Source organism: Tabrizicola fusiformis, from assembly GCF_013328815.1.
Taxonomy (GTDB): Bacteria; Pseudomonadota; Alphaproteobacteria; order Rhodobacterales; family Rhodobacteraceae; genus Fuscibacter.
The window spans coordinates 223,127-337,988 of sequence record NZ_JABUHN010000004.1 but is presented as its reverse complement, the minus strand read 5'-3'; the positions used below and the strand labels follow the sequence as shown (position 1 = coordinate 337,988).

The following is a 114,862-nucleotide window of genomic DNA, read 5'->3' as shown; positions in this document are numbered from 1 at the left end:
CGCGGATTAAGCGATGCGGCGAAAGGTCGGGACCGGGCCGGAATTGTCGAAAAACGGCACGCCCGGCTGATCGCCGCCCTTCAGAAGCGCGCTCACCTCGGCCAGAACCACCTCGGTGATAAAGGGCAGGTCCAGCGCCCGCGCCTCGGCAAGTCCGATCCAGTGCAGATGCGACAACTCATCCGAGGCATCGGTGAAGCCCTCGGCATCGCCGGAGGCCCCGGCGGCGGGCACCAGAAAGAAGCGCGCATCGAAACGGCGGCTACGGCCCGGCGGCGTGATCGCGCGGAAGACAAAGCGCCAGTCGGCGCCGGGGGCGGGGGCAAGGCCCGTCTCCTCGGCCAGTTCGCGCAGCGCGGCCGCGGCCAGAACTTGCGGCGCGGGCGCTTCGGGCGGGCAGAAGGCGGCCAGACGCGCCGCACAGCCGGGCGACAGCCCTGGCGCCGGGCCGTTGACATCTTCGGGATCGACGGCACCGCCCGGGAACACATATTTCGACGGCATGAAGGCGGCCCCGGCGCCACGTTGCCCCATCAGCACCTGCGGCCCCGAAGGCCCCGCGCGCCACAGGATCACCGTGGCGGCGGCGCGGATCGGCAGGTCAGTCATTGCGGCGGTTGCCGCCAAAGCCATGCATCCGCTTGGCCCATTGGAAACCGACCATGACCCCCTTCATCCGCGGCAGCAGGAACAGCGACAGCGCCACAACCCCCACCGACATCACCGCCGCCAGAATGGTCGGGTCCGGTTCCCAGCGGGCATAGATGAAGAGCAGCACCGGCGCCAGAAGATGGCCGACGATCAGGATCGTCAGATAGGCCGGGCCATCATCGGCGCGCTGATGAAACAGCTCCTCGCCGCAGACCGGGCAGGTGTCGCGCACCTTCAGATAGCTGCGCAGCAACGGCCCCGCGCCGCAAGCCGGGCAGCATTTCTTCCAGCCGTTCAGGACAGCCCGCCCCAGCGGGCGGTCGGGGGCGGCGTCTTGGTCCATCGGGGACACGAGGGAAGCTTCGGTCATCGGCAGGTCTTTCTTGCAGGATGCCGCACTCTAGCCCGTTGGCGCAAACATGTAGAGGGGGTGCGCCATTTGTCGCAACTCCGTGATCACGATGCGCGACGGAAAGCGGCAGCAGCGGCGTTTTTCCCGGCATGAAGGCACCGCGCAAGGCATTGGACAGAGCGGCGCCACAACACAGGAGACCACGATGCGCAAGACCTCGATGATCCGCACGGTAACCCTTGCAGCCCTTGCCGGGGCCGGGATTTCGACGGCCGTGATGGCCCAGGACGCCCCGCCGCCGCCCGCCGAAGACGAAGCGGGCATGTTTGCCCTGATGGACACCGACAAGGACGGCAAGGTTACCCAGGCCGAGATCGACGCCTTCAAGGCCGCGCGCTTTGCCGAGGCGGATACCGACAAGGATGGCAAGCTTTCACCGGCCGAACTGCTGGTGATGCGCGAAAAGGCCGAAACCGCCCGGCGCGAAGCGATGGCCAAGGCCATGGTCGCCCGGATCGACACCGACAAGGACGGTCTGGTCAGCGCCGCGGAACTGGCCGCCGCCGGCCCCGGCAAGGGCATGATCGACCGGCTGGACAGCGACGGTGACGGCGCGGTTTCGCTGGCCGAGATGGAGGCTGCGAAAGATCACATGAAGGGCCACGGCAAGCATGGCAAGCGCGGCCATGATGGCGAGGGCCGGGGCGATGGTCCGCGCGGCGGCTGGCTTGGCTGGTGGTGGAACTGAATTGACACGGCCCGGGGCCTTGGCGGCCCCGGGCGATTTGCGCCCGCGCCCCGGGCGCGCTAGCCTGACCGGATGACCATGCCGCGCGACATGACGACCGAGATCGGTGACGAAGCCCTGCTGGTGCTTTACGCCAATGGCGACCGCGATGCTGCGCGGGCGCTGACGCTGCGGCTGTTGCCGCGGGTGCTGGGCTATGCCGCGCGGCTCTTGGCCGACCGGACCGAGGCGGAGGATGTCGCACAAGAGGCGATGATCCGCCTCTGGCGGATCGCCCCCGACTGGCGCCAGGGCGAGGCGAAGGTGACAAGCTGGCTTTACCGGGTGGTCACCAACCTTTGCACCGACCGGCTGCGCAGCCGCCGTCGCCGCGCCACCGACGCGCTGGACGCTGTGGCCGAACCGGCCGATGGCGCCCCGGGCGCCGTGGCGGGCCTGATCGAGGCCGACCGGATGGCGGCGCTTCAAGCGGCGCTGGCCAGCCTGCCGGAACGGCAGCGGCAGGCGGTGGTGCTGCGCCATATCGAAGGGCTGACCAACCCCGAGATCGCCGAGATAATGGAGATCGGTGTCGAGGCGGTGGAAAGCCTGACCGCGCGGGGCAAACGTGCCCTGGCCGCGGCGCTGTCGGGGCAGCGGGACGCCTTGGGATATGAGGAATCGGCTTGAAACGGAGGCCGGGATGACTGGAATGAACGATCTGGACGATCTTTTCGCCGAGGCCCGGGGGCAGAGCGCCGAACCTTCGCCGGCGCTGTTGGCGCGGGTGATGGCCGATGCCGGGGCGCTGCAACCGCAGGTTCGCAGCATGTCGCGCGCACCCGCTGCACGCGGCTTCTGGGCCGGGATCGGCGCGATGTTTGCCGGCGGCGGCGTGATGGCGGGAATGGGCACGGCGGCAGCGGTGGCGGGGCTGTTCCTTGGCTTCGTGCAACCCGCGCCGGTGGCCGCGCTGACCGAGGCGTTGGGCGTAACCGCGCTTGAAACCTCATACGATTTCCTTCCGGGCATCGACCCGCTGATTGCCGAGGAGTAGGCCATGACCGCCCCCGAACTGCCGCTCGCCGCCGTTTCCGCCCATCCGGGGCCGCGCCCGGGGCGCGGGCTGCGTATCGCCCTTGGCCTCTCGCTTGCGGTCAATCTTCTGGTGCTGGGCCTTGTCGGCGGCGCTGTGCTGCATGGGCCGCCTTCGCGATTCCACGACGGCCGCGACATGAGCTTTGGCCCCTTTGCCGAGGCGCTGCGCCCCGAGGATCGCAAGGCGTTGCGCCGCGACATCCTGCAACGCGCGCCGGAATTGCGCGAGGGGCGCGAGAAGCGGCGGCAGGAAATCGAGGGTCTGCTTCAGGCCCTGCGCGCCGAACCCTTCGATGCTGCCCGGCTCGAAGCGGTCATGGCGGCGCAACAGGCGCAACTGGCCAGCCAGCTTGCGCTGGGCGCGGCGGTGATCCGCGATTACCTGATCGCGCTGCCGCTGGAAGAACGTCTGGCCTTTGCCGACCGGCTGGAAGCGTCGCTGCGGCGCGGTCCGGGCGGCGACAAGGCGGACAAGACCACGCCGCCCGGGCAGGATTGAGCCCTCTGTCCGCCCGCGTCACGCGGCAGAGCGGCTGATGGTCACCTGATTGCGCCCGGCGGATTTCGCCGCGAGCAGCGCGCGGTCGGCGCGGTCCACCGTGTCGCGCATCGTGTCGCGCAGGGGCACCTCGGCCCCGGGCGCGCGACCGACCGCCAGCCCGATCGAGACCGTCACCGCAACCCGCGTGCCGCAGGGCAATTGCACCGGCGCCTCTTCGACCGCATGGCAAAGCCGCTCGGCCACGATCCGCCCATCGGTCAGGCCGGTGGCGGGCAGCGCGGCCAGAAATTCTTCGCCGCCGATCCGCGCCAGAAGGTCGCCCGAGCGCAGCGACAGGCCCAGACGCCGGGCCACCTCGACCAGAACAGCATCGCCGGCGGCATGACCCCAGCGGTCGTTTACCGATTTGAAACGGTCAAGGTCCACCACCATCACCGCAAATTCCCCGCCCTCTGCCGCAGTCCCTTCGGCAATCGCAGCCAGCCGCGCGGCGGCATAGCGGCGGTTGTAAAGCCCGGTCAGCGGATCAATCACCGCCAGCCGCAGCCCGTCCTGCACCGAAGCGCGCAGCCGGTCGTCGGCACGCTTGCGCCGCAACAGCCGGTCCAGCCGCAGGGCAAGCTCGCTGCCCGAAATCTCGCCCCCGGCAACGTCATGGGCGCCAAGGTCATAGGCCATCGCCGGGGCAAAGCCGCTTTCGGCGGTGCCCAGAATGGCAAAGGCGGCATGGCGGGTGTTTGCGCGGCTTTGCAGTTCCGACATCAGGCGCAGCCCGCCGCCCGCCACGGCAAGATCCGCCTCGATCAGAAAGGCATCCGGGGCGCTGCCGGGGCGCAAGCCTTCTGCCAGCGCCTCTTCCGCAGTCATGGCGATCAGCCGGTCGGCGCAATGCGGTGCCAGTTCACGCCGCAGCCGCATGGCGGTTTCGGGGCGGGCGGTGATCAGCGCGATGCGGGCGGGCGGGGTAAATTCCGCCGCAGGTTCCGCCAGCCCCATCAGCGGCAGCGCTGCGGCGGGCGTCGGCCCCAGCTCGGCAAATTCGGCGCGCTGCCGCATGAAGCTGCGGATGCGCGCCAGAAGCGTCTGGTCATCGACGGGGCGGGTCAGAACCTCATCCGCGCCGGCGCGGAAACACTCCACCCGCAGCCGGGCATCGGCCGGCGCCGACATCACCAGCACCGGCAGGCCCTGCGTCAGCGGATCGGCGCGCAGCCGCCGCAGCACCTCGATTCCCGAAAGATCGGGCAGCATCAGGTCAAGCAGCACCAGTTCGGGCAATTCCGCCCGCGCCATGGCCAGCGCCGTCGCCCCGTCGGGCGCCACCACCGGACGATAGCCGGCTGCCGTCAGCTTGACCTTCAGGACGATGCGATTGGTCGCAACATCGTCAACTATGAGGATTCTGCCAACCATGGCCCTTGACCTGCCTGCGTTGCGGTGTGGTTTCACTCTGCGGGCGAAGTGGTTAAGAAATCCTTTCCAAACTGGTAACCAATCGCTCCGAACGGGTAGCAAAGCCGTGAGGGCACCGGGGGAGACGGGTATGAATGCGCAGGAAACCGCCGAAACAACCGCTCTGCGTGTGTTGACATGGCTTGTCAGCGACCCAGAGTTGATTGAGCCGTTTCTGGCGGCGACGGGCGCCGATCCGGGTCAGATCGCCGGTCTGGCCCGCGAGCCGCATTTTCTGGCGGCGGTGGTGGATTTCTGTCTGGAAAGCGATGCGCGGGTGATCGCCTGCGCCGCCGCCCTTGGCCTGCCGCCCGAAGCCATCGGTCAGGCGCGGATGGGTCTGCCGGGCGGGCGCGACCCGCATTGGACCTGATTGCACCCGACGCTGGACCGCGCCATGATCGGGCCGCAGCATGGGGGGCAGGATGATCGACGCGGTAATCTTCGATAAGGACGGCACGCTGTTCGACTTTCGTGCCTCATGGGGCGGCTGGACCGAGGCGCTGATCGACCGGCTGACGGCCCATGGCGCCGATCCGGCGGCCTTGGGCGCGGTGCTGGGCTATGACCGCCGCTATCGGGTGTTTCGCCCCGACAGCCCGGTGATCGCCCAGACCACGCCGGAAATCGCCGATCTAATCCGCCCGCTGGTGCCCGCCCTGTCCCCCGCCGCGCTGAATGCGCTGATGGAGCAACTGGCGGCCGAGGCGCCGATGGCCCCCGCCGTGCCCTTGCGCGCGGTGCTTGAGGGGTTGCGGGCGCGCGGGCTGGCGCTGGGCCTTGCCACCAATGACACCGAGGTTCCGGCCCGCGCCCATCTGGGCGGGGCGGGCGTTCTGGATCTCTTCGACTTCGTTGCGGGTTGTGATTCCGGCTGGGGCGGCAAACCGGCACCGGGCCAGCTTCTGGCCTTTGCCGAGGCGGTGGGCGTTCCGGCCGCCCGCGCCGTGATGGTGGGCGACAGCCGCCATGACATGGAGGCGGGCCGCGCCGCCGGAATGGCCGTGGTCGCCGTGCTGACCGGCATCGCCACGCGCGAGGAACTGGCGCCCCATGCCGATGTCGTGCTGCCCGATATCGCCACTTTGGGCGACTGGATCGACGCGCGCCGCGCCTCCTGAGTGAGGCGCCTGCCAAAAACGACATGATTGCGTCGGTTTTTTGGTCAGCGCGCCGCGCGGCTTTCCGCCATCCTGTGCGCAAGCCCCCAAAGCGGGCGTGCCAGGATGGAGACGACCATGACCGACGACGCAACCGCGCGCAAGCGCCGGGCCGGGGGCCGCGCCGGCAACAAGACCCGCGCCGGTTCCGCCGTGATCGACCAGATGCCCTGGCGCATTCCGGTCAACCCCGACCGCCCGACCGAACCGCTGGACGCCGACGGCGTGCAGGCGATCCACCGCGGCACCATGCGCATCCTCAAGGAAATCGGCATCGAATTCCTGAACCCCGAGGCGGTGGCGATCCTGAAACAGGCCGGTTGCACGGTGAACGGAACCAACGTCCGCATGGACGAAGAGTTCGTGATGGAGATGCTGGGCCACGCGCCCGAAAGCTTTACCATCACCCCGCGCAACCCGGCGCGTGAGGTGATCATGGGCGGCAAGCATATGCTGTTCGTCAACGTCTCCTCGCCGCCCAACGCCTGGGATCTGGAGCGCGGCAAACGCTCGGGCGATTTCGAGACGTTCAAGGAATTCATGAAGCTGACGCAGTATTTCAACTGCATCCATATCGCCGGCGGTTATCCGGTGGAGCCGATTGATATTCACCCCTCGGTGCGCCATCTGGACTGCCTCTATGAAAAGCTGACGCTGACCGACAAGGTCGTTCACGCCTACAGCCTTGGCGCCGAGCGGGTCGAGGATGTGATGGAAATGGCCCGCATTGCCGGGGGCCTGAGCGAGGAAGAGTTTCAGGCCAAGCCGCGGATGTATACCAACATCAACTCGGTCAGCCCGCTGAAGCATGACTATCCGATGCTGGATGGCGCGATGCGGCTGGCACGGCGCGGCCAGCCGGTGGTGATCACCCCCTTCACGCTGGCGGGGGCCATGGCGCCGGTCACCATGGCGGGGGCCGTCACCCTGTCGCTGGCCGAAGGCTTGGCGGCGGTGGCGCTGTTGCAATACATCAACCCCGGTTGCCCGGTGGCCTTGGGCACCTTCACCTCGAATGTGGACATGAAATCGGGCGCCCCGGCCTTTGGCACGCCGGAATACATGCGCGCCACGCAGATGACCGGGCAGTTGGTGCGGCATTACAAGCTGCCGATGCGGTCTTCGGGCGTCTGCGCGGCCAATGTGCCCGACGGGCAGTCGATGTGGGAAACCTCCAACAGCCTTTGGGCGGCGGTGCAAAGCCAGACCAACATGGTCTATCACGCGGCGGGCTGGCTGGAGGGCGGGCTGATCGCCAGCCCTGAGAAATTCGTGATGGATTGCGAAGTCTTGCAGATGATCCAGCGCTATTTCGAAGAGGCGACCTTTGCCACGACCGAGGATGACATCGCCCTTGATGCCATCCGCGAGGTGGGGGCGGGCGGCCATTACTTCGGTTGCGCCCATACACAGGCGCGCTATTCCACCGCCTTCTATGCCCCCTTCGTCAGCGACTGGCGCAATTATGAGGCGTGGCAGGGCGATGGTGCGGTCTGGACCAGCGAACGGGCGCATCGCATCTACAAGCAGATCATTGCGGAATTCGAGGCGCCCGAGATGAACGGCGATCACCAAGAGGAACTCCGCCGCTTCGTCGCCCGCCGCAAGCAAGAGGGCGGGGCGCCGACCGATTTCTGAGCCGCGCTGAACCCAAAGGAAAGGGCGCCCCGCAATATCCGGCAGGGCGCCCTTTCCTATTGTCAGGGGTCAGGCGTGGGTGATCTTGGTGCCCAGCACCTTGAGGCATTCGCGCATGAAGGCCGCCAGCCCGGTCCAGCCCTTGGCGGAAACCATGGTGCCATCGACATAGGCTTCGGTCGGGGCAACGTCGATATAGGTGCCGCCAGCAAGCGCCACTTCGGGGGCGCAGGCGCCAAGGGCGGCCACCTTCTTGCCGCGCACCACACCATCGACCGCGATCAGAATCTGCACACCGTGGCAGATGGTGAAGATCGGTTTCTTCGCCTCGTGGAAATGCCGGACCATCGCCTGAATCCGCGGATCGGTGCGGATGTATTCCGGGCCGCGCCCACCCGCGCAATAGACCGCATCATACTGATCCAGCTCGGCCTCGGCCTCGGAGAAGGTCTTGTTGATGTCGGCGAAATGGCCATACCGCTCGATATAGGTCTGGTGACCTTCGAAATCGTGCAGCGAGGTCTGGATCTTTTCCCCCGCCTTCTTGTCGGGGCAGACGACATGGACGGTATGGCCCACGGCCTCCATTCCCTGCTCGAACACGAAAATCTCATATTCCTCGGTAAACTCGCCGGTCAGCATCAGGATTTTCTTGCCGGGCATCATGGGTCTCCTCTCGTGGGGTAAAAGGGCGGGGGTGGCCCCGGTCATTCAAAGGCCGACAGCAGGCGGCTGCGCGAACGGGCGATATGTTCGCTCATCCGGGCCTGCGCTGCGGGCGCATCGCCGGCCCGGAAGGCGGCCAGCAGATTTTCATGCTCTTCCAGCGCCTCTTGCGTGACGCGGGTGTGGAACATCAGCCGGAACAGATGCAGATGCACATGCTGGTTGAACAGCGTGCTGCGGATCACCTCATTGCCGGCGATTTGCAGGATGGCATCGTGGAAATGGGCGTCGGCGCGGGCAAAGCGCGAATAGCGGCTGGTGCGGTCCACCGGCGCCGCGCCATGGCCCATATCCGCCGCCGCCGCTTCGAGCAGGGCCAGCGCCTCGGGCGTCATGCGCAGCGCTGCCAGCCGCGCCCCTTCGGGTTCCAGAAGCAGGCGGAAGGTGTAAAGGTCGTCGAATTGCTTGCGGGTCAGCAGGGGGGCGGCGGAATAGCCGATCAGATGCGCCTTGCGCACCAGCCCCTCACGCTCAAGCCGGGAAAGGGCTTCGCGCACGGGGGTTTGCGAGACATTCATGTCACGCGCGATCACGTCGATCGGAATGCGGGCGCCGGGGGCAATCTCCAGCGACATCAGCTTTTCATAGATGCCGTCATAAACCCCATCCACCATGCTGGCCGGACGCGGCAACAGGCCCTTGGCGGCGATCTCTTCGGTTGCGGTTCCCATCCGGCGGCCCTCGGTGTTTGACTTGACAGGATGGGTCGCAAATATGCTATCGAATGTCAAATACAATATCGTATACGATCCGATATAGGATCAACCCGTCTTGCCCGGCACTCGTCAGTCGAAGAGGGGCGCCACCCGAAGCCCGGCCAGAACCATCGGCCCCGATCCACCGCCAAGGAGTTGAAACATGGACCATTTCGGCACGATCCGGGCCCCGCGCGAAATCCTCTTCGGCCCCGGACAGCGCCGGGCTTTGGGGGCGGTGGCGGTGCGTCTGGGGCGCCGGGCGCTGGTGGTGACCGATGCGCGGCTGGCGGCGGAGGGCGAGTTTCAGGCGATTCTCGCCGATCTTGCGCAGGCTGGTCTGGTGCTGCGGGTGGAAAGCGGCACCTTGCCCGATGTGCCGGTGGAAACCGCCGAGACTGCCGCCGAAGCCGCCCGCAGCTTTGCCCCCGATCTGGTGATCGGGGTGGGGGGCGGTTCCTGCCTTGATATGGCGAAATGCGTGGCGCTGCTTCTGGCCCATGGCGGGCGCCCGCAGGATTATTACGGCGAGTTGAAGGTGCCCGGCCCGATCCTGCCGCTGATTGCCGTGCCGACAACGGCCGGAACCGGGTCCGAGGTGACGCCGGTTGCGGTGCTGTCGGATGCGGCGCGCAGCCTGAAGGTGGGCATCTCCAGCCCCCATCTGATCCCGGCTGCGGCAATCTGCGACCCCGACCTGACGCTGACCTGCCCTGCGGGCCTGACCGCCATTGCCGGGGCCGATGCCCTGACCCATGCGATTGAGGCGTTTACCGCAAGGCGCCGCCCGGTGACCGATCTTCTGACGCAGGAACGGGTGTTCATCGGCAAGAATGCGATCTCCGACCAGTTCGCGCTGACGGCAATCAATCTTCTGTGGCAAGGGCTTGAGGCGGCCTGCACCGATGGCAATGCCGAAGCGCGGGCTTTGGTCATGCGCGGGGCGACCTTTGCCGGGCTGGCTTTCGGCGTGGCGGGCACGGCGGCGGCCCATGCGATTCAATATCCGGTGGGGGCGCTGACCCATACTGCGCATGGGGCCGGGGTGGCCTGCCTGATGCCCTATGTCATGGTCTGGAACCGCCCCGACATCGGCCCGGAACTGGATCAGATGGCCGCTGCAATGGGGCTGCCTTCGGGTGGCGCGGTGATCCCTGCCATCACGGCCCTCTTCGCCCGCATCGGCATTCCGCCGACGCTGTCCGCCTTGGGGCTTAAGGCCGGGCGCATCGCTTGGGTCGCCGAACAATCCTGCGGGATCGAGCGGCTGATCCAGAACAACCCCCGCCCGCTGGACCCGGCGGGCATGACCCGCCTTTTGCAAGCCGCCCATTCGGGCGATTTCGGCCTGATCGCGTGACCCGGAAAGGACAGACAATGACCCTCGACACACCTTCGGGCGAAGATTTCGCCGATCCGCACCTGCATGCCGGGGGCCTTTACATCGCCGGGGCCTGGGAGCCGGGCCACGGCATTCCGGTGATGGACCCCTCCAGCGCCCGCATTCTGGCCGAAGTGCCCGATGCCACAATCGCCGATGCCCTGCGCGCGGTGGAGGCGGCTGAGGCGGCTGCGGCGGGCTGGCGGGCCACGCCGCCGCGCGCCCGCGCCGAAATCCTGCGCCGCTGGTTCACCCTGATGACCGAACATGCCGAGGATCTGGCGCGGCTGATCTCGCTGGAAAACGGCAAGGCGCTGCCCGATGCGCGGGGCGAGGTGGCCTATGCCGCCGAATTCTTCCGCTGGTATTCCGAAGAGGCGGTGCGGGTCCCGGGCGAGTTCCGCCACACCCCCTCGGGCGCGCATCATATTCTGGTGGACCATGACCCGATCGGCATTTCGGTGCTGATCACGCCGTGGAACTTTCCCGCCGCCATGGCCACGCGCAAGATTGGCCCGGCGCTGGCCGCCGGCTGCACGGTGATCCTGAAACCCGCCTCGGAAACGCCGCTGACCGCCTATGCCATGGCGCGTCTGGGGGCCGAGGCCGGGGTGCCGCCCGGGGTGGTGAATGTGCTGACCACGACGCAGCCCGGCCCGGTGGTTTCGGCCATGCTGGCCGATCCGCGGGTGCGCAAACTGTCCTTCACCGGATCGACCGGCGTGGGGCGGACCCTGCTGGCCGAGGCGGCGAAGACGGTGGTCTCCTGCTCGATGGAGCTGGGGGGCAACGCGCCTTTCGTGGTGTTCGATGATGCCGATCTTGCGGCGGCGCTGGATGGCGCGATGATCGCCAAGATGCGCAACGCGGGCGAAGCCTGCACCGCCGCCAACCGTTTCTATGTGCAGGCGGGCATTCATGATGCCTTTGTCGCCGGGCTGACCGCGCGGATGGCGGCGCTGAAGCTGGGGCCGGGCACCGATCCGGCGACGCAGGTGGGCCCGATGATCACCGCCAAGGCGGTGGCCAAGATCGACCGGCTGGTGACCCAGGCCGTGGCACGCGGGGCGCGGGTGACGACGGGCGGGGCGCCCTTGCCCGGCATCGGTTATTTCTACCCGCCGACCGTGCTTGAAAACCTGCCCGCCGATGCCGAAATCGCCCATGAAGAGATTTTCGGCCCCGTCGCCCCCATCTACCGTTTCGACACCGAAGAACAGGCGATCCGCATGGCGAATGACACCGAATACGGGCTTGCCGCCTATGTCTATTCCCGCGACCTGTCGCGCGCCTTGCGGGTGGGCAAGGCGATTGAATCCGGCATGGTTGCCATCAACCGTGGACTGATGTCCGATCCGGCGGCCCCCTTTGGCGGCGCCAAGCAAAGCGGGCTGGGGCGGGAAGGCGGCGTGACCGGCATTCTTGAGTTTCTGGAACCCAAGTATTTCGCCGTGGCCTTCTGATGCCCGAGGATATCGCGCCAGACCTCTACCGCAACCGCGACTTCATTCCCGATTTCGATGAGATCATGGCAGAAACCGCCGCGCGGTCGCGCGCGCTTGCCGCCCATGCCGAGATGCAGGCGAATATCGCCTATGGCCCGCGTCCGCGCGAAAGGATGGACCTGATCCTGCCGCCGAATCTGAAATCCGGCGCGCCGCTGCATCTTTTCGTGCATGGCGGCTATTGGCGGGCGGGCTGCAAGGAAGATCACCGGCTGGTCGCCGCGCCGGTTCTGGCGGCGGGCGGCATTGCCGCGATTGTCGGCTATGATCTGATGCCGGTCACCCGGCTGGCGGTGCTGGTGGCACAGGTGCGGCAGGCGATGCGGCATCTGGTGGCCATGGCCCCCGGCTTTGGCGCCGATCCGGCGCGGGTCACGGTCAGCGGCCATTCGGCGGGGGCACATCTGGCCAGTTATCTTGCGGCGCAGGGCGTGGGCGAACCGCCGCCGGGCCTGCCCACCCTGCGCGGGATGCTGCTGGTCAGCGGCATCTACGATCTGTCGGGCATCCCCGGCAGCTTCCTGAAGGACGAGGCGCGGATGCGCCCGGATGAGGCCGCCGCATGGTCGCCTTTGGACGCCCGGCACGATCCGGGGCCAGAGCGTGTGCTGACCCGGGGTGCTGCGGAAACCGCCCCCTTTCACGATCAGGCCGTGCGGATGGCGGCGCTGCTGCCCGGCAGCACCCTGCGCTGTGAACCGGGTCTGAACCATCTGAGCGTGGTTCTGGCCCTTGCCGATCCCGGTCATGCGCTGGGCCGCAGGCTGGCCGATATGGTGGCTGGATAGGGTGCGATTCGGGGCGGCGGGGGCGTAAATCCTGTCAAAGCCTTGAAAATTTTGCTTCAGACGCAAAGCCTTCTGTGTCCGGTCGCCTCTGCAGCCGAAGCGCGTTCTTCCATGCCTGCAAGGCCGGATCGCGGGTGGCGACGCGGCCTTTCGTGCAAGGGTTGTGGGCCGATGTCCGGTTTATGACAGTTTTGTAACGTCGCGCTGGAAACGATTGTCATTGAAGCGTAACAAAGTCTGACTAGGCACCGGCAAACCCGGCGCGAAGCCTGGCGCCCCCGGGGTGCCTGCGCAGGACGCAGAGGGCCGGCAACACAGGAGGATATGTGAATGATCATCAGAACGGCACTTGGAATGACGGCAAGCCTTGCGGCCATGCTGTCGGGTTCGGTTGTCGCGGCCCAGTCGCTTGCCGAGCTTGAGACCGCGGCCAAGGCCGAAGGGATGCTGACCACCATCGCCCTGCCGCATGACTGGTGCGGCTATGGCGGCGTGATCGAGGGCTTCAAGGCGAAGTATCCCGAAATCAAGGTGAACGAGCTGAACCCCGATGCGGGCTCGGCCGATGAAGTTGAGGCGATCAAGGCCAACAAGGACAACAAGGGCCCGCAGGCGCCCGACGTGATCGACGTTGGTCTGGCCTTTGGTCCCTCGGCCAAGGCCGAAGGTCTGACGCAGGCGCACCAGGTGGCCACCTGGGCCGAAATTCCCGAGGGCATCAAGGATGCCGAGGGCCATTGGTATGGCGATTATTACGGCGTGATGTCCTTCCTTGTGAACAAGGATCTGGTCGAGAACGTGCCGCAGGACTGGGCCGATCTGCTCAAGCCGGAATATGCCGGTCAGGTCTCGCTCGCCGGTGATCCGCGCGCTTCGAACCAGGCGATCCTGGCGGTTCTGGCCGCGGGCATGTCCACCGGCGCAGCGCCGGGCGAAGCCGCAGGCATCGCGGGCCTTGAATTCTTCAAGCAACTGAACGATGCGGGCAACTTCGTGCCGGTCATCGGCAAGGCGGGCACGCTGGCGCAGGGCACCACGCCCATCGTCATCATGTGGGACTACAACGCCCTTGCCGCACGCGACACGCTGGCCGGCAACCCGCCGGTTGAAGTGGTCGTGCCGAAGTCGGGCGTTCTGGCCGGTGTCTATGTGCAGGCGATCTCGGCCTATGCGCCGCAGCCGAATGCCGCGAAACTGTGGATGGAATATCTCTACAGCGACGAAGGCCAACTCGGCTGGCTGAAGGGCTATTGCCACCCGGCGCGCTTCAACGCGATGGCCGCCGCCGGCAAGATCCCGCAAGACCTGCTGGACGCGCTGCCCCCGGCTGCCGCCTATGAGGCCGCCTATTTCCCGACGCTGGACGAGGTGAACGCCAACAAGGCCGCCGTGACCGGCGGCTGGGACGCGACCGTCGGCGCCAACGTCGAGTGATCTGACCTGACCAGCGCCCTGTCCCGGTTCAGCCCGGGGCAGGGCCGCCTCACCCTGGCCGCCAGACGCCGCGGGAGGCCCGACAGACGAGGAACAGCGATGACCGACACCCCCCCGCGCCACCGGCCCAAACTGCGATTGCCCGTCGAATGGCTGGGCATTTTGCCTTTTGTGCTGTTCGCGCTGCTGTTTCTGATCCTGCCGACGATGAAGATCGTGCTGGGCGCCTTCCAGTCCCCCGAAGGCAGTTTTACCCTGCAAAACCTGATCGACCTGAACACCGACTCCATCCGGTCGGCCTATTGGACCTCGATCAAACTGTCGCTGATCACCGCACTTCTGGGCTGCGCCGTGGGCTTTGCCATGGCTGCGGCGGTGGTGTTCGGCGGCTTGCCCAAGGGCATTCGCGGCCCGCTCCTGACCTTTTCGGGGGTGGCATCCAACTTTGCCGGGGTGCCGCTGGCCTTTGCCTTCATCGCCACGCTTGGCCCGGCCGGGCTGGTGACGCTGTGGCTGAAGACCGAATTCGGCATCAACCTGCGCGCGATGGGCTTCAACCTCCTGTCCTTCTGGGGGCTGGTGGTGACCTATCTCTTCTTCCAGATTCCGCTGATGATCCTGATCATCATCCCGGCCCTTGACGGGCTGAAACGCGAATGGCGCGAGGCTGCCGAAGTGCTGGGCGCCACGGCGACGCAATATTGGCGCATGGTGGCGTTTCCGATCCTGTTCCCCTCGCTTCTGGGCACATTCGCGCTCTTGTTCGCCAATTCCTTCGGGGCGGTCGCCACGGCCTTTGCCCTGACCGGGCCGCAGTTGAACATCGTGCCGATCAAGCTGTTTGCCCAGATCCGCGGTGACGTTCTGGGCAATCCGAACCTTGGCTATGCGCTGGCCTTCGGGATGATCGTGATCACCGGGCTGGCCAATGTCACCTATATCGTGCTGCGAACCCGCTCGGAGAGGTGGCTGAAATGACCCGGATTTTTGCCTGGGCGGCGCTGCTGCTGGGCTGCCTCTATTTCCTGTTGCCGCTGGCCGGCATGACCGAGTTCAGCCTGAAGATGCGGCGCGGCGTCTATTCCTTTGACGCCTATATGAAGGTGTTTGAAGACCCGACCTTCTGGGCCACCTTCGGCTATTCTCTCACGCTGGCCGCCGCGACCATCGTGTTCGGTGTTCTGCTCGTGGTGCCGACCGCCTATTGGGTGCGGCTGAAACTGCCGCAGGCCCGCCCGGTGATCGAGTTCATCACCCTTCTGCCGCTGGTCATTCCGGCCATCGTCATCGTCTTCGGCTATATCCGGCTTTACAACACCTCGTCCTTCCTGCCGCTGACCGGCTCGGCCTTCGGCACCGACATCCTTCTGACCATGGGTTATGCCACGCTGGCGCTGCCCTATATGTATCGCGCCGTGGACACGGGCCTTCGCACCATCGACGTGGCCACCCTGACCGAGGCGGCGCAAAGCCTTGGCGCCGGCTGGTTCACCATTCTGGCGCGGATCATCCTGCCCAATGTGCTGGTGGCCGTGCTGTCGGGCGCTTTCCTGACCCTTGCCATCGTCATCGGTGAATTCACCATGGCCGCCCTGCTGAACCGCCCGGCCTTCGGCCCCTTCATGCAGCTTCTGGGGGCCAACCGCGCCTATGAGCCGCCCGCCCTTGCGGTGATCGCCTTTGCCATCACCTGGGCCTGCATGGGGCTGATCCAGCTTGTCACCCGCTTCTCGAAACATGAAAGGGCGAAAGCCTGATGGCCTTTCTGGACCTGACCAACCTTGAAAAGACCTTTGGTTCCAACCGTGTGGTCAAGGATTTCAACCTCGGCATCGAGAAGGGCGAGTTCATCTCGCTGCTTGGCCCCTCGGGCTGCGGCAAGACCACCGTGCTGCGCATGGTGGCGGGGTTCGAGACGCCGACCTCGGGGCAAATCCGCATCGACGGGCAGGATGTGACGGGCCAGCGCCCGAACCAGCGCGCCATCGGCATGATGTTTCAGGCTTATGCGCTGTTTCCCAACATGACCGTGGCCGACAACGTGGCCTTCGGGCTCAGGGTCAAAGGCGTGCCCAAGGACGAACGCAACGCCCGCGTCACCGAGATGCTGCGCCTGATCGGCCTGCCCGACAAGGGGCCCTCCTATCCGTTCCAGCTTTCGGGTGGCCAGCAACAGCGCGTGGCCCTGGCCCGCGCACTGGCGCCGCGCCCCCGCGTTCTCTTGCTGGATGAGCCGCTTTCGGCACTGGATGCCAAGGTGCGGGTCTCTCTGCGCAACGAAATCCGCGACATCCAGCGCGAACTGGGTATCACCACCATCTTCGTGACCCATGATCAGGAAGAGGCGATGTCGGTGTCTGACCGTATCGTGGTGATGAACGGCGGCATCGCCGAACAGGCCGGCGCCCCGTTCGAGATTTACAACAACCCGCGCACCCGCTTTGTTGCGGGTTTCGTCGGCACGCTGAACATGTTCCCGGCCGTGGTCGAGGCGCCCGCGACCGGGGAACTGACTATCGCGGGGCAGGGGCTGCGGATTGGCCGCGATCTGGGCGGCGCAGCCAAGGGCGATACGGTCACCGTGGCGTTGCGCCCCGAGGCGATCCACCTTGGCCGCAGCGAAGGCAGCGACGTGGTGCTGCCCGCCACGATCGACGCGGTGCATTTCCTCGGCTCGGTGATCCGGCTCCGGCTGCGGGTGGCCGATACGGTGGTCGCACTCGACACCTTCAACCGCCCCGACCAGCCGCCACCGCCGCTTGGCAGCCCCACCGAGATCAGCTTCGCCGCCCGCGACGTGATCTTCGTGCCGGGCTGATCCCCGGCCAAGGCCCCGAAACCAGCCCAAAACGGACCGCAACCGCGGTCCGTTTCGTCTTGTGTTAAAGCAGGACAGAATACCGCCCGCAATTCGCAAGGCACAACCAGATGTAGGGGGAGGGGTGGTGCTGCAAGAGGGCCGTGCATTTTTCTATATCCGGATAAATTGGCATATCACCCTGTCGCACGAGAGAATTTTTACTTATCTATTTCAAATGTTTGCTGACAAATTCCGTATCAGATGGTTTCAGGTTGGATCATGTCATGCTAGATTTAGGGGTGGATTGAAAGGTGGATCAGATTGGCCGCGCGTGCTCTGAACAAGTTGACGGCAGTTGAGGTCAGGTCGGTCCCTGCGGGGAAGTACTCCGACGGTGGCGGGCTTTGGCTGTTCAAGCGTGAAGATGGTGGCGGGCAATGGGTGCTGCGGGTCACTGTGCATGGGCGACGGCGCGAGATGGGGCTGGGCGCCCTGTCGTCGGTTTCGCTGAAGGATGCGCGCTTGGCGGCGGCGAAGTGGCGTGCAGTTTCGGCTCAAGATGTTGATCCGATCAAGCAGCGCGAGCGTGAGCGGAGGTTGGCCGCGCGCAACCTGCATGTTCTGCAGGACATTGCGGCAGACGCCTTCGAAAGCCGCAAGGCGGAGCTGAAGGAGGACGGAGAGGCTGGCCGCTGGTTCTCGCCGCTGAAGCTCTATGTCCTGCCAAAACTCGGCCGGGTGCCCGTGTCAGAAATCGATCAGACGGATATCCGTGATGTCCTGGCGCCGATCTGGCATGCCAAAGCCGATACGGCCAAGAAGGCGCTGAACCGCTTGGGGATTTGTCTGAAGCATGCCGCAGCCCTTGGGCTGGATGTTGATCTTCAGGCCGTGGACAAGGCCAAGGCTCTCTTGGGCAAGCAGCGCCACAAGGTGCAGAACGTTCCCTCGCTGCCTTGGGCAGAGGTGCCGGAGTTCTACGCCAGCCTCGTTGATGGCTCGATCACCCATCTGGCGCTGCGGCTGCTGATGCTGACCGGGGTGCGATCGGCTCCGCTGCGGTTCTTGCGGCTGGAGCAGATTGCGGACGATGTCTGGACGATTCCGGGGGACAGGATGAAAGGGCGGCGCGATGCTACGCCCGACTTCCGGGTGCCGCTGTCAAGTGAAGCGCAGCGGATCATCCGGCAGGCGCTGCCATTGGCGCGGGAGGGCTTCCTCTTCCCCAGCCAGCGCAAAGGTGTGATCTCGGATGCCACCATGTCGCGGCTGATGGAGCGGCGGCAGATGGCGGCGCGTCCGCATGGGTTCCGCTCAAGCCTGCGCGACTGGCTGGCAGAAGCGACCGAGGCGCCGCATGAGGTGGCCGAGACCATGCTGGGCCATGCTGTCGGTGGTCTGGTCGAACGGGCTTATCGCCGGACCGATTTCCTTGAACAGCGGCGCGTTCTTCTGGAGCGCTGGGCCGCGCATTTGGCCGGTTCTGGAGGCAATAGATGACACCAGAACCCGAGTGGCTGGGCCTTGTTCGTGCCCAAGACTGGGACGCCCTGTCGGGCCGCATGCTGTCCTATCCGCCGGCCGAACGGGTGGCATTGCTTGAAGCCCTAAAGCGAATTGTTCCGACGACTACAGAGGTCAACGGTACCGAAACACAGACCCGGCACAGGCATCCCGCCGAGTTAGGGACAGACCTGCGGGCGGGCGCTGCGAAGATCCTGCTCCTTGGCGAGTTGGAGGCTTCGGTTCGGGGTGCGCCGGAAGATGCCGGGCAGAACTGGCAAATGCTGCACGTTGACGTCCGCAGTCTTATGGAAGCGCTTGTCGGGGCACCCGAAGTCACGAAGGGGGCTGTCTCTCTCTCGCGCAGACAGCACGCCCGCGATGCGCTTGACCTTCTAGACGAGATCGAACGGAACAGTCAGGCGATGATCCTGCAACTGGACGACGCCGAGGATCGGTGTTGGCTGACCGAGGTGCTTGCGGATATCGCGGGATTGGCCTTGCGCGCCGGAGCAATGGCTCAGGCCGCCCATGGCAAGGTGATCGAGTGCGATGCCGTGCGAGGTGCCAAGGTGATCACTGCCGCCAGACAAGGCGCCGAAAGGACCCGCCAGAATAACTCGGCAAGCAACAGGGAACGGCTGAAACGGATGGAGGAGCTGGTCGAATCTGGCCACAGCACGGCTAGGGCGGCAGAGATTGCGTACCGGGAAGGACTGGGCGTCAGCGCTAATGCAAACCGAAAACTCTGGCAGAGAAGCCGGAAAAAATAGTTGGGACATACCGGCCAATGTCCCAGGTCAAATCATGCATGTCTCGATCAGACTCATTCCGCATGGAGCTGGATCGATGCAAAGCAGACCCTTTCCCCCAAGCCTCGGAGCCATTCCTGAAGCGGGGATAGACCCCCTTCTGACCGTGCGCGAGGCCGCAGCCTTGCTGCAGCTCAGTGTCCCTACCTTTTGGCGTCGGGTGGCTGATCATACCGTGCCGCGCCCGGTCAAACTGGGTGGTTTGTCGCGCTGGCCGCTGTCTGAAATTCTGGCCGTGATCGACAAAGCCAAGGCTGCCCGCGCTTCGGGTTGATCACCGGCGCTGCAAAGAGAGAGTGCGCCCCGCCGGTCCAAACCCTTCTCAGCCGCACCTTCCATGTACCCCGCCCGAGCCCCTCTCGGTCGGGGACGAAACAGTCATGCCCTGCCCGACATCCCAGAGGTCGCACGATGCAACTTTCTCTCCCCCTCGGAAGGCCCGATTTACGGAACCCGCCCTATGGAAAGGCCCCCGCGTCGCTATCTTCGTATGGCCGCCAGGCGCAGCCGCCGAAGGCGACCACCGGCTTGCCGATCGGGACGCAGGCGCGCTTCATCGAGGCCGCCGCCGTCGCTGCCGCGCATGGAGCCGCCCTCAACACCCTTCTAACGGTGCGATGGACCAGTCTCTTCTGCGACGGCGACGTTCATCCGTTGCGGGTGCTTCCGACGCCAGGTCGCATCGGACATCTGGTAGAGCGCCTGCGGAAATGGTTGCGTCGCCAGGGTCTCCCGCTGTTCTACATCTGGGTGCGCGAACATGCCGACACCTCCGGCGAACACTGGCACTTTGGCTGCCATGTGCCACCGCATCTGCATCCGGCATTGACCGGATTCGTGGCGCATCTGACCGGTGAACCGGCTCAGCCGCGAAAGCGGCGCCTGTCTCAGCACAGCGAGGGCGAGTTTGCCTGCAGCGTGCTTGGGTCATGGCATCTGGCCAATGATACCCGACCAAAGCGACGCGGCTATTTCCTCGCGTCCTATCTCGGCAAGGGCGAGCCATCCGGGCTGATCCTGCGCGGACTTGCGGTTCCCAACAATCGCAAGCCAGTCCGCGGCGAGTCCTTCGGCGGCGATCAACCGGACGGGCGCTACGACATCGCCCAAGGCCGGATCGAGGGCAGCCCGTGCCGCAAGGACCGCTTCTACATCGCAAACGAGCTGAAGCGGCGGATTCAGGAGGACAAGGCGGCTCCAGGCGGGCGCAGCAGCAAGCGCATCTGCCCCTCTGCGCGGAGGGCGGCCCAGTAGCACCAGTTGCGAAGTGGCTGCCGGTCCGTCCGGCGCGGATATCTGCCGCTTCCGTTTCTAGGCCGTCAGGAGGATGTAACAATGGGACGTTCATCAAGAAACACTGAGGATATCGCACAGCGCCATGCCGAAGAGATCAGGCGCTGGCTTCGCAGCATATGCCCCCCGTCCCGCGCCTGTCCGGCGGTGCAGAACTTGCACCCCGACTACCGCCCGGTTTGCCACAACTGCGTTGACACCTTCTGCAAAGCCATGCGCGCCCGCGGATTGGCGGATGACGGTCGCGCGCTTCCGGTCCGGCTTCGTCCCTGCTGCGGCGCGAGGACCCGCCGGGGAAGGGCCTGCAGTCGCAAGGTCGTGCCGGGCAGATTCCGCTGCCGCCTGCACGGTGGTCTCTCCACCGGGCCGCGCAGCCTGGCAGGAAAGGCCAGGATCGCGGCCGCCCAGCGCAGGCGATGGGCCAAATGGCGACGGGAGCGTGGCGCATCGGCGCTGCCATAGCCAAGGCGCGCAGGTCAGCCCTGCACAAAGCGTCCGATTTCCGGGGAAATTCCGGCTCACGAGCCTGAAAACCGCCGGTGCGCCCGATCTGCCCGATCAGACCAAAACGCATATGTATGGGGTCTTACACAGATGTTGAGCAATGATGACCAGTTCCGGACTTGCCGATAATCGGGATCACGTGACAGTCAGGTGATAGCGCCCGCACCCTTTGCCCGGGCTGCGTCCGGCATGCAGAATGGTTCCCGCCGCCAGCAACGCCATCACCGCTCCATCCGCTCCCGAAATCACCAGCCGCCCCAGATAGCCTGCCGCATTGTCGCGGCCGTTGCGCGTGGACCAGCTCTCCCAAACCACCGGCTTTAACCCTTTGGTGTCGTAGCGAAGTTGATTGGCGCGATCTCTCCAGGTGCTCAAATCAGGGCAGAAGCGCAGGCCGATCCAGGGGCCGATATCGCGCCCACGCTCGGCCAGCCCGACCAGCACATCGGAAAATCGCGTCCCCAGCGCATCGCGCGGCCCGATCCGCAGCGGAGTGGCAAACTCCAGCACCACGCGGTCGCCGGGGGGCAGGGGGCGGATGCCCTCGGTCCTGGTCCAATCGGCGCGCAACAGCCGCAGCCGGGCGGAAGGCCCGCTGCGATCACGCAGGGCCAGACCCGGCGGCTCGCTCAGCGCGGCGATCAGGGCATCGAAGGCCGCCTGACGCCAGCGCCCGGCAAAGCCGATCAGGGCCAGTGTCACCGACAACCCCGCGGGTCCCTGTGCGGCGGCAAAGCGGTAGGGCGGCGGTGCCCCGCCAAAGCCGGGCGCCGCGGTCTTTTCGGGAAAGAACAGTTCCAGCGCCTGCTCCGCCTCATCCGAACCTTCCGCCGCATGCAGCCGCAGCCGCTGCCCCCAGGCGCCCCGCAGCCGGGCGGGCAGGCCGGGGCCGTCATCCAGCCGCAGATCAGCAGCCCAGAGCGTATCCAGCCGCGTCACGCTGAGCGCCGCAGCCAGCAGGCCGGGTGCTTCGCTTTCGGGATGGGAGGCGTCGGGCAAGCTGAGCATCCGCGCAGAATGCCGCAAGCCGCCGCCACCGGCAAGCAAACGGCAGGGGTGCCGGGCATGGTGGGGCCAGACCCAACGTCGTCCAAGTGACGGACGTGACGTGCCAATCGGCAGGGGTGCCGGGCATGGGGCCAGACGAACTACCAAAACATCGATGAAGCATTCCTCGGTGCCAATCGGCAGGGGTGCCGGGCATGGGGCCAGACTGGGGAAACTCAACCAAGAGAAATTTGAGTGCCAATCGGCTGGGGTGCCGGGCATAGGGCCAGACACAGCCGTACCTTGCAATTCACGATTCATTTCGTGCCAATCGGCAGGGGTGCCGGGCATGGGGCCAGACTGGGGAAACTCAACCAAGAGAAATTTGAGTGCCAATCGGCTGGGGTGCCGGGCATAGGGCCAGACACAGCCGTACCTTGCAATTCACGATTCATTTCGTGCCAATCGGCAGGGGTGCCGGGCATGGGGCCAGACTGGGGAAACTCAACCAAGAGAAATTTGAGTGCCAATCGGCTGGGGTGCCGGGCATAGGGCCAGACACAGCCGTACCTTGCAATTCACGATTCATTTCGTGCCAATCGGCAGGGGTGCCGGGCATAGGGCCAGACTGAGTGACATTCTCAAGCGCGCCGCAGAGGTGCCAATCGGCAGGGGTGCCGGGCGTAGGGCCAGACCTTCTTCTTGCTTGCGGGCCTTTACGGCGTGCCAATCGGCAGGGGTGCCGGGCATAGGGCCAGACCTGACCGTGGATGGGTTATGGGCCGCCTAGTGCCAGTCGGCAGGGGTGCCGGGCATAGGGCCAGACCATCGAGAAGGGCTTGTCGTGGGACGACAAGTGCCAATCGGCAGGGGTGCCGGGCATAGGGCCAGACCCCCGCCGTCCTTGCCGCGCTGCCTGAGGGTGCCAATCGGCAGGGGTGCCGGGCATAGGGCCAGACTGTGCCTCTGGAAGGCATTGGTCAAGGGGTTATTTTGGGGGCATTTTCCACAGGGTCAGAGGTTTTTGTGGGGGTGTCGGCGAGCGATTGTCAGGTAAATCACTTAGAAGTTTGATTTTGAATATTAAAATGAAATCCACAGGGTTCGCCGGCATTTTCGGTCCCGCCACCACGCGGAAAAGACGTCGAAATCCTTGCCCTGCACCGCGAATCCCCGCAGAGTTGCAGCGAAACTTGGTGGGTTGGGTGGTTCAGAATGCAGGCCGCTCCGTTCTGGCTTTGCCTTGAGGGGCAGAATTTCTCGGATTCGATCTTTGACACGCAGGATTTGTCCACCATTCGCGGCGGATCGCTTTTGCTGCGCGATCTGGTGACGCGGGCAGATGACTGGCTGGTCGGCAAGCTCCCCGGCAAGGTCGATCAGGCGACCAAGGGCGGCTCTGTCGGTATTTGGCGTTTGCGGGTCGGGGCAGAGGAGATACCCGGCCTCATGTCGGCCTTGCGCGCTCATCTGGGCGAGGGGCCGTTCCGCCACCTGCGGTATGGTCTGGCCGCTGTGGTGGAAGACTCCCCAAGCTACAGCCGTCAGCGCAACCGTCTGCGCGCCGCGATCCAGCGCCAGCGCCTGTCGCAGTCGCGCGTCGCCTATCCCGAGCCTGGAAAACAAAATGCGGTCTGCGAAGTGGATTTCGTGCGCCCGGTAGCGCAATCGCAGGAGATTGGCCAGGCCCGGAAACTGCGCGTCAGCCAGTCGGTTCATGATCGCCGCCGCCATGGCATGGACAAGAAGCAGAAGCTGATCGCAGAAGAGACTGCACTGACAGATCCGGTGACTGGCCAGAGCAAGAGTCTGTTGTCCAAGACTGCCGAGGACTGGCTGAAGTCGCAGTCGGGCGTGACGCGGCCCTTTGCGATGCAGACCAGTTCGATTTCCGACCATGCCGCCCGGCCCGAAGGGCTGAAGACGACGCTGGCGGACAAGATCTGTGTCATCACGCTGGACGGCAATGGCTTTGGCAAGGTGCAGGACGAAGCGCTGACAAAAAGCGACACGCTGGAGGCGCAGCAGGTTTTCGACAACACCGTTGCAGGGTTGCGCGCCAGGATTATCGCCGCTGTCTTCTCCGAAGTGATCAGAAGGAAAGGCTATGGCAAGCCGTCGCCCGACGAGGAGCGGGTGCGGCAAGACATCCGTGATTCTGCCGATCAGGTGGCGCGGTTCGAGTTGCTGCTCTGGGGCGGCGACGAGATCATGTTCATCGTGCCCGCCCGGCTGGGCTGGCCGGTGCTGGAGATCGTCGGTAGAACGGCGAAGAATCTGGACCTGCTTGGCGAGCCTGTGTCGTTCTCAATCGGTGCCGTCTTCTGCCACCATGACGCGCCCATCGCCCGGATCAAGAAACTGGCCGATGATCTGGCCGGTCATATCAAGGGCCTCAAGCCCGAGGGCGTTGACGGCGAGGACCGCAAGGGCCGCGACGGCAAGGCTGAGACGCTGGCCATGGTCGAGGTGCTGGAATCTTTCGATCACATCGGAACGAATCTGACGTCCCATCTGGCCCGCGCCGTCCCCAAGCCGACCGGCGATCCCCTGTCCAAGGCTGAGCGAGAGGCCTTCCGCGCCCTCGATCTTGAGGAACTGCAAAGCCTGCGGCGGGCCGCCGAGGCGCTTGCAGCAGGCAGGGGCGGCCATGTGTCGCGTGGACGGCTGCGGCAGGTCGCGCAGGCCCTGCATTCGGGCCGTGCGCCGGGCGCCTCTTACCGTGACGAAAGGTGGGTCGAACTGGTCAGCGCGGCGCAGAAGGACCTCAGAGGCGACGCCAAGGCGGCGTTGAAGGGTGAGCGGGCCTTTTCGCAGGACCGCTTCTTTGCCCTACTGGAAGCCTATTGGGACTATCTGGTGCCCGAGCGGCAGGCGGCTGACCGGGTAGGGCTCGCACCCGAGACGGAGCCCGACACGGAGGTCACCCGATGATTACCCGGCTACCTGTGACAATCACGATCACAGCGCCCTATGCCACACGGGCTTATGTGACTGGTGATTTCGGTATTGACCTGCCGTTGGCGCGCGATGCCCGCAAACGGCTGATCCTGCCGGGCAGTCATGTGCTGGGCAAGCTCGTTGAAGCCACGCGCGAACTGACCGAGCTGCTGCCGGGTCGGGAGGGCGACGGCTACAGGGAGGATATGGAAAGGCTGCATGCCGCCAGTTCGCAGACCTCCGATGACGACAGGAAAGCGGGTGCCGACAGGACGACCGGGCGCGAGGCCCGCCGCAACCTCGGTGCCTCTGATTTCGTACTTGCCAAATCCTCCGAGGGCGAGAACCGCGCCCGGACCCGGATTGCCCGTGATAATGTTACCGGGACGGTCGCCGAAGGCATGATGCAGGTGATCGAACAACCTTTCGCGGCGGGCGAGGAACTTGCGTTCAAGGGCGAGTTGCGGATGATCGGCGCACTGGACAAAACGCAGATCGCCCGGGTCACCCGCGCCCTACAGTTTGTCACCCAGTTCGGCGGGATGCGGACGGTCGGCTTCGGCGTGGCCGCCAAGATAGACGTGGGCAAGCCAGAAGTCCTGCCGGCCGCTGCAAGGCTGCCCAAGGACTGCCGGAGGCTGCAGCTGCGCCTGTGCTTCAAGGATGCGTTTTGCGCAGGTGAGGCGCGCAATACCGCCAACACCTATGTCTCGGCAGGCTATGTGCCCGGCGGCGTAGTCAAGGGCGCAATCGCCCGGCAGGTTATGGCAGCGGCGGGATTGTCGGGAGTGCTTGAGCCCGCGATCAGGGAGAAACTGCCGAAGGAATTGCAGCCACTCGCCGCCGGGTTCGAGGCCTTGGTCATCCGTCATGCTGTGCCGGTGGCGCAGGGCAGTGCTGACCGCGGCCGTCCCCTGCCAGACTCGCTCGCTGCAGTCGAAGAGGGCGACAAGATCTTAATTGTTGACCTTGCCGGGCTTGAACAGCCTCAGGAAGCCTGCCTGATCGGCGGTAAGATGCCCTTGGGTCGTTTTGACTGGAAGGACAAGCACTACGGCGCCTGCAATGCCTTGTTTCCCGAGGTGGAAAAACCGGCAACGGAACTGCGCGTGCGCACCCAAATCGACCGGGAGTATCGCGCGGCAAAGGCCAATCGGCTGTTCGGCGTCGAGTATACGCTTGTCCACAAGCATGATTTCCTTGCCGAGATCGAAGTGCCCGGCAGGATGGCCGACGCCTTGGCGCACGCGCTTCAGGATGGCCTTGGCGGCATCGGTCGCGGCGGAGCCTATGCCGAGGCGACACTTACAGACATAAGCACCGCTCCTCCCCAGCGTCCCGATCCCGCTAATGGCCGCGTGATCGTCACGCTGGCAAGCCTTGCCCTTCTGCGCACACCTAGAAGCGGCACTGACCTCCGGCGGGCCTATGAGGCCGCGTTCCGCGAGATCGGCCTGCCTGCGGGTTGGTCCCTTACGGCCGCTTTCGCACAGGAACGGCTTGCCGGTGGCGCCTTCTTCCTAAATCGTTTGAATGATAAGTCGTCCTATCGGCCTTGGCTGCTGAGCGAGTCGGGCGCAACCTTCGTGTTTGACCGCACGTCTGGCCAAGCGTCTCTTCCGGATGTGTGGTTCGACCGGGGGCTGCCGGTTCCACCCTCGGTCCTTGAGTTCCACGGGCTGACGGATGTGCCGGACCTCTGGCGCTATTGTCCATATCTGCCGGAAAACGGCTATGGCGAAGTGACCTTGCCTGCCCGGTTGACAGATGGCAGGGCATCTCATGTTGCGCTGGCACCTGAGGATGTCGAGGTGATCGCTCTGTTTGGTGAGGTGGCAGGATGACGCCCCAGAGATGGATCATCAAAGGCAAGTTGAAGGTCATCAGCCCGCTGAGCATTCGCACAGGCTTTGACGAGACCGATCCTCCGGCACCGCAGAAGCGGGAGGCCGCGAGTGTCGAACCCAACGCCCCGCCTGATGCCTTGCCGGAGGGGCAGTTTGCTCCGGTCGTCGGTATCGAGATGGACCACGAGGGGCGGCCCTATGTCCCGGCGACCGCCCTCAAGGGCCTGCTTCGCGCGCGGGCCGCGGCCAGTCTGTCTGTGACCGAAAAAGAGGCGCTGTTCCGGCTTCTGGGGGATCAGCCGGAACCGGGGCGCGATACGAATGACACGGCCGCATCGATCGGCTTTGGCGGTCATGCCGAGTTCCGCAACTCCATGCTGAACCATGACCCGAACAATGGATATCGGCCCGCCATCCGTGGCCGGACGGCTCTGCACGAGGGCAGCCTTACGGCGGAGGATGGTCAGTTGCGGCAGGACAGGATCGTCGCTCCGGGTGCGACATTCAGTGTCAAGGTCGTCTTCTGCCGGGCAACCGAGGCGGAGGTGGCGCTGTTTCTGGGCCTGCTTGCCCTGATCGATGGCAATGACGCCTCAAGCGCGCTGGGCTCGGGCACGTCGCAGGGGGACGGGAGAGTCGAGTGGTTGGCCGATGACATCTGGCGATTTGGTCAGGCCGAGGCGAAGGAATGGCAGTTCCGCGGTGCAAACAAGACCTGGGAGGATTTTGCGACAAAGGCTAAAGTGGTCCCGGTAAAGGTGACGCGCCTGCCCGACCAGCGCGTCACCTTGCTGTTCACCTTGGCGATCGAGGGGCATTTCCTTGTCGGCGCCGCTGAAGTGGTGAAAAATGCCGAAGGCACATCCGTGCTGCGCAAACGGCCCCTGCGGCTGCATGGCCGGGACGACACCACCGCGCGCCTGCCCGGCTCGGGCCTTGATGGCGCCCTGCGCGCTCAGGCGAAGCGCATCTACCGTACCATCTCGCAGGATTTCAGCCGTTGGGGCGACGATGATACCGAATTGCCCGACAGCTTTGCCTCGCTGTTTGGCTCGGCAAGGGCGGGGTCGTTGCTGGAATGCGAAGAGTTCAAATGCAGTCCTTGCACGCTGGTCGAACAGGAGTTCGTGGCGATTGACCGGCTGTCCGGCGGCGGGGCGGATGAGAGGAAATTCAGCATGCGCGCCTTTGAGTCTCCCCGGCTTGAGGGGCGAATTCATCTGGTGCTGGGGCGCCGGACCGAAACGGCACTGACCGGCAAACGGTCCATGAATGCAGAATGCAGCGTCACACCCGCAGCTATCGGCTTGCTTGCCCTGACGCTGAAAGATCTCGGCTGCGGCGACATCCCGCTCGGCGCGGCGACCCGCAAGGGCTACGGCGGTGTGCGGGAGCTGGTCTTCGGCAACGGCGGCTGGATGGACCTGCTGAAGCATCTGGGCGATGAGGTTCTGCGTCTGTCAGAGACCGTCACGTCCCTGAAGCCCTTCCGTGCCTGTCTGACCGGCCGCCAGGTGATCGAGACAGCGGTAGGACTGCTGCACGAAGAGGCAAGAACCTGGAAGGCCGGGCGGCCGATCCCCGAGGAGGCACAGGCATGAGCGAATTCCGCAACGCCTATCATTTCGTTCCGCGCCGACCACCCAGCAACACGGACAAGCGCGCGCTGCCCGAGAAACAGTCCGACTACGGCCTTGGCCCTAAGCGCATCGCGGACGGCCACGCCGCCTATGCGCCGGGCACCCATTCCGGACGCATCACCTGCCGCATCACGCTGGAATGCGAGACGGTGATCGGTGCGAAACGGCATAGTGGTGAGGGGCAGAACCGGTATTCGCAGGTCGAGCCCTTCCTGTTCGGCGGCCGCCCCGCGATACCGGCCTCCAGCCTTAAGGGCGTGCTGTCCTCGATCGCCGAAAGCGTTTCGCGAGCGCCATATCGGGTGCTGTCGGACGAGATGCTGACCGTGGCCTGGAGTGAGAGGGATGCTGCGAAGAACTGGCAACGCTTCCGGCACTATCCGGGCAATCCTGGCTTCCCGCTGACCCATGTGCACGACCACGTGCCTGCGGACAGCCGCCCCCTGACCATCCATTCCGATAAGGCCAAATCACTCCGGCCAACGCGCAGTGAAATCAATCCGGTTGAGGCCATGTTCGGCTTCATCCGTGATATGGCAAATAAAGGACCTAAGGCCGCGCATCCCACGGACAAGGTGGCGAAGGCCACCCCGGTCTCTGCTGCGGGCAAGCTCCGGTTCAGCCATGCCGTCCCCTCGGGCGACTTCGCGCAGGCAAGGCTTTCCAGCTTCTTTCTCGATGTCGAGGAGAAACTGCGCATCCCGGCGGTGGCGAACTACGCGCCCAATGGTCTCCACCTGATCGGCCTGAAGGAACAGGCACAGCCGATGAAGCGGCCGAAGCGCACGAAGAAAGAACATGGGCCGGACCCGAAAATCTATGCCGATCTGCGGTCAGCCACGCCCAACTTCTACTTTGTTCGCGAAGGGCAGCCAGACAGCTTCATTGACAGGAAGGCCTTTGCCAGTAGTCCCGGAGACTACGCCATTCAGGGGACCAAGTTCTATCTGCACCATCCTGACACTGCGGCTGAGCCGTGGAAGACGGCCGATGATCGCAAGTCCCACAAGGATCTGGAGCGCAAGGCCGCAGTGCCACTGCTCAAAACTGGCGTGACCTTCGACTTCCACGTCGATTTCGACAATCTCTCGGACCACGAACTGAACATCCTGTGCTATTCGCTGCGGCCGTCCGAGCAGTTCCGCCACAAGATCGGGCTGGGCAAGGCGCTGGGGCTGGGGTCGATCAGGATTGATCCCCTGTCGCTAGTGCTGGTGGATCGGGTGGCGCGCTATGCGGCGAAGGCGGTCTTTGCGGAAGACGACCGCAAGGCCGCAGCGGATGGCACCGGGCGCGAGCTGTTCGACCGGCACTTTGCGGCTCATTCCGGCTGGCTGGAGAATGAGGACGAGCCCGCCAAGCGCGCGCTGCTGGCGATTGGTGAGACCCACCAGTTCGGCGACGGACCGCACAGGGCGGGCAGCGACGTGCCGGTGCTGCCTGTTCCGCTGACGGAAGAAAAGTTCGATGTGCGTGGAAAGACAGTGCAGGCTGTAGGTGCCGAAACCGACAGTTTCGCATGGTTTGTCAGGAACGATACGGGGACAAAGGAAACAGGCTGGAAGGCCTGGCGACAGCGGCTGAGGCCGATCAGCGAGGATGACTTTGTCCCGGTGCTGACGACAGATGGGACCGCGCCAAAGACCTGGCGTCCGGCCCGTGCAGCCTCTGCAATGCGCGAGATATCTGGAGTAGTTGCGCAGCCTGATGAGATGCGGGGTAAGCTTAAGTTCTGGCAGCCGCATCCCAAGACGGGGAATGCTCCTTTTGCAATGATTGTCCCCGATGGTGGAGGGGCGGACCGCTATGTTGACGCAGACCAGTGTCGCGCTATCGGGCTGGACAAGGCCAGCAAGGGCCGCGCGGTCCTCTTTACGCCAGGCAAGGGCAACAGGGTAAATTCCATTAAGCTGTCCTGACCCGCTGCCTCTCCCGGACGACATTCCACAAAGAACGCAGCACAAAGACCCCCATGGGGGTCTTTTATGTTTTGCCAAGCGCGGTTGAGGCCGGCGCACGCAGACAATCGGCAGGGGTGCCGGGCATGGGGTCAGACGTAAGTCCGCTTGCCCGCCTCGTCCGTCGTGCCAATCGGCAGGGGTGCCGGGCATGGCGTCAGACACAAAAAATGAGGTTCAACGTGGGTTTGAAGTGCCAATCGGCAGGGGTGCCGGGCATGGCGTCAGACCCATGGAAAAACTGATCGCTGCCGCCAGGTGCCAATCGGCAGGGGTGCCGGGCATGGCGTCAGACCGAAGCCGAGATCGGCGGGCCTGAGAAAGGTGCCAATCGGCAGGGGTGCCGGGCATGGCGTCAGACGATGGCCGCCGCCGTGATCAGCCGTGCGGTGCCAATCGGCAGGGGTGCCGGGCATGGCGTCAGACTCGGCGTGGTGCGCGATGCGACCAAAGAGTGCCAATCGGCAGGGGTGCCGGGCATGGCGTCAGACCGCCCGAACAGCTGACCGCCCGCGAGGTGTGCCAATCGGCAGGGGTGCCGGGCATGGCGTCAGACTTTACGGCTCCTTCGTCAACCAGGAGGGAGTGCCAATCGGCAGGGGTGCCGGGCATGGCGTCAGACCCTTTCTGTGCGGTCCGTCGCCGAACTGGGTGCCAATCGGCAGGGGTGCCGGGCATGGCGTCAGACTATTCCCGATGCATAAGGGAGGGCTGCTCAGTGCCAATCGGCAGGGGTGCCGGGCATGGCGTCAGACGTATCTGCTGTTCGGCTGCGGCATGATCGGTGCCAATCGGCAGGGGTGCCGGGCATGGCGTCAGACTGTGCCTTTGGAAAGCATTGGTCAAGTGATTGTTTTATGGCATATTTCCACAGGGTCCGGGTTTATCTGTGATCAGAATGAAACATGGCTTCAAATCCGTCCGGTAACATACCATCATATAAGAATTATCAGCACTCCACAGGGTCCGGTAATGTCGATGTTCCATCAAGCCACTTCGGTTGCCGCGCTGGGCGAAGCCTGGCTGCGGACGCAGCGCAACGGCGGCGGACCGGGCGGCGACGGCGAATCGCTGTCAGACTTCGCGCGGGAGGCGGACTTCCGGCTTGCCCGGCTGTCCCATGAATTGCAGGCGGGCATGTATCGCCCCGGTCCGCTGCGCCGCCTTCAGGTGCCCAAGCGGCGCGGCGGCGGGATGCGCACCCTCTCCATCCCCTGTGTGGTGGACCGTGTCGCCCAGCGGGCCGCCGCCTCGGTCCTGTCGGCCGTGCTCGAGCCGCAGTTCGAAGAGGCCAGCTTTGGCTACCGCCCCGGCCGGTCCGTCGCGCAGGCGGTGGCGCGGGTGGATGTCTTGCGGCGGCAGGGCTATCGCTATGTTGTCGATGCCGACATCCGCGCCTTTTTTGACAACGTGCCCCACGCCCCGCTGGCCGCACGGCTGTCCGCTTCGGGGATCGAGGGCAGGCTGGTCGATCTGGTGGGGCAGTGGCTGGACAGTTTCGGGCCTGGCGGCGTCGGCTTGGCGCAGGGTTCGCCGGTCTCGCCGGTGCTGGCCAACCTGCATCTTGACGCGCTGGACGAGGCCTTTGGGCCAAAGGGCAATGTGCGCCTTGTCCGCTTTGCCGATGACTTCGTGCTGCTGACCCGCAGCCGCCCGGGTGCCGAGGGGGCGCTGGCGCGCGCACAGGCGGTGTTGGCAGAGGGCGGGCTGGAGCTTAACCTGCAGAAGACGCGGATCGTGCCCTATGAAGAGGCCTTGCGCTTTCTGGGGCATCTTTTTGTGCGCGGCATGGTGCTGCAAAGCAGCGAAGAGCCGGAAGAACCGCCCCGCCCGCTCCTCAGCTACGCCGGGACGCCTGAGGCCGAGGAGGAGGCGGGGGCTATGCAGGCGCTATCGCCGCTGGCACCAGTCCCGATCAAGGAGCCCGAGCCGGTTCGACTGCACGAAGGTCCCGGCCCCGATCTGCCCGGGGATGAGGATTTGGCGACCGGCGCGGTGCCGCTTTACCTCTTCGAGCCGGGCTATCGCCTTGTCGCCGACCGTGAGGGCTTTGCCGTCTTGGCCCGTGGCCGCCCACGCCTGCGGCTGCCCGCGGCGATGGTTGCCCGGATCGACCTTGGCGCCGAAGTCGAGGCCGAGGATGCGGCGCTGCGGCTTGCGGCGGCCCATGGCATTCCGGTCGCGCTGCTGAACGAGGCGGGATTGCCGCAATCGGTGCTGATGCCCGCGCTGCATGACGATGCCGCGCTGCATCTGGCGCAGGCGGCACTGGCGCTGACCCCGGCGCTGGCGCTGCCGCAGGCCCGGCTTCTGGTGGGCGCGCGCATCCGCAACGGGCAGGCGCTGCTCAAGCGGCTGAACCGGCGGCGCGCGCTGCCCCTGGTCGAGGCCGCCTGCGAGGAGATGAAGCGCGACTGGCTCAAGGCCGAGGGCGCGCGCGATGCCGACCGCCTGCGCGCCGCCGAGGCCGAGGCAGCGCGCAGCTATTGGCCCGCGCTGTCGGCCTGCCTGGAACATGGGTTCGCGCTGCCCTCGCGCCGAGACCCGACACGGGCGACGCCGGTGAATGCGGTGCTCGACTACACCGCCTCGCTGCTGACGCGCGACATGCGTGCTGCCGTGCTGCGGGCGCGGCTGCATCCGGGCTTTGGCCTGCTGCATGCCACGGGCGACGGGCGCGATGCCTGCGTCTATGACCTGATCGAGCCGTTCCGGGCGCCGCTGGCCGAGGGGCTGGCGGTGTACCTCTTCAATAACCGCATCCTGCGTGCGGATGACTTCACCGCAGAGCCCGCCCCCTCTGGGCGGCGTCATGGTATCCGCCTGTTGCCGGGCGCGGGGCGCAAACTGGTGCAAGCTTGGGAGTCGTGGATTGCCCGGCCGATCCTTGATCCGGCCACCGGCGACCGCTGCACCTGGCGGCGGCTTTTGCTGCTGGAAAGCCAGCGCTTTGCCAAGGCCGCGATGGCGCGCGAGGCTTGGCAGCCTTACCGGATGAAGCATTAGAGATGAAAGCCTGACCCATGTCCGACCGTCCGCAATTGCGTGTCATTGTCTACGACATTGCCGACAACCGGCGGCGGCGCAAGGTGGCGGCCACGCTGGAGAAGCGCGCGGCGCGGGTGCAGGAAAGCGTGTTCGAGGCGCGGCTGAGCCGCGCGCAGCTGGCCCGCCTGCATCAGCGGCTGAAGGCCCATCTGGCCGAAGATGATTCGCTGCGGATCTACACGATTCCCGACGCCGCACTGCCGCGCTGCCATGTCGAGGGCGGGCCGCTTCTGGCCGATGGCGCGCGCTACTGGCTGTTCTAGCGTGGTGGAGGGCCGAGCCTGCGGATTTTCGGTAACCCTGTGGAGTGCGGATTCTCTGGCTTTGGCAATTGGTTGTCGCCAAATCCTTAGACGACTGTAACAATAGAGGCCATATAGACGTCCACCCTGTGGAAACCTGCCAAAAAACATTCGCTTGACCAATGCTTTCCAGAGGCACAGTCTGGCCCCATGCCCGGCGTCCCTGCCGATTGGCACACGTCAACCACCCGCAAAGAGGCGGTTATGGTCTGGCCCCATGCCCGGCGTCCCTGCCGATTGGCACTTTTGGCCAGGTTTGAAGTTACCGATAGGTCTGGCCCCATGCCCGGCGTCCCTGCCGATTGGCACGCGGATTATTCCGCCCACTTCAGGAAGAGTCTGGCCCCATGCCCGGCGTCCCTGCCGATTGGCACCGACCTTGCTTGTCATAGGCGCAATTCCTGTCTGGCCCCATGCCCGGCGTCCCTGCCGATTGGCACTATCCCCACGCGGGGGTGTTGAAACGGGTGGGTCTGGCCCCATGCCCGGCGCCCCTGCCGATTGGCACCGGGTCTTGCAGTCAGGTTTGCGGCTCTGGCGCGGGTTGGTCAGCCCAATGCAGCCAGAGCAGCCGCCTCATCCAGCGGCCGGGCCAGCCCCCAGAAGCCGCGCAGGGGCAGGGCGCCGCCGCGCCAGCCGCCGGGAAAGGCGGCATCCAGCCGCGCAATTCGCGCGCCCGCGCCAAAGAACTGCGTGCTGGCGGGCGACAGCAGCAGCAGGTCGCGCCCATCCCCCGCCAGCGCCAGCGGATCGGCCACCGTGGCGCTGCGCCCGTGGTTCAGGCGGATCACCCAGAGCGTGCCCTCCAGCGCCGGGCGCCGCGCCGCCAGCGCCCGCAGTCCCTCGGCCTCTTCCTGCGCCGTGATGCCCTGCGCCGCGCGGTCGGCGGCGCGGATGCGGCGGATCTCGTCATCTGTCGCGCCCACTGCCCGCATTCCGGCGACATGGCCGCTATCATTGGCCGCCACCAGCGCCATTTCGCGCGTCCACTCGGCGCCGGGCAGCGCCAGCAGGTCAAACACCTGCCGAAGCGCGGGGGGCTCGGCGCAGCGGGGGCCGTGGTGGTCGATCTCGATGGTGCCCCGCGGCAGCGGCATGTCTGCCGTCAGTTCGACCAGAACCGGCACCTCGCCCCGTGCCGCCGCCGCGGCAATCTGCCCCCCGTAGTCCGAGGCCTGCGCCCCCCAAGCCAGCCCAGCATCTGCCACCTGCACAATGCGTACGTCGCCCCCCGCCTGCCTTTCGCGCAGCAGGGCGGCGATGGTCACCATCTCCAGATCGCGCCCGCCAAGGAAAAAAGCGTAGCGGGTCATCCGAAGGGCCAGGAAAAGACGAGGCCTGCCAGCAGAAAGACCGAGAGTGCCCAAAAGAAGACTTGTTCGAGAAACGTCTCTGATCGGCGGGGACCGACGCCACGTCCGGGATCGGACTTCTGACGGAACCGGAGAAACGTCAGTCCGCAGAAACTTCCAAAGGCTAGGCCCAGCAGGAAAACCCCCAGATGTCGCAAGAACATCGAAGGGCAGCCCGTGCCCAGAACACGGCACATCAGCCCGCCCTTTGCGCTCTCGCCCAGCAGCAGGTCTGCGGTGCCCAGAATGTTCATCGAGAAGAACCCCATGACCAGTGCTACGATCAGGCCGACGCTGGCGATGATGTTCAGCCGCTCACCCGCCTCTGTCGCATGTTCGGATTCGCGCATCGACAGGAAGGCGACGGCCGTCTGCAACTCGTTCTGGACATCGTCGAAAATCTCGTCCAGCGCCATCCGGCTGCGAAGCTGGGCGAACATCTCGCCTGCCTGAAGCTGTCCGGAAATTCCGGTGAAGCGGAAGCGGTGGACATAGTGCAGGAAGTCGCGCTCGATGTTCTGCAGGCGGTCCGAAAGGTCTGCCTCGGCCTGTGCCTTGCGGTCGCCCTTCGTGCGGTCAAAGTCATAGTCCTCAACCGCGCGTGAAATGCGCGAGGACAGCGACAGCAGCGTCGCCTTGTCGACCACAGCCAGCAGGAACATCTGGTAGTAATGGCGCTGCATGTGCATCGCGATCACGTCGGAATACCGGTTCTGGTGGGTGACAGCCGTCAGCGCGTAATCGCACATCAGATAGCGGGCAGGCGCGTCGGTGCTGGCATCGTGTTTGCGATGGTAGCGGTCATAGCAGTGATCGTCGAAAGACTTGCGCAGGAACGCTTCGGCATAGGCAAAGGGATCGGTGCCTGGCCCGTCGACAAAGGCAAGCCGCATCCAGTCGCCATCGGTCAGCGCATAATAGCTGAGCCTGTCAGGCAGAATGATCGTCGTCAGGATCGGCAGCCGGTCATCCGCGAAATGCCGCCAGTGAAAGTCGCTGCCCTTGTCGGGCATCAGCGGCATTGTCGGGGTGTCGTCCTTCTCGGTCGGCCCGTTGAGCAACCACTGCCAATGCGCCAGCGGCAGCACGCGCCGTGCGCCCGGTTTCGCATCGGCGAATTGCTTCAAGATGTCGGAGGGTTTTGTCCACACGACACCGGGGTCTTCGTCGGCGGCACCCTCGTCAAGTACAAAGGTCTGGGTATGACCATTTCTCAGCTTCCAGACCAATTTCCGCGGCAGTCCGCCGCCCGCCCCACCATCATCGTCGAAAAAGGGGATATGCGACCGGCGGAACCGTTCATTGAAGGCCATGGCCCTCGCGAGGGTAAGCCTGGGAACCGTATCTGCGACCGATACCTGCAGGGCCAGCACAGCCACGCCTGGTGCAAGAAGGTAGAGATTGACCCGCTCTACCGCGAGCGCGACAGAGAAATCGGAGAACTCGCAAGTCAGCTCGGAAATGTCTTTTCGTTCAAGCAACAGCAGAGGATGCTGGCTATCGGGTGTCGAAGTCGAACCGAAAAGCGCACGCTGCACGAAGTCATGGAAATAGACGAACTCGCCGTAACGCTCCTTCGCAGAGCCATCCGGATTGCCCTCACCTTCAGGCAGCTTTGATTTCGGCAAGTGCAGCAGGGTGTCCTCTACCGGATTCCACAATCCGCTTTCCTTCACCATTTTCTTGAACTGGGCTTGCAGGAACTTTTCGGATCCCTCCGCCTGAGGACCTGACCCTGGTCCCCGGTCCAGCGTAAGAGGCCAGAAAAAGCAGGTCCGCAGCTTTGATACGTGTCCGTTGCTCACGACCTGATCCATGCGAAACTCTCTGATACCCTGCCTGATCACAGCTTTAGCTGCCGCTGGTCACGTTTCAAGTTGCCAGTTTATGGCGGGCATTTCCTGCGGTCTCAGGCCGCTTCCAACTCCGCCAGCATCGCCTCTGCCTGCGCCAGAACGCCCCGTACTGCGGCATCTTCAAGGTCGGGTGGATAGCCGTACTTCCGAAGGATACGCTTCACGAGAACGCGCAATCTTGCCCGGGCACTGTCGCGGTGCGCCCAGTCAATGCTGACGTTTGCCTTCAGTCCCTTCAGGAGTTCATGCGCGATGATCTTCAGTTGGTCATTGCCGAGGATGTCGACGGCACTCTGATTGTCTGCCAGCGCGTCGTAGAAGGCTATTTCCTCGGTCGTCAGGCCAGTTTCCTCTCCACGGTTTCGGGCTTTACGGACTTCCCTGGCCAGCGCAATCAATTCTTGAAGCACCTCGACCGTGCTGATGGCGTTGGTGTGATACCGCGAAATCGCCTCTTCCAGCAGTTCCGAGAACTTCCGGGTTTCGATGACGTTCGACTTACTGCGCGACCTGATCTCGTCGTTCAATAGCTTCTTCAGGGCTTCGAGGGCGAGGTTCTTCTTCTCCATCTGCCCGACTTCGGCCAGGAACTCGTCTGACAGAATGGAAATGTCTGGCGACGAAAGCCCGGCGGCTGACAAGATGTCGACGATCTCTGTTGATGCGACAGCGCCATTCACGATCTGGCGGATGACCAAATCGCGGTCGGCAGCCGATCGCCCCGAAGTATCGGCAGCCTTGACCATGGCGGCGCGCACCGTCTGGAAGAACCCGACCTCGTCGCGGACCTCGCGGGCGGCATCGCTGGCCGAGCATAGCGCAAAAGCCTTTGACAGAGCCAGAACTGCGTCCTGATAACGCCGGTGCGCCGCCTTCTCGGCTTCCTGGTCCGTTTCGCGCCGGGCAGCCTCGTCCTGTTTCGCGAGTACCCAGTCAAGTGCCTCTGCCAGCGCGACGAGCCGTTGGTGCGGGGTGCCGGTCAGCCCTTTGGAATAGTCGAATCCATGGAACATGGCGCGCACGACATCCAAGCGTTCCAGAAGTGCGGCCACGGCTTCGGCCTCGTCGATCCCAGCCTGTTCCTGGTCCGACTTCGAATACTGGCCCAGCGCAGACTTCAGGTTCTGGGCGATGCCGATATAATCGACGATCAGCCCTGCAGGCTTGTCACGGAACACCCGGTTCACCCGCGCGATGGCTTGCATCAGCCCGTGCCCGCGCATTGGCTTGTCGATGTACATGGTGTGCATCGAGGGGCTGTCGAAGCCGGTCAGCCACATGTCCCGCACAATCACCAGCTTGAGCGGGTCTTTTGGATCCTTCGCACGCTTGGCGAGCAGGTCACGCCGCGCCTTGCCGCCGATATGCGGCTGCCAGGCTTCCGGGTCCGAGGCAGAGCCGGTCATGACGATCTTCACCAGCCCGGCACCATCGTCGTCGGAATGCCAATCGGGGCGCAGCGCCACGATCTGGTTATAGAGGTCGACGCAGATGCGGCGGCTCATGCAGACCACCATCGCCTTGCCATCCATCGCCTGCACCCGCGCCTCAAAATGGGCGACGAGGTCTTCGGCAACCATTTGCAGTCGCTTCTCGGCTCCGACCAGCGCCTCGACGGTGGACCACTTGCGCTTAAGCCGTTCCTGTTCGCTGACCGCCTCGTCCTCGGTCAGTTCCTCGATTTCGGCGTCGACCTTGGGTTTTTCGGCGTCAGGCAGCTCGATACGCGCCAACCGGCTTTCATAGTAGATCGGCACCGTCGCCCCATCCTCGACAGCGCGGCTGATGTCGTAGACGTCGATGTAGTGGCCGAACACGGCTGGCGTGTTTACATCGTCCTGCTCAATCGGCGTGCCGGTGAAGCCGATGAAAGACGCGTTGGGCAGCGCATCGCGCAGATGCTTTGCGAAGCCATAGGCGATCTCGCCGGTCTTCTCGATCCGGGCCTTGAACCCGTATTGGCTGCGGTGGGCTTCGTCTGCGATCACCACCACGTTCCGCCGATCCGTCAGCAGCGGATAGGCCTCGCCCTTCTCCGGCGCGAATTTCTGAATTGTGGTGAACACCACACCGCCCGAGGCGCGCGACAGCGCCTTTTGAAGATCCTCTCGGCAGTCGGCCTGAACCGGCGTCTGGCGGATCAGGTCGCGGCACATCGAGAACGTGCCGAAGAGCTGGTCGTCCAGGTCGTTGCGGTCGGTGATGACGACAATGGTCGGATTTTCCATTGCCGGTTCGCGCACCAGCTGCCCGGCATAGAAGGCCATCAGCAGGCTCTTGCCCGACCCCTGCGTATGCCAGATCACCCCAACCTTGCGGTCGCCCCCAGAACGGCTGGCGTCCACCGTGCTGGCCACGGCCCGTTTTACGGCGTGGAACTGATGATAGCCCGCGATGATCTTGGCGATGCCGCCCGCCGCGTCGCCGAACACCGTGAAGTCCTGCATCAGCGACAAGAGGCGCGGCCGCGCGAAGACCCCGTCGATCAGCACCGACATTTCCGGCGCGCCCTTGGGCGCCACATCGGCGCCATCGGTCGTGCGCCACGGCATGAAGCGTTCCAGATCGGCGGTCAGCGAGCCGATGCGCGCATTCACCCCGTCGGTCGTGACCAGCACGGCATTGGCGCGGAACAGCGACGGGATCTGCGCCTTGTAGGTCTGCAACTGGTTGAACGCCGCGCCGAGGGTCGCATTCTCCGCCCCCGGCTTCTTCACCTCGATCACGCCAACCGGCAGGCCGTTCAGGAACACAACCACATCCGGACGCCGGTTGTTGCCGTTCTCGATCACCGTGAACTGCGCGATGGCCAGCCAGTCGTTCTGCCGGTCGTCCGGGTCCACCAGCCGCACAGAATCGCCGCGGATCGAGCCATCCTCGGCCCGGTATTCCACCGGCACGCCTTCGACCATGAACCGATGCAGACGGCGGTTCTCCTCGATCAGCGAGGGGCGGTCCGAGGCCACCACCCGCCGCAAGGCATCGTCGCGGGCATCCTCGGGGATTTGCGGGTTCAGCCGGGCCATCGCCGCGCGCAGCCGGGCGGCAAGCAGGGTGTCGGAATAGGCCCCGCGCTCGGGCGCGCTGCCGTCGGGGCCTGACACCCTGTCGTTCAGGCAGGCATAGCCCAGCCGCCCGAGGTGATCGAGCAGGATGCCTTCAACTGCTGCTTCGGTCAGGGTGGGCATGCGCAGCCCTTACCGGAAGAACCGCTGCAACAGGTCCGCCTCCTGATCGGTGATCCGGGCAACCTTGTTGTGGGCCTGCCGATAGAGCTTGCGGGCCAGGCCGACGATTGGTGTGTCCTGCGCGCTGTCCCGATGCGGCGCGATCTCGTTGAGTCCGAAGTTGCCGGAATTGACGCGCTGATCGACGCGGACGGTGACCACCGGCTTTGGACCGTCAGGGTCAATCGCCGTGACGGTTCCCTTGCCCCACAAGCCGACGCCGCCCTGCGTTTCGGATGACCACAGGAAAACCCCCGAGCCAACGCGAATGTCCTGTCCGCCGTACATCGGGCGTTCCTCGATGCGGACATGCGCATCGGCTGGCGAAGCGATCGGAGCGGTCTTGGCGATGAATGGCATGGGCAGTCTCCCTGTTTCAGATCGTGGTTTCGAGCAGACGCTCGGCCTCGGCCACCCGCACCTCCCCCGACATCAGACGCGGCAGCAGGAGGTCGCGGGTCTGGGCGAGGGTGCGGGATGCCAGTTCGTTGCCGACAATGCGGGCGATTAGCGGGGCTACGACTTCGCCCAACCGCGCGATCACATGGTCTGGGGGGCAAATTGTCTTAGCAGCCTTCAGATGCCCTCTCTGAATATGCCCCATCGTCGTTGCCTTTGAAGCCGCAATGACCTGAAAGTCATCCAGATGATGCTGCACCCATTCGCTGTAGAACCACGCCGGGTAGCGGTCAGAGGTGACCTTGAACAGGTGCTGGTTCAATGCCCCTTCGCCCCCTGTCCAGAACTTCGCAAGCAGACTGCCTGACCACGAAAACAGGAAGTCGCGATCTTGCACGACATACTGCGGCGGCACCTTGCGCGAGGCCCGGTTCGAATTGGCAGTAACACCGTTCCGCAACTCGGCAATCTTGATGACCGCAAGGCTATCGGTATCGCTTTCGGCGGGGAACTTCTGCAAGGCAAGGCCGTTCAGGAAATCGGCGATCTGGTCGAGCGGCTTCTCCGCCCACCCCTCCGGCTTGCCGTCGTCGTCCAGACGGGCAGGGAAGAGGGGCCAGAGGTCGGGGGAGAGGTAGGGGGCGCGGGCTTCCATCTTGGCGCGGGTGGGGCCGAAATCGACGAACCAGTCGCGGAACAGCGCCCGCGCCATGGCCTCCAGCGTGGCGTTCATCTTCCGGTTCAACTCGATCTTGTCATCCAGCGCCCCGAGGGTGGCCGCGATTGCGCGTTGTTCCAACGGTGTCGGCGCGGTGACAGGAATGCTCGATAGGATTTGCTGATTCAGCAGGGGTTGACCAGATCCAGCACGCAAATTGTTCAGCCCTAAGGTGCCTAGCAGGAAGAAGATATAGCGAGGATCGTTGTCGTTTTTGGTAACCGCCTTGATAGCGTTGTCCGTTACCCAACAGTCCGTTTTCGCAAGATAGATCGAACCGCAGTATGTACCGACCCTACCGACAACAATTGTTCCCGCGGCTGCATTTTTTTTATCACTCGCGCCAATAATTCCGTTTGACCCATACACAGGAAAAGGAAGGCCTGCCTCTCGGTCAGGGCTGGACCTCCCATTTGAAAAAGAAAGCAATTCTCAAAGTTTGGTTTGCTGCCACCCGCCGCTCACAACCCAACCCCCGCTAGCCGCGCCCGGATCGTCGCCGTCAGCGCCTCGGCCTCGGCGAACTGCGCCTCCAGTTGCTCCTGCAAAGCTGCGAAACGCTCGGTAAAGGGCGTCTCGTCCTCCTCCGCCGCCTCGGCCCCCACATAGCGGCCGGGGGTCAGGACGTGGCCGTGGGACCGGATTTCCTCAAGGTTCGCCGACTTGCAGAAGCCCGGCAGGTCGGCATAGCCCTCGCCCAGACGCCAGGCGTGGTAGGTGTCCGCGATCCGGGCGATGTCGGCATCGGAGAACTCTTTCCGGGTGCGGTCCACCATGAAGCCCAGCTTGCGGGCGTCGATGAACAGCACCTCGCCGCGCCGGTCGCGCAGTTTGCGGTCGCGCGCGATGCCGTTCGACTTGTCCTTCGCCAGAAACCACAGGCAGGCCGGGATCTGGGTCGAATAGAACAGCTGCCCCGGCAGGGCGATCATGCAATCCACCACTTCGCCCTCGATCATCGCGCGGCGCATCTCGCCCTCGCCCGACTGGGTCGAGGACATGGAGCCATTGGCCAGCACCACCCCCGCCGTGCCGGTGGGCGACAGGTGGTGCAGGATGTGCTGAAGCCAGGCGAAGTTGGCGTTGCCCGTAGGGGGGATGCCGTAGCGCCAGCGCGCATCCTCGCGCAGCCGCTCACCGCCCCAATCCGAGATGTTGAAGGGCGGGTTGGCCAGGATCACATCGGCGCGCAGGTCGGGCAGTTCGTTATTGTGGAAGGTGCCTTCCGAGTTCCATTTGATGTCGGCGTCAATGCCGCGCACGGCCAGGTTCATCTTGCATAGCCGCCAAGTGGTGTAGTTACTCTCCTGCCCATAGATGGCGATGTCGCCCAGACGGCCGCCATGCGCCTCGACGAACTTTTCCGACTGCACGAACATGCCGCCCGAGCCGCAGCAGGGGTCATAGACGCGGCCTTTGTAGGGCTCCAGCATCTCGACCATCGTGCGGACGACCGAGCGGGGGGTGTAGAACTCGCCCCCGCGCTTGCCTTCGCTGCCTGCGAACTGGCCGAGGAAGTATTCGTAGACCCGGCCCAGCAGGTCGCGCGCCTTGTCCTTGCCCTCACCCAGCGCGATGCCCGAGATCAGGTCGATCAGCTCGCCCAGCATGACGGCGTTCAGGGCAGGACGGCCATAGTCCTTGGGCAGGACGCCCTTGAGCGATGGGTTGACCTTCTCGATGGCGATCATCGCCTCGTCGATCAGGCGGCCGATGGTCGGCTGTTTGGCGCTGGCCTGCAAATGCGACCAGCGCGCCTCGGGCGGCACCCAGAAGATGTTGTCGGCAAGGTACGCGTCGGGGTCTTCCGCATCCTCGGGGTATTCCGCCAAAAGTTCGGCGTGCTTGGCCTCGAACCCGTCCGAGATATGCTTGAGGAAGATCAGGCCAAGGGCGACATGCTTGTAATCCGACGGCTCCATGTTGCCGCGCAACTTGTCGGCGGTCTTGAAGAGCGAGGCTTCAAGCCCAAGATCGGGGGCGTTGTCGGTTGAACCCATAGTGCCATCTCGTTGCAGATCAATTCTGCTCGGAGGGTATGGCAGTCAGGCGGCAGAAGCCAGCATTGTCCTGCGGAATGTCCGAGCTGCGCGCGGTGCGAGGGGCAGGCGCTCGGATGGCGGGCGGTGCGGGTTGCAGCGAGACTCCGAAGGTGGATCAAAGGGTGGACAGCAGTCAGTGGCGGCTGATCATCCATTTGAATTTAATACATTTTCGAAGATTAAATGGTGCTGCAAGAGAGGATTGAACTCTCGACCTCTCCCTTACCAAGGGAGTGCTCTACCACTGAGCTACTGCAGCGCCGGTTGCTTGCGGCGGGTTCGCCGTTTGCGTGGCGGGTGATTAGACGCATTCCTTGCGGGGTGCAAGAGCAAAACCGCCGCCGCTCTGGACGCTTTTTCGCGGCTGCGGTAAGAGGGGCGCCATGCAGGACAAGACCGGCCCTTCCCAAGCCAAGACCCCCAAACCGGCCAGCGCTGCCGAGACGCGCGAGGCGCGGCTGAAGGCGGCGCTCAAGGCCAATATGGGGCGGCGCAAGGCGCAGGCCCGCGCCCGCAACGACAGTGCCGACGGCGACAACGACAACGATAAAGGCGAGTGAGCAGATGGATTCGATTCTGGTAAAGGGCAACGGCGCGCTGAACGGGCAAATCCCGATTGCGGGGGCGAAGAATGCTTGCCTCACGCTGATGCCGGCCACGCTGCTGAGTGAAGAGCCGCTGACGCTGACCAATGCGCCGCGTCTGTCGGATATCCGCACCATGACGCAGCTTTTGCAAAGTCTGGGGGTGGAGGTCAGCCCGTTGCAGGCGGGCAAGGTCATCACCATGTCCAGCCATGCCGAGATCAACCCGCTGGCCGATTATGAGATCGTGCGCAAGATGCGGGCCTCGAATCTGGTGCTGGGCCCACTTCTGGCGCGGCTGGGCCATGCGGTGGTCTCGCTGCCGGGGGGCTGCGCCATCGGTGCCCGTCCGATGGATATTCACATCGACGCGCTGACGGCGCTGGGCGCCGAGATTGACCTGCGCGACGGCTATCTGCACGCCGTGGCGCGGGGCGGGCTCAAGGGTGCGGTGCATGAGATGCGCCTTGCAAGTGTCGGTGCCACCGAGAATTTCGTGATGGCTGCGACGCTGGCCAAGGGCAATTCGGTTCTGAAAAACGCCGCGCGCGAGCCGGAGATCGTCGATCTGGTGGCCTGCCTGCGCAAGATGGGCGCGCAGATCGAGGGCGAGGGCACCAGCACCATCACCATTCAGGGCGTGGACCGGCTGCATGGCGCCACCCATCCGGTGGTGACCGACCGGATCGAACTGGGCACTTATATGCTGGCCCCGGCGATCTGCGGCGGCGAGGTGGAATTGCTGGGCGGGCGGCTGCATCTGGTCGGCGCCTTTGCCGAAAAGCTGGATGAAGCGGGCGTTGCGGTGGTGGAAACCGAGCGCGGGCTGAAGGTCAGCCGCAAGAATGGCCGGGTGCAGGCGGTCAATGTCACGACCGAACCCTTCCCGGGCTTTCCCACCGACCTTCAGGCGCAGATGATGGCGCTTCTCTGCACCGCCAACGGGGTTTCGGTGCTGGAGGAAAAGATCTTCGAGAACCGCTTCATGCACGCGCCGGAACTCATCCGCATGGGCGCCCGGATTGATGTCCATGGCGGCACCGCCACCGTGACCGGGGTGGAGAAGCTGAAAGGGGCGCGGGTGATGGCGACCGACCTGCGCGCCTCGGTCAGCCTGATTCTGGCGGCGCTGGCGGCCGAGGGCGAAACCGTGGTCAGCCGGGTCTATCACCTTGACCGCGGCTATGAGCGGGTCGAGGAAAAGCTGTCGGCCTGCGGCGCCCTGATCGAACGGATTTCGGCATGAGCGACGCGCGGTTCGAGGATGGTGACGAGGCGCCGCTGCGGCTGATCGCGCGCGACGGCGCCGGTCTGGCCGTGCTGGCCGCGCTGGTGCAGGATGCCGTGCTGCCGGCCAGCGAGATGACTTTTTCCCGCCCGCGCCGCCGCTTCGCCCTGATGCTGAACCGTTTCCGCTGGGAGGATGAGGCGGCAGGCCAATCTGCCCGCCGCCCCTATGAGCGGGTGAAATCCCTGCTGGTGGTGGATGAGGTTCTGGCCGTCCGCACGCAAGGCATCGGGCGCGATGCCGATACGGTGCTGTCGCTTTTGGACATTGCCTTTGACGGGCCGCAGGACGGGGCAGGGCGGCTGACCCTGACCTTTGCCGGCGATGGCGCGCTGGAACTGGCGGTCGAGGCGCTGGAGGTGACATTGCGCGATGTGAGCCAGCCCTATGTCGCCCCTTCGGGCAAGGCGCCATCGCACGAGTGACTTGACCGGGGCAGCCTTCCGGCCTTCCATAAGGCGGGCAACAGGAAGGGATATGCCATGGCGACCCCCAAGAACACCATCTGCCTGTGGTATGAGAGCGGGGCCGAGGATGCGGCCCGTTTCTATGCCGAAACGTTCCCCGACAGCGCGGTGACAGGGGTGTTCCACGCCCCGACCGATTTTCCCTCGGGCAAGGCGGGCGATGTGCTGACGGTGACCTTTACCGTCGCGGGCGTCCCCTGCATGGGGTTGAACGGCGGCCCGACCTTTGCCCAGAGCGAGGCGTTTTCTTTCCAGATCGCCACCGAGGATCAGGCCGAAACCGACCGCTACTGGAATGCCATCGTGGGCAATGGCGGGCAGGAGAGCGCCTGCGGTTGGTGCAAAGACCGCTGGGGCCTGTCGTGGCAGATCACGCCGCGGGTGCTGACCGAGGCATTGGCGCAGGGCGGTGACGTGGCGCAGCGCGCCTTTGCGGCGATGATGCAGATGGGCAAGATCGACGTGGCCGCAATCGAGGCGGCGGTTCGCGGCTGAATGCCGCGCATCATTTCCCGCGACAAGGCCGCCGCTTTGCGCCATGCTGGTGCCATGGCCCGGGCCCTTGGCGGCACCGATTTTGCCGCCCCCGCCCGGACCCCGGTCTGGCGAGAGGAGGCTCAACATGGCCCGGAATCCCGAAAGCACCCCATCCAGCCGCTGCGCGGCCCTTGTGGGGCCGCAAGGCAGCGGCAAGACAACGCTGTTTGAAGACCTGCTCTTTGCCGCAGGCGCCATCCCCCGGCGCGGCACTGCGCGCGAGGGAAACACGGTGGGCGACAATGCGCCCGAAGCGCGGGCGCGTGCCATGTCCACCGAAAGCACGCTGGCCAGTTTCACCTATCTGGACGAAGGCTGGAGCCTGATCGACTGCCCCGGCTCGGTCGAACTGGCGCAAGAGGCGCAGGCGGCCATGGTGGTTGCCGATATCGTGGTGGTGGTCACGGAACCCAGCCCCGAGCGTGCGGTTTCGGTTTCGGCGATCCTGAAATTCCTCGATGACCGGGCGATCCCGCATCTGCTTTACATCAACAAGATGGATCAGCCCGAAGCCTCGGTCCGCGCGACGTTCCATGCGCTGCAGGCGGTGTCGGCGCGTCCGCTTGTCCTGCGGGAAATCCCGATGCGCGACGCGGGCGGCAAGATCACCGGCCATGTCGATCTGGTCAGCGAACGGGCGTGGAAATGGAACCCGCACAAACCCTCGGACCTGATTGCCCTGCCCGATGGCCTGCGCGGCGATGAGGCGGCGGCGCGCGGCACCCTGCTGGAGACTTTGGCCGATTTCGATGACGGGCTGATGGCAGAGCTTCTGGAGGATGTGGTGCCGCCGACCGGCGAGGTTTACGACAATCTGGTGCGCGATCTGGCCGCCGATCTGATCGTGCCTGTGTTCTTCGGTTCGGCCGAGAATGAAAACGGCATCATCCGCCTGCTCAAGGTGCTGCGGCACGAGGCGCCGGCACCCGAGGCGACCGCGGCCCGGCTGGGCTTGCCTGCGGATGGGCCGCTGGTGCAGGTGTTCCGCACGCAATGGGCCGGGCAATCGGGCAAGCTTTCCCATGCGCGGGTTTGGCGCGGGCCGCTGCGCGACGGGGCCACGCTGGGCCGCGACCGGGTTGGCGGCATTCATGCCCTGATGGGGCGGCGCAGCACCGCCCGGCCGCAGGCGCAAACCGGCGAAGTGGTGGCCCTGTCGCGTCTGGCCGAGGCGCGGACCGGCGACCTGCTGACCAGCGCGGGCAAGCTGGCCGCCGACTGGCCCGCCCCGCCGCCCGCCGTCTATGCCCTTGCCATCCGGGCCGAGCGGCAGGCCGATGAGGTGAAACTCGCCTCCGCCCTGCAACGGATTGCCGAGGAAGACCCTTCGGTCATCGCAGCCCATAATGCCGAAACCGGCGAGATGATCCTGTCAGGGCAGGGCGAGACGCAGTTGCAACTGGTGCTGGCCCGGCTGAAATCCGATTACGGGCTGGCGGTGGCACGGGCGCAACCGGCGCTGCCCTATCGTGAGACGATCACCAAACCCGCCACCATCCACGCCCGGCATAAAAAGCAATCCGGCGGCCACGGCGAATTTGCCGACGTTCATCTGGATATCCGCCCGCAGCCGCGCGGCGCCGGTTTCGCCTTTGACGACCGGATCACCGGCGGCGTGGTGCCCAAGCAATATATCCCGGCGGTGCAAAAGGGGGTGGAGGGCTTTCTTGCCAAGGGGCCGCTGGGCTATCCGATGGTCGATGTCGCGGTGACGCTGACCGATGGCAGCTTTCACCCGGTGGACAGTTCCGACATGGCCTTCCAGAAGGCGGGTGCCAAAGCGCTGGCCGAGGCGATGCCCGCCTGCGGCCCGGTCCTGCTTGAGCCGGTGTTGCAGGTGGCGCTGGCCGTGCCGTCCGAGTTCACGCCGCGCGTACAGCGCATCGTCACCGGGCGGCGCGGGCAACTCCTTGGCTTTGACGCCCGCGCCGGATGGCCCGGCTGGGACGAGGTGCAGGCCCTGATCCCGCAGGCCGAAACGCAGGATCTGATCACCGAACTGCGGGCGGCTTCGCTGGGGGTGGGCAGCTATACCGCAGGCTTCGCCCATTTGCAGGATTGCACCGGGCGCGAGGCGGAAAAGGCGCTGGCGCGGGTTTAACCCGCCACGGCAGGATGGTGCGTGGTTTTCGGCGGCTTGGGCCAGTAGGTCCGGGCCGCCGCCAGCGCGAATTGCAGCGCAAGGCCGCCGCCGATCATCAGGCTGTCCAGCAGGATATTCTGCCCCGTCGTGTTCTTGATCGCCTGCAACGCAAGGCACAGCACCGAGCCGAGCGCAAAAACCGGCAGCGCCTGACGGCCGAGCAGGGCAAAGGGCGCCGCCGCCCGGCTGCCGCAGGCCGCCCGCACCGCCGGGAAGGCCGACAGCACATAGGCCAGTGCCAGAATGTGCAACAGCCGCGGCGCGGTGACAAAGGTCTTGTCGAACGAGGTCAGGTTCCACGGCATCCCGGCATCCGCGGCCAGCCAGAGGCCATAGCCCACCGCCCCGGCCAAGGGCTTGACCCAGACCATCACGCAGGCGAAGGCCAGAAAGGCGATGCAGGTCCAGACCAGCCAGCGCCAGACCGGCACCAGCCGCTTGCCGCCCCTGATCCCGACCCCGGTCACCAGCCCGATCACGAAGATCAACTGCCAAGTCAGCGGGTTGAAGAACCAGCCCCCCGGGATTGGCATATTCGGCAGGTTCCAGCGGAACACCCCGGCAAAGAACCACAAGAGGACCGATCCGGCCAGAAGCTCTGCCGGGCGCCGCCATGCCAGCCACAGCACCGGCGGCGAGACCAGAAGCAGCACCAGATAGAGCGGCAGGATATTCAGATAGCCCAGCTGATGCGTCAGCAGCGGAATGCCGACGAAGGTCTTCACCGGCTGGGTGAAAAGGTATTTCATCAGGTTCTGAGTCAGCGGCGCCGGATCGCCCAGCCAGAGCGTGACCGCCGCCACCGCGCCAAGGCCCGCGGCGGTGGTCACCAGATGCACCATGTAGAGCGTCCAGACCCGCCGCCAGACCCGCGCCAGCCCGGTCCAGATCCGGCCGGGCAGGTTGAAATCCATGCTGTAGGCCAGCCCGGCGGCAATGCCCGACATCAGCACAAACCCCTCTGCCGCATCGGAAAAACCGAAATTGCGCGAGGTCAGGTTCTCATAGATGTTGCCCGGCACATGGTTGATGAAGATCATCACCAGACAAAGGCCGCGAAACACGTCCAGCCGCGGATCGCGGATCGAGGGCGCCCTTGCGGGCAGGGTCGTCTCAGGCATGGGTCACCGCCGGGCCGGGCATGTCCCGGTCTTGAACCGGGGTCTCCATGCCCTGCCAGCGCGACAGGATCAAGTCCTGCAATGCCATGACCGGCGCGGGTTGCCATTCGGTGGGCGTCAGGAAAACGCCCGGGCGGCTTGCCCGCGACGACCATGCGATGATCAGCGGCGCCGCCAGCATCGGCAGCGTCACCGGCAAGAGCCAGGGCACCAGCACCGGCGACAGCCATTGCGTCGCGGCAATCGTCAGCGCGCCCGTGGTCACGATCCAGTGGCTGGCCGCCCAGGCGTCGGACAGGCTCAGACTGCCGTCGCCGCGTGTCTGCGCCGGCCAGCCGCCATCGGCCCCGCGCAGCACCTGACTGACCGAGCGGGTCTGATACATCAGAAAAATCGGCGCGATCAGCGAGGAAAAGACCAGTTCCGCCAGAACCGAGGCCAGCGCCCGCAGCCCTCCGCCGAACCCCGCCACCCGGCCCCGCAGCGCGGCATCCAGCAGGATCAGCAGTTTCGGCACGAACAAGAGCCCGAACACCCCCACCGCCAGCCCCAGCGCCTTGGACGCCTGACTGACCGGCAGAACGGGGAAGGGCCAGAACTCGACCGGAAAGTAATCCGGCGGCGGCGCGAACAGCGGCGCCGCGATCGAGGCCAGAATGAAGCCCAGCCAGAACACCGGCGCGATATAGGCCAGAATGCCTTGCAGGAAGACGAACCGGCTCCACGGTTTCAGCCCCGGCGCCGCCAGCAGCCGCGAATGCTGCAGGTTGCCCTGACACCAGCGGCGGTCGCGCTTGGCATGATCCACGATATTGCCCGGCGCCTCTTCATAGCTGCCCGCGATGTCGTCATCGACCCGCACCTGCCAGCCCGCCCGTGCCAGAAGCGCCGCCTCGACATAATCATGGCTCAGGATATGGCCGCCGAACGGTGGCTTGCCTGCCAGTTCCGGCATCCCGCAGCTTTCGGCAAAGGCGCGGGTGCGCACGATGGCATTGTGCCCCCAGAACGGCCCGGTGTGGCCCTGCATCATCGCAAGGCCCCGCGCGAAGATCGGGGAATAGAAGGTGCCCGCGAATTGCATCGCCCGGCCAAAGCGCGACTGCGCGCGGATGATCACCGGCAAGGTCTGCAAGAGGCCAAGCCCCGGCGCCGCCTGCATCCGCCGCACCATTTCCACGAGGGTTTCGCCCTCGATCAGGCTGTCGGCGTCAAGGATGACCGAAAATTCATAGGCCGCCCCCGAACGCTTGATGAAATCCTCGATGTTGCCGGCCTTGCGGCCCTTGTTCGACAGGCGGCGGCGGTAGAAAATCCGCCCCTCGCCGCCGGTTTCCTCCAAGAGGCGCAGGAACCAATGCCGCTCACGCGCGGCAATCGCCTCGTCCCGGGTGTCCGAGAGAATGGCGAAATGGAACTGCGCCGCTTGTCCCGCCGCCTTGAGCGAGGCATCCATCGCCGCAATCCGGGCAAAGGTGGCCACAGGGTCTTCGTTATAGACCGGCACCAGAATGGCGGTGACGCCCCGCAACGACCCGGTATCGCGCGGCACCGCAGGCGGCCGTGTCGTCAGCCCCGCCAGCGCCTGCACCGCGCCCCATGCCAGCCAGAAGGTCGAGGCAAAGATCAGCGCCGAGCGCACGATATCCATGGCGTCCATGCCATCGGCAGCGCCGAATTGCAGGAAAAGCAGAAAGCCGCCCCAAGCGGCGGCCAGACTCAGGGCAAGTGTGACGGTCCGGGTCAGCAGCACCCGAACCTCCGGCTGCGTCCCGCCGGAGGGCGGCGCGGGCATGGCTTAATGCCCGGCCTTCGGCGCCTGCGCGCCCAGCCGCAGAAGGCTGGCGAAAAAGCCGGGCGTTGCCCGCTCGATCACCTGCAACGGCATGGCCAGCGGCGCTTCGGGCAGGGCGCCCAGACGGGCCACAAGGGCATCCAGATCATGGCTGTGACGGTCCGAACGGTCGGTCATTTGGCGTTGATCCACTGATAAAGCCAGGTTTCGGTCAATTTGCGGTCATAGCCCGCGACATGGGCCCCCATCTCGACGATGGCGCCATTGGCGGCCTGCGCCTCGATCACCAGCCGCCAGATGTCGGTGCTGTCGATCTTTTGCAGCGTGGTGCCCAGCAACTCGCCGCCGGTCAGGGTGACCTTGGGTTCCACCGTCGCCTTGGGGTCCAGCGCGGCCAGCATCCCGCCCTTGAAGTCGATCACGAATTTGCGGGTTCCGGTGACGGTTTCCGCCCCCGAAAAGCCGCCATGGCCCGAACGGGTTTCATGGACATAGGCCAAGGGTTCGGCATCGTCATGCGGCAGGTCGCCCCAGGACAGCCGATAGGCGAATTCGCGTGCGTCGCCGGCCTTGGCCGGGGCCTCGGGCACCCAATAGGCGACGATGTTGTCATTGCCCTCAAGGTCGGACGGAATCTCGACCAGACGGACATTGCCCTTGCCCCAGTCGCCCAGCGGCTTGACGTTGAGCGAAGGGCGGCGTTCGTAATGCGCCCCGGTGTCCTGATAGTTCTGGAAGTCGCGGTCGCGCTGATACAGGCCGAACGAGTCCGGTGCGGTTTCGGCAAAATAGCTGCCGGTCAGTTGCGGCGGGTTGTTCAGCGGCCGCCAGATCACATCGCCGCCCGCGCGCACGATGCGCAGACCTTCGCTGTCATGCACGTTCGGGCGGTAATCGTCGAACTCGGCCCGGTTCTTTTCCGAGAAGAGGAACATCGAGGTCAGCGGTGCCACGCCCAGCTCTGCCACATCCTGCCGGAAGTAAAGCCGCGCGGTGACATCCATCGTGGTCGCTTCGCCGGGGGTGATGACGAAACGGTAGGCGCCGGTGACCGACGGCCCTTCCAGCGTGGCGTAAACGGTGACCGAGGTGCTGCCGACCGGCCCGCGCTCGGTATAGAACCGCGAGAAGCGCGGGAATTCCTCGCCCTGGGCCGTGGCGGTGTTCAGCGCAAGGCCCCGCGCCGACAGCCCATAGGCCGAATTGCGGCCAAGCGCCCGGAAATAGCTGGCGCCGACAAAGGCCACCAGCTCGTCGAACTTGTCCAGCCGGTTCAGCGGCGTGTTCAGCCGGATGCCCGCCACGCCGGGCAGGCTGCCATGTTCGGGCACCTTCTTGGCCAGATCGCCGAGATATTCGAAATCATCGGTGGTAAAGCGCATTTCGGTGGCCATGCCCTCGGCCACTTCGAAAATCCGCACCGGCTCGGGGAAAAGCCAGCCCATGTGGAAGGCCGCCAGACGGAACTGGCTGCCGGCGTCGTTCCAGCGGGTATGGTCGTCGCGGAACTTGATCAGCCGGTAGTCGTCATAGTTCAGATCGCCAAGGAAGCCTTCGGGCGCCGGGGCGGTGGTGTGGGGCTGGGCGGCCAGCCGGCGCATCTCTTCGGCCAGACCGTCAAAGCTGAATTGCTGCGCTGCCGCATCGGCGGGCGTGGCGGCGGGCGCTGCCGCCGGATCGGCGGTCTGGGCCCAGACCGGACGCAGCGGCGCGATCAGCGACAGGGCCGCGGCTGCACCAAGCAGGCGGCGGCGTGAAGGAGAGGCGGGGCTGGACGAGGATTTCGGCATGAAGGTCTGTAACCCAAAGGTTTTCCACGTCAGGATATGACGCATTTCGCGCCGCATATAGGTCAGACAAGAGGACAACCGCAAGGACGGTTCAAGCGCCCGTGATGCCGCAGGCGCAAAATTGCCGCATGTGCAGCATCCGCCTGCCCGAACTTCCGGCACAGCCGGTTTTAGGCCGGGTCGGCGGTGCCTGCCACCCCGCCGTTTTGCCTTTCCAGTCGGCCACCGCGCGAATCTGCAAACCACGGCGCGCCGGCCGCCTCACGTCGCCGGCCGGCCCCTTCATCTTGGCCCAAATATCCTCGGGGGGAGGCGCGCCTGCGCGCCGTCGGGGGGCAGACAGCCCCCCGCCCGGCCGGGCAGGGGCGGCGCGCCGGGTGGGCAGACGCCGGACAGAGCGGCCTTGCCCTTGCCCCGCCCGCCCGCCAGAGTGACGCCGAGGGGGACGGCCCCATGTCGCCGTCCAGAACATGCCGATGTCCAAGATCATCATAAGCTGCGCAATCACCGGCTCGATCCACACGCCTTCGATGTCGCCTTACCTGCCGGTGACGGGGGCCGAGATTGCGGCCAGCGCGCTGGGGGCGGCGGCGGCCGGTGCTGCCATCCTGCATCTGCACGCCCGCGACCCGGCGAACGGGCGGCCCTCTTCGGCGCTGGCGCATTGGATGGGGTTCCTGCCTGCCATCCGCGCCGGGTCTGATGCGGTGATCAACATGACCACCGGCGGCTCGGCGGTGATGACGCTGGACCAGCGGCTGGAGGCGCCCCTGGCCGTGGCGCCCGAGATGTGCAGCCTGAACATGGGCAGCATGAATTTCGCGCTTTACCCGATGCTGGGCAAGGATCGGGTCTGGAAATACGATTGGGAAGAGCCCTTTCTGCGCAACTCGGACGATCTGGTGTTCAAGAACACCCCGCGCGACATCGAAGGCGTGCTGCGCCTGATGGGGGCCGAGCGTGGCGCGCGGTTCGAGTTCGAATGCTATGACCTCAGCCACCTCTACATGCTGGCGCATTTCCGGGACCGGGGGCTGATTGTGGGGCCGATCTTCGTGCAGTTCGTGATGGGGGTCTTGGGCGGCGTGGCGGCGGACCCGTCGCATCTGATGCATCTGAAGGAAACGGCGGACCGGCTCTTTGGCCGCGACTATGCTTTTTCCGTGCTGGCGGCGGGGCGGCAGCAGATGGCGCTGGCCGCGATGGCGGCAGGGATGGGCGGGCATGTGCGGGTGGGGCTGGAGGACAACCTCTATATCGCCAAGGGCCAGCTTGCCGTGTCGAATGCCGAGCAGGTCGCCAAGGTGCGCGCGCTGGTCGAGGGGCTGGGCCGTGTCGTGGCCACCCCCGCCGAGGCGCGGGCGATGCTGGCGCTGAAAGGTGCCGACCGGGTTGCGGGCTAAGACCCCGGCAGGGCTTGAACCCCGGCGGCTTGCTTGGCAGGTTCGGCGGGCGGCAGCGGTTTTTGCCGCGGGGAGACCGGGATGAGAGCCTTTCTTGACACGCGCCAGGCGGTGCATGATCCAAAGCATTTCATGGCCAATGGCCGTGTCCTGCCCAATCCCGAAGTGCCCGAACGGATCGCCCGGCTGCGCGCCGGGGCCGAGGCGGCGGGCTGTGTGGTCGAGGCGCCGCAGGACCATGGCATGGGGCCGATTGCGGCGCTGCATTCCGCCGAATACCTGACCTTCCTGCGCACCGCCCATGCCCGCTGGTCGCGGATCGAGGGCGCTTCGGATGAAATCGTGCCGAACATCCATCCCGCCAGCCGCAGCGACGGCTATCCCAAATCGGTGCTGGGGCAGGCGGGCTATCATCAGGCCGATACCTCTTGCCCGATTTCCGCAGGCACATGGGAGGCGGCCTATTGGTCGGCCCAGACCGCGCTTTCGGCGGCAAGGGTGATCAGTGAGGGCGCGCGGGCGGCCTATGCGCTCTGCCGCCCGCCGGGGCACCATGCCTTTGCCGATCTGGCGGGGGGCTTTTGCTTTCTCAACAATGCCGGCATCGCCGCCGAGGCCCTGCGCCTGCGCGGGCTGCGCCCGGCGATCCTTGATGTGGATGTGCATCACGGCAATGGCACGCAAGGCATTTTCTATGCCCGCAAGGATGTGCTGACGGTTTCGATCCATGCCGATCCGGCGCGGTTCTATCCCTTCTACTGGGGGCATGCGCATGAGCGGGGCGCGGGCGAGGGGCTGGGCTATAACCTGAACCTGCCGCTGCCGCGCGGCATTGGCGACGCCGACTATCTGGCGGCGCTGGAGCAGGGCTTGCAGGCGGTGGACAGTTTCGGCGCCGATGTGATCGTGGTGGCGCTGGGCCTCGACGCGCATGAGGATGACCCGTTTCAGGGTTTTCGGGTGACCACCCCCGGCTTTGCCCGCATCGCGGCGGCCATCGCGGCGCGCGGGCTGCCGGTTCTGGTGGTGCAGGAGGGCGGCTATCTGTCGCCCGCATTGGGCGGCAATCTGACCAGCTTCCTGTCGGGGCTGGCATAAGGACAGAAAGGAGACGGCAATGTTTCGCGCTTTGGTGCTGGAGAAGGACGCAGCGGGGCAGGCAAGCGCCAGCCTGCAGGAACTTGACGATGCGCGGCTGCCCGAGGGGGAGGTGACCGTCGCCGTCCGCTATTCCACGCTGAACTACAAGGACGGGCTGTGTCTGTCGCCCTCGGGTGGTGGGCTGGTGCGCAACTGGCCGCATGTGGCGGGCATCGACTTTGCCGGCGTGGTCGAAGACAGCCGCGACCCGCGTTACAAGCCGGGGGATGCCGTGGTGCTGACCGGCTGGCGCGTGGGCGAGGCGTTCTGGGGCGGCTATGCCACCAAGGCGCGGGTCAAGGCCGACTGGCTGGTGCCGCTGCCTGCGGGCCTTGGCCTGCGCCAGACCATGGCCATCGGCACGGCGGGCCTGACCGCGATGCTGGCGCTGATGGCGCTTGAGGCGCATGGCCTGACCCCTGACAAGGGCGAGGTGCTGGTGACTGGCGCGGCGGGCGGTGTCGGCTCGGTCGCGGTCAGTTTGCTGGCGGCGCGGGGGTATCGGGTGGCGGCGGTCACCGGGCGGCCGGAAACCGAAAGCTGGCTGCGCGATCTGGGCGCCACCCGCATCGTGCCGCGCGCCGATCTGGCCGAAACCGTCAAGCGCCCGCTTGAGGCGGAGGCATGGGCGGGCTGCATTGATGCCGTGGGCGGCGCCATGCTGGCGCGGGTGCTGGGGCAGATGCAGCACCGGGCCTCGGTCGCGGCGGTGGGCAATGCCGGGGGGCTGGCGGTGCCCGCCTCGATCATCCCGTTCCTGCTACGGGGGGTGAACCTTCTGGGCATCGACTCGGCCCAGTCGCCGTTTGAGGAACGCAGCCGGGCCTGGTCCCGGCTCGCGGCGGAACTGCCGCTGGACCGGCTGGAGGGCACGGTGCGCGAGGTGGGTCTGGCCGATGTGCCCGCGCTGGGCGCCGCGATCCTGAAAGGGGCCGTGCAGGGGCGGATTGTGGTGGATGTGACCCGCTGAACAGAGGCGCCCCGCGCCGGTTCATCGCCGTTGCGCCGCTGGCGGCCCAAGCGCCCCGCCCGGGCTTCAGCCCGGGCGGGGCGCTTTTTTGAATCGGTTTCGGGATTTGTCCAAGTAAAAGAATCGGGATTTACTTTCCAAAGTCTTTTTGTCATCTTTCCCGCAATGCCACGCCAGCCATCAGGCCAGCCGGACCCCAAAAGATGCCATGGAGGCCCCGATGCTCCCGCCTGATTTCGGCCCTTTCGCCCTGTCCCCTCGCAGCCTGTGGAGGGGGAAATGACCGCTCCTTTGCCCTCCTGGGCCTTTGAGGCCGATATGATCCCGGTGCATGACGCGCTGAAACTGACCGAAGGCGGGGTGCAGGCGCGCATCGTGCTGAACGGGCAGGTCTATGCTTTGCGCATCACCAAGGCTGGCAAGCTGATCCTGACCAAGTAACCCTTTCAAGGAAGACCTATGAAACGCCTCGCCTCTGCCCTGCTGGTTCTGCCCGGCCTTTCCGCCCCGGCCCTTGCCGCCGATCCTGCCGCCGTGCTGACCCATTACGCCGATCTGGCCGAGGCGACCTATGGCGACAGCCTGACCACGGCGCAGGCGCTGCAACAGGCGGTGGCAACGCTGGTGGCTGCGCCGTCCGAGGCGAACCTGTTGGCCGCCCGCAGCGCGTGGCTGGCGGCGCGGGTGCCCTATCAGCAATCCGAAGCCTTCCGCTTTGGCAATCCGGTGGTGGACGACTGGGAAGGCAAGGTGAACTCCTGGCCGCTGGACGAGGGGCTGATCGACTATGTGGCCGCCGGTCATGGCGAGAATGAAGAGAACGATCTGGCCACGCTGAACGTGATCGCCACGCCGATATTCACCCTTTCGGGGGTTGAGATTGACGCGACCACCATCACGCCCGAGCTGATTTCGGGCACTCTGCACGAAGCGGACGGGATCGAGGCGAACGTGGCCTCGGGTTATCACGCCATCGAATTCCTGCTCTGGGGGCAGGATCTGAACGGCACCGGACCGGGCGCCGGCGCGCGGCCCTGGACCGATTATGCCACGGGCGCCGATTGCACCAATGGCAATTGCGACCGCCGGGGCGCCTATCTGGTCGCGGCGACCGACCTGCTGGTCTCGGACCTTGACTATATGGTCGCGCAATGGACGGCGGGCGGCGCGGGCCGCGTCGCCGTCACGGCTGATCCCAAGGCGGGGCTGCTGGCCATCCTCACCGGCATGGGCAGCCTGTCTTACGGCGAACAGGCCGGAGAGCGGATGAAGCTGGGCCTGATGCTGAACGACCCGGAAGAGGAACATGACTGCTTCTCGGACAACACCCACAACAGCCATTATTATGACGGTCTGGGCATCCGCAACGTCTACACCGGCAGTTACACCCGGGTGGATGGCACGGTTCTGAGCGGGCCTTCGGTTTCGGAACTGGTGGCGGCGGCCGATCCGGCGGTGGACAGCCAGCTTCGCGGCGAGTTGGACGATACCGTGGGCAAGCTGGGGGCACTCAAGGCCGCGGCCGAAGGCGGGCTGGCCTATGACCAGATGCTGGCGGCCGGCAACAAAGAGGGTGAGGCGCTGATCATGGGCGCGGTGAACGCGCTGGTGACGCAGACGGCCTCGATCGAGCGGGCCGTGGCCGTGCTGGGCCTGTCGAAGATCGAGTTTGAAGGCTCCGACAGCCTCGACAACCCCGGCGCCGTCTTCCAGTAATCCCAAAGGGTCCGCCATGATCGTCTGCCATTGCCAGAGCATCTCGGATCATCAGATCCGCGCCGCCGTGGACTGGATGCGCGCGGCGGACCCCTCCACCATCATCACGCCCGGCAAGGTCTATCACGCCTTGGGCAAACGCGCCGATTGCGGCGGCTGTATGCCGCTCTTTCTTGACACCATGCGTCGATGTGACAGTTTCGGGGTAGCCACGGAGACCCCGGCAACGGGGCTTCCCAGCCAACCTGTCCCGGTCTTTGGTGCATCGAAAGGAAGGCAGCATGAAGGGCGACCCGAAGGTCATCGACTATCTCAACGCGGCGCTGCGGTCTGAACTGACCGCGGTCAGCCAGTATTGGCTGCATTTCCGGCTGCAAGAGGATTGGGGCTATGGCCATCTGGCCGCCAAATCCCGCGCCGAATCCATCGAGGAAATGGGCCATGCCGACCGGCTGATCGCCCGGATCATCTTTCTGGAAGGCCATCCCAACCTGCAAAAGCTGGACCCGCTGCGGATCGGCCAGACCCTGCGCGAGACGCTGGAATGCGACCTTGCCGGCGAACATGACGCCCGCACCCTCTATATCGAGGCGCGGCGCCATTGCGATGCGGTGGGCGATTTCGTCAGCCGGGCGCTATTTGACGCGCTGATCTCGGATGAGGAAGGCCATATCGACTTTCTCGAAACCCAGTTGGGCCTGTATGACCGGCTGGGTGAAGAGAAATATGGCATGTTGAACGCCAAGCCCGCCGATCAGGCGGAATAGCCGATGGGCGCCGAAGCCTCGGCCCTGATCGACGGGCGCATCGCCGAACTGGGCGACTGGCGCGGCGATGTGCTGGCGCGGATGCGGGGCCTGATCCATCAGGCCCTGCCGGGTGTGACCGAGGAATGGAAATGGCGCGGCGTGCCGGTCTGGGAACAGGACGGCATCCTTTGCACTGGTGAGACCTACAAGGCGGTGGTCAAGCTGACCTTTGCCCATGGCGCTGCGCTGGACGATCCGGCGGGCCTCTTCAACGCCAGCCTTGACGGCGGAACCCGCCGCGCCATCGACATCCGGCAGGGCGAGGCGGTTGACCCCGTGGCCTTTGTCGCGCTGATGCAGGCCGCCGCCGCTTTGAACGCCGCCAGTCTCGCCGGGCGCAAGGCACGCAAGACCTGAGATCCTCGGCCGCAGGCGCATTTTCCGATTGAAACAGTCAGAAAAGAGGTTCAGGTAGGCGGCAAAAGGAGTCCCTCCATGCTTCGCCCCCTTTGCCTCTTGGTATTGGCAGCCACGCCCGCCTTTTCGCAGGCACTGGATGACCGCCACCTGCCTGTGATCGCCCGCACACCCGAAGAGGTGGCCCGCATCGCTGCCGTCCTTGCCCCGCCCACCGATTTCAGCAAGGCCGAGCCGTTCGAGGCGAAATCCGGCGGTGCGGCGACGGTGCGGGCGCGCGATACGGCAGATGCCTTCAGCCTGTCTTCCGCCAATATGCCTTTTGAGCGGGAGATGGATTTCAAGCTGGGCAATGCCCTCTTCCGCAAGACCTGGGTGGCGGCGCCCTCATCGACCAAGGCGTCGGACGGGCTGGGGCCGCTTTACAACGCGCGGGGCTGTCAGGATTGCCACCTCAAGGACGGGCGCGGCCACCCGCCCGAGGGCGACAGCGACGACCGGGTGTCGATGTTCCTGCGCATTTCCGTGCCGGGCGGGCCGGACGCCGAGGGGATTGCCGAATGGCTTGCGACGCAGCCCGACCCGGTTTACGGCGGCCAGTTGCAGGATCTGGCCAACCCCGGCCATGCCGCCGAGGTGCGGATGGAGGTCAGCTATACCGAAGTGCCGGTGACGCTGGCCGATGGCACGGTGGTTTCGCTGCGCGCGCCGGCCTATGCCGTGTCGAACCCCGGCTACGGCCCGCTGGCGCCGGATGCCATGCTCTCGCCGCGCGTGGCGCCGCAGATGCCGGGGCTGGGCCTGCTTGAGGCGATCCCCGCGGCGGATCTTCTGGCCAAGGCTGACCCGGACGACGCCGATGGTGACGGGATTTCGGGCCGTGCCGCGATCGTGCCTTCGGTGGAGTTTGGCGTGCCGATGCTGGGCCGCTTTGGCCTGAAGGGCGGGGCGCCCACGGTGCGCGAACAATCGGCGGGGGCGTTTTCCGGCGACATGGGGCTTTCCACACCGCTGCACCCGTCCCCTGCGGGCGATTGCACGGCAGCGCAAGCCGCCTGCCAGAGCGCGCCTGCCGGGCAGGAGCCCGGGGTGCGCGATGGGCTTGAGGTGGACAAGGCCAGCCTTGACCTTGTGACCTTCTATTCCCGCAACCTTGGCGTGCCCGAGCGGCGGGGCGTGGATGCGCCACAGGCGCTGCGCGGCAAGGAAATCTTCTACACGCTGAACTGCACCGGCTGCCATACGCCGAAACATGTCACCAACCGGCTGGACGGCCAGCCCGAGCAAAGCTTTCAACTGATCTGGCCCTATACCGACCTTCTCTTGCATGACATGGGCGAAGGGCTGGCCGATCACCGCCCCGAAGGCCGCGCGACGGGAACGGAATGGAAGACGCCACCGCTCTGGGGCATCGGGTTGACGGGGCAGGTCTCGGGCCATACCACCTTTCTGCATGACGGTCGGGCGCGCAGCCTGCTTGAGGCGGTGCTGTGGCATGGCGGCGAGGCGCAGGCCCCCCGCGATGCCGTGGTGGCCCTGCCTGCCGAAGACCGCGCCGCGCTGATCGCCTTTCTGGAGAGCCTGTAGAATGCGTCGCCTTGCCCTTGCCCTGTGTCTGACCGCTGCCGCCGCCCCCGCATTCGCCGATTTCCCCGAGGCGGTGCGTGACCATATCCTGCCGGGCTATGCCGGATTTGCCGCGGCCACCGCCGCGCTGGATGCCGAAGCACAGGCCGATTGCAGCCCGCAGGGGCTGCGGCCCGCCTTTCAGGCGGCCTGGGATGCCTGGATGGCGGTGGCGCATCTGCGGCTGGGCCCGGTCGAGGATCATGGCAGGGTGCTGGCCATCGCCTTCTGGCCTGACCCCAAGGGGCTGGGCACAAAGGCGCAGATGGCGCTCTTGACGGGCGACCCCGCCGCGCTGACGCCCGAGCATTTCCCCGAACAATCGGTGGCCGCCCGGGGTCTGACCGGGCTTGAGCGGCTGCTTTACCCGGCAGAACCGCTGCCCGCCGATCCTTGCGCGCTGATCCGGGCGACCACCGCCGATCTGGCGCGGATGGCGGGCGAGATCGACGCAGCATGGCAGGGCGGTTACGCCGATGTGCTGCTGACCGCAGGCGAGCCGGGCAACACCACCTTCCTCAGCCGTCCCGAAGTGAGGCAGGCGCTGTTCACGCAATTGGCCGCCGGGCTGGAGTTTGTCGAGGACAGCCGCCTTGGCCGCCCGCTTGGCACCTTTGACAAGCCACGCCCGGAACGGGCCGAGGCCCGCGCCTCGGGCCGCAGTCTGCGCAATGTCACGCTGGGCTTGCAGGCGATGAAAGGGCTGGTTCAGGCCCTGACCCCCGATGCGCCGCAGACGGTGGCCGCCTTTGACCATGCCATCGCGCTGGCCGAAGCGATGGATGACCCGGCCTTTGCCGGGGTGGCCGAACCGCAATCGCGCCTCAAGGTCGAGATTCTGGCCGAAGCGGTGGATGAAATCCGCGTCGTGATCCTGAGTGAACTCGCGCCGGAACTGGATGTCGGCATCGGTTTCAACGCGGCGGATGGCGATTGAGATGGCAACCCGTCGCGCCTTTCTTGCCGGTCTTGCCGCCGCCAGCCTGCCGCGCCTGAGCTGGGCCGATGCCGGAAGCCCGGCCTATCTGGCCGCGGGCAAGGTGGGGGAAGCTTTCGTGCTGCACGGGCTGTCGGGCGCCGGGCAAAGCCTGTTCCAGATCGAGTTGCCCGCGCGTGGCCATGCCGCCGCCGCCCATCCCGACCGGCCCGAAGCGGTGGCTTTTGCCCGCCGCCCGGGCACCTATGCTTTGGTGCTGAACTGCGTCACCGGCCGGGTCACGGCCCGGCTGACCCCGCCCGAAGGCCGCCAGTTCAACGGCCACGGCGCCTTTTCGCCCGATGGCGCGCTGTTGATGACTTCCGAAGTGGTGGCCGAAGGGTCCGAGGGGCGGATCGGCCTTTGGGATGGCCGCAGCTATGCCCGGATCGGCGAATGGGCTTCGGGCGGGATCGGCCCGCATGAGGTGCGCCGCCTGCCCGACGGGCGGCTGGTGGTGGCCAATGGCGGCATCCAGACCGATCCGGGCGACCGGACCAAGCTGAACCTCGACACCATGCGCCCGAACCTGACGCTGCTGTCACCCGAAGGCGGGCTGCTGGATCAGGTCGAATTGCCTGCCGCGCTGCATCAGAACTCGATCCGGCATCTGGCGGTGCTGCAGGGTGTGGCCTTGCTGGGGCAGGGTGTGGCCTTTGCCATGCAATGGGAAGGCGACCCTGCGGAACCCGTGCCGCAACTGGGCCTCTGGACCCCGGGCCGCGCGCCGCAGCTTTGCCCGCCCGCCGAGGCGGATGCCTTTGCCATGCAGGGCTATGCCGGGTCGATCGCGGTCAGCGGCGGCATGATCGCGCTGACCTCGCCCAAGGGCGGGGTGGTGATGCTTTTTGACAGCACGGGCGCCCCGCTGGCCACCCATCGCCGCGCCGACCTCTGCGGCGTGGCGCCCGCACCGCAGGGCTTTGTCGCCACCGACGGGCAGGGGGCGGTCTGGTCCTGCGATGCGGCGGGGCTGGCGCCGCTGGGGCAGGGTGCGACCCTTTGGGACAATCACCTTCTGGCGCTGATCTAGCGCACAACCGGCGCGATTCATGCCGTCAGCGCCGCATTTCTGCGCCGCAGCATAAAGATATGCGTAAAATACAGGCATTCGGGCGCCGCGTTTCCGACGCATTCGGCGCCGTTTCCGACTCCTGTTGCCGCAAGGTTCGGCGCCCTGTCTGCTGACCAAGGCCCGGGGAATGCCGGACCAAGGAACAGGATGTGCGGTGGCGGACGGAGTTCGACGGCCACCACCACCGCACGGGTGCAACCGAAATTGCCGCCCTAATATGGGACATGCTTCCCGCAGATGGAAGCCCCGGGCGGCCCACAGGGGGATAGACCATGAAACTGACCCGACGTTTTCTGCTGACCAGCGCCGCTGCCGCCGCAGGCGCTGCCAGCCTGCCGCGCTTTGCCATGGCGCAGGCCGAGACCATCAAGGTGGGCATCCTGCATTCGCTCTCGGGCACGATGGCGATTTCGGAAACCACGCTGAAAGACACCATGCTGATGCTGATCGAACAGCAGAACGCCAAGGGCGGCGTTCTGGGCAAGATGCTTGAGCCGGTGGTGGTGGACCCGGCCTCGGACTGGCCGCTGTTCGCCGAAAAGGCGCGGGAACTGATCACCGTGAACAAGGTTTCGGTGATGTTCGGCTGCTGGACCTCGGTCAGCCGCAAGTCGGTGCTGCCGGTGATCGAAGAGCTGAACGGCCTCTTGTTCTACCCGGTGCAGTATGAGGGCGAAGAATCCTCCAAGAACGTGTTCTACACCGGCGCCGCGCCGAACCAGCAGGCGATCCCGGCGGTGGATTACTTCCTCAACGAACTCGGGATCGAGAAATTCGCCCTGCTCGGCACCGATTACGTCTATCCGCGCACCACGAACAACATTCTGGAAAGCTATCTGAAGGGCAAGGGGATTGCCGCCGAAGACATCTTCGTCAACTACACCCCCTTCGGCCATTCCGACTGGTCCAAGATCGTGGCCGATGTCGTGGCGCTGGGCGCCGATGGCAAGAAGGTCGGCGTGATTTCCACCATCAACGGCGATGCCAATATCGGCTTCTACAAGGAACTCGCGGCGGCGGGCGTGACGGCAGACAAGCTGCCGGTTGTGGCCTTCTCGGTCGGTGAGGAAGAGCTTTCGGGTCTGGATACCACCAACCTTGTCGGCCATCTCGCGGCCTGGAACTATTTCATGTCGGCCGAAAGCCCGGAGAACACCAAGTTCATCGCCGACTGGAAAGCCTTCATCAAAGACGACAAGCGGGTGACGAACGACCCGATGGAAGCGCATTACATCGGCTTCAACATGTGGGTGAATGCGGTCACCGCCGCCGGCACCACCGATGTCGATCCGGTCTCGGATGCGATGATAGGCCAGAAGTTCCCGAACCTGACCGGCGGCGTGGCCGAGATGCTGCCGAACCATCACCTGACCAAGCCGGTGCTGATCGGCGAAATCCGCGCCGATGGCCAGTTCGACATCATCAGCCAGACCGAGCCGGTCCCGGGCGATGCCTGGACCGACTTCCTGCCGGAATCGGCGGTGCTGGAGGCCGATTGGAAAGACCTCAAATGCGGCATGTATAACACCGAGAGCAAGACCTGCGTGCAGTTGAAGTCGAACTACTGACCTGACCGCGGCGGGAGGGGGCAGCCCCCTCCCGCACCCTCCCTCTCCCATCCCCGGAGCGCCGCCATGCGCCTTTTGCCGCTCGCCCTGGCGATGCTGGTCTGGTTTTTGCCCCTTGCCGCGCTGGCCGAGGGCGAAGCCGCCGCCATTGTCGCCGAAAACCGCGAGATGATCGAGAAACCCTCGCGCCAGACCATCGGCCCGGTGATCGCGGCGCTGGCCGCTTCGGGCGATCCGATGGCGGCGGTGCTGTTGCAGGCATGGGCCAACAAGGGTCTGGGGCTGCGCAAGGCGGACGGGGCGTTCTTCCTGATCGCGCCCGAGGGCGACGGTTTCACGCTGACCGATCTGACCGGGGCGCCTGCGGGCACGGCGGCCAAGGCCGAGATCACCGAGATGAAGCCCAATGCCGGGGTGCGCGGGCTGATCGCCACCGCCCTTGTGCAATTCACTCTGACCGATCCCGACCCGGCCCGGCGGGCCGAGGCGCTGACCTCGATCGCGCGGGATCCTGCGCCCGAGCATTTGGCCCCGCTGCGCGCCGCCCTTGCGGGCGAGACGGACCCGGCGCTGGCGGCGCAGAAGGCCCGGCTGGAACGCTTTCTGACCCTGCGCTTCGATCCCGACAGCGCTGCGCGCGTGGCCGCCATCGACAGTTTCGGCGCCGATCTGGGGCTGGACCTGCGCGGCGCTCTGAACCCCTTGCTCGCCACCCGCCGCGTGGCGCTGGCCGGGCCGCCCGAGCCGGGCATGAACGTGGCGCGCGAGCTGACGCCGGGCCGCGACCTGACCGAGGCCGAAGCCTATGACCTTCTGGTGGCCGCCAATCTTGCCCCCGCCCGGCTGACCCTGGCCGAGCAGAAGGCGGCGCTGGTCGCCCATATCAGCGGCGGCACCGTGGCCGGTTTTCCCGTGGCCGATCTGGCCCGGGCCGAGGTCCGCGACCGCGCCTATACCGCGCTGGAGGCCGCGGGAAGCGTGCCGGTGGCCGCCACGGCGGATGAGGTGACCGCCGCCGTCGCCGCCCACCGCTTTGCCGATCTTTACGCCGAACCCGACGCGGCGGTGACCGATGCCGCCCGTGCCGCGCTGGGCCGTATCTCGCTGAAACTGGGCGCGATGCAGGTGGCCGATCTGGCGATGGACGGGCTGTCGCTGGCGGCGATCTATTTTCTGGCGGCCATCGGCCTTGCCATCACATTCGGCGTGATGCGCGTGATCAACATGGCCCATGGCGAGTTTCTGACGCTGGGCGCCTATACCGGCTATGTCGTGCAGCAATGGGTGCCGAATTATACCGCCTCGATCCTGATTGCGCTGCCCCTTGCCTTTGCGGTGACCTTCGCCGCTGGGGTGGGGATGGAGCGGCTGGTGATCCGCCACCTTTACAAACGCCCGCTGGAATCGCTCTTGGCGACCTTCGGCATTTCCATCGCGCTGCAACAGATCCTGAAGAACATCTTCGGCACGCAGGCGCGGCCCCTGACCTCGCCCGCATGGCTGGACGGGGCGCTGACCTTCAACGATGTGGTCTCGATCAGCTATATCCGCATCGCCATCTTCGTGCTGGCGCTGGTGTTTCTGGTGTTCTTCCTCTGGCTGATGAAGCGCACGCGCCTTGGCCTTGAAGTCCGCGCCGTCACCCAGAACCCCACCATGGCCGCTTCGATGGGCATCAACCCCGACCGGATCAACATGCTGACCTTCGGCCTTGGTTCGGGCATTGCGGGCATCGCCGGGGTGGCCATCGGGCTTTACGCCAAGGTCACCTCGGAACTCGGCGCCGATTACATCGTGCAAAGCTTCATGACGGTGGTCGTGGGCGGCGTCGGCAACATCTGGGGCGCGCTGGCCGGCGCCTCGATGATCGGCGGGCTGCAAAAGGTGATCGAGTGGCTGAACCCCTCGAACACCCTTGCCGCCCAGACCTACATGATCCTCTTCATCATCCTCTTCATCCAGTTCCGCCCGCGGGGGATCATCCCCCTCAAGGGCCGCGCGGCAGGAGACTGACCATGATCCTTCCCCTGCTTTCATCTTGGCCGAAATACCCCGGGGGTGCCGATGGGGCCGCCATGGGTTCGGGCCCCCGGTTCACGGCCAGCCAGTGTGCCAGCCGGGTCGGGGTGAACCCCGACCTACGGCAGCGGGCCTTTGCCCCGGGGCGCGGGGGGCGGCCATGACCCGTCCGTTTCTGGTCCGTAATCCGTCGCTGCTGATCTTCATCGCCGTGCTGGCGCTCTTCACCCTTGCCGTCACGCTGGGGTCCGAGGCGATGGGGGCGGGGATGATCTCTACCTCTTTCGTCAAGACCCTGGGCAAGACACTGTGCCTTTGCCTTGCCGCGCTGGCGATGGATCTGATCTGGGGCTATGCGGGCATCCTGAGCCTTGGCCACATGGCGTTTTTCGCCCTTGGCGGCTATATGATCGGCATGTGGCTGATGTATGCCCGGACCGAGGAAATCGTTGTCGCGGCGCTGGCCTCGGATGCGCTGCCCGCCACGGCCGAGGAAATCCGCCAAGGCATCACCACCCAGATTTTCGGTGTGGTCGGCTCTTCCGATCTGCCGGTGATCTGGAGCTTTGCGCATTCGCTGCCCCTGCAACTGGCGCTGGTGGTGCTGGTGCCCGGGCTTCTGGCGCTGGGGTTCGGCTGGCTCGCGTTCCGCAGCCGGGTGACGGGGGTGTATCTGTCAATCCTGACGCAGGCGATGACGCTGGCACTGGCGCTCTACCTCTTCCAGAACGACAGCGGATTGCGCGGCAACAACGGGCTGTCGGGGTTGCAGAACATCCCCGGCATCGGCGATCCGGGGCAGGATGCGCTGTCGCTGTGGTTCTTCTGGGCTTCGGCGCTGGCGCTGGCCTTGGGCTATGTCGCGCTGAATGCGGTGGTCTCGGGCAAGTTCGGTTCGGTCATCCGCGCGATCCGTGATGATGAGGCGCGGGTGAGGTTCCTTGGCTATTCCGTTGAAAGCTACAAGCTTTTCGTCTTCACCCTGACCGCCGTCATAGCCGCATTGGCCGGGGCGCTCTATTACCCGCAGGCGGGCATCATCAATCCGGCGGAACTGGCGCCCATCGCCTCGATTTATCTGGCGGTCTGGGTGGCGATCGGCGGGCGCGGGCGGCTTTATGGCGCGGTGATCGGGGCGGCCTTCGTCTCGCTCCTGTCCTCGGTCTTCACCGGCGGGCGGGTGCCGGCCATCGACATGGGCTTTCTGCGGATTGACTGGGTGGACTGGTGGCAGGTGCTGCTGGGTCTGGCCTTTGTCGCGGTCACCCTGTTTGCGCCCAAGGGCATCGGCGGGCTGTTCGACCTCTGGCAGGGTCTGCGCAGCCCCGACCGCAAGGGGGCGCCGCTCGGCCCCGACGACAGCGCCTTGCGGGAAAAGGAGGCGCTGGAATGAGCAATATCCTTGAGGTTTCCGGCATCTCGGTCAGCTTTGACGGCTTTCGCGCCATCAACAACCTGTCCTTTACCATCGGCGCGGCGGAATTGCGCGCCATCATCGGGCCAAACGGCGCCGGAAAATCCACCTTCATGGACATCGTCACCGGCAAGACCCGCCCCGACAGCGGCACGGTGACCTTCGGCGAACGCTCGGTCTCGCTGTTGCGGATGTCCGAGGCGGAAATCGCCCGCGCCGGGATCGGCCGCAAGTTTCAACGCCCGACGGTGTTCGAGGATCAGACGGTCACCGAAAACCTGACGCTGGCGCTGAAGGCGCCGCGCAACCCCTTTGCCGTGCTGGGTTGGAAGGCCAAGGCGCCCGACCATGCCCGCATCGCCGCGCTTGCCGCGCAGGTGGGCCTGTCGGACGCGCTGGCGCGCAAGTCGGGCGAACTCAGCCACGGGCAAAAGCAATGGCTGGAAATCGGGATGCTTCTGGCGCAGGAACCGCGGGTGCTGCTGGTCGATGAACCCGCCGCCGGCATGACGCTGGCCGAACGCGAGGCGACCACGGCCATGCTGGTGGAAATGGCGAAAGCCCGTGCCGTGGTGGTGGTCGAACATGACATGGAGTTCATAAGGCGGCTGAACTGCAAGGTGACCGTGTTGCACGAAGGCGCGGTTCTGGCCGAGGGCAGCCTAGACCATGTGACGAAAAACCCTGCGGTGATCGACGTTTATCTGGGGCGCGGATGATGCTGGAAACCCAAGGACTGACCCTGCATTACGGCGGCAGCCAGATTTTGCACGGCATTGATTTTCAGGCCCGCGCGGGTGAGGTGACCTGCATCATGGGCACCAATGGCGTCGGCAAGACCAGCTTTCTCAAGGCGCTGGCGGGCAGCCATCTGCGCTCGGGCGGCAAGGTGGTGATCGACGGCGCCGAGGTGGGCCGGGTGCCGCCGCAGGAAATGGCGCGGCGTGGGCTGTCGGTGGTGCCGCAGGGGCGGATGATCTTTCCGCTGCTGACGGTGAAGGAAAACCTCGAAACCGCCTATGCCCTCTTGCCGAAATCGCAGCACCGCGTGCCGGATGAAATCTACGACCTCTTCCCGATCCTGAAGGATTTCCTCCACCGCCGCGGCGGCGATCTGTCGGGCGGCCAGCAACAGCAGCTTGCCATCGCCCGCGCCATGATCATGCGGCCCAAGGTGCTGCTTCTGGACGAACCGACCGAGGGCATCCAGCCCAATATCATCCAGCAGATCGGCCGGGTCATCGCCCATCTGCGCGGGCAGGGCGGCATGGCGATCATTCTGGTCGAACAATATTTCGACTTTGCCCATGATCTTGCCGACAGCTTCTATGTCTTCAAGCGCGGCGCGGTCACCCATTCCGGCCCGAAATCGGCCTTTACGAAAGACGAACTCCGCGCCGTCGTTTCTGTCTGATCGGTTTTCATCTGTCCATAAATATCCCGGGGGTCCGGGGGCTGGCCCCCGGTCCGCCGCTGCCCCCCGCGCGCCGTTGCCGGAAAGGCGCACAAGCTACTGTTTTCAGGCGCGGAACCCGGGGCGCCGCCGCTCTGGCCTTGATTGCGCCACAATTCTGCCGTTGTGTTGACGTCGAGCAGACAGGCCACACCACGGGCAAAAGACCCGGGATGGCCCCGAAAGACAGGCAGACCCCGTGGCGACCTATGGCGGCACCAGCGGCAATGACACGCTGACGAGCGGCGCGGCAGCGGATACGCTGAACGGCGTCGATGGGGATGACGTCCTCTTCGGCGGCGCCGGCAATGACCGGCTGTTCGGCGGCAACGGCAATGACACGTTGCAGGGCGGCACCGGCTCGGATTCGCTGGATGGCGGCGCGGGGATCGACACCGCCGATTATTCGGATGCCACCTCGACGCTGTCGGTGACATTGGGCAGCACCGGCACCGGCTATGCTGCAGGCGATACGCTGACCGGCATCGAGAATGTGATCGGCGGCGCCTATGCCGACACGATCACCGGCGACAGCGCCGATAACATCCTTTGGGGGCAGGCGGGCAACGACAGCCTCTATGGCGGCACCGGCGATGACACGCTTTGGGGCGGTCTGGGCAATGACCGGCTCTATGGCGGCAACAATGACGATGTGATGGCTGGCGGCGCCGGGGCCGACAGCCTCTATGGCGGTTCGGGCGTTGATACCGCCGATTACAGCGATGCGGCTGCGGGTGTCGCGGCCAGCCTTGCCACCGGCACCGGCACCGCCGGAGATGCGGCGGGCGACAGCTTCACCTCGGTCGAGAATCTCAGCGGTTCGGACTGGAACGATACGCTCACCGGCGACGGCAGTGCCAACCGGCTGGATGGTGGCGCCGGCAATGACATCCTCTCGGGCGGATCGGGGGCCGACAGCCTGTTCGGCGGCGAGGGCGACGATACGGTTCAGGGCGGCGCCGGGTCTGACCTGCTGGCAGGCGGCAACGGCTTTGACATGCTGGATTATTCCGGCTCCTCCTCGCCGGTGTCGGTCAATCTGGGCACCGGGGCAGTGGCCAACGGCGATGCGGCCGGCGATACGATCAGCGGCTTTGAAGGCATCATCGGCTCGTCCGGCAATGACACGCTGACCGGCGACAGCGGCGATAACCTGATTCAGGGCGGCGCGGGCAATGACCTGCTGACAGGGGGCGGCGGGGCCGACACGCTGGAGGGCGGCACTGGCAACGACACGGTGGATTTCTCGGGCACGGCCGCGGCCGTGGTGATCGACCTCGCGGCGGGCACCGTCAGCGGCGGCGATGCCACGGGCACGGTTCTGAGCGGGATCGAGGCCATCCTTGGCACCGGCCAGGCCGACCAGATCGCCGGTGACAGCGGGGCCAACACCCTCAGCGGCAACGGCGGGGCCGATACGCTCTGGGGCGGGGCGGGCAATGACCAGCTCTTCGGCGGCGACGGCGATGACGTGCTGTATGGCGGCGCCGGGGCCGACAGTCTGGTCGGCGGTGCGGGAACCGATTCCGCCGATTACAGCGCTTCGGCGGCTGGGGTAAATGCCACGCTGGGCGGCACCGGAACCGGCGGCGATGCGGCGGGCGATACCCTTTCGGGGGTCGAGAACCTTGTAGGCTCGGCCTATGCCGACACGCTGACCGGCGACAGCGGCGACAACCTGCTTCAGGGCGGGGCGGGCAACGACAGCCTGTCGGGTGCTGCCGGCAATGACCTGTTGATCGGCGATACCGGCGACGACACTTTGCAGGGTGGCGCCGGGGCCGATACGATCATCGGCGGCGACGGCAATGACCTGATGGATTATAGCGCCGCCGGAGGGGCGGTGTCGGTCAACCTTGGCACCGGCGCAGCCAGCGGCAGCGATGCGGCGGGCGATGTCTTTTCCGGCATCGAGGGCCTGCGCGGTGGCGGCTACAACGACACGCTGACCGGCGACAGCGGCGCCAACAGCCTTTACGGCGGTGCCGGCAACGACATTCTGGCGGGCGGCGGCGGGGCCGATCTGCTCGACGGTGGCACCGGCACCGATACCGCCGATTACAGCGCCTCGGGGGCTGCGGTGACGGTGACGCTGGGCGGCACCGGCAGCGGTGGCGATGCGGCGGGCGATACGCTGACCGGGATCGAGAACCTGACGGGTTCCGCCTATGACGATGTGCTGACCGGCGACGGTGCCGCCAACGTCCTGACCGGCGGGGCGGGCGATGACACGCTTTCGGGCGGGGCGGGCAGCGACAGCCTGTATGGCGGCGATGGCAATGACCGGCTGACGGGCGGGGCCGGGGCCGACGGGCTTTATGGCGGCGCGGGCGAGGATTGGGCCGATTATACCGGTTCCACCGCTGCGGTGAACGTCACGCTGGGCGGCACCGGCAGCGGCGGCGATGCGGCGGGCGATACGCTTTCCGGCATCGAGAATGTCGAGGGTTCGGCCTATAACGACACGCTGACCGGCGACGCGGCCAGCAACTATCTGATCGGCGGCGCCGGGCGCGACGCGATCTATGGCGGCTCGGGCGATGACACGCTGCAAGGGGGGGCAGGGGCCGATACGCTTTACGGCGGCGAAGGTCTCGACATGCTCGACTATTCGACGTCGGGTGCCGCGGTGTCGATCAACCTTGCCACCAACACCGCCTCGGGTGGTGATGCGACGGGCGATGTGTTGCAGGGGGTCGATGGGGTCATCGGCTCGGCCTATAACGACACGCTGATCGGCTTCGACTTCGAGGGGCTGGTCGGGGACATCTTTACCAACGTCTTCTATGGTGCGGCAGGCAGCGATTATATTGACGCCGGTGGTGCCAATGACAGCCTCTATGGCGGGGCCGACAACGACACCCTGCTGGCGGGCGACGGCGAGGATCTGGCCGACGGCGGCGACGGCAACGATTCGATTCTGGCCGGGGCGGGCAATGACACTGTTCTGGGCGGCGCCGGAAACGACATCATCGACGGCGGCACCGGCAATGACCTGATCGCGGGGGGCGAGGGCAACGACTCGGTCCTCGGCGGCGACGGGGCCGACAGCATCGTGGGCGATGCGGGGGATGACAGCCTTTACGGCGGCACCGGCGACGATACGTTGTCGGGCGGCGATGGTGCTGACCAGCTCTATGGCGGCGATGGCAATGACAGCCTGTCGGGCGGCATCGGCAATGATGTGATCGACGCCGGGACCGGCAACGATCTGATTTCTGGCGGCGATGGCGACGATCTGCTGCTGGCGGGCGACGGCAATGACACGGTGCAGGGCGATGCGGGCAATGACCTGATCTATGCCGGGACCGGCAATGATCTGGTGCAGGGCGGCGCCGGCAATGACCAGATCGCCGGCGATGCGGGCAATGACACGCTGCAAGGCGATGCCGGCGACGACACGCTGGACGGCGGGACCGGCAATGACAGCCTGCTTGCGGGCACCGGCAATGACCTCGTTTATGGCGGCACGGGGGACGATACGCTTTGGGCCGGGGATGGCAATGACCTTGCCTATGGCGGCGACGGCGCGGATTCGCTCTCGGGTGAATTGGGCGATGATACGCTTTACGGCGGCGCGGGCGACGATGTGCTGTCGGGGGCCGATGGCAATGACAGCCTGGCGGGGGATGCGGGCAACGACACGCTGCGCGGTGGTGTCGGCGACGACGTTCTGGACGGTGGCAGCGGCGAAGACAGTCTGGACGGCGGTTCGGGCCACGACCTGATCTTTGGCGGCGCGGGCAATGACACCATCGCGGCAGGTAGCGGCAATGACACGCTGTTCGGCGGCGACGGCAATGACCGCATCGACGCCTCGACCGGCAATGACATGGTGGACGGCGGTGCGGGCAATGACAGCATCGACGGCGGCACCGGCAATGACAGCCTGCTGGGCGGCCTTGGCAATGACACGCTGATCGGTGGCGACGGCGATGATACGCTGGTCGGGGGCGACGGGGCGGATCTGCTGTTCGGCGGCACCGGCAACGATACCTTTGTGGTCGGCCTCGGCGATACGATCGACGGCAGCGAGAATGACGGCGACAATGACGTGCTGGACCTGCGGGGCCAGACCAATTACCGCATCGTCCGCGACCCGCTGAACCCCGAAAACGGGGTGGTGAGGTTCTTCAACAATCTTGGCGTGCAGATCGGCACGCTGAACTTCACCAATATCGAAACCGTCGTGACCTGCTTTACCCCCGGCACCCGGATCATGACCGACCGGGGCGCGGTGGCGATCGAGGCGCTGGCGCCCGGCGATCTGGTGCTGACCCGCGACAACGGCCTGCAGCCGATCCGCTGGATCGGGCGCAAGACGCTGGGGGCCGAGGCGCTGCGCGCCGATGCCGCCCTGCAGCCGGTGCTGATCCGGCAGGGCGCTTTGGGGGGCGGCCTGCCGGAACGGGACATGCTCGTCTCGCGCCAGCACCGGATGCTGGTCGAGGGGGCTGGCCCGGCCCTGTGGTTCGGCGAGGATGAGGTGTTCGTGCGCGCCCTGCATCTGACGGCGCTGCCCGGCGTGATGCCCGCGATGGTGACAGAGGTGACCTATCTGCACCTGCTGTTTGACCGGCATGAGGTGATCCGTGCCGATGGCGCCTGGAGCGAAAGCTTCCAGCCCGGCGCGCGGGCGCTGGGCGGGCTTGACCCGGACGAGGCGCATGAACTTTACAGCATCTTCGCCGAGATGCCGCCCGGGCTGGACGCCGCGCGCTATGACGCGGCTCGCGCCACGCTGAAGGCGCATGAGGCGCGGGCCATGCTGGCCCCGCCGCAGGCACGCGCGAAGGCCGGCCGCGCGCCCATCGCCGCCGCCTGACGGGCGGGCTGCCAGCGGCGGTCAGAGACCGCCGCCCAGAAATTTCCGCTCAGGCCGCGGCCCGGGCCGCCATCGCCGCCGCGTCGCGGGCGCGGCTGCGCGCCACCGCCGGGCGGGCCTGACAGCGCGCCACCCAGTCGCGGATCAGGTCATCGTCTGGCATCCCGTCGGGAAACCAGGCCCAAGGCGAATGGCACAGCAGGTCCGCCGCCGAATATTCATCGCCCAAAAGCCACGGCCCCTTTTGCAGCGCGGCGCGCAGCCGGGCGACGATCTCGGGCTGGCCGCGCAGGCTTGCGGTCAGCGCCGGGTGGTCGATCTTGGCCCAGTCAAGGATCAGCACCGGCTCCATCACGCTGCCATACCAGAAAAGCCAGGTCATATAGGCGGCATATTCCGGCGTGCCGGGTTTCGGGGCCATACCGCTCTCGGGGAAAAGGCCGGTCAGATAGAGGATGATGCAGCCCCGCTCGGTCAGGACCGCGCCGTCATGTACCAGACAGGGCACCTTGCCTTCGGGGTGGGGGTTGGCCGGGTCGCGGTGGCCGGTGCCGTCGATCCGGGGAATGTCGGTCTGGCGGATCTCAACCCGGTCGGCGATGCCCATTTCGTCGATCAGGGTATTCAGCGCCGACGAGCGGCTTTGCGGGGCGTGGAACAGGGTCAGCATCATGTTCTCCTTGGCTTTCTGACTGACCTTGTTATGCTGCATCTCTCCTGTCAGAAGCTGTCAGCATCCATGCCCCGCTCCGACCGTCTTTTTCGCCTTCTGTCCGCGCTGCGCCGCCTGCCGCAGCCGGTGACGGCGGCACGGCTGGCCGAGGAAACCGGCGTGTCGCCCCGCACGCTTTACCGCGATATCGAGGCGCTGCGGGCAGGCGGGGCGCTGATCGACGGGGCGGCGGGCTATGGCTATACCCTGACCGAAGACCCGGCCCTACCGCCGCAGATGTTCACCCGACTTGAGGTCGAGGCGCTGGTGCTGGGGCTGGCCGAGGTGCGGATGGCGGGCGATGCGGCGCTGGCCACGGCGGCAGAGGCGGCGCTGGCCAAGATCACCGCAACCCTGCCGGAACGGGTGCAGCGGCAGGCAATCCATGCCGTCAGCCAGACCTACCGCTCGGAGCGACGCCCGCCCGCGCCGGCCCATATGGGCCTGATCCGCGAAGCCTGCTGGGAAGAAGAGGTGCTGGCCATCACCTATGCCGACAAGGACGGGGTGCAGACCCGGCGGATGATCTGGCCCTTGTCGGTGGTTTTTCTGGACCGGGCGCTGATGCTTCTGGCGTGGTGCTGTCTGCGGCAGGGGTTCCGGCGGTTTCACCTTCAGCAGATGACAGATATCACGCGGACGGGCGAAAGCTTCCGCCCGCGCCGGGTGCCCTTGTTGCGGCAGTTTCTGGCGGAAATCCGGGGCCGCTGACCCCTTCCTCGTGCGCTTCGCTTCTCGTCGGTAGCCGAGGAGAAGCGAAGCGCACGAGGAGGCGGGGTCAGAGGGCGGCGAAGCCCGCATCCAGCGCCTTGAGGATCACCTGCACATCCTCCGAAGTCAGCACCAGGGGCGGCGACAGGATGATGTTCGGCCCCGAGACCCGCACCATCGCGCCCGCCTGATAGGCCACGGCCTGCACTTTGCCCGGCGCGGCCTTGGCCGGGGCCGATTTCGTGGCGCGGTCGCCCACAAGTTCAATGGCGTTCATCAGGCCGTGGCCGCCGCGCACATCGCCGATCGCCTCGTATTTCGCCATCAGCGCCTGAAGTCCGGCCATCACCTCGGCCCCGCGGGCGGCGGCATTGTCCTTGACGTTCAGGCGCTTGGTTTCTGCCAGCGTCGCCAGCGCCGCCGCGGCTCCCACCGGATGGCCGGAATAGGTATAGCCATGGCCGATGGCGGCGCGGCCTGTGTCGTCGCCCTCGAACACCTCGGCTACGCGGTCGGAAATCATCACCGCGCCGAAGGGGAAATAGGCGTTGGTGATGGCCTTGGCGGTGCAGGTGAAATCGGGTTTTACCCCCCAGAGGCGGCTGCCCGTCCATGCCCCGGTGCGGCCGAAGGCGGTAATCACCTCATCGGCGATGAGCAGAATGCCATGTTTGCGGCAGATCGCCTCGACCCCCGGCATGAAGCTGGAATGCGGCGGGATCACGCCACCGGCGCCCAGAATCGGCTCCATTATGAAAGCGGCGATGGTGCCGGCGCCCTGAAAGGCGATTTCATCCTCAAGCGCCTGCAGGCAAAGCTGGGCCAGCTTGGCCGGGTCGGATTCGTTGAAGGGGTTGCGGAAGGGGAAGGGCGCGGGGATGTGGAAGCAGCCGGGCAGGAGCGGTTCATACTGCGTGCGGAAATTGGCGTTGCCGTTCACGCTGGCGCCGCCGGTATGGGTGCCGTGATAGCCTTTCTTGAGGGACAGGTATTTCACCCGGGCCCCTTCGCCCCGGATCTTGTGATACTGCCGCGCCAGCCGCAGCGCGGTTTCCACGCTGTCGCTGCCTCCGCTGGTGAAGAAGGCCCGCGTCAGCCCGTCGGGTTCAAAGAAGGCCCGCAGCTCTTCGGCCAGTTCGATGACCTGATCGTTAGAGGTGCCGCGAAAGATCGAATAATAGGGCAGGCGGTCCAACTGCCCGGCGATGGCCGCCTTCACCGGCTGGCAGGAATAGCCGAGGTTGACGTTCCACAGGCCGCCCACGGCATCGACCACCTCATGCCCGTCGATGTCGCGGATGCGCACACCATGGGCTTCGGTCACGATCACCGGCGGGGCCTTGTGGCTGTCGGACGGCGCCGTCATCGGATGCCAGAGGCTGCGGGCATTGTTCGCTTTCAGGAAGTTCTGGTCTTTCATCGCGGGATTCCTTCCAAATGGGGTCAGTCGGCGGCCTGCCAGGCCAGCGAAACGGCGGCGGGCGGCGTGCCGCCCCAAAGCGTGGTGATGGCGCGGCCCGCGCGGATCAGTTCGGCCCGGATCAGGGCCTGTTGTGCGGGCGTCATGCGGCTGGCCATGGCGGCCACCGCCAGCCCGCCGCTGCACCGCCCCAGCGCGTCGAACAAAGGCACGGCAAGCGATTCCACCTCGGCGTCAAAGCCGCCGGTGCCGCTGGCGATGCCCGACCGGCGAACCGCCTCAAGCCGCTGGCGCAGGGTGGCCGGGTCGGTCTCGGTCTGCGGTGTCAGCCGGGGCAGGGGGGCGGCCAGCACCGCCGCACGCGCCACCTCATCCTGAAAGGCCAGAACCGCAAGGCCCGAGGCGGTGGCGTGGAACGGCAGGATGCTGACATCCTCCAGCGTGACGCGCGTCGCATGGGCTGCACTATAGGCCCGCGCCAGCGAGCGCAGGCTGCCGCCCTCCAGAATCGAGAGGTGGGCGGTTTCGCCGGTGGCATCGGCCAGCGCCTGCAACACCGGCAAGGCTGCCGTCCGCGTCGGCACCAGCGCCTCGCGCAGCGCGGCCAGCCGCAGCAGCGCCGGACCCAGCCGATAGTCGCGGCTGGCGGCAATCTGTTCGACCAGCCCATGCGCGCAGAGGTCGCTGACCAGCCGAAAACAGGTGGCCTTGTTCAGCCCCGCCAGTCGCGCCAGATCGGACAGTCCGATCTGCCCCCGCGCCGGGGTGAAAAGCTCCAGAAGCTCAAGCGCCTTGCCCACCGTACTCATTTTGCCCGCCCTGCACCGGAATTGGGCACAGACGGCCCCCGGCGATTCATTTCAGTTGACATGATCCCTCGAAGACTGTCAAATGAAAAACGAACCATCGGTTCAAATAATGAACCAAACTGGGAGCCAACCCGGTGCCACACCAACCGGAAGGGGAAACGCGCATGTTCAACATCCAATCTGGCGGAGGTCACTTGCATGGCTGACGCAGGCATTCCAACCAATCAGCTCAAGAAAAATTCGCTCGGCACCGGGGCGATCACCTTTCTGGTGGTCTCGGCGGCGGCACCGTTGACGGCGGCGGGCGGCGGGGTGCCGCCCTCGATGCTGTTTGGCAATGGCGCGGGAATCGCGGGCAGCTTTGCCATCGTGACGGCGATCCTTTTGCTGTTCTCGGTCGGCTATGTCGCCATGGCGCGGCATGTGAAGAACGCCGGCGCCTTCTATGCCTTTACCGCAACGGGCCTTGGCGGGCGCATGGGCGGGGCGGCGGCGCTGGTGGCCATTCTGGCCTATAACGCCATGCAGATCGGCCTTCTGGGCCTGTTCGGCGCCATTGCCGCCGGCACGTTCGGCGAATTCGGGCTGGTGCTGCCCTGGTATGTCTGGAGCTATATCGCCATAGCGCTGGTGGCGGTGCTGGGCTATCGGCAGGTAGACCTGTCGGCCAAGGTGCTGATGCTGCTGGTTCTGGCCGAGTTTGCCATTGTTCTTGCACTGGACGGCGCCATCCTGTTCAGCGGCGGCGCGGCGGGGCTGAACCTTGAACCCTTCGCGTGGAGCCAGATCACCTCGGGCACGCCTTCGATTGGCCTGTTGTTCTGCTTTGCCGCCTTCATCGGCTTTGAAGCCACCACGATCTATTCCGAAGAGGCGCGCAACCCTTCGGTAACCGTGCCGCGGGCCACCTATTTCTCGGTGCTGGCGATCGGGCTGTTCTATATCCTGACCTCGTGGCTGATGGTGATGGGCGTGGGGGTGGAGCAACTGATGCCGACGCTTCAGGGCCTGCCGGACCCGGCGCTGTTCCTGTTTGAACTGTCGGGCCGCTATCTGGGCGGCGGGCTAACCACGGTGATGGGCGTGCTGTTCATGACCTCGGTCTTTGCCGCCGTGCTGGCCTTTCACAATGCCGTGGCGCGCTACAAATTCGTCGCCGGGCGTGAGGGGCTGTTGCCCGACCGCGTGGGCCAGACCCATGCCGCGCACCAGTCGCCGCATGTCGGCTCGGTGATCCAGACCGTGCTGGCGCTGGCGGTGTTGACGCTGTTCGTGGTGCAGGGGCTGGACCCGGTGCTGAACCTGTTCGTCTGGCTGACGCAGCTTGGCACGCTGGCGGTGCTGGGGTTGATGGCGCTGACCTCTTTCGCGGTGGTGGCCTTCTTTGTCCGCGATGCACAGGGCGAAGGCGCGACCCAGACCAAGGTCTTGCCGGTGGCGACGGGGCTGGTGATGGCCTATCTTTTCGTCATCATCTTCCGTGACTTCGGTGCGCTGACCGGCGCGCAGGGGGCACTGGGCTGGATGCTGCCGGCGCTGGTTCCGGTGTTCGGCGGGGTCGGTTTCGCACTGGCCTCGGCCTTGGCCGGGCGCGATCCGGCCCGCTTCCGCGACCTTGGCAAGACCAAGGCGTGACCCCTCTCGGGCGGCCCTTCCGGGGCCGCCCCCGCAACCGGAGCCCGCACCATCATGGCCGCTACCCAAGCCGAAATCGACCGCCTCGCCACCCTTGCCCTGCCGCCGCAGCGCCTGCTGATCGGCAGCACCCGCCCCGAGGGGGAGGCTGCGCCGGTTGCCGTCCTGTCGCCCATCGATGGCCGCGCCCTGACCACGCTGGCTGCCGCGAGCGAGGCCGATGTCGCCCGCGCCACTTCCGCCGCCCGCGCCACCTTTGACGCCGGGGTCTGGAGCCGCGCCGCGCCCGCCACCCGCAAGGCCGTGCTGCACCGGCTGGCCGATCTGATCGAGAAACATGCCCTTGAACTTGCCGTCCTTGGCGTGCGCGACAATGGCACCGAGATTTCCATGGCGCTGAAGGCCGAGCCGGGCAGCGCCGCCGGCACCTTCCGCTATTATGCCGAGGCGCTGGACAAGGTTTATGGCGAGATTGCCCCCACCGCCGACAATATCCTTGCCCTGATCCACCGCGACCCGGTGGGCGTGGTCGGCGCCATCGTGCCGTGGAACTTCCCGCTGATGATCGGCGCATGGAAGATTGCCCCGGCCTTGGCGGCGGGGAATTCGGTGGTGCTGAAACCGGCTGAAACCGCCTCGCTCACGCTGATCCGGCTGGCGGAACTGGCGCTTGAGGCCGGGTTGCCGCCGGGGGTGCTGAATGTGGTCACCGGCCCGGGGGCGGTGACCGGGCAGGCGCTGGCCCTGTCGATGGAGGTGGATGTGCTGGCCTTCACCGGCTCGGGCGCCACCGGGCGGCGGCTGCTGCAATCTGCGGCGCAATCGAACCTGAAACGCTGCTATCTGGAACTGGGCGGCAAATCGCCCAACATCGTCTTTGCCGATGCGCCCGATCTGGCCGCCGCCGCCAAGGCCGCCGCCACCGCCATTTTCCGCAACGCCGGGCAGGTCTGTGTCGCAGGCTCCCGCCTTCTGGTGCAGGCGGAGGTTGCCGAAGAGTTTACCGCAGCACTGGTCGCGGCCACCGAAAAGATGCAGCCCGGCAATCCTTTGGACCTTGCCACCCAGATGGGCGCCATCAACTCTGCCCCGCAACTGGCCGCCAATCTGCGCTTTGTCACCGATGCCGGGGCCGAAGGTGGCCGCCTGATGACCGGCGGCGCGCAGGTGCTGCAAGAAACAGGCGGCTGGTATATGCAGCCCACCGTCATTGCCGATGTCGCCCCACACCATCGCCTGTTCCGCGAAGAGGTGTTCGGCCCGGTCCTTGCCGTCACCCCCTTCGCCGATGAGGCCGAGGCGCTGCGGCTGGCCAATGCCACCGATTTCGGCCTTGCCTCGGGCGTCTGGACGGCGAACCTGTCGCGCGCCCACCGCATGGTGCGGGGCCTGCGCGCTGGGGTGGTGCATGTCAACACCTATGGCGGCGCCGATGGCACGGTGCCCTTGGGCGGCGTCAAGCAATCGGGCAACGGCCATGACAAATCCTTGCACGCGCTCGACAAATACACCGATCTCAAGACGGCATGGATCTCTCTCTGACCCCATCCTCTCTCCCAAAATATCCCACGGGGGTCCGGGGGTGTGAAACCCCCGGTCCTGCCCCTTCAACCAGCACGAGGTCTGCCATGGGCAACCGCATCCTGATCACCGGCACCTATGACACCAAGGACGACGAACTGACCTATCTGGCGCAGGTGATCCGCGCGCAGGGCGGCGAGGCCCTGAGCATGGATGTCTCGGTCCTGGGGGATCCCAAGAGCCCGACCGATTGGTCCAAGCATGACGTGATGGCAGAGGCAGGCACCAGTTTTCAGGAATTATGTGACAGCGGCGATGAGAACTTCGCCATGCAGGCCATGGCGCGGGGGGCGGCGGCGCTGGCGGCGCGCCTGCACCGGGAGGGGCGGTTTGACGGGGCCATCGTGCTGGGCGGGTCGATGGGCACCGACCTTGCGCTGGACCTCTGCGCGGCGCTGCCGCTGGGGGTGCCGAAATACATCGTTTCCACGATCAGCTTCAGCCCGATGATCCCGCCCGAGCGGCTGGCGCCGGATACCCAGATGATCCTTTGGGCGGGCGGGCTTTACGGGCTGAACTCGATCTGCAAGGCCTCGCTGTCGCAGGCGGCGGGCGCGGTTCTGGGGGCGGCGCGGGCTGCCGACCCCCCCGCCCGCGACCGCCCGCTGATCGGGATGACAAGCTTCGGCAAATCGGTGCTGCGCTATATGACCACGCTGAAACCCGCGCTTGAGGCGCGCGGATATGAGGTGGCGGTGTTCCACGCCACCGGCATGGGCGGCCGCGCGTTCGAGGCGCTGGCGGCAGAGGGTGCCTTTGCCGCCGTGATGGATTTCGCGCCGCAAGAGGTGGGCAACCACCTGTTCGGTTCGGCCATCAGCGCGGGGCCGGACCGGATGACGGCGGCGGGCCTGCGCGGGGTGCCGCAGATGGTGTCGATCGGCTGTTATGACCTGATCGACTTTGTCGGCTGGCACCCGGTGCCCGACCGTTTCCGCGACACGCCCGCCCATGCCCATAACCGGCTGCTCACCTCGGTCGTGCAAAACGCCGACGAGCGGCGGGAGCTTGCGCAGGCGCTGGCGGGCAAGCTGGCCACGGCACGCGGCCCGGTCAGCTTCCTTCTGCCGCTGCACGGCGGCAATGAATGGGACCGCGCGGGTGGCCCGCTGTCCGATCCCGCGGCGCTGGCCGCCTTTTGCGACGAACTCCGCCGCAACCTGCCCGCCAACGCCCGCCTGATCGAGTTGGACGCCCATATCAACGACCCCGCCTTCCACGATGCGGCGCTGGCGCAGTTCGACGCATGGGTCGCCGCCGGTCTGGTGCCGCCGGGCCGGAGCTAGGCCCTAACCCCGCAGATGGACCTTGCCGCGGGTCAGGGCGCCCCCGCCATCGGCAACCGTCAGGGTCAGCCAAGGGTGTTTGGTCTTGGCAAGACTCGCCCGCACCGCTGCCGCATCGCAAGACACGCGGAAGCCGAATTTCCCGTGGCTATACCCAAGCTGGGCCAGATCCTTGCGGGTGCCATCGGCCAGTGTGCGCTTCAGCAGCGTCTTGCCATTCCAGATTTCCAGCGCCACCGAGGATTCGGGGAAATCATCTGCCCTTGCCCAGCCGGACAACAGGATATCGCCCTGCAAATCCTTGGCCTCCATCACGAAGTGATCGCGCTCCCGAACTGCGCGGCTTTCGCCTGACTGCGCACTGTCGAGATAGCCTTTGACCGGACCCGGCGGCGTGGCGTCTTCTGGCCGCGAAAAGAGTGTCAGCGCACTGCGCGCCACCCGGGCGCGGCGATGGGCACGGTCGGCCGGCGTCAGCGTTTGCTGGTCCCACAGCCAGAGCCGGTCTTCGCCGTCCCTGACCACGCAGGAGGCATCAAAGGCGGACCCCGGGGTGAGCATCTTTCGTGGCGTGATATTGCCGGACTGGAACATCGCCATCGGCATCAGGCCCAGGAAAGACATCATTTGCGGATAGGTAAAAGCGCCTCCCTTCAATCGCTGCAAAAGGGTGGGCAAGTCCAGATTGGTCCAAAGCGGCGCGCCTTCGGTGCGCGCAAGGAGGTCGGCAAGCCGCTGGCGCAGGCGCAGGTTGTAGTTCGCCGAATATTGCCATGACCCGTAGTTGGGCGTCGTCGATCCGGGCGGCAGCCGCACGGGCTCGCGCTGGATGAAATCCTTGTCATACGGGGCGAGTTCCGCCGGCCATGTCGCATTGGCAAAGGGAATGTCGATGAGTTCGGGCGCGCACCGCTGGATCATCCGGTAGTGGATCAGGTCGATGTCGCGTTCTTCGACCGTGGCCGAAAAAGCGAGTTCGCACATCGCCGAAACGCCCAGTGGCAGGACGTCGCTGCCGGTGAATGCCTGAACCTGCCGTGTCGTGCCCAGCCAGTTCGGCAGCCTGTTCTGGAAATAGAACACATCCGGCAGGTCGCCGTAGGGCACCCCGATGTCCAGATGCTTGCGGAAATAGCTGCGCGCATCCTCGAAAAGGGCCTCTTTTGCCGCTGGTTTCAACAGCCCCAGCGGATCGAACGGTGCCTTGATCAGGTCGATCGGCCGCTCTGCCAGTTCGGTTCCTTTCAGATCGGCCTTGCGGTTGGTCTTGAGGATTTCCCCCATGAAGCCATTCATGCCAGAATTGGCCGAAGTAGCTGTCTTCACATAGGAATCCCACGACCCGACCAGACCGTCGGTCTGATAGGCGAAACTCGCCAGCCGGTCGATATAGTCCTCGGCCGTCAGGAAGGGGATGGACGAAGGAGGCGAGACGGGGCGCCGCTCGTGCGGCACGGCCAGTTTCTCGGCGATCATCTGGCCGACCACCACATCGGGGAAATCGGCATTGCCCATCGTGAACAGTTTCAGCCGGTCGCGCAGCCCCGCCGCCAGACACAGCGCAAGCACCAGCCGGCTGTCCTTGCCGCCGGTGATCGGCAGGGTGATTGCATCCTTGCCCCGTGTCGCCAGCCGGACAGAGGCGGCGGCGGCCGCAATGGCGGCATCCATCAGATCGTCCCGGCGCGACGGAAGCGCATCCAGTCCGCGCGGCCCGGAGAGCCGGGCAAGCGGGCTGGTGCAGGGGGCAAGTTGCATCCGGCCCTCCGTGACATGGCCGATCCGGTCGCCGGGGATATACTGGATGTCTTTCAGGCTGCTCCTGTTGCCAAGGCGGAACCCGATGCTGGCGTTCCATGTCTGCGCCAGCAGATCGTGATTGCGTCGGCCAAGCAGCAGGGAAATCAGCGATGGCCGGGTCGAGAAGGCAATAAGGTCATCCGTCTCGATCCAATACAGATGCCGCATCGCCTTGAAATCGGAATAGGCCAGCGCCGTTCCGTCCGGGCGCAACTGGAATACGGCATATTCGCCCGCCAGATGCTGCTTGCCTTCGGTCCAGCCGTGCAATTCGCGGGCCGACAGGACGTGCGGTTCTGTGCGCCGCTCATCAAAGGCAAAGCCGTTGAAAAGTGTCAGGGATGTTGCGTCCGCATGGACCTGATCGTTCTGGGAAACAAATGCTTCATTTATAGTTGCTGCGTAATAATGCCAATGCTTTCCGGGGGGGGGGATCGTGCCAAAATATACACGAGAGGGCTGAAAATGCGTTTCCGCCAGAAGCTCTTCCTGGGTCAGGGTATTCGCCCGCGATTTCTTCTCGTGCCAAACAAGGAATACGGCCATTCGGGTCACTCATTGTTGCAAATGATCAGTTTCGGGATAGAGACGGGATATGGCGACGTCAATCAGGCTGATTTCCGCCGCCGTGCCACAACCTCGGCGGCATGGACGGCGAGGCCCGCCAGCAGTCCCCAGAAGGCGGCGCCGATCCCGAAGGCCGCCACGCCCGAGGCGGTGACGGCCAATGTCACCGTGGCGGCAAAGCGGGTCTCAGCCGGGCCATAGGCGCCGGTCAGCGCGCCGGTCAGCGGCCCGAGCAGCGCCACGGCGACCAGCGCCAGCATCAGCGCGGGCGGCAGCGCCCCCAGCACCATCAGGATTGCCGGCCCCAGCAGGGCCAGCCCCACCCAGACCGCGCCATAGACCAGCCCCACCTTCCAACGCTGGTTGCGGTCGGGGTGGGTGTCGTCGCCCAGACAGATCGCGGCGGTGATCGCCGCCATGCTGACCGGATGGGCGCAGAAAAGGCCCGCCAGCGCCGAAAGCCCGCCGGTGACCACCAGCGCGGGCCGCACCGGCGGCTCATACCCCGCCGCGCGCAACGTGGCAAAGCCCGGCAGGTTCTGCGAGGCCATGGTGACAAGGTAAAGCGGCACGCCAAGCCCCAGCAGAACATCGGGCCGAAAGGCGGGCGGGGTGAACTCCAGCACCGGCAGCGGCAGCCGCAGCGCGGGCCATTCGGCCAACCCAAGACCAAAGGCCAGCGCCAGCCCGGTCGCCAGCGCCGCCAGAACCGCCAGCGCCGGGTTCTTCAGCCGCACCAGCACGAAAACCGCAACCATTGGCAGGACCACCCCCGGCAGCGCCTGCGCCGCCCCCGCGCCCTTCAGGCAGAAGGGCAGCAGCACGCCGCCCAGCATTCCGGCCGCGATCCCGTCGGGAATCATTGCCACAACCCGGCCCAAAGGCCGGATCAGCCCGGTCAGCGCCACCAGAAACCCCGACAGCACAAAGGCGCCTACCGCTTCGGCCATCGACACCCCGGTCGTGGCCGCAATCAATGCTGCGCCTGGCGTGGACCAGGCCAGCACCACCGGCACCCGCGCCCAATAGGATAACAGCGCCGAACCTGCCGCCTTGGCCAGACAGATGGCAAAGACCCAGCTTGCGGTTTGTGCCGGGCTCGCCCCCACCGCCGCTGCCGCCGACAGCACCAGCGCAATGGTCGAGCCGTAGCCGACAAGGGAGGCCACAAGGGCCGAGGAAATCATCGAGGCGCGCATGTCGGGTCCGGGGTTTGGGTCGCCCGGACTATCGGCGGCGGCGCTGCGCGATGCAATTGCGGTTTTGGGGGAGGGGTGCGGCGACCCCAGGGAGGAGGAGGGGGTCGCCGCTAGTCGAGCGGCCCAGGGAGGAGGAGGGGCCGTCCGATCCGTCTTCGCCGTCACCCTGCCGGGCGGGCGATATCCTGTGCGGCAACCCCAGGGAGGAGGTCGGGGTCACCGCAGGTCCGTCACGCCCAGGGAGGAGGAGGGGCGCTTCGGGCAACCGGGCCCTCCAGGGAGGAGGAGGGAGGGCCGGGAAGAAGAGGCGGCGACCCCAGGGAGGAGGAGGGGGCCGCCGCGTATCCGAGCGGCCCAGGGAGGAGGAGGGGCCGATCGAAGTCTATAAAAAGGCGGCGACATCAGGGAGGAGGAGAGATGCCGCCGCGCCTTGCCGAAGGTTCCGGGGAGGAGGATCGGAACCCCGTCAGGGATCTTATTTGCCGTAGGCCGCTTCGCGGGCAACCGTCGCAATCAGCGAGCGGTGGATGCCCAGATCGGCCAGATCGCGGTCCGAGAGCGCACGCAGCTCGCTGATGGTCTGCTGGTAGACCCGGCGGCGTTGCACAGCGGCACGGATCACCGATGCAACAGCGGCCAGACGATCACCGAACGAAACGCTCACGGCGCGGGACGAATTCACATATGCCATTTCAGCCTCACTTCTTTATCTGGAAGGTGGCGTCTTGATCGCGCTGCCTTCACTGTTAGGGCCAACATGGGGCAAATGCTGCACTTGCACAATAGCTCGGGGCTGCATTGCTGCCATGCAGCATCCGCATGGCTGTTTCGTGCAAAATAATCAGCAACTCCATAAGCTTCGCTAAAATTTTGAGCAAATGGTAAAGCGCCCCTTGCCCTTTGCAGCAAAGCGGCCAAACCTGCCTGCGGCTTGAGCAGGAGACGAAAGATGGCGGTTGCACGCGAAGCGGTGGAACGGGTGCTTGCAGATGTGGCCTGCCCGGGAGGCGGCACGCTGATCTCGCGGGATCTGGTGCGCGCGTTGCAGATCGACGGCGGTGCGGTGCGATTCGTGCTGGAAGCGGCCAGCCCCGAAGACGCGCGTGCCCTTGCCCCGGTGCAGGCCGCGGCCGAAAGCGCGCTGAAGGCGCTGCCGGGTGTCGAATCGGTGCAGGTGGTGATGACGGCGCATGGTCCCGCCGCAAAGGCCGCGCCGCCGACGCTGAAGATCGGCCAGCATCCGACGCCACAACAGGGCGGGCCGCAGCGTCTGGCCGGGGTGGACCGGATCATCGCCATCGGCTCGGGCAAGGGCGGGGTTGGCAAATCCACCGTCAGCTCCAACCTCGCCGTGGCGCTGGCGCGACAGGGGCGGCGGGTGGGCCTTCTGGACGCGGATATCTATGGCCCGAGCCAGCCGCGGATGATGGGGGTTTCAAAACGCCCCGCCAGCCCGGATGGCAAGATCATCGAGCCGCTGGTCGCCCATGGTGTCACGATGATGTCGCTGGGCCTGATGCTTAAGGAAGATGAGGCGGTGATCTGGCGCGGGCCGATGCTGATGGGCGCCTTGCAGCAGCTTCTGACGCAGGTCGCCTGGGGTCGGCTGGATGTGCTGCTGATCGACCTGCCGCCGGGCACCGGCGATGTGCAACTGACGCTGTGCCAGCGCACGCAACTGACCGGGGCGATCGTGGTTTCGACGCCGCAGGATGTGGCGCTTCTGGATGCCCGCAAGGCGCTGGACATGTTCCAGAAGCTGAAAACCCCCGTGCTGGGCCTGATCGAGAACATGTCCACCTATGTCTGCCCCAATTGCGGCCATGAGGCGCATCTCTTCGGCCATGGCGGCGTGGCCAAAGAGGCAGAGCGGCTGGACATGCCGTTCCTTGCCGAAATTCCGCTGTCGCTGGATGTGCGGCTGGCAGGCGATGCCGGAACGCCGGTCGCGGCGGGGGAAGGTGCGGCATCGGCGGCCTATGCGCGCCTTGCGCGGCGACTGATCGACGGCGGCATGGCCTGAGGCGCCCGAAAAATCTTCGTCCGAAGATTTTTCTGCCGAAGGTTTTTCGGACGAAAAACCTTCCTGGCTCAATCGTCGGGTGAAAGGAGCGCCTCTGCGGCGGTCAGGCCGGGGCCAATCCGGTCATGGCGCATATGGGCCAGGGCGCGTCCGCCCGACTGGGTGAACAATCGTCCCGCAGGTTTGCCATCGGCCAGAATCTCGGTGCCGACGGGGGCACTGCCGGTGATGCGCAGCCGCACCAGCCCTTTGCGCAATTCCGTCTTGTGCTTCATCCGGGCGGTCACTTCCTGCCCGACATAGCAGCCCTTGCGGAAATCGACGCCGTGCAGCCGCTCGAACCCGGTTTCCAGAAGATAGCTGTCGTCGGGGATCAGCTCGATACCGCTTTCCGGGATCAGATGTTCAACCCGCAGCGCATCCCAGTCGATGGTTGCGGGGCCGCCGGCGGCGCCATAGGCCCGCCAGCCAAGCGCGGGGTGGCGGGGGTCGGGCAGGGCATCGGCGGGCGGATCGGTCAGGCCGCGCGTGACCGATAGATCAGCGGCGGCGGCAATCTGCACATCGGCGCGCAGGCGATACATGGTCAGCCGCCGCACCACGCCCTCGGCAAGGCTTGCGGGCAGGTCGAGCAACAGTTCCCCGCCCCGCGCCACCACGAAGAAATCGGCGAGGTACTTGCCCTGCGGCGTCAGCAGCGCCGCCCAGACGATGCCGCTGCCTTTGGCCAAAGGCAGCACGTCGTTCGACACCAGACCTTGCAGGAAGGTCAGGGCATCCTTGCCGGTCAGGCGGTAAAGGCGCCGGTCGGGGTCGGTTTCGCCGCGCATCGCTTACTCCTTGAACTGCAGGCGGTGAAGATCGGCATAAAGCCCGCCCTGCGCAAGAAGGCTGGCATGGGTGCCCTGTTCAGCCACCCGGCCCGCCTGCATCACCACGATCTTGTCGGCCTGCCGCACGGTGGCCAGCCTATGGGCGATCACCAAGGTCGTGCGGCCACGGCCCGCCTCTGCAAGCGCCTGCGCCACCAACTCTTCGGACCGGCTGTCCAGCGCGCTGGTCGCCTCGTCCAAGAGCAGCACCGGCGCGTCGCGCAGGATGGCGCGGGCGATGGCGATGCGCTGGCGCTGGCCGCCCGACAGGGCCGAGCCGCGCGGGCCGGCCGGGGTTTCGGCACCCTGCGGCAGGCGGGCCAGAAACTCGCCCGCCTGTGCGCGCTCCAGCGCGGCGGCAAGGGCGGCATCGCTGCGGTCCCCCGCACCCAGACGGACATTGGCGGCAATGGTTTCGTCGAAGAGGGCGGTGTCCTGCGCCACCACGCCAAAGGCCCTGCGCAGGGCGGCGGGGTCCATCTCGCGCAGGTCCAGCCCGTTCAAGGTGACCCGGCCCGCCTGCGGATCGGCCAGACGGGTCAGCAGGTGGAACACCGTGCTTTTGCCCGCCCCCGAGGGGCCGACAAGAGCAGTGACCTGCCCGGGTTCGGCCACGAAACTCAGGCCGCGCAGCACCGGCTGGTCGCCATAGGCAAAGGCCACATCCTCCAGCGCAAGGCGGTAACCGCCCTGCGGCGCGGGCAGGGCGCGGGGTTCGGCGGGCGGCAGGACCGTGGGACGTTCGTGCAAGAGCCCGGCCATCCGCTCCAGCGAGGCACGCGCCTGCGCCCAGCCGCCCGAGATCGAGCCGAGCCGCCGCAAGGGTTCAAAAACCAGCGCCATAGCCATGAAAAAGCTCATGAATTCGCCAACGGTCTTTTGCCCAGCCATGATCTGATAGCCGCCATACAGCATCACCCCGGCAAAGCCCGCCGCCGCCACCATGTCGATCAGCGCCGGAATCCCCGCCGATGCGGTTTCCGAACGCAGTTGCGCGCGAAGGTAATCACGGGTGGCAAGGCGATAGCGTTCGGCCTCGGCGGCCTCGCTGCCGGTCAGGCGAATGGTGGTCAGACCGTGGAAAATCTCGTCCAGCCGGGTGGAGAGCGCCCCAGCGGCGGTGCGGGCGGCAATGGCGGTGCGCCGAGCGCGGGCCTGCAACGCCGAAACCGGCAGCGCCAAGAGCGGCACCCCCACCACGGCCAGCAGGGTCCAGCGCCAGTCCACCCAGAGCGCCACCCCGAGGAGAGAGACCAGCGCCACCACATCGCGCCCCAGCGCCGACAGGATCGGCGGCCAGAGGGTGCGGAAGGCCATGGCATCGCCCCGGATCCGCTCGATCAGCGCCCCCGGGGGGTGCGATTGAAAGAAGGGCAGGTCCAGCGTCATCAGATGCGTCAGAAGGGCATTCTGCTGATCGGCGGCCAGACCTTCGGCCTGCCGGGCCAGAATCACGCGGTGGCCGAAACCCGCCAGCGCCCGCAACAGGAACACCCCGGCGACGGCCAACGCCACCAGCGGCACCATGGCGGTGTCCTTGCCCAGAAATACCGTGTCAAACAGCGGGCGGATCAGATAGGAAAAGCCGCCCATCGTGGCGCCCTCGGCCGCCATCAGCAACAGCGCGCCGATGAGGGCGGCCCGGCGGGGCCGCAGCAGCGACAGAAACCAGCGGGTCGGCTCGGTTACCACGCGCCCTCCTTGCCGCGGGCCTGCCAGCGGGCGTAAGAGGCGCTGACCTCGGCCGGATCATAAGCGGTTGCCACCCAGTCGAGAAAGCCGATGCCGCTCTTCGCCTCTTCGCGGGCGTAATAGCGCAGAAGGTGGTCCAGAATCCCGGTCTTGCCGAAGCTCAGATGCACATAGCGCCAGGAAAGCTGCCGCGCGGCCTCGGCCACCGGGCGGCCCTCCATCAGCATCAGCCAGAGCGCGGCGGCAAGGCCGGTGCGGTCGGCGCCGGATTTGCAATGCACCAGAATGGGTTGCGGCATGGTGCGGAAATGATGCGCCAGTTCCAGCAGCGTCTCGCGCGACGGCAGGCGGCGGGCCGACATGTTCAGGTCCACCCGCGGCAGGCCCAGCCGGTCGCAAGCCTCGCGCTCGAACAGCCAGAAGCTTTGCCCCGAAGGCCCGCGCAGGTTCAGAACCGAGCGGGCCCCTTCGCGTGCATAGGTTTCGAACCGGGCCGGGTCGGGCTGGTTCGCGCGCCAGAGGCCGGGGCTGACCTTGTGGAAATTGTGCCACCAGACCCGCAGGAAGGCATGGTCGGAAAGCTGGAAATGCCACCATGCCGCGCGCCGCGCCTCGGGCGAGGAGATGTCGGTGCCAAAGCGTTGGCCCAGACGGTCCTGCCAGGCTTTCAGCTTTGCGTGCAGGGCTTTGAGCATGTGGCGGCCGATCCCGGTGTGACCCCGACGAGATAACGACAAGACCGGCATTCTGCAAGGCGGCGGCCCGTTGACGCCGCCCTTTGGCCAGCCTAGCCCTGTGCTGCGAACAGCGGAGACGAAGATGACCCTTGCCCAAGGCCGCCCCTATCTTGCCATTCCCGGCCCCTCGGTGATGCCCGACCGGGTGTTGCAGGCGATGCACCGCGCGGCGCCCAACATCTACGCCGGTGCGCTGCATGACATGGTGGCCAGCCTCTGGCCCGATCTGCGGGTGGTGGCGGGCACCACGGCCAATGTCGCGGCCTATATCGGCAATGGCCATGCGCTGTGGGAAGCGGTCAACAGCAACCTGTTTTCGCGCGGTGACAAGGTGTTGCTGGTGGCGACGGGGGCCTTTGGCCTTGGCTGGACGGCATCGCTTCTGGCCATGGGGGTTCAGGTTGAATGCCTCGACTTCGGCCGCTCCACCCCCGCCGACATGGGCCGGGTCGAGGCGGCGCTGCGCGCCGACCGCGCGCATGAGATCAGGGCGGTGCTGACGACCCATGTCGATACCGCCAGCTCTATCCGCACCGACATTCCCGCCTTGCGCGCCGCGATGGATGCGGCGGGCCATCCGGCACTTCTGGCGGTGGATTGCATCGCCAGCCTTGGCTGCGACGAATACCGGATGGACGATTGGGGCGTCGATGTGACCATCGCCGCCAGCCAGAAGGGGCTGATGGTGCCGCCGGGCATGGGCTTCGTCTGGTTTTCGGAAAAGGCCCGGGCGGCGGGGCGCAACGCGGGCCTGCGCACCCCCTATTGGGACTGGACGCCGCGCGCCGATGGTGCCGAGTTCTGGCAGCTCTGGCACGGCACGGCGCCGACCCATCACCTTTATGGTCTGCGCGAGGCGCTGACCATGCTGGTGCATGAAGAGGGGATGCCGGCGGTCTGGGCCCGCCATGCCGCGCTTGCGCGCACCGTCTGGGCCGCCTTCGATTCCTGGGGGGCGGGCAATGCCGAAATCGCGCTGAACGTGGCCGATCCGGCCTTCCGCTCCCATGCCGTTACCGCGGCGCGGATCGGACCGGCGCCCAATGCCACCCGGCTGCGCGACTGGTGCGAGACGCGGGCCGGGCTGACCCTTGGCATCGGGCTGGGCATGGCACCGCCGGGCGACCCGGCCTATCACGGCTTTCTGCGGGTGGCCCATATGGGCCATGTCAGCGCCCATATGACGCTCGGCGTGCTGGCCACGATGGAGGCGGCGATGCTGGCGCTGGACATCCCGCATGGTCCGGGCGCGCTGGCAGCGGCGGCCGGGGTGGTGGCGCGGGCGGCAGGGGCGTGACCGCCCAAGCGCGCCGCCCGCTCATCGGGGTTTTGCTGATGCTGGGGGCCATGGCGGTGCTGCCGGGCATCGACGTGATTGCCAAGATGCTGGGCCAGCAGGGAATGCCGATCTTGCAGGTGGTCTGGGCGCGGCTGGCGCTGGGGGCGGTGCTGACGCTGCCGCTGGCCTTGCGGATCGGCGGGACGGCGGCGCTGGTGCCCGCGCGGCCGGTCTATCACGGGCTGCGCGCGGCTTTTCTGTCGGGCGCCACCTTTTGCTTTTTCCTGTCGCTGAAATATCTGCCCATCGCCGATGCCTTGGCAATCTTCTTCGTGCAACCCCTTGTGGTGACGGTGCTTTCCGCTCTGGTCCTGCGTGAGCGGGTGGGGCCGCGCCGCTGGGCTGCGGTGGCGGTGGGCTTTGTCGGCACGCTGATCATCATTCGCCCCGGTCTGGTCGAGGTGAACCCCGGCAGCCTTCTGGCGCTGGCGGCGGGCACCCTGCTTGCCTGCTATTTCGTGATGACGCGGGCGATTTCGGGGCAGGCCAACGCGCTGGTCACCACCTTTCAGACCAGCCTGATGGGCGGGCTGATGCTGTCGCTTGCGGTGCCCTTCGTCTGGGTGGCGCCGGACCCGGGGCAATGGGGGCTTTTGCTGCTTCTGGCGGCCATTGCCACCTTTGGCCATCTGTTGATCGTCTGGGCCTATGACCATGCCGAAGTGTCGCTTCTGGCGCCGCTCGCCTATACCGAAATCATAACTTCGGTCGCCATGGGGCTGTTTTTCTTTGATGATTTTCCAGATGGGTGGACCTTCGCCGGGGTTGGCGTGCTGATTGCCTGCGCGCTTTACATCGGAATGCGCGAGCGGGCGGCAGGGCAGCGCCCCGCCCCCGAGGGCATTGCCCAGCCTTAGGCGAAGCGGTTGAAGAACGGGGTGCGGTGGATGATCTCGGTGGCGACCAGCGTGCAGGCAAAGGTAAAGAGCGCCGCCGGGATCGGGTTCACCTCGACGCCGAACACCTTGTAGGCGACCAGCATGAAGAACGGGTGCAACAGGTAGACGCCAAAGGCATAGCCCGCGGCAAAGGTCGGCCAGGTGGCCTTGATCGGCAGCCGCCACAGCACCTCGAACACGATCAGCGCAAGGAGCGCCTGCGCCCCCCAGAACTCGCCATAAAGCGCCACCAGCACGGCCGAAATGGCGGTGGCGGCGACCCAGCTCATCCATCCGGCGCCAAGGCGCAGCGCGATGGCGTGGAAGGCGCCCAACAGGAACAGCGGCAGCGAAAAGGCCCATTGCACCACCGGCAGCTCGAACGCCATTCCGGCATGGACCGTGCCGAGCGGCACCGAAACGGCCACCAGCAGAATCATCGCGGCCGCCAGCGCCGTCTGGCTCTGGATCAGCCGCGACATCGGCGGGATCAGCACCAGCCAGACCGCGGTGAAGGGCAGGAACCACAGGTGGAAATAGGGCCCTGTGATCAGGCTGTAGGGGTCCGACAGCCACTGAAACGGCGCATCCGACAGGATTTCATAGATCACCCGGTAAAAGGCGCACCAGAAAAGCCAGGGCATCAACAGCCGCACCGCCCGCTTGCGCCAGAAGCCGGGGCCGGGCCGCCGTTCATAGCTTTGCACCGCAAGAAACGAGGTCAGGAACAGAAACAGCGCCAGCGCCAGATAGCCGATCTGCCAGCCCGGCGCATGGGCATGGTCCCAGACGATGAAGAAGGCCGCCGTGATCCGCCCGATGTCCAGCCCGCGCCGATAGCCGGCCAGCGGCCGGGCAGGCGCTGCGACGGCGGCAGGGGAAAAGGTCGCGTCGGTCATCTGGCCCTCGCTGGACGGTGCGGCTTTGCGGCTCATACAACCGCGATGCGCCTGCGAGGGCCTTGTGGCAACCGTTTTCGTGCTTAATGGCCCGGAAACAATGGGTTTCCGCAACCATAGCGCGAAATCAGCCGCCGTTGCGGGCAAGCCAGTCTTTCATCCAGGCAATCTCGGCCTCTTGCGCGGCGATGACGCCCTCGGCCAGTTTGCGCACCTCGGGGTCGTCGCCATGTTCCAGCACCACCCGCGCCATGGCGACGGCGCCTTCGTGATGCGGGATCATGCCGCGGACAAAGTCGATGTCGGCATCGCCGGAATACTCAATCGCCATCGCGCCATGCATGGCGGCATTGGCCTCCATATAGGCGAGGGTCGCCGGGCTTTCGGCGCCGGTCATGGCATGGCCGGTATGGTCCATCGTGGTTTGCGCCAGCAGAGGCAGTCCAATCGCGGCGGCAAGGCCAAGGGCAAGGAACAGCGGTTTCATCGGGGTCTCCTTTCAGGGTGTCTGCCCGGTTTCTGGCAGGTTCCGGCAAGGGGAAGGCAAGTCACCCTTCGGTGAAGCTGCCGGGTCTTTTCCTTGGCTGCGCTGCGCCCTATCGTGGCACGGTCAGCACGAAGGCCCTTCATGTCCCGTATGTCCCGCCCCACCGTTGGAATCATCGGCAATTCCCATCTGATGAACGACCGTTATGCCGTTCACGCCGCCGGGCACATCAATTCGGTTGCCGTGGCCGAAGCGGCAGGCTGTCTGCCGGTCATCGTGCCCTCGGACCCGCGTCTGGTGACGGTGGAGGAGCTGATGGGCCTTTGCGATGGTTTTCTCTTCACCGGCGGGCGCCCCAACGTTCACCCTTCGGAATATGGCGAGGCCGAGACGCCGGCCCATGGCGATTTCGACCGCAACCGCGATGCCATCACCCTGCCGCTGATCCGGGCGCTGGTCGAACGCGGCCAGCCGTTCCTTGGCATCTGCCGCGGCTTTCAAGAGCTGAACGTGGCGATGGGCGGCTCGCTTCATCCTGAAATCCGCGATCTGCCGGGGCGGATGAACCACCGGATGCCGCCCGACGGCACCATCGAGGAACAATTCGCCCTGCGCCATGCGGTGCGCTTTACCGAAGGCGGGGTGTTTCACCGGCTGATGGGCGCGCCCGAGGTGATGACCAACACGTTGCACGGGCAGGGCATTGCCCGTCCGGGCCACCGCATCGTGGTGGACGGGCTGGCCCCCGATGGCACGCCTGAGGCGATTTATGTGCAGGACGCGCCCGGGTTTACCCTGTCGGTGCAATGGCACCCGGAATGGAATGCGGCCAATGATCCCGTCTCGCGCCCGCTGTTTGCCGCCTTTGGCGCGGCGGTGGCCGACTGGGCGCAACGACAGGGGTAGCCGATGAAGGTTCTGGTGCTTTACGCAACGACCGATGGCCAGACCCGCAAGATCGCCCGCCATGTCGCCGACGGGCTGGCCGATGGCGGCCATGCCGTGGAATTGCTGGAAGCAAATGATGGTGCCGGGCTGGATCTGGCGCGCTTTGACCGGGCGGTTCTGGCAGGCTCGCTTCATGCCGGGGGGTATCAGGCGGCTTTGGCCGGTTTTGCCCGCGCCCATGCGGCGGCGCTGAATGCGATGCCGACGCTGTTTCTGGCGGTCTCGCTCTCGGCCGCGGGGGATGATGCCGAAGATTGGGCGGGCCTGCACAAATGCCTTGAGGCGTTTCACACCGAAACCGGCTGGACCCCGGGCCGCACCGAACATGTCGCCGGTGCCTTCCGCTTCAGCGAATACGGGTTCTTCCGGGCTTGGGCAATGAAGCGGATTGCGGCGCAGAAAGACCCCACGGTCGATCCGCATCAGGACAAGGAATACACCGACTGGGCCGCGCTTGACGCGGCGGTGGCGGCCTGGCTGGCAGGCTGACCTACCAGCCCGCCAGCAACGCGATCAGCGCCGCCGCGGCCGGGACCGTCTGCACCACCAGAATTCGGCGCGACACGGTGGCCGCACCATAAAGCCCCGCGACTGCCACGCAGATCAGCCCGTAAAGCCCCAACTGGAACCCCGCGCCCTGCAACCCCGCGATCAGCGCCCAGATCAGCGCGGTGGCCAGAAAGCCGTTATAGAGCCCCTGATTGGCCGCCAGCACCTTGGATGCTTCGGCAAATTCGGCGGTGGTGCCGAACACGTGGCGCCCGCGCGGCGTGGTCCAGGCCGCCATTTCAAGCCAGACGATATAGAGATGGATCAGCGCGACCAGCGCGGTCAGGATAAGGGCGAGCATGGGCGCCTCCTTGTTACGGGCGGGTTTCGCGGGTTATGTTAGCGCCAACTTGGCAGGGGGAACAGATGAAGCGCTCACGCATCAACGAAATCATGGCGGCGGCGGATGAGATGATCCGCCATTACGGCTTTGTCCTGCCGCCCTTTGCCTATTGGACACCGGACGAGTTCCGCACCCGGGCCGATGTGGCGGGGCGGGTGATCTCGGGGCGCTGCGGCTGGGACATTACCGATTACGGGCAGGGCCGGTTCGACCTGATGGGGCTGTTCCTCTTCACCCTGCGCAATGGCCTGTTGTCCGACCTGCAACGCGGCGGCGGCATGTGCTATGCCGAAAAGCTGCTGATTTCACGGCAGGATCAGCTTTCGCCGATGCACACCCATGTGATCAAGGCCGAGGATATCATCAACCGCGGCGGGGCGACGCTGGTGGTGGAGCTTTACGGTTCCGACCCATGGGGCAATTTCGCTGCCGATCAGGGCGGCATGGTGCGCTGCGACGGGATCGAGCGCGCCTTTGCCCCCGGTGAAAAGCTGAAACTGGCGCCGGGGGAAAGCGTCACGCTGATGCCGGGCGACTGGCACGCCTTTTGGGGCGAGGGCGGCGATGTGCTGATCGGCGAGGTTTCGACGGTGAACGACGACATGACCGACAACATCTTCCGCGAGCCGATCGGCCGCTTTGCCGAGATCGAAGAGGACGTGGCGCCCACCCATCTGCTGGTGTCGGACTACGACCGCTGGCTGGCGTGAAGCGATTTCTATGAAGAAATCGCGCCGGACCCTTCGAAGGGTCCGGGCCGGAGTTTTCGAAAACTCCGGCGGGTCCGCCCGGGGCGCGCGGGCGGATTGACCTTGCGCGCGGGCCGGGGGAAAGTCCGGCCATGAGCCAGAATTTCACCGCCCGCCTGACCCGCCGTCCCATTGCCTTTGACCGCGCCCAAGGGGCCGAGGCGCGGGCCGCCCTGTCCGGTCTTCCGCCCGAGCTGGCGCCGTTGATCGAAGGGGCGGCGGGGTGCAGCCCCTATCTGCGCGACCTGATGCGGCAAGAGGGCGACTGGCTGCGCCCGGCGCTTGGCCTTGCGCCGGAAACCGCGCTGGCCGCCGTGCTGACCGGGCTTGAGGCGGTGCCGGTTGACGGGCTGGCAGCGGCGCTGCGACAGGCCAAGCGGCGGGTGGCGCTTTTGGCGGGGCTGGCTGATCTGGGCGGGGTCTGGGGGCTGATGGAGGTTACCGGCGCGCTGACGCGGCTGGCCGACCGGGCGGTGGACCTGACGATGCGGCGGCTGGTGGCCGAAGAAATCCGGCGCGGCAAGCTGCCGGGGCAGGGGCCGGACGATGCTGCGACCGCAGGCGGCATGGTGGCGCTGGCCATGGGCAAGATGGGGGCCGGGGAACTCAACTATTCTTCGGATATCGACCTGATCTGCCTGTTCGATCAGGAGCGGTATGGCGCCGACTGGTCCGAGGCGCGGGCGGCCTTCATCCGCGTCACCCGCAAGATGACGGCGATCCTGTCGGATGTCACGGCGGGCGGCTATGTCTTCCGCACCGATCTGCGGCTGCGCCCCGATGCCAGCGTCACGCCGGTCTGTCTGTCGATGGCTGCCGCCGAAGCCTATTACGAGGCTGAGGGCCGGACGTGGGAGCGGGCGGCCTATATCAAGGCCCGTCCCTGCGGCGGCGACCTCGCGGCGGGAGAGCGGTTTCTGAAAACCCTGACCCCCTTCGTCTGGCGCAAGCATCTCGACTATGCCGCCATCCAGGACGCCCATGACATGCGCCTGCGCATCCGCGAGCATCGCGGGCTGAATGGCCGGGTCGAGGTGGAAGGCCATAACATGAAGCTGGGTCAGGGCGGCATCCGCGAGATCGAGTTCTTTACCCAGACCCGGCAGTTGATTGCAGGCGGGCGCGACCCCTCGCTGCGCGACCGTGGCACGCTGGCGGCGCTGGCGGCCTTGGCGCGGCAGGGCTGGATTCCCGAGGCGGTGACCGAGGAACTCTCCACGCTCTACATCGCCCACCGCGAGGTGGAGCATCGTTTGCAGATGGTCGCCGATGCCCAGACCCATACGATGCCCACCAGTGCCGAGGGCGTGGCCCGCATTGCCGCCTTCTGCGGCCAGTCCGAGGCCACTTTCCGCCGCGACCTGCTTGACCGGCTGGCCCGGACCGACCGGCTGACCGAGGGCTTCTTTGCCCCCGCCGCCGCGGAAGAAGGCCCCGAATTGTCCGACAGCGCCCGCGCCATCGTGGCGGGCTGGTCCAGCTATCCCTGCCTGAAAAGCGACCGGGCACAGGCCATCTTCCGCCGCCTGCGCCCGGTGCTGCTGACCCGCCTTGCCCGCGCCGCCAACCCGGACGAGGCGCTGGTGGCGCTGGACGGATTCCTTGCCGGTCTGCCCGCCGGGGTCCAGCTTTTCGCACTGTTCGAGGCCAATCCGGTGCTGGTCGATCTGATCATCGACATCGCGGGCACGGCGCCGGCGCTTGCGCGGCATCTGTCACGCAACGCTTCGGTGCTGGATGCGGTGATCGGCGGCAGTTTCTGGGCGCCCTGGCCGGGGATGGCGGCGCTGACGCAGGAACTTGCCGCGCGGCTGGCCGGGGTCGCCGATTACGAGGGCAAGCTCGATTCGGCCCGCCGCTGGATGAAGGAATGGCATTTTCGCGTGGGCGTGCATCACCTGCGCGGGCTGATCGACGCCTTCGAGGCGGCGAAATCCTATGCCGATCTGGCCGAGGCCGTGATTGCCGCCCTCTGGCCGGTGGTGGGTGAAAGCGTTGCCCGCCGCCATGGCCCGGCCCCGGGGCGTGGTGCCGTGCTGGTCGGCATGGGCTCGCTGGGGGCGGGGCGGCTGAATGCCGGGTCCGACCTTGACCTGATCGTGATCTATGACGCGGCGGGGGTCGAGGCATCGGAGGGGCCGCGCCCGCTGGCGGCGCGGGCCTGGTATGCCAAGCTGACCCAAGCGATGGTGACCGCACTGACGGCGCAGATGGCCGAGGGGCGGCTTTACGAGGTGGACATGCGGCTGCGCCCTTCGGGGCGGCAGGGGCCGGTGGCGACCTCGCTCGACAGTTTCCGCAGCTATCAGCAGAGCGAAGCCTGGACATGGGAGCATCTGGCGCTGACCCGGGCGCGGGTGCTGGCGGGTGAGCCATCGCTGGCCGGTGAGGTCGAGGCGCTGCGCCGCGCTGTGCTGGCCGAAAAGGGGCAGGCGGCCAAGGTGCGCCCGGACGTGGCCGAGATGCGGGCGCGGCTGGCGGCGGCCAAACCCGGCGAGGGGGAATGGGAGGCCAAGCTGGGCCCGGGCCGCCTGATGGATATCGAGCTGATGGCGCAGACGCTGGCGCTGCAATCGGCCAGCCCGGCGCGGCAGGTGGAACGGCAGATCGCGGCGGGGGTAAAGGCCGCAAAAGCGTCGGATTCCGACGCGCAGACGCTGCTGGATGCCTACAGGCTGATGTGGCGGCTGCAATGCGGGGCGCGGCTGTTGTCGGACCGGGTGGTGGACCCCGGCCGTCTGGGCGAAGGTGGCAGGGCGTTCCTTCTGCGCGAAACCGGGGCCGGGACGGTTGAAGAGCTTTCGGACCGGCTGGCGACGGCGGCAGGACTTGCCGAACGGGTCATTTCGGCCCATCTGGAGCAACAGGGCTAGGAGTGGCCGGTGGGGAGACGGGTGTTGGAACTGAGCGAGGCCGATCCCAAGGGGCTTGTGCGCGAAAGCTATCGGATCGAGGGGATCACCCTGGGCGAATGCCGCTCGATCTTCATCGACTGGGCACTGAGCCTGCCGGTGGGCGCCCATACGCCTGACGCGCTGCGCCGCCTGATCGCGGAATATGGTCTGGCCGAACCGGATCACCCGATGAGCGGCGTGCTGGAAGCCGCGCTGACCGCGCCCGAGGCGCCGCGCCGCCGGGGCGGACGAGCGGCCCGCGTGGCAGCAGAGCCGCGCGCCGAAGGCTGACCCTCAGCCCCGCGCCGCAGCTTCGAGCGCGGGGCCGTCCAGCTTGACCATTGCCATCATCGCCTGCAGCACGCGGGCGGCGGCGGCTTCGTCATTGGTGGCCATCAGGCGGGGCAGGGCGCGGGGAATGATCTGCCAGCTTACCCCGAAACGGTCTGTCAGCCAGCCGCAGCGGCTGGCGCTGCCACCGTTCAGCAAAGCATCCCAGAGGGCGTCCACTTCGGCCTGCGTTTCAAGATGCACCTCGATCGAGGCGGCGGGGGTCAGCCGGTAATGCGGCCCGCCGTTGAGAAAGCTGTACCGCTGGCCCAGAAGGTCAAGCTGCACCATGAAGGCGGCGCCGGGATTGCCGCGCTGCGGGAAGACGTGGCGGATGGTCGAGCCGGGCAGCAGGCGGACATAGGTTTCCGCCGCTTCCAGCGCGGCATCCTCGAACCAGAGGCAGGTCTGGACGGTGGGGGCAGTCATGGAAGCCTCCGCAAGGATGGGCAGATTGCCCATCCTACGGCGCAAAAGGCGCCCCGTCAGCCCCGTTTGAGGCCCGCCGCCTCTGCCGCAAGGCGGGTGACCGTATCCCAGTCGCCTTTGGCCAGCGCCTCTTTCGGCGCGACCCAGGAGCCGCCGACGCAGAGGATGTTCTTCAGCGCCAGATAATCCGGTGCGATTTTCAGGCTGATGCCGCCGGTGGGGCAGAATTTCACCTGCGGAATGGGCGAGCCGATGGATTTGAGATAGGCCGCCCCGCCGGCCTGTTCGGCAGGGAAGAACTTCTGCACGGTAAAACCCTTTTCCAGCAGCGCCATGATCTCGCTCGCGGTGGCGGCACCGGGCAGCAGGGGCAGCCCCTCGTCCTCGCAGGCGGCAATGATCCGGTCGGTGGCGCCGGGGCTGACGCCGAACTTCGCGCCCGCTGCCTTGGCGGCCTTCACATCGGCCGGGGTCAGGAGCGTGCCCGCCCCCACCACGCCGCCCGGCACCTCTGCCATGGCGCGGATCGCATCCAGCGCCTGCGGCGTGCGCAGCGTGACCTCCAGCGCAGGCAGCCCCCCCGCCACCAAGGCGCGCGCCAGCGGCACCGCCTGCGCCAGATCGTCGATCACCAGAACCGGCACCACCGGCGCCAGGCGGCAGATTTCGGCGGCCTTCAGGGATTGTTCGGCGGGGGTCATGTCGGTCTCCTTTTCGCCAGACGGCGGGGCGGCTGAGAGGGCAGGTGCCTCTGGCGGGGATATTTGGGCCAAGATGAAAGCGGCCATTCATCTTGGCCCAAATACCCCCGCCGGAGGCGAAGGTCGGGCAGGGGCGGTCGGGGTCAGACCACCACGGCGGCGCCGGTTTCGGCGGGGCCGACAGTGCGGCGGAAGGCGTCGAAGAGTTCGCGGCCGATGCCATGGGCATTTGCCGAGAGGTCGGGGCGGACCATGGTGCGGCCCGAAAGGTCGGCGGTGGTCGAAAGCGTGCCCGCCACCGCATCCAGCCGGACGACATCGCCGTCGCGCAGGAGGGCCAGCGGGCCGCCGACGGCGGCTTCCGGCGAGACGTGGATCGCGGCGGGCACCTTGCCGCTGGCGCCCGACATCCGGCCATCGGTGACCAGCGCCATTTTCAGCCCGCGCTCTTGCAGCACCGACAGCACCGGCGTCAGCGAGTGCAGTTCCGGCATTCCGTTGGCCTGCGGCCCCTGAAAGCGCACGACGACCACGGTGTCGGAGGTGAATTCACCCGCCTTGAAGGCGGCCTTGACCGCTTCCTGATCGTGGAAGATTCGGGCGGGTGCTTCGATGATGTGGCGTTCGGGGGCGACGGCGGAAACCTTGATCACGCCGCGGCCGAGGTTGCCGGACAATTGCCGCAGCCCGCCGGTCGGCTGGAACGGATCGGCGGCGGGGCGGACGATCTTGTCGTTCAGGCTGGTTGCCGGGCCGTCGCCCCAGATCAGCCGCCCTTGATCCAGCCGGGGCTCCTGCCGGTAATGCGCCAGCCCGTCGCCCGCCACCGTGCGGGCATCGGCGTGCAAGAGCCCCGCGTCCAGCAACTGTCCGATCAGGAATTGCAGCCCCCCCGCGGCGTGGAAGTGGTTCACATCGGCAAGGCCATTGGGATAGACCTTGGCCATCAGGGGCACCGCCTGGCTGAGGTCATCGAAATCGGCGAGGTCCAGAAGCACTCCCGCCGCCCGCGCCATGGCGGGCAGGTGCAGCACGAGGTTGGTCGAGCCGCCGGTGGCCATCAGCCCGACGATGCCGTTGACGAAGGCGCGTTCGTCCAGCACCTCGCCCGCAGGGCGGTAGTCGTTGCCAAGGGCGGTGATGGTGGCGGCACGTTCCACCGCCGCCGTGGTCAGCGCCTCGCGCAGGGGGGTGCCGGGATTGACGAAGCTCGCGCCCGGCAGGTGCAGGCCCATGAATTCCATCAGCATCTGGTTGGTGTTGGCGGTGCCGTAGAAGGTGCAGGTGCCCGGGCCGTGATAGCTGGCCATCTCGGCGGCCATCAGATCGGCCCTGGTCGCCTTGCCTTCGGCAAAGAGGTTGCGCACGCGGGATTTTTCATCATTCGGGAGGCCCGAGGTCATCGGCCCCGCAGGCACGAAGACGGCGGGCACATGGCCGAAGGTGGCGGCGGCCATGATCAGGCCGGGCACGATCTTGTCGCAGACACCCAGATAGAGGGCGGCGTCAAAGGTGTTGTGGCTCATCGCCACGCCTGCCGCCAGCGCGATGACATCGCGGGAAAAGAGCGAGAGTTCCATGCCGGGCTGGCCCTGGGTCACCCCGTCGCACATCGCGGGCACGCCGCCTGCGACCTGTGCGGTGGCGCCGGCCTTGCGGGCGGCCTCGCGGATGATCTTGGGGTAATCCTCATAGGGCTGATGGGCCGAGAGCATGTCGTTATAGGCGGTGACGATGCCGATGTTGGGCAGCCGCGCTTCGGCCAGCGCGGCCTTGTCGGTGCCCATCGCGGCATAGGCATGGGCCTGATTGCCGCAGGCCAGATGCCCGCGCGCCGGGCCTGCGCGCCCCGCCGCCGCGATCCGCGCCAGATAGGCGGCGCGGGTGGCGGCAGAGCGTTCGCGGATGCGGTCGGTAACGCGGTCGATGGCGGGATGCAGCGGCATGGCAGCCTCTCTCTCTGGCGGGTTGGCGGGGTTTTAGCAGGATTTGTTAGCGCTAACAACCCTTCGGCGACCCAGAACACCGAATTTGTCATCCACCGGGGCGCCCGGCGCTGCTAATCTGGCCAGGACAACCACCGGAGACCGCATGCGTATTGTGACGCTTCTTGCCTGCCTCGTCACGCTTGAACTTGCCGCCTTGCCGGTTTTGGCCGAGGGGCTTGCCGATCACAAGGCCCGGGCGGAAGGGGTGGAGCAGCTTTACGACGCCGGGGATTATGCGGCTGCCGAAGCAGCGGCAGTGGCCTTGGCCGCGCAGGCCAGCGCCGAGTTCGGGCCGGATTCGCCGCAGGTGCTGGATGTGCAGATCGCGCTGGCAAATGCCCTGCGCCAGCAGGACAAGCTGGAAGAGGCCGTGGCGATGTTCCGTCATGTCCACGCCCGCTGGCTGGCGACCAAGGGGGAATACCACCCCCGCACCCTTGCCGCCGCCAATGCGCTTTCGGTGATCCTGTCCGAGACCGGCCGCGCGGATGAGGCGCTGCCTTTGGCGGTGCAGACGGTGCGGGTGGCCGAGACGGTTCTGGGCGACGATGCCTATATCGTAGTGAAATGGCGCTACAACCTTGCTTCGACCTACAGCAGGCTGGGCTACAAGGAAGAGGCGCTGGCCTATTATGCGCAGGCGCTGCAACAGATGCGGGTGGCGACCGATCCCGGCGCGCCGCGCGATGCCGCGACGGTGGCCCGCAGCATCGCCCGTATCCAGACCGATCTGGGCCGCCCCGATGCCGCCGCCGATGCCTATGCCGAGGCGATCCCGCTGTTCGAGGCGGCTTTCGGCCCGCGCCATCCGCAGACGGTCTATACGCTGGTCGAATATGGACAGGCGCTCTGGCGGTCGGGGCGGCGTGACGATCTGCCGGCCCATGTGCAGCGGGTGGGCGCGCTGGTCGCGGAACAGTTCGGGGCGCAAAGCCTGCCGATGTCCGACATTCTGGCGCAGCGGGCGCTTCTGGCGACCCGGGGCGGCCCGGACAGCCCCGGCTTTGCCGAGGGGCTGGCGTTGCAGGCCGAGGTGGTGGCGCTGCGCGAAAGCCTGTTGTCGCCGACGGCAGGCCCCACCGGGCGGGCGCGGCTGGACCATGCCGCAATGCTGGCCGACAGCACCGATCCCAAGCAACTGCGCCGCGCATGGGAGGAGCTGAAGCTGGCCTCCGAGGCGGGGGCGGGCAGCCGGGCTTTTGCCTATGACCTGCTTGTCAGCCTGCGCGACAGCGGCGGCATGGCGCCCCGGGAACTGGCCGATGCCGTGCTGATGGTGGCGCAAGAGGCGCAGGGTTCGGCGGCGGCGGGATCGGCGCTGATTCAGGCGCAGCGCCTTGCGCTGGGCGAGGGGGAGACGGCGGCGCAGTTCCGCGCCGCGACCGATCTGGGCGAGCGTTCGGCACAGTTGCAGCAGGCGCTTCTGGTGCAGACCAACCTGCCGCTGGCCGAGCGGGATGCGGCGCGCGAGGGGCAGATGCGCCGCGATCTGGCCGCGGCGCGGGCGCAGGCGGATGACCTCTGGGCGGCGCTGGATGCCGATGCGCCGGGGATGATGGACCTGATCGGCGGCGGGCGCCTGACCTTGGACGAGGTGCAGGCGGCCCTTGCCCCGGATGAGGCGCTGATCATCCTCGACATCAGCCCGGTCGAGGGGGACGCCCAGATGGCCATGGCGATCAGCCGCGAGGCGGTGGACTGGCACCTGCTGAACTGGACGGCCGACAGCTTTACCGGCGCGGTGGCCGATACCCGGTCGGGCATCGCGCTCAAACTGGGCACGCGGGCGGCGGCGGCGCTGGACGATGCCCCTGTCGAGGCCAAGGTGGAGTTCGACCTTTACGCGGCGCAATGGCTTTATGCCGAAACCATCGGCGCGCTGGAGCCGGTCTTTGCCGGCAAGGCGCATCTGATGTTCGACCTGCGCGGCGCCGTGGCGGGCCTGCCGCCGCACCTCATGGTGCGGGCTGAGCCGCAGTCGGACGACCTGACAGAGGCCGACTGGCTGGTGCGGCACCATGCGGTGACGGTGCTGCCCTCGGTCTTTTCGCTGCGCACCATCGCGCTGGCCCGGGGCAGGGCGCCCGCGCCGGAACCGCTCTTGGCCTTTGCCGATCCGGTCTATGACCTTGACGAAGGCACGGCTCTGGTGGCCTCTCTCGATACCGCTTCGGCGGGGGTGCTGCGCGGGGCGCTGGCGCCCTTGCCCGAAACGGCGGATGAGGTGCGGGCGGTGGCCGCCGCCCTTGGTGCCCCGCCTACAGCGCTGCGCACCGGCGCTGCGGCCAGTGAGGCGGGCCTGAAGGAAACCCGGCTTTCCGATTTCCGCGTGCTGCATTTTGCCACCCACGGCCTTGTGACCGGCGATGTCGCGGGCCAGACCGTGCTGGGCGAACCGGCGCTGGCGCTGACCCCGGGGCGGGGCGAGGACGGCTTTCTGACGGTGAGCGAGATCCTTGCGCTCGACCTGCGGGCCGATTGGGTGGTGCTGTCGGCCTGCAACACCGCGCAGGGCAATGAACCCGATGCCGAGGCGCTGTCGGGGCTGGCGCAGGCGTTCTTCTATGCCGGCGCCCGCGCCCTCATGGTCAGCCACTGGCCGGTGGAAAGCCGCTCTGCCGCGCATCTGATGACGGAAACCTTCCGCATCCGCGCCGAGACCCCCGGCCTGCGCGCTGCCGAGGCACAGCGCCGCGCCATTCTGGCGATGATCGACGCGCCGGGGGGGAAATGGTCGCACCCTGCCTATTGGGCGCCCTTTGTTCTGGTCGGGAGCCCGGATTGAGCCGTTTCTTTGCCGTTCTGGCGCTGGTCCTGACCCTTGCCACCTCCGCGCCCGCAGAAGAGGCGCTGACCCCGGCCGAGGTGGACGAGGTTGCCGGGCTGATCGAGGCGACACTGGTGGTGGGCGGCGACTATGCCCAGGCCGAAGCTTCGGCGCAGCAGTTCTATGGGCTGGTGTTGCAGGATTTCGGCGAAGAAAGCCGGCAGGCGGTGCAGATCGAGTTCCTTCTGGTGCTGGCTGCCGCCGCGCAGGACCAGCAGGACCGGGCCGAGGCGCTGGGCTATCAGCTCATGCAAAAGGCGCAGCGGGTGCTGAAACCGGACGATCCGCTGCTTTATCGCTGTGCGGCCGCCTATGCCGTGGGGCTGCGCAGCACGGGCCGCGGGGGCGAGGCGCTGGGCCTTGCCACCGAGGCGCTGGCGCTGGCCGATGGCGCGCTGCCGCCGGGCGATCTGGCGGTGGCGGAACTGCGCCTCTTGCAGGCGCAACTGGCGACCGAGGCGGGGCAGGGCGACCTTGCGGCCGCGATCTATGACCAGCTTGCCGACAGTCTGCGCGACCGGGACGATCCGCAGACCCGCAACCTGCGCGCCATGGGGATGATCGGCTGGGCGGGTCTGGTCAACGACATTCAGGGCCCCGAAGCGGCCATTCCACTGTTGCAGGCGGCGATTGCGGCGCTGGATGCCAATTTTGCCACCCTGCCGCGCCCCAGCCTGCAACCGCTGCGGCTGACCACCGAAGGCCAGTTGATCGAGGCGCTGCACCTGACCGGGCAAGACAAGGCGGCGCTGGCCATTCTGGAGGCCCGCCTGCCCGAGATCACCGCGCATTACGGGCAAGACAGCCCGTTCTGGGCCGACATGGCCTTCCTTCAGGCGGTCATTCTGGCGGGGGACGATCCGGCAAGCCCGGGGGCGGCGCGGGCGCTGGTCCTTATGCGGCAGGTGGTTGCGGTGCGCGAAGCCACCCTTTCGCCCGACACGATCGACCTTTTACGGGCGCGGGTGAACCTTGCGATGCTGCTGGCCAGCACCGGGCAGGGGGCCGAGGCGCTGGCGCAAATCCACGCGCTGGGCGGGGCCGCGCTGCCGGGCGGGCGGATGCAACTGACCTATATCCTGCGTCTGGCCGAGGAATCCGGCGCCCTGACCCGCGAAGCGGCGGTCGAGGCGATGCTGGGCTGGTTGCAGGAATCGCAAGACAGCGGCGCTGCGGCGGCGCAGATCCTGCTGACGCAGCGGTTGGCTGCGGGCAGCGGGCGGGGGGCCGACCTTTTGCGCGCCCGCACCGATACCCGCGCCCGGCTTGAGGCGTTGCAAGGCGAATTGGCCGCGCTGACCACGCTGCCCGTGGATCAGCGCGACCCGGCCGCGATTGCGACGCTGCGCGACGCGATTCGCAGCCAGATGGAGAGCGCCGCCGAAATCCGCACCGCTCTGGAGACCGAGCTTCCGGCGCTGGCCGAGGCGACCGGCCGCCGCGCCCTGACGCTGGCCGAAATCCGCGCCGGGCTGGGGCCGGAGGGCGCGCTGGTGCTGCTGGACGTGCCGCAAGACCCGGATGACCCCGGCCTGATCATCGCCGTCAGCCGCGAGGCGGTGGACTGGCACACCCTGCCGGCGCCGGGGCCCGAGATTGCCGCCGCCATCGTTGCCCTGCGCGCCGGGATCGACCTGCGGCTGGGGGTGCGGGGGGCCACGGCACTCGACGATGCCGCGCCGGTCGCCACGGGCTTTGACCTTGACCGGGCGCATTGGCTTTACCGCCAGCTTCTGGCGCCGGTGTCGGGGGTGATCGCGGACAAAACGCAGCTCTTCTTCGATCTGCGCGGCCCGGTTTCCGCCCTGCCGCCGCAGCTTTTGCTGGCCAGCGCGCCGCAATCGGGCGACATGGCCGCCGCCGACTGGCTGGTGCGGCACCATGCGGTGACCATCCTGCCCGCGATTTCGGCCCTGCAACACAGCGGCGCGGCGGGTCCGGCGGCGGGCGAAGGGCTTTTGGCCTTTGCCGATCCGCAGTTCGGCGCGATGCCGGCGCAGACGCAACTGGCCCTGCGCGGCGGCCTCGCGCCCCTGCCGGAAACCGAGGGCGAGGTGCGGGCGGTGGCCGCTGCCCTGCACGCCCCCGAGGGCAGCCTGCATCTGGGTGCGGGGGCGAGTGAGGCGGCGCTGAAATCGGCGGCGCTGGGCGATGTCGGGCTGCTTTACTTCGCCACCCACGGCCTTGTCAGCGGCGACAGCGTGGGGCAGGCGGCGCTGGCGGAACCGGCCCTTGCCCTGACACCCGGCGGCGGGGAGGACGGGTTCCTGACCGCCTCGGAAATCGCCGAACTGCATCTGAACGCCCGGTTTGTCGTGCTGTCGGCCTGCAACACCGCCGCCGGTGGCGCCCCGGGGGGCGAGGCGCTTTCCGGTCTGGCGCAGAGCTTTCTCTACGCCGGGGCGCGCGGGCTGCTGGTAAGCCATTGGCCGGTGGAAAGCCGCTCTGCCGTGGCGCTGATGACCGACCTGTTCCACCGCCGCGCCGCAGCCCCCGGGTTGAGCGCTGCCGATGCCCAGCGGCAGGCCATCCTTGCGATGATCGACCATCCCTCTGATCCGCGCTGGTCGCATCCGGCCTATTGGGCGCCGTTTGTTCTGGTGGGGCAACCGGACTGAACCCCGGATGATTGTTTCCAAAACAGAATGAAACCGCGGCATCACCGCCGAAATGTGCCGGATTCTCCGCAATCCAGCCACATTTACCGGGCATTAAGGACGAAAGCCTCGCCTGTGAGGCACAGCCAGAAGGCCCGGATCATGCCCTCGCCCCGTTTCCTGATTGCCCTGCCGCTTGTCGCCGCGCTGACCGCCTGTGTCAGCCCCGATCCTGCCAGCCGTGCCGCCGTCGTCGTCTCGCCGCAGCAGCCGGCCAGCGTCGGCCATGACGCGGTTGCCCCGCGCAAGGTGCTGAAGGCGCAATATGACGTGCGGCAGGTCGCCATCTCGGTGCCGCGCGACCTGCGGGTATCCGAAGCCAATGTGTTCTACCCGATCGCCGATGTCGTCTGGCGCGGCGAGCCGCGCGGTGACCGCTATGCTCAGGTCGAACGGATCTTCCAAGAGGCCGCCGCCGAAGCATCCGGCCCGATGACCCATGGCCGTGCGGTGAATGTGGTGATCGAGGTGACCCGCTTTCACTGTCTGACCGAAAAGACCCGCTATACCGTGGGCGGCACCCATGCGCTGCATTTCAATCTGACCGTGACCGATGCCGCCACCGGGCAGGTGATCGACGGGCCGCGTGCGGTGGTCGCCGATATCAAGGCTTCTGGCGGCGCGCAGGCGATTGCCGAGGATCAGATGGGCCAGACCCAGCGCGTCGTCGTGGTCGCCCGGCTGGCCGAGGTGATCCGCCGCGAACTCTCGGCACAGGTGACCGACCCGGGGCTGGTCAGTCAGGCGCTGACCCCGGCGCCGGTGCTGGTGACGGCACAGCGCTAGGCTTTCGCAACCGCGCAGAACAGGCTAAGGGGAGGTCATGATGACCTCCCCTTCGCATTCCGCCCCCGCCGATCCCGAAACCGCAGCCTCCCGCGGCCTGCCCGTGGTGCGCCTGAAACCCAAGGCCGAGGCGCGGGCGATCCGCCACGGCTTCCCTTGGGTCTATTCCGACGAACTGGTGACCGACCGGCGCACGCAGGCGCTGGCCCCCGGCGCGCTGGCCGTGCTGGAGGATGGCGAGCGGCGGCCCTTGGGGCTGGTGACCGTCAACCTCAAATCGCGGATCGTGGCGCGGATGCTGGACCGCGATCCTGCGGCGGTGATTGATCAGGACTGGTTCGTGGCCCGCATCGCGCGGGCGCTGGCGCTGCGGGCGCGGCTGTTTGCGGCCCCCTTTTACCGGCTGGTCCATGCCGAGGCCGATGGCCTGCCGGGCGTGGTGATCGACCGTTTCGGCGATACCGCCGTGGTGCAGCCCAATGCCGCTTGGGCCGAGGCGCATCTTGCGGCGCTGGTGGCCGCCCTTGTGCAGGTGACGGGCGTTTCGGCGGTGGTCAAGAACGGCACCGGCCGCGCGCGCGGGCTGGAAGGGTTGGCCGAGGAAACCCTGCTGCTGCAAGGCGCGGTGGACGGGCCGGTTCCGGTGCCGATGAACGGCGCCACCTATCTGGCCGATGTGCTGGGCGGGCAGAAGACCGGGCTTTTCTTCGATCAGCGCCCGAACCACGCCTTTGCCGCCGCGCTGGCGCGGGGCGGGCGGGTTCTGGACGTGTTTTCGCACGTCGGCGGCTTTGCTCTGGCGGCGCTGGCCGGTGGGGCAGAGGCGGCGCTGGCGGTGGATGCCAGTGCTGCGGCGCTGGCGCTGGCCACGCAGGGGGCGGCGGCTTCGGGCTTTGCCGACCGTTTCACCACGCGGCAGGGTGATGCCTTTGACGTGCTTGAGGCTTTGGGGACCGAGGGCGCGCTGTTCGATCTTGTGATCTGCGACCCGCCGGCCTTTGCGCCCGCCAAACCGGCGCTTGAGGCGGGCCTGCGGGCCTATGAGCGGATCGCCCGGCTGGCGGCGCCGCTGGTGGCGCCGGGCGGCTATCTGGTGCTGTGTTCGTGCAGCCATGCCGCCGACCTTGCCGCCTTCCGAAATGCCAGCGCCCGTGGCATCGGGCGGGGCGGGCGGCGCGGGCAGTTGATCCACACCGGCTTTGCCGGGCCGGATCACCCGATCCTGCCGCAACTGGCCGAGAGCGGCTATCTCAAGGCGCTGGCCTTCCGGCTGGACGGCTGAGGATGCGGGCGGTTCTGGACGCCTGCGTTCTGTATCCCACCGTGCTGCGCGAAGTCCTTCTGGGGGTGGCGGCGCGCGGGCTTTACGAACCGCTCTGGTCCGACCGCATCCTGCGCGAATGGACGCGCGCCACGGTCAAGCTTGGCCCCGAGGCGATGGCGGTTGCCGAGGGGGAGGCGCTGCTGGCGCGCGCGGCCTTTCCGCGTGCTGTCGTGCGCGAACAGCCCAATATCGAGGCGCGGCTGACCTTGCCCGACCCCAATGACATCCATGTGCTGGCGGTGGCCATCGCGGGCCATGCCGATGCCATCGTGACCTTCAACGCACAGGATTTTCCCCGGCCCGTGCTGGCCGACGAAGAGATCGAACGGCGCGACCCGGACGGGTTCCTGTGGGAACTCTGGTCAGGCCATCCAGCCGATGTTTCGGCGGTGGTGGCGCAAGTCCATGCCACGGCAGAGCGGCTGTCGGGCGGCGACATCCCGCTGAAAAAGCTGCTGAAACGGGCGCAACTGCCGAAGCTGGCCAAGGCGCTGGGGGTTTAGCCAAGTTTCTTGGAAGAAACTTGCAAATCTCTTCCAAGAGATTTGGAAATTCGTTGCAACGAATTTCGTTACGCGGTCTGCCAGCGGCGCTCCATCGCTTCGATCGCGGCGATGCGGTCTTCTGTGGCGGGGTGGCTCATCATCCACGCGGGCGGCTTGCCAGCCGCGCCGCCGGTCAGCGCACCCAGTTTGCGGAACAGCGATTTCTGCGGCGCGGTGCCGATGCCGGCCTTGGTCAGCAGGGCGGCGGCATAGGCATCGGCCTCAAATTCATCCCGCCTGCTCAGGCGGGCCATCATCGCGGTGGAAATCAGATTGGCGATCCAGATACCGATGAAGGGCAGAAAACGGTTCAGCACTGCCGACAGCACGACGAAAACCGCATTCTGCCCGGTAAAGTCGATCATCCGCCGCCGCAGATGGCCCAGCGCCACATGGCCCAATTCATGCGCGATGACCGAGGCCAGCTCTTCGGCCGTGACCAGCCCCTGTGCCTTGCGCGCCAGAAAGGCCCGCGTCAGGTAAATCTGGCCGTCCGGCGCCGCGAGACCGTTGACCACATCGGCGTCAAACACATTGACCTTGATCGCGGGCAGGTCCAGCGCCCGCGCCAGCCGCGCGGCCAGCGCCGTCACCTCGGGGTCGCGCAGCGGCTTTGAGCCTGCCGCCAGCGATTTCTGGGTCTGCCAGACCGAGAATTTCATCATTGCCAGCGCATAGGCGATGGCCAGCAGGGCGGGGATCAGAAGCGCGCTCATGCCGGGAATATGGGCAGGCGCCGGTCGGGGTTCAACGGCTGCGTTCCTTGCGGATCACCGCCAGCAACCATAGGCCCAGCCCCAAGGCCACCGCCGCCGCCGCCAGAAATCCCAAAACCGACCCGGCCAGCGCCGAAGCGGCCTGAATATTGCCGCCGAACACATGGCCAAGCCCGGTATAAAGCCCGCACCAGACCGCCTCGCCCGCGATGCCCCAAAGGGTGAAGCGCGCCCAAGGGTAACGCAGGCTGCCCGCCGTCAGGTTCACCCAAGGGCCGAGCGGCGAAAAGAGCCAGCGCGTCAGAAACACCGCCAGCCCGCCGCGCGCGGCCATCAGCGCGGCGGCCTTGTCCAGCGCCACCGCCCGCGTGCCGTCGCGCCCCACCAGCGCCAAAAGGCGGCGGCCGCCATGGCGCCCCGCGGCATAGCCGATCTGGTCGCCCGCCACCGCGCCGGTCAGCGCCGCCGCCATGGTCTGCCACAGCACCAGATCGCCCGCCGCCGCAAATCCCCCCGCCGTCAGCATCATGAGCGAAGCCGGGATCGGCAGCGCAAGACACGAGGCGAGCGTGGTTCCCGCCAGAAGCCACAGACCCCAGACCGGGATCAGCGCCAGCAGTCCATCGGTCATGGCGCGGCCCGGCGCGCCGCCTCTTCGGCGCGGATCGCCGCGATGGCGGCCTCGATCCGGGTGATCAGTTCGGCGACGGTGACATGCTGTTCACCGGCCAGTTCCACCAGCGGCTTGGGATGGCCCTGCGGCGGGGGCAGGCCGACCCGCGCCTCGATCTCTTGCGGGGGCACCTGCCAGCTATGGGCGATATAGCCCAGCGTCATCCAGGGTGTAATCCCCTCATCGCGGTGATTGGCCCAGTAGATGGCCTGCACCGTGAAACGCGCCGCAAAGAACAGCGCCAGCGCGCAGGCCAGAACAAAGGCACTGACCAAGAGCCGGTGGCGCCGCCAGAGGGTGAAAGCAGAGGAAAGCATCAACGCAACTCCCTGATCCCGCGGGAAATTCCTTCCAGCGTCATCGGCACCATCCGCCCGCCGAAAATCTCGGAAATCAGGCGGGTGGACTGGGTATATTGCCAATGCGCCTCGGCCACGGGGTTGATCCAGAGATGGTTCGGCCATTGGTCACAGGCGCGTTGCAGCCAGACTTTGCCAGCCTCGGGGTTCCAATGTTCGTTGGCGCCGCCGGGATGCAGGATTTCGTAAGGCGACATCGCGGCATCGCCGACGAAGATCGCCTTGTAATCGCAGCCATAGCTGCGCAGCACCTCCCATGTCGGGGTCTGGGCGTTCCAGCGCCGGGCATTGTCGCGCCAGACGCCTTCATAGAGGCAGTTGTGGAAGTAGAAGGGCACCAGATGCTTGAACTCGGCCCTTGCGGCGCTGAAGAGTTCCTCCATCACCTTGACATGCGGGTCCATGCTGCCGCCGATGTCGAGAAACAGCAGCACCTTCACCGCATTTCGCCGCTCGGGCCGGGTCTGCACGTCGAGCCAGCCGTTATGCGCGGTGGCGCGGATCGTGCCATCCAGATCCAGCTCCTCGGTCGCACCGTCGCGGGCCCAGCGGCGCAACCGGCGCAGCGCCACCTTGATGTTGCGGGTGCCCAGTTCAACCTGATCATCCAGATTGCGGAATTCGCGCTTGTCCCAGACCTTGACCGCGCGCTGGTGGCGGCTTTCGTCCTGACCGATGCGCACGCCTTCGGGGTTATAGCCATAGGCGCCGAAGGGGCTGGTGCCGGCGGTGCCGATCCATTTGTTGCCGCCCTGATGGCGTTCCTTCTGCTCGGCCAGCCGGGCTTTCAGCGTTTCCATCAGCTTGTCAAAGCCGCCAAGCGCCTCAATCGCGGCCTTTTCCTCGGGCGTCAGATGCTTTTCGGCCAGTCTGGCCAGCCAGTCTGCGGGCAGGTCCAGCGCCGCGACCACTTCTTCGGGGGTGATCGCCTCAAGCCCCTTGAAGGCGGCGGCAAAGGCGCGGTCGAAACGGTCAAGGTGGCGC

100 protein-coding genes, 1 tRNA gene and 2 CRISPR repeat arrays (2 of these 103 cut by a window edge) are annotated in these 114,862 nt (G+C 66.4%); of the genes, 65 read left to right on the top strand and 36 right to left on the bottom strand.

Features of this window, described 5'->3' with window-relative positions:
* Positions 1–10: the 3' end of a fatty acid desaturase gene (locus HS053_RS08715; RefSeq protein WP_174210830.1), read on the top strand. It extends 908 nt beyond the left edge of the window; 10 of the gene's 918 nt are visible here — the last part of the coding sequence; its start codon lies off the left edge, out of view; its stop codon occupies positions 8–10.
* Here HS053_RS08715 and HS053_RS08710 read toward each other — a convergent pair.
* Positions 7–633: an NUDIX domain-containing protein gene (locus tag HS053_RS08710; protein ID WP_174210829.1), complete on the bottom strand. Its 627-nt coding sequence runs from the start codon at positions 631–633 to the stop codon at positions 7–9. The two genes, HS053_RS08715 and HS053_RS08710, sit on opposite strands and share 4 nt — an antisense overlap.
* A complete protein-coding gene (locus HS053_RS08705; protein ID WP_174210828.1) occupies positions 602–1,021 on the bottom strand; it encodes a DUF983 domain-containing protein in 420 nt (139 codons plus the stop codon). The genes HS053_RS08710 and HS053_RS08705 overlap by 32 nt, the downstream gene beginning before the upstream one ends.
* Positions 1,022–1,208: 187 nt before the next feature.
* Between HS053_RS08705 and HS053_RS08700 the strand changes: the two genes are divergently transcribed.
* The 4 genes from HS053_RS08700 to HS053_RS08685 all read left to right on the top strand — a co-directional run bounded on the left by HS053_RS08700 (position 1,209) and on the right by HS053_RS08685 (position 3,327).
* Entirely contained in the window at positions 1,209–1,751 is a 543-nt protein-coding gene (locus HS053_RS08700) for an EF-hand domain-containing protein (protein WP_241699795.1), read from the top strand.
* Between the two features lie 72 nt (positions 1,752–1,823).
* Positions 1,824–2,420 (top strand): RNA polymerase sigma factor, encoded by a 597-nt coding sequence (locus HS053_RS08695; protein WP_174210827.1) that lies wholly within the window; start codon positions 1,824–1,826, stop codon positions 2,418–2,420.
* A 13-nt stretch (positions 2,421–2,433) separates the two neighbouring features.
* Complete coding sequence (locus HS053_RS08690; RefSeq protein ID WP_174210826.1) at positions 2,434–2,787, top strand: dihydroorotate dehydrogenase; 354 nt, start codon at positions 2,434–2,436, stop codon at positions 2,785–2,787.
* Between the two features lie 3 nt (positions 2,788–2,790).
* On the top strand, positions 2,791–3,327 hold the full coding sequence (locus HS053_RS08685; protein WP_174210825.1) for a periplasmic heavy metal sensor: 537 nt from the start codon (positions 2,791–2,793) through the stop codon (positions 3,325–3,327).
* 18 nt (positions 3,328–3,345) lie between these two features.
* Here HS053_RS08685 and HS053_RS08680 read toward each other — a convergent pair whose 3' ends face one another.
* Positions 3,346–4,743 (bottom strand): diguanylate cyclase, encoded by a 1,398-nt coding sequence (locus tag HS053_RS08680; RefSeq protein ID WP_174210824.1) that lies wholly within the window; start codon positions 4,741–4,743, stop codon positions 3,346–3,348.
* Between the two features lie 130 nt (positions 4,744–4,873).
* Here HS053_RS08680 and HS053_RS08675 point away from each other — a divergent pair, with 130 nt between their 5' ends.
* The 3 genes from HS053_RS08675 to HS053_RS08665 all read left to right on the top strand — a co-directional run bounded on the left by HS053_RS08675 (position 4,874) and on the right by HS053_RS08665 (position 7,580).
* Complete coding sequence (locus HS053_RS08675; protein ID WP_174210823.1) at positions 4,874–5,155, top strand: DUF3572 domain-containing protein; 282 nt, start codon at positions 4,874–4,876, stop codon at positions 5,153–5,155.
* A 52-nt stretch (positions 5,156–5,207) separates the two neighbouring features.
* Entirely contained in the window at positions 5,208–5,903 is a 696-nt protein-coding gene (locus HS053_RS08670; RefSeq protein WP_174210822.1) for an HAD family hydrolase, read from the top strand.
* 117 nt (positions 5,904–6,020) lie between these two features.
* Entirely contained in the window at positions 6,021–7,580 is a 1,560-nt protein-coding gene (locus HS053_RS08665; protein WP_174210821.1) for a trimethylamine methyltransferase family protein, read from the top strand.
* Between the two features lie 69 nt (positions 7,581–7,649).
* On the opposite strand, the gene HS053_RS08660 is transcribed toward HS053_RS08665, so the two are convergent.
* Positions 7,650–8,243 (bottom strand): DJ-1/PfpI family protein, encoded by a 594-nt coding sequence (locus HS053_RS08660; protein WP_174210820.1) that lies wholly within the window; start codon positions 8,241–8,243, stop codon positions 7,650–7,652.
* Positions 8,244–8,287: 44 nt separating this feature from the next.
* Entirely contained in the window at positions 8,288–8,977 is a 690-nt protein-coding gene (locus tag HS053_RS08655; RefSeq protein ID WP_174210819.1) for a GntR family transcriptional regulator, read from the bottom strand.
* Positions 8,978–9,164: 187 nt separating this feature from the next.
* Between HS053_RS08655 and HS053_RS08650 the strand changes: the two genes are divergently transcribed.
* From HS053_RS08650 to HS053_RS22590, 12 genes are all read left to right on the top strand, one after another.
* On the top strand, positions 9,165–10,361 hold the full coding sequence (locus HS053_RS08650; RefSeq protein WP_174210818.1) for an iron-containing alcohol dehydrogenase: 1,197 nt from the start codon (positions 9,165–9,167) through the stop codon (positions 10,359–10,361).
* A gap of 17 nt (positions 10,362–10,378) precedes the next feature.
* The gene (locus HS053_RS08645; RefSeq protein WP_174210817.1) at positions 10,379–11,845 is read left to right on the top strand and encodes an NAD-dependent succinate-semialdehyde dehydrogenase; all 1,467 of its coding nucleotides are present in this window, start codon (positions 10,379–10,381) and stop codon (positions 11,843–11,845) included.
* Positions 11,845–12,675, top strand: coding sequence for an alpha/beta hydrolase (locus HS053_RS08640; protein WP_174210816.1), 831 nt, complete (start codon positions 11,845–11,847; stop codon positions 12,673–12,675). The genes HS053_RS08645 and HS053_RS08640 overlap by 1 nt, the downstream gene beginning before the upstream one ends.
* Before the next feature lie 330 nt (positions 12,676–13,005).
* Positions 13,006–14,109 (top strand): ABC transporter substrate-binding protein, encoded by a 1,104-nt coding sequence (locus tag HS053_RS08635; RefSeq protein ID WP_174210815.1) that lies wholly within the window; start codon positions 13,006–13,008, stop codon positions 14,107–14,109.
* A 99-nt stretch (positions 14,110–14,208) separates the two neighbouring features.
* Positions 14,209–15,087 (top strand): ABC transporter permease, encoded by an 879-nt coding sequence (locus HS053_RS08630; RefSeq protein ID WP_174210814.1) that lies wholly within the window; start codon positions 14,209–14,211, stop codon positions 15,085–15,087.
* On the top strand, positions 15,084–15,866 hold the full coding sequence (locus tag HS053_RS08625; protein WP_174210813.1) for an ABC transporter permease: 783 nt from the start codon (positions 15,084–15,086) through the stop codon (positions 15,864–15,866). Before HS053_RS08630 ends, HS053_RS08625 begins: the two co-directional genes overlap by 4 nt.
* A complete protein-coding gene (locus tag HS053_RS08620; RefSeq protein WP_174210812.1) occupies positions 15,866–16,927 on the top strand; it encodes an ABC transporter ATP-binding protein in 1,062 nt (353 codons plus the stop codon). Before HS053_RS08625 ends, HS053_RS08620 begins: the two co-directional genes overlap by 1 nt.
* A gap of 303 nt (positions 16,928–17,230) precedes the next feature.
* Entirely contained in the window at positions 17,231–18,409 is a 1,179-nt protein-coding gene (locus HS053_RS08615; RefSeq protein WP_174210811.1) for a tyrosine-type recombinase/integrase, read from the top strand.
* The gene (locus tag HS053_RS08610) at positions 18,406–19,185 is read left to right on the top strand and encodes a hypothetical protein (RefSeq protein WP_174210810.1); all 780 of its coding nucleotides are present in this window, start codon (positions 18,406–18,408) and stop codon (positions 19,183–19,185) included. The genes HS053_RS08615 and HS053_RS08610 overlap by 4 nt, the downstream gene beginning before the upstream one ends.
* 199 nt (positions 19,186–19,384) lie before the next feature.
* Complete coding sequence (locus tag HS053_RS22635) at positions 19,385–19,498, top strand: helix-turn-helix transcriptional regulator (protein WP_458358887.1); 114 nt, start codon at positions 19,385–19,387, stop codon at positions 19,496–19,498.
* A gap of 137 nt (positions 19,499–19,635) precedes the next feature.
* Positions 19,636–20,478, top strand: coding sequence for a hypothetical protein (locus HS053_RS08600; RefSeq protein ID WP_174210808.1), 843 nt, complete (start codon positions 19,636–19,638; stop codon positions 20,476–20,478).
* 81 nt (positions 20,479–20,559) lie between these two features.
* Entirely contained in the window at positions 20,560–20,979 is a 420-nt protein-coding gene (locus HS053_RS22590; protein ID WP_347233310.1) for an HGGxSTG domain-containing protein, read from the top strand.
* A 177-nt stretch (positions 20,980–21,156) separates the two neighbouring features.
* On the opposite strand, the gene HS053_RS08590 is transcribed toward HS053_RS22590, so the two are convergent.
* Entirely contained in the window at positions 21,157–22,029 is an 873-nt protein-coding gene (locus tag HS053_RS08590) for a hypothetical protein (protein WP_174210807.1), read from the bottom strand.
* Between the two features lie 1,194 nt (positions 22,030–23,223).
* Here HS053_RS08590 and HS053_RS08585 point away from each other — a divergent pair.
* From HS053_RS08585 to cas2, 6 genes are all read left to right on the top strand, one after another.
* Complete coding sequence (locus tag HS053_RS08585) at positions 23,224–24,942, top strand: hypothetical protein (protein ID WP_174210806.1); 1,719 nt, start codon at positions 23,224–23,226, stop codon at positions 24,940–24,942.
* Between the two features lie 14 nt (positions 24,943–24,956).
* Positions 24,957–26,792 (top strand): hypothetical protein, encoded by a 1,836-nt coding sequence (locus HS053_RS08580; protein ID WP_174210805.1) that lies wholly within the window; start codon positions 24,957–24,959, stop codon positions 26,790–26,792.
* Positions 26,789–28,396 (top strand): RAMP superfamily CRISPR-associated protein, encoded by a 1,608-nt coding sequence (locus HS053_RS08575; RefSeq protein WP_174210804.1) that lies wholly within the window; start codon positions 26,789–26,791, stop codon positions 28,394–28,396. Before HS053_RS08580 ends, HS053_RS08575 begins: the two co-directional genes overlap by 4 nt.
* A complete protein-coding gene (locus tag HS053_RS08570) occupies positions 28,393–30,354 on the top strand; it encodes an RAMP superfamily CRISPR-associated protein (protein WP_174210803.1) in 1,962 nt (653 codons plus the stop codon). The genes HS053_RS08575 and HS053_RS08570 overlap by 4 nt, the downstream gene beginning before the upstream one ends.
* A gap of 100 nt (positions 30,355–30,454) precedes the next feature.
* Positions 30,455–31,214: a CRISPR direct-repeat array (repeat unit 37 nt; unit sequence GTGCCAATCGGCAGGGGTGCCGGGCATGGCGTCAGAC).
* Positions 31,215–31,365: 151 nt separating this feature from the next.
* A complete protein-coding gene (cas1, locus tag HS053_RS08565) occupies positions 31,366–33,399 on the top strand; it encodes a CRISPR-associated endonuclease Cas1 (RefSeq protein WP_174210802.1) in 2,034 nt (677 codons plus the stop codon).
* Positions 33,400–33,416: 17 nt separating this feature from the next.
* Entirely contained in the window at positions 33,417–33,704 is a 288-nt protein-coding gene (gene cas2, locus HS053_RS08560) for a CRISPR-associated endonuclease Cas2 (protein WP_174210801.1), read from the top strand.
* 179 nt (positions 33,705–33,883) lie between these two features.
* Positions 33,884–34,251: direct repeats of the CRISPR family, unit length 37 nt; unit sequence GTCTGGCCCCATGCCCGGCGTCCCTGCCGATTGGCAC.
* Positions 34,252–34,291: 40 nt separating this feature from the next.
* Here the strand turns inward: cas2 and HS053_RS08555 are convergent.
* From HS053_RS08555 to HS053_RS08525, 7 genes are all read right to left on the bottom strand, one after another.
* A complete protein-coding gene (locus HS053_RS08555; protein ID WP_174210800.1) occupies positions 34,292–35,056 on the bottom strand; it encodes a hypothetical protein in 765 nt (254 codons plus the stop codon).
* Positions 35,053–36,912 carry a hypothetical protein gene (locus HS053_RS08550; RefSeq protein ID WP_174210799.1) on the bottom strand — a complete coding sequence of 620 codons (1,860 nt, stop codon included), beginning with the start codon at positions 36,910–36,912 and terminating at the stop codon, positions 35,053–35,055. Before HS053_RS08550 ends, HS053_RS08555 begins: the two co-directional genes overlap by 4 nt.
* Before the next feature lie 92 nt (positions 36,913–37,004).
* Positions 37,005–40,139 carry a type I restriction endonuclease subunit R gene (locus tag HS053_RS08545; RefSeq protein ID WP_174210798.1) on the bottom strand — a complete coding sequence of 1,045 codons (3,135 nt, stop codon included), beginning with the start codon at positions 40,137–40,139 and terminating at the stop codon, positions 37,005–37,007.
* A 9-nt stretch (positions 40,140–40,148) separates the two neighbouring features.
* Complete coding sequence (locus HS053_RS08540) at positions 40,149–40,538, bottom strand: hypothetical protein (protein ID WP_174210797.1); 390 nt, start codon at positions 40,536–40,538, stop codon at positions 40,149–40,151.
* Between the two features lie 16 nt (positions 40,539–40,554).
* Positions 40,555–41,664 (bottom strand): restriction endonuclease subunit S, encoded by a 1,110-nt coding sequence (locus HS053_RS08535; RefSeq protein WP_174210796.1) that lies wholly within the window; start codon positions 41,662–41,664, stop codon positions 40,555–40,557.
* 92 nt (positions 41,665–41,756) lie between these two features.
* Positions 41,757–43,295, bottom strand: a complete 1,539-nt coding sequence (locus HS053_RS08530; RefSeq protein WP_174210795.1) for a class I SAM-dependent DNA methyltransferase — start codon at positions 43,293–43,295, stop codon at positions 41,757–41,759.
* 226 nt (positions 43,296–43,521) lie between these two features.
* Positions 43,522–43,596: transfer RNA gene (locus HS053_RS08525), tRNA-Thr, on the bottom strand.
* Between the two features lie 124 nt (positions 43,597–43,720).
* Here HS053_RS08525 and HS053_RS08520 point away from each other — a divergent pair.
* The 5 genes from HS053_RS08520 (at position 43,721) to HS053_RS08500 (ending at position 48,314) form a co-directional block, all read left to right on the top strand.
* A complete protein-coding gene (locus HS053_RS08520) occupies positions 43,721–43,897 on the top strand; it encodes a hypothetical protein (protein ID WP_174210794.1) in 177 nt (58 codons plus the stop codon).
* Positions 43,898–43,901: 4 nt separating this feature from the next.
* Positions 43,902–45,167 (top strand): UDP-N-acetylglucosamine 1-carboxyvinyltransferase, encoded by a 1,266-nt coding sequence (gene murA, locus HS053_RS08515; protein WP_174210793.1) that lies wholly within the window; start codon positions 43,902–43,904, stop codon positions 45,165–45,167.
* Positions 45,164–45,634 carry a DUF2948 family protein gene (locus HS053_RS08510; protein ID WP_174210792.1) on the top strand — a complete coding sequence of 157 codons (471 nt, stop codon included), beginning with the start codon at positions 45,164–45,166 and terminating at the stop codon, positions 45,632–45,634. The genes murA and HS053_RS08510 overlap by 4 nt, the downstream gene beginning before the upstream one ends.
* Positions 45,635–45,691: 57 nt before the next feature.
* Complete coding sequence (locus HS053_RS08505; RefSeq protein WP_174210791.1) at positions 45,692–46,171, top strand: VOC family protein; 480 nt, start codon at positions 45,692–45,694, stop codon at positions 46,169–46,171.
* Positions 46,172–46,298: 127 nt separating this feature from the next.
* Complete coding sequence (locus HS053_RS08500; RefSeq protein WP_174210790.1) at positions 46,299–48,314, top strand: elongation factor G; 2,016 nt, start codon at positions 46,299–46,301, stop codon at positions 48,312–48,314.
* Here the strand turns inward: HS053_RS08500 and HS053_RS08495 are convergent.
* Genes HS053_RS08495 through HS053_RS08480 form a run of 4 tightly spaced genes read right to left on the bottom strand, consistent with a single transcriptional unit; the run spans position 48,311 to position 53,062 of the window.
* Positions 48,311–49,477: an OpgC family protein gene (locus HS053_RS08495; RefSeq protein WP_174210789.1), complete on the bottom strand. Its 1,167-nt coding sequence runs from the start codon at positions 49,475–49,477 to the stop codon at positions 48,311–48,313. The genes HS053_RS08500 and HS053_RS08495 overlap by 4 nt on opposite strands.
* Positions 49,470–51,272 carry a glucans biosynthesis glucosyltransferase MdoH gene (gene mdoH, locus HS053_RS08490; RefSeq protein WP_174210788.1) on the bottom strand — a complete coding sequence of 601 codons (1,803 nt, stop codon included), beginning with the start codon at positions 51,270–51,272 and terminating at the stop codon, positions 49,470–49,472. The genes HS053_RS08495 and mdoH overlap by 8 nt, the downstream gene beginning before the upstream one ends.
* A gap of 3 nt (positions 51,273–51,275) precedes the next feature.
* A complete protein-coding gene (locus HS053_RS08485; protein ID WP_174210787.1) occupies positions 51,276–51,449 on the bottom strand; it encodes a hypothetical protein in 174 nt (57 codons plus the stop codon).
* Entirely contained in the window at positions 51,446–53,062 is a 1,617-nt protein-coding gene (locus tag HS053_RS08480; RefSeq protein WP_174210886.1) for a glucan biosynthesis protein, read from the bottom strand. Before HS053_RS08480 ends, HS053_RS08485 begins: the two co-directional genes overlap by 4 nt.
* A 476-nt stretch (positions 53,063–53,538) precedes the next feature.
* Between HS053_RS08480 and HS053_RS08475 the strand changes: the two genes are divergently transcribed.
* The 17 genes from HS053_RS08475 (at position 53,539) to HS053_RS08395 (ending at position 74,413) form a co-directional block, all read left to right on the top strand.
* Positions 53,539–54,465, top strand: a complete 927-nt coding sequence (locus tag HS053_RS08475) for a beta-keto acid cleavage family enzyme (protein ID WP_174210786.1) — start codon at positions 53,539–53,541, stop codon at positions 54,463–54,465.
* Between the two features lie 81 nt (positions 54,466–54,546).
* Complete coding sequence (locus tag HS053_RS08470) at positions 54,547–55,563, top strand: histone deacetylase family protein (RefSeq protein ID WP_174210785.1); 1,017 nt, start codon at positions 54,547–54,549, stop codon at positions 55,561–55,563.
* A 19-nt stretch (positions 55,564–55,582) separates the two neighbouring features.
* On the top strand, positions 55,583–56,575 hold the full coding sequence (locus HS053_RS08465; RefSeq protein ID WP_174210784.1) for an MDR family oxidoreductase: 993 nt from the start codon (positions 55,583–55,585) through the stop codon (positions 56,573–56,575).
* A gap of 318 nt (positions 56,576–56,893) precedes the next feature.
* Entirely contained in the window at positions 56,894–57,016 is a 123-nt protein-coding gene (gene hemP / locus HS053_RS08460; RefSeq protein ID WP_458358889.1) for a hemin uptake protein HemP, read from the top strand.
* 18 nt (positions 57,017–57,034) lie between these two features.
* The gene (locus tag HS053_RS08455) at positions 57,035–58,291 is read left to right on the top strand and encodes an imelysin family protein (RefSeq protein WP_174210782.1); all 1,257 of its coding nucleotides are present in this window, start codon (positions 57,035–57,037) and stop codon (positions 58,289–58,291) included.
* A 16-nt stretch (positions 58,292–58,307) separates the two neighbouring features.
* Entirely contained in the window at positions 58,308–58,625 is a 318-nt protein-coding gene (locus tag HS053_RS08450; protein WP_174210781.1) for a (2Fe-2S)-binding protein, read from the top strand.
* Entirely contained in the window at positions 58,573–59,058 is a 486-nt protein-coding gene (bfr, locus tag HS053_RS08445) for a bacterioferritin (protein WP_174210780.1), read from the top strand. The genes HS053_RS08450 and bfr overlap by 53 nt, the downstream gene beginning before the upstream one ends.
* Before the next feature lie 3 nt (positions 59,059–59,061).
* Positions 59,062–59,457 (top strand): DUF1801 domain-containing protein, encoded by a 396-nt coding sequence (locus HS053_RS08440; RefSeq protein WP_174210779.1) that lies wholly within the window; start codon positions 59,062–59,064, stop codon positions 59,455–59,457.
* Positions 59,458–59,535: 78 nt separating this feature from the next.
* Entirely contained in the window at positions 59,536–61,044 is a 1,509-nt protein-coding gene (locus HS053_RS08435; RefSeq protein ID WP_174210778.1) for a di-heme oxidoreductase family protein, read from the top strand.
* A 1-nt stretch (position 61,045) separates the two neighbouring features.
* Positions 61,046–62,020 (top strand): imelysin family protein, encoded by a 975-nt coding sequence (locus HS053_RS08430; RefSeq protein ID WP_174210777.1) that lies wholly within the window; start codon positions 61,046–61,048, stop codon positions 62,018–62,020.
* 1 nt (position 62,021) lies between these two features.
* Complete coding sequence (locus HS053_RS08425) at positions 62,022–63,092, top strand: DUF1513 domain-containing protein (RefSeq protein WP_174210776.1); 1,071 nt, start codon at positions 62,022–62,024, stop codon at positions 63,090–63,092.
* 314 nt (positions 63,093–63,406) lie between these two features.
* Entirely contained in the window at positions 63,407–64,702 is a 1,296-nt protein-coding gene (gene urtA, locus HS053_RS08420) for an urea ABC transporter substrate-binding protein (RefSeq protein WP_174210775.1), read from the top strand.
* A gap of 66 nt (positions 64,703–64,768) precedes the next feature.
* Complete coding sequence (gene urtB, locus HS053_RS08415; protein WP_174210774.1) at positions 64,769–66,715, top strand: urea ABC transporter permease subunit UrtB; 1,947 nt, start codon at positions 64,769–64,771, stop codon at positions 66,713–66,715.
* A 166-nt stretch (positions 66,716–66,881) separates the two neighbouring features.
* Positions 66,882–68,114, top strand: coding sequence for an urea ABC transporter permease subunit UrtC (gene urtC, locus HS053_RS08410; protein WP_174210773.1), 1,233 nt, complete (start codon positions 66,882–66,884; stop codon positions 68,112–68,114).
* Positions 68,111–68,854: an urea ABC transporter ATP-binding protein UrtD gene (gene urtD, locus HS053_RS08405; protein ID WP_174210772.1), complete on the top strand. Its 744-nt coding sequence runs from the start codon at positions 68,111–68,113 to the stop codon at positions 68,852–68,854. The genes urtC and urtD overlap by 4 nt, the downstream gene beginning before the upstream one ends.
* The gene (gene urtE / locus HS053_RS08400) at positions 68,851–69,549 is read left to right on the top strand and encodes an urea ABC transporter ATP-binding subunit UrtE (protein ID WP_174210771.1); all 699 of its coding nucleotides are present in this window, start codon (positions 68,851–68,853) and stop codon (positions 69,547–69,549) included. The genes urtD and urtE overlap by 4 nt, the downstream gene beginning before the upstream one ends.
* Positions 69,550–69,787: 238 nt before the next feature.
* On the top strand, positions 69,788–74,413 hold the full coding sequence (locus HS053_RS08395) for a Hint domain-containing protein (RefSeq protein ID WP_174210770.1): 4,626 nt from the start codon (positions 69,788–69,790) through the stop codon (positions 74,411–74,413).
* Between the two features lie 49 nt (positions 74,414–74,462).
* On the opposite strand, the gene HS053_RS08390 is transcribed toward HS053_RS08395, so the two are convergent.
* Positions 74,463–75,125, bottom strand: a complete 663-nt coding sequence (locus HS053_RS08390) for a glutathione S-transferase family protein (protein WP_241699793.1) — start codon at positions 75,123–75,125, stop codon at positions 74,463–74,465.
* A 27-nt stretch (positions 75,126–75,152) separates the two neighbouring features.
* Between HS053_RS08390 and HS053_RS08385 the strand changes: the two genes are divergently transcribed.
* Positions 75,153–75,836, top strand: coding sequence for a helix-turn-helix transcriptional regulator (locus HS053_RS08385; protein ID WP_174210769.1), 684 nt, complete (start codon positions 75,153–75,155; stop codon positions 75,834–75,836).
* A gap of 67 nt (positions 75,837–75,903) precedes the next feature.
* Here the strand turns inward: HS053_RS08385 and HS053_RS08380 are convergent, their stop codons facing one another.
* Positions 75,904–77,256 (bottom strand): aminotransferase class III-fold pyridoxal phosphate-dependent enzyme, encoded by a 1,353-nt coding sequence (locus HS053_RS08380; RefSeq protein WP_174210768.1) that lies wholly within the window; start codon positions 77,254–77,256, stop codon positions 75,904–75,906.
* A gap of 23 nt (positions 77,257–77,279) precedes the next feature.
* Positions 77,280–78,065 (bottom strand): IclR family transcriptional regulator, encoded by a 786-nt coding sequence (locus HS053_RS08375; RefSeq protein WP_174210767.1) that lies wholly within the window; start codon positions 78,063–78,065, stop codon positions 77,280–77,282.
* Positions 78,066–78,263: 198 nt separating this feature from the next.
* Between HS053_RS08375 and HS053_RS08370 the strand changes: the two genes are divergently transcribed.
* The 3 genes from HS053_RS08370 (at position 78,264) to HS053_RS08360 (ending at position 82,567) form a co-directional block, all read left to right on the top strand.
* Entirely contained in the window at positions 78,264–79,700 is a 1,437-nt protein-coding gene (locus HS053_RS08370; RefSeq protein ID WP_174210766.1) for an APC family permease, read from the top strand.
* A 54-nt stretch (positions 79,701–79,754) separates the two neighbouring features.
* A complete protein-coding gene (locus HS053_RS08365; protein WP_174210765.1) occupies positions 79,755–81,242 on the top strand; it encodes an aldehyde dehydrogenase family protein in 1,488 nt (495 codons plus the stop codon).
* An 86-nt stretch (positions 81,243–81,328) separates the two neighbouring features.
* Positions 81,329–82,567 (top strand): Tm-1-like ATP-binding domain-containing protein, encoded by a 1,239-nt coding sequence (locus HS053_RS08360; RefSeq protein WP_174210764.1) that lies wholly within the window; start codon positions 81,329–81,331, stop codon positions 82,565–82,567.
* Between the two features lie 3 nt (positions 82,568–82,570).
* On the opposite strand, the gene HS053_RS08355 is transcribed toward HS053_RS08360, so the two are convergent.
* The 3 genes from HS053_RS08355 to HS053_RS08345 all read right to left on the bottom strand — a co-directional run bounded on the left by HS053_RS08355 (position 82,571) and on the right by HS053_RS08345 (position 86,824).
* Positions 82,571–84,913 (bottom strand): adenine nucleotide alpha hydrolase family protein, encoded by a 2,343-nt coding sequence (locus HS053_RS08355; RefSeq protein ID WP_174210763.1) that lies wholly within the window; start codon positions 84,911–84,913, stop codon positions 82,571–82,573.
* Between the two features lie 62 nt (positions 84,914–84,975).
* The gene (locus tag HS053_RS08350) at positions 84,976–86,133 is read right to left on the bottom strand and encodes a benzoate/H(+) symporter BenE family transporter (protein WP_174210762.1); all 1,158 of its coding nucleotides are present in this window, start codon (positions 86,131–86,133) and stop codon (positions 84,976–84,978) included.
* A gap of 475 nt (positions 86,134–86,608) precedes the next feature.
* Entirely contained in the window at positions 86,609–86,824 is a 216-nt protein-coding gene (locus tag HS053_RS08345) for a DUF1127 domain-containing protein (protein WP_174210761.1), read from the bottom strand.
* Positions 86,825–87,082: 258 nt separating this feature from the next.
* On the opposite strand from HS053_RS08345, the gene HS053_RS08340 reads away from it, so the two are divergent.
* Positions 87,083–88,156: an Mrp/NBP35 family ATP-binding protein gene (locus tag HS053_RS08340; RefSeq protein ID WP_174210760.1), complete on the top strand. Its 1,074-nt coding sequence runs from the start codon at positions 87,083–87,085 to the stop codon at positions 88,154–88,156.
* A gap of 68 nt (positions 88,157–88,224) precedes the next feature.
* Here the strand turns inward: HS053_RS08340 and ygfZ are convergent, their stop codons facing one another.
* The 3 genes from ygfZ to HS053_RS08325 are packed head-to-tail and all read right to left on the bottom strand — an operon-like array spanning position 88,225 to position 91,415.
* Positions 88,225–88,986 (bottom strand): CAF17-like 4Fe-4S cluster assembly/insertion protein YgfZ, encoded by a 762-nt coding sequence (ygfZ, locus tag HS053_RS08335; RefSeq protein ID WP_174210759.1) that lies wholly within the window; start codon positions 88,984–88,986, stop codon positions 88,225–88,227.
* 3 nt (positions 88,987–88,989) lie between these two features.
* Positions 88,990–90,720 carry an ABC transporter ATP-binding protein gene (locus HS053_RS08330; RefSeq protein WP_347233309.1) on the bottom strand — a complete coding sequence of 577 codons (1,731 nt, stop codon included), beginning with the start codon at positions 90,718–90,720 and terminating at the stop codon, positions 88,990–88,992.
* Entirely contained in the window at positions 90,714–91,415 is a 702-nt protein-coding gene (locus tag HS053_RS08325) for a fused DSP-PTPase phosphatase/NAD kinase-like protein (RefSeq protein WP_174210758.1), read from the bottom strand. The genes HS053_RS08330 and HS053_RS08325 overlap by 7 nt, the downstream gene beginning before the upstream one ends.
* Before the next feature lie 124 nt (positions 91,416–91,539).
* Here HS053_RS08325 and HS053_RS08320 point away from each other — a divergent pair, with 124 nt between their 5' ends.
* Positions 91,540–92,754 carry a pyridoxal-phosphate-dependent aminotransferase family protein gene (locus HS053_RS08320; RefSeq protein WP_174210757.1) on the top strand — a complete coding sequence of 405 codons (1,215 nt, stop codon included), beginning with the start codon at positions 91,540–91,542 and terminating at the stop codon, positions 92,752–92,754.
* The gene (locus tag HS053_RS08315) at positions 92,751–93,653 is read left to right on the top strand and encodes an EamA family transporter (RefSeq protein ID WP_174210756.1); all 903 of its coding nucleotides are present in this window, start codon (positions 92,751–92,753) and stop codon (positions 93,651–93,653) included. Before HS053_RS08320 ends, HS053_RS08315 begins: the two co-directional genes overlap by 4 nt.
* On the opposite strand, the gene HS053_RS08310 is transcribed toward HS053_RS08315, so the two are convergent.
* Both HS053_RS08310 and copM read right to left on the bottom strand, forming a co-directional pair.
* Positions 93,650–94,609: an acyltransferase family protein gene (locus tag HS053_RS08310; protein WP_174210755.1), complete on the bottom strand. Its 960-nt coding sequence runs from the start codon at positions 94,607–94,609 to the stop codon at positions 93,650–93,652. The genes HS053_RS08315 and HS053_RS08310 overlap by 4 nt on opposite strands.
* A 91-nt stretch (positions 94,610–94,700) precedes the next feature.
* Positions 94,701–95,060: a CopM family metallochaperone gene (copM, locus tag HS053_RS08305; RefSeq protein ID WP_174210754.1), complete on the bottom strand. Its 360-nt coding sequence runs from the start codon at positions 95,058–95,060 to the stop codon at positions 94,701–94,703.
* 150 nt (positions 95,061–95,210) lie between these two features.
* Between copM and HS053_RS08300 the strand changes: the two genes are divergently transcribed.
* Both HS053_RS08300 and HS053_RS08295 read left to right on the top strand, forming a co-directional pair.
* Positions 95,211–95,966: a gamma-glutamyl-gamma-aminobutyrate hydrolase family protein gene (locus HS053_RS08300; protein ID WP_174210883.1), complete on the top strand. Its 756-nt coding sequence runs from the start codon at positions 95,211–95,213 to the stop codon at positions 95,964–95,966.
* Between the two features lie 3 nt (positions 95,967–95,969).
* Positions 95,970–96,497 carry a flavodoxin domain-containing protein gene (locus tag HS053_RS08295; protein ID WP_174210753.1) on the top strand — a complete coding sequence of 176 codons (528 nt, stop codon included), beginning with the start codon at positions 95,970–95,972 and terminating at the stop codon, positions 96,495–96,497.
* 1 nt (position 96,498) lies between these two features.
* Here HS053_RS08295 and HS053_RS08290 read toward each other — a convergent pair whose 3' ends face one another.
* The gene (locus HS053_RS08290; protein WP_174210752.1) at positions 96,499–96,858 is read right to left on the bottom strand and encodes a DUF1304 domain-containing protein; all 360 of its coding nucleotides are present in this window, start codon (positions 96,856–96,858) and stop codon (positions 96,499–96,501) included.
* A gap of 65 nt (positions 96,859–96,923) precedes the next feature.
* Here HS053_RS08290 and HS053_RS08285 point away from each other — a divergent pair, with 65 nt between their 5' ends.
* The 3 genes from HS053_RS08285 (at position 96,924) to HS053_RS08275 (ending at position 100,834) form a co-directional block, all read left to right on the top strand.
* The gene (locus tag HS053_RS08285; RefSeq protein WP_174210751.1) at positions 96,924–97,610 is read left to right on the top strand and encodes a D-lyxose/D-mannose family sugar isomerase; all 687 of its coding nucleotides are present in this window, start codon (positions 96,924–96,926) and stop codon (positions 97,608–97,610) included.
* Between the two features lie 131 nt (positions 97,611–97,741).
* Positions 97,742–100,522, top strand: coding sequence for a [protein-PII] uridylyltransferase family protein (locus HS053_RS08280; RefSeq protein ID WP_174210750.1), 2,781 nt, complete (start codon positions 97,742–97,744; stop codon positions 100,520–100,522).
* Between the two features lie 24 nt (positions 100,523–100,546).
* The gene (locus HS053_RS08275; protein ID WP_174210749.1) at positions 100,547–100,834 is read left to right on the top strand and encodes a hypothetical protein; all 288 of its coding nucleotides are present in this window, start codon (positions 100,547–100,549) and stop codon (positions 100,832–100,834) included.
* Between the two features lie 3 nt (positions 100,835–100,837).
* Here HS053_RS08275 and HS053_RS08270 read toward each other — a convergent pair whose 3' ends face one another.
* From HS053_RS08270 to edd, 3 genes are all read right to left on the bottom strand, one after another.
* A complete protein-coding gene (locus tag HS053_RS08270; protein WP_174210748.1) occupies positions 100,838–101,302 on the bottom strand; it encodes a VOC family protein in 465 nt (154 codons plus the stop codon).
* A 56-nt stretch (positions 101,303–101,358) separates the two neighbouring features.
* Positions 101,359–102,003 carry a bifunctional 4-hydroxy-2-oxoglutarate aldolase/2-dehydro-3-deoxy-phosphogluconate aldolase gene (gene eda / locus HS053_RS08265; protein WP_174210747.1) on the bottom strand — a complete coding sequence of 215 codons (645 nt, stop codon included), beginning with the start codon at positions 102,001–102,003 and terminating at the stop codon, positions 101,359–101,361.
* 143 nt (positions 102,004–102,146) lie between these two features.
* Complete coding sequence (edd, locus tag HS053_RS08260) at positions 102,147–103,949, bottom strand: phosphogluconate dehydratase (protein ID WP_174210746.1); 1,803 nt, start codon at positions 103,947–103,949, stop codon at positions 102,147–102,149.
* A 145-nt stretch (positions 103,950–104,094) separates the two neighbouring features.
* Here edd and HS053_RS08255 point away from each other — a divergent pair, with 145 nt between their 5' ends.
* The 5 genes from HS053_RS08255 (at position 104,095) to HS053_RS08235 (ending at position 112,088) form a co-directional block, all read left to right on the top strand.
* Positions 104,095–106,776 carry a CHAT domain-containing tetratricopeptide repeat protein gene (locus HS053_RS08255; RefSeq protein ID WP_174210745.1) on the top strand — a complete coding sequence of 894 codons (2,682 nt, stop codon included), beginning with the start codon at positions 104,095–104,097 and terminating at the stop codon, positions 106,774–106,776.
* Positions 106,773–109,436, top strand: coding sequence for a CHAT domain-containing protein (locus HS053_RS08250; protein ID WP_174210744.1), 2,664 nt, complete (start codon positions 106,773–106,775; stop codon positions 109,434–109,436). Before HS053_RS08255 ends, HS053_RS08250 begins: the two co-directional genes overlap by 4 nt.
* Positions 109,437–109,577: 141 nt before the next feature.
* The gene (locus HS053_RS08245) at positions 109,578–110,261 is read left to right on the top strand and encodes a DUF6778 family protein (RefSeq protein WP_174210743.1); all 684 of its coding nucleotides are present in this window, start codon (positions 109,578–109,580) and stop codon (positions 110,259–110,261) included.
* Positions 110,262–110,301: 40 nt separating this feature from the next.
* Positions 110,302–111,543: an RSP_2647 family RNA methyltransferase gene (locus HS053_RS08240; protein ID WP_174210742.1), complete on the top strand. Its 1,242-nt coding sequence runs from the start codon at positions 110,302–110,304 to the stop codon at positions 111,541–111,543.
* Positions 111,544–111,545: 2 nt separating this feature from the next.
* Complete coding sequence (locus HS053_RS08235) at positions 111,546–112,088, top strand: RSP_2648 family PIN domain-containing protein (RefSeq protein WP_174210741.1); 543 nt, start codon at positions 111,546–111,548, stop codon at positions 112,086–112,088.
* 68 nt (positions 112,089–112,156) lie between these two features.
* On the opposite strand, the gene HS053_RS08230 is transcribed toward HS053_RS08235, so the two are convergent.
* The 4 genes in view from HS053_RS08230 to HS053_RS08215 are tightly spaced (at most 31 nt apart) and all read right to left on the bottom strand, a layout consistent with a single transcriptional unit that may run on beyond the window.
* A complete protein-coding gene (locus HS053_RS08230; RefSeq protein WP_174210740.1) occupies positions 112,157–112,846 on the bottom strand; it encodes a M48 family metallopeptidase in 690 nt (229 codons plus the stop codon).
* Positions 112,847–112,877: 31 nt separating this feature from the next.
* Entirely contained in the window at positions 112,878–113,477 is a 600-nt protein-coding gene (locus HS053_RS08225) for a DedA family protein (protein WP_174210739.1), read from the bottom strand.
* Positions 113,474–113,836 (bottom strand): hypothetical protein, encoded by a 363-nt coding sequence (locus tag HS053_RS08220; RefSeq protein WP_174210738.1) that lies wholly within the window; start codon positions 113,834–113,836, stop codon positions 113,474–113,476. The genes HS053_RS08225 and HS053_RS08220 overlap by 4 nt, the downstream gene beginning before the upstream one ends.
* A protein-coding gene (locus HS053_RS08215; protein WP_174210737.1) for a vWA domain-containing protein crosses the window boundary here: on the bottom strand, positions 113,836–114,862 show its 3' portion. It continues 155 nt past the right edge of the window; the window shows 1,027 of its 1,182 coding nt (coding positions 156–1,182); its start codon lies off the right edge, out of view — the gene reads right to left on this strand; it ends in the stop codon at positions 113,836–113,838. Before HS053_RS08215 ends, HS053_RS08220 begins: the two co-directional genes overlap by 1 nt.

Bases quoted from the DNA above. Each gene is read 5' to 3' on its own strand.
- HS053_RS08710 (WP_174210829.1), bottom strand. From the start codon at position 633: ATGGCTTTGGCGGCAACCGCCGCAATGACTGACCTGCCGATCCGCGCC.
- HS053_RS08705 (WP_174210828.1), bottom strand. From the start codon at position 1,021: ATGACCGAAGCTTCCCTCGTGTCCCCGATGGACCAAGACGCCGCCCCC.
- HS053_RS08700 (WP_241699795.1), top strand. From the start codon at position 1,209: ATGCGCAAGACCTCGATGATCCGCACGGTAACCCTTGCAGCCCTTGCC.
- HS053_RS08695 (WP_174210827.1), top strand. From the start codon at position 1,824: ATGACCATGCCGCGCGACATGACGACCGAGATCGGTGACGAAGCCCTG.
- HS053_RS08690 (WP_174210826.1), top strand. From the start codon at position 2,434: ATGACTGGAATGAACGATCTGGACGATCTTTTCGCCGAGGCCCGGGGG.
- HS053_RS08685 (WP_174210825.1), top strand. From the start codon at position 2,791: ATGACCGCCCCCGAACTGCCGCTCGCCGCCGTTTCCGCCCATCCGGGG.
- HS053_RS08680 (WP_174210824.1), bottom strand. From the start codon at position 4,743: ATGGTTGGCAGAATCCTCATAGTTGACGATGTTGCGACCAATCGCATC.
- HS053_RS08675 (WP_174210823.1), top strand. From the start codon at position 4,874: ATGAATGCGCAGGAAACCGCCGAAACAACCGCTCTGCGTGTGTTGACA.
- HS053_RS08670 (WP_174210822.1), top strand. From the start codon at position 5,208: ATGATCGACGCGGTAATCTTCGATAAGGACGGCACGCTGTTCGACTTT.
- HS053_RS08665 (WP_174210821.1), top strand. From the start codon at position 6,021: ATGACCGACGACGCAACCGCGCGCAAGCGCCGGGCCGGGGGCCGCGCC.
- HS053_RS08660 (WP_174210820.1), bottom strand. From the start codon at position 8,243: ATGCCCGGCAAGAAAATCCTGATGCTGACCGGCGAGTTTACCGAGGAA.
- HS053_RS08655 (WP_174210819.1), bottom strand. From the start codon at position 8,977: ATGGGAACCGCAACCGAAGAGATCGCCGCCAAGGGCCTGTTGCCGCGT.
- HS053_RS08650 (WP_174210818.1), top strand. From the start codon at position 9,165: ATGGACCATTTCGGCACGATCCGGGCCCCGCGCGAAATCCTCTTCGGC.
- HS053_RS08645 (WP_174210817.1), top strand. From the start codon at position 10,379: ATGACCCTCGACACACCTTCGGGCGAAGATTTCGCCGATCCGCACCTG.
- HS053_RS08640 (WP_174210816.1), top strand. From the start codon at position 11,845: ATGCCCGAGGATATCGCGCCAGACCTCTACCGCAACCGCGACTTCATT.
- HS053_RS08635 (WP_174210815.1), top strand. From the start codon at position 13,006: ATGATCATCAGAACGGCACTTGGAATGACGGCAAGCCTTGCGGCCATG.
- HS053_RS08630 (WP_174210814.1), top strand. From the start codon at position 14,209: ATGACCGACACCCCCCCGCGCCACCGGCCCAAACTGCGATTGCCCGTC.
- HS053_RS08625 (WP_174210813.1), top strand. From the start codon at position 15,084: ATGACCCGGATTTTTGCCTGGGCGGCGCTGCTGCTGGGCTGCCTCTAT.
- HS053_RS08620 (WP_174210812.1), top strand. From the start codon at position 15,866: ATGGCCTTTCTGGACCTGACCAACCTTGAAAAGACCTTTGGTTCCAAC.
- HS053_RS08610 (WP_174210810.1), top strand. From the start codon at position 18,406: ATGACACCAGAACCCGAGTGGCTGGGCCTTGTTCGTGCCCAAGACTGG.
- HS053_RS08600 (WP_174210808.1), top strand. From the start codon at position 19,636: ATGCAACTTTCTCTCCCCCTCGGAAGGCCCGATTTACGGAACCCGCCC.
- HS053_RS22590 (WP_347233310.1), top strand. From the start codon at position 20,560: ATGGGACGTTCATCAAGAAACACTGAGGATATCGCACAGCGCCATGCC.
- HS053_RS08590 (WP_174210807.1), bottom strand. From the start codon at position 22,029: ATGCTCAGCTTGCCCGACGCCTCCCATCCCGAAAGCGAAGCACCCGGC.
- HS053_RS08585 (WP_174210806.1), top strand. From the start codon at position 23,224: ATGCAGGCCGCTCCGTTCTGGCTTTGCCTTGAGGGGCAGAATTTCTCG.
- HS053_RS08575 (WP_174210804.1), top strand. From the start codon at position 26,789: ATGACGCCCCAGAGATGGATCATCAAAGGCAAGTTGAAGGTCATCAGC.
- HS053_RS08570 (WP_174210803.1), top strand. From the start codon at position 28,393: ATGAGCGAATTCCGCAACGCCTATCATTTCGTTCCGCGCCGACCACCC.
- cas1 (WP_174210802.1), top strand. From the start codon at position 31,366: ATGTCGATGTTCCATCAAGCCACTTCGGTTGCCGCGCTGGGCGAAGCC.
- cas2 (WP_174210801.1), top strand. From the start codon at position 33,417: ATGTCCGACCGTCCGCAATTGCGTGTCATTGTCTACGACATTGCCGAC.
- HS053_RS08555 (WP_174210800.1), bottom strand. From the start codon at position 35,056: ATGACCCGCTACGCTTTTTTCCTTGGCGGGCGCGATCTGGAGATGGTG.
- HS053_RS08550 (WP_174210799.1), bottom strand. From the start codon at position 36,912: ATGGATCAGGTCGTGAGCAACGGACACGTATCAAAGCTGCGGACCTGC.
- HS053_RS08545 (WP_174210798.1), bottom strand. From the start codon at position 40,139: ATGCCCACCCTGACCGAAGCAGCAGTTGAAGGCATCCTGCTCGATCAC.
- HS053_RS08540 (WP_174210797.1), bottom strand. From the start codon at position 40,538: ATGCCATTCATCGCCAAGACCGCTCCGATCGCTTCGCCAGCCGATGCG.
- HS053_RS08530 (WP_174210795.1), bottom strand. From the start codon at position 43,295: ATGGGTTCAACCGACAACGCCCCCGATCTTGGGCTTGAAGCCTCGCTC.
- HS053_RS08520 (WP_174210794.1), top strand. From the start codon at position 43,721: ATGCAGGACAAGACCGGCCCTTCCCAAGCCAAGACCCCCAAACCGGCC.
- murA (WP_174210793.1), top strand. From the start codon at position 43,902: ATGGATTCGATTCTGGTAAAGGGCAACGGCGCGCTGAACGGGCAAATC.
- HS053_RS08510 (WP_174210792.1), top strand. From the start codon at position 45,164: ATGAGCGACGCGCGGTTCGAGGATGGTGACGAGGCGCCGCTGCGGCTG.
- HS053_RS08505 (WP_174210791.1), top strand. From the start codon at position 45,692: ATGGCGACCCCCAAGAACACCATCTGCCTGTGGTATGAGAGCGGGGCC.
- HS053_RS08500 (WP_174210790.1), top strand. From the start codon at position 46,299: ATGGCCCGGAATCCCGAAAGCACCCCATCCAGCCGCTGCGCGGCCCTT.
- HS053_RS08495 (WP_174210789.1), bottom strand. From the start codon at position 49,477: ATGCCTGAGACGACCCTGCCCGCAAGGGCGCCCTCGATCCGCGATCCG.
- mdoH (WP_174210788.1), bottom strand. From the start codon at position 51,272: ATGCCCGCGCCGCCCTCCGGCGGGACGCAGCCGGAGGTTCGGGTGCTG.
- HS053_RS08485 (WP_174210787.1), bottom strand. From the start codon at position 51,449: ATGACCGACCGTTCGGACCGTCACAGCCATGATCTGGATGCCCTTGTG.
- HS053_RS08480 (WP_174210886.1), bottom strand. From the start codon at position 53,062: ATGCCGAAATCCTCGTCCAGCCCCGCCTCTCCTTCACGCCGCCGCCTG.
- HS053_RS08475 (WP_174210786.1), top strand. From the start codon at position 53,539: ATGTCCAAGATCATCATAAGCTGCGCAATCACCGGCTCGATCCACACG.
- HS053_RS08470 (WP_174210785.1), top strand. From the start codon at position 54,547: ATGAGAGCCTTTCTTGACACGCGCCAGGCGGTGCATGATCCAAAGCAT.
- HS053_RS08465 (WP_174210784.1), top strand. From the start codon at position 55,583: ATGTTTCGCGCTTTGGTGCTGGAGAAGGACGCAGCGGGGCAGGCAAGC.
- hemP (WP_458358889.1), top strand. From the start codon at position 56,894: ATGATCCCGGTGCATGACGCGCTGAAACTGACCGAAGGCGGGGTGCAG.
- HS053_RS08455 (WP_174210782.1), top strand. From the start codon at position 57,035: ATGAAACGCCTCGCCTCTGCCCTGCTGGTTCTGCCCGGCCTTTCCGCC.
- HS053_RS08450 (WP_174210781.1), top strand. From the start codon at position 58,308: ATGATCGTCTGCCATTGCCAGAGCATCTCGGATCATCAGATCCGCGCC.
- bfr (WP_174210780.1), top strand. From the start codon at position 58,573: ATGAAGGGCGACCCGAAGGTCATCGACTATCTCAACGCGGCGCTGCGG.
- HS053_RS08440 (WP_174210779.1), top strand. From the start codon at position 59,062: ATGGGCGCCGAAGCCTCGGCCCTGATCGACGGGCGCATCGCCGAACTG.
- HS053_RS08435 (WP_174210778.1), top strand. From the start codon at position 59,536: ATGCTTCGCCCCCTTTGCCTCTTGGTATTGGCAGCCACGCCCGCCTTT.
- HS053_RS08430 (WP_174210777.1), top strand. From the start codon at position 61,046: ATGCGTCGCCTTGCCCTTGCCCTGTGTCTGACCGCTGCCGCCGCCCCC.
- HS053_RS08425 (WP_174210776.1), top strand. From the start codon at position 62,022: ATGGCAACCCGTCGCGCCTTTCTTGCCGGTCTTGCCGCCGCCAGCCTG.
- urtA (WP_174210775.1), top strand. From the start codon at position 63,407: ATGAAACTGACCCGACGTTTTCTGCTGACCAGCGCCGCTGCCGCCGCA.
- urtB (WP_174210774.1), top strand. From the start codon at position 64,769: ATGCGCCTTTTGCCGCTCGCCCTGGCGATGCTGGTCTGGTTTTTGCCC.
- urtC (WP_174210773.1), top strand. From the start codon at position 66,882: ATGACCCGTCCGTTTCTGGTCCGTAATCCGTCGCTGCTGATCTTCATC.
- urtD (WP_174210772.1), top strand. From the start codon at position 68,111: ATGAGCAATATCCTTGAGGTTTCCGGCATCTCGGTCAGCTTTGACGGC.
- urtE (WP_174210771.1), top strand. From the start codon at position 68,851: ATGATGCTGGAAACCCAAGGACTGACCCTGCATTACGGCGGCAGCCAG.
- HS053_RS08390 (WP_241699793.1), bottom strand. From the start codon at position 75,125: ATGCAGCATAACAAGGTCAGTCAGAAAGCCAAGGAGAACATGATGCTG.
- HS053_RS08385 (WP_174210769.1), top strand. From the start codon at position 75,153: ATGCCCCGCTCCGACCGTCTTTTTCGCCTTCTGTCCGCGCTGCGCCGC.
- HS053_RS08380 (WP_174210768.1), bottom strand. From the start codon at position 77,256: ATGAAAGACCAGAACTTCCTGAAAGCGAACAATGCCCGCAGCCTCTGG.
- HS053_RS08375 (WP_174210767.1), bottom strand. From the start codon at position 78,065: ATGAGTACGGTGGGCAAGGCGCTTGAGCTTCTGGAGCTTTTCACCCCG.
- HS053_RS08370 (WP_174210766.1), top strand. From the start codon at position 78,264: ATGGCTGACGCAGGCATTCCAACCAATCAGCTCAAGAAAAATTCGCTC.
- HS053_RS08365 (WP_174210765.1), top strand. From the start codon at position 79,755: ATGGCCGCTACCCAAGCCGAAATCGACCGCCTCGCCACCCTTGCCCTG.
- HS053_RS08360 (WP_174210764.1), top strand. From the start codon at position 81,329: ATGGGCAACCGCATCCTGATCACCGGCACCTATGACACCAAGGACGAC.
- HS053_RS08355 (WP_174210763.1), bottom strand. From the start codon at position 84,913: ATGGCCGTATTCCTTGTTTGGCACGAGAAGAAATCGCGGGCGAATACC.
- HS053_RS08350 (WP_174210762.1), bottom strand. From the start codon at position 86,133: ATGCGCGCCTCGATGATTTCCTCGGCCCTTGTGGCCTCCCTTGTCGGC.
- HS053_RS08345 (WP_174210761.1), bottom strand. From the start codon at position 86,824: ATGGCATATGTGAATTCGTCCCGCGCCGTGAGCGTTTCGTTCGGTGAT.
- HS053_RS08340 (WP_174210760.1), top strand. From the start codon at position 87,083: ATGGCGGTTGCACGCGAAGCGGTGGAACGGGTGCTTGCAGATGTGGCC.
- ygfZ (WP_174210759.1), bottom strand. From the start codon at position 88,986: ATGCGCGGCGAAACCGACCCCGACCGGCGCCTTTACCGCCTGACCGGC.
- HS053_RS08325 (WP_174210758.1), bottom strand. From the start codon at position 91,415: ATGCTCAAAGCCCTGCACGCAAAGCTGAAAGCCTGGCAGGACCGTCTG.
- HS053_RS08320 (WP_174210757.1), top strand. From the start codon at position 91,540: ATGACCCTTGCCCAAGGCCGCCCCTATCTTGCCATTCCCGGCCCCTCG.
- HS053_RS08310 (WP_174210755.1), bottom strand. From the start codon at position 94,609: ATGAGCCGCAAAGCCGCACCGTCCAGCGAGGGCCAGATGACCGACGCG.
- copM (WP_174210754.1), bottom strand. From the start codon at position 95,060: ATGAAACCGCTGTTCCTTGCCCTTGGCCTTGCCGCCGCGATTGGACTG.
- HS053_RS08300 (WP_174210883.1), top strand. From the start codon at position 95,211: ATGTCCCGCCCCACCGTTGGAATCATCGGCAATTCCCATCTGATGAAC.
- HS053_RS08295 (WP_174210753.1), top strand. From the start codon at position 95,970: ATGAAGGTTCTGGTGCTTTACGCAACGACCGATGGCCAGACCCGCAAG.
- HS053_RS08290 (WP_174210752.1), bottom strand. From the start codon at position 96,858: ATGCTCGCCCTTATCCTGACCGCGCTGGTCGCGCTGATCCATCTCTAT.
- HS053_RS08285 (WP_174210751.1), top strand. From the start codon at position 96,924: ATGAAGCGCTCACGCATCAACGAAATCATGGCGGCGGCGGATGAGATG.
- HS053_RS08280 (WP_174210750.1), top strand. From the start codon at position 97,742: ATGAGCCAGAATTTCACCGCCCGCCTGACCCGCCGTCCCATTGCCTTT.
- HS053_RS08270 (WP_174210748.1), bottom strand. From the start codon at position 101,302: ATGACTGCCCCCACCGTCCAGACCTGCCTCTGGTTCGAGGATGCCGCG.
- eda (WP_174210747.1), bottom strand. From the start codon at position 102,003: ATGACCCCCGCCGAACAATCCCTGAAGGCCGCCGAAATCTGCCGCCTG.
- edd (WP_174210746.1), bottom strand. From the start codon at position 103,949: ATGCCGCTGCATCCCGCCATCGACCGCGTTACCGACCGCATCCGCGAA.
- HS053_RS08255 (WP_174210745.1), top strand. From the start codon at position 104,095: ATGCGTATTGTGACGCTTCTTGCCTGCCTCGTCACGCTTGAACTTGCC.
- HS053_RS08245 (WP_174210743.1), top strand. From the start codon at position 109,578: ATGCCCTCGCCCCGTTTCCTGATTGCCCTGCCGCTTGTCGCCGCGCTG.
- HS053_RS08240 (WP_174210742.1), top strand. From the start codon at position 110,302: ATGACCTCCCCTTCGCATTCCGCCCCCGCCGATCCCGAAACCGCAGCC.
- HS053_RS08235 (WP_174210741.1), top strand. From the start codon at position 111,546: ATGCGGGCGGTTCTGGACGCCTGCGTTCTGTATCCCACCGTGCTGCGC.
- HS053_RS08230 (WP_174210740.1), bottom strand. From the start codon at position 112,846: ATGAGCGCGCTTCTGATCCCCGCCCTGCTGGCCATCGCCTATGCGCTG.
- HS053_RS08225 (WP_174210739.1), bottom strand. From the start codon at position 113,477: ATGACCGATGGACTGCTGGCGCTGATCCCGGTCTGGGGTCTGTGGCTT.
- HS053_RS08220 (WP_174210738.1), bottom strand. From the start codon at position 113,836: ATGCTTTCCTCTGCTTTCACCCTCTGGCGGCGCCACCGGCTCTTGGTC.